The organism is Sphingomonas sp. (assembly GCF_045810705.1).
Lineage (GTDB): Bacteria > Pseudomonadota > Alphaproteobacteria > Sphingomonadales > Sphingomonadaceae > Sphingomicrobium.
The window spans coordinates 1-109,108 of record NZ_JBJMVI010000010.1 but is presented as its reverse complement, the minus strand read 5'-3'; the positions used below and the strand labels follow the sequence as shown (position 1 = coordinate 109,108).

Here is a 109,108-nt window from a genome sequence, read left to right as displayed (position 1 = left end):
ACTCAAGCCGCGAATAGGCCGCCGCGATCGCCTCGAGCCATGCGGTCCTGAACGCCGCGTCCATCTTGCGCCGGCGGTAAGCGACGGTCATCGGCACGCCGCTTCGCCGGCAGGCTTCGCTAACGTTGCACGTATCGGCGAGCACGCTCAGGAACCTGGCCGCTTTCTCCTTCGACCAGTCCCGCGCCGCCGCCTTGCGCAGCTGTGGCCGCCGGCTCGCGACCAGCGTCATCTTCTTCCGCGGCACGCTCAATCCCAAAAATGAAATCGGGCCGAACTCCCGAGGGAGCGGCCCGACTCGCAATTCTTCACTATGCCTACCGCGTACCGAATGAGCGTGACGCTGTCAAGATGTTTTTACCGCATAGGTTATTTTCTTTTTCGCTACAGCCTCATCGTGGTCCATGCTACACGAGCGCCGCGGGGGCGCGAAAGGAGATCAATATGACCTTCTCCCGCGTGGCTATCGCCGCGTCCCTGTTCATCCTTGGTCTCAGCCCCGCTACGGCGCAGCTCGCGACGCAGTCGGTCACCATAACCGTCTGGAGCTTCGGCTTCGCGCCGCGCCCGATCCACCTAGCCGCCGGGCGGCCGGTCACTTTGACCTTCGTCAACCGCTCGGGCAGCAGCCATGATTTCACGGCGGGCGCTTTTTTCGCTGCCTCGTCCATCAGCGCCGGCGCGGCGGCCGGCGGAGAGATCGAGCTCGGACCGCACGAAACCAAGAGCGTCACTTTGATCCCGCGCGCCGGCGTCTATCCCGCGCACTGCAGCCACTTCATGCACAAGCAGCTCGGAATGAACGACGAGATCATCGTCAACTGATCGAGCCCCCGAGCATAAGCGACCGCTCTGCAAAGCAGACGGGAGCTTATGTCGAAGAGAGGGCGAGATGCGGCCGGCGGGTCAGCGTAGCTGAGCCCGTCCGACGTCACGCGATTCACTCGCTTGACGGCTATGCCTCAAACGACGTGCTCGCTGTGGCCGTAAACGATGACCGACATATAGCCTTCGCGCGGCGTTGCGCCCGCGCGGGGCCCACCGACGCTCGCTTCGAAGCGCTCGCCGGAAAGGTCGGCGCAGCCATATTGCGGCGCCACCGATCCGGACGTCGCCACGACCTCGCAATTCTTGACCGCGCCTCTGGCGTCGATCGCCAGCGCCATGACCCGGCCGCCCAGTAAAACTTCGCCCGGCTGCAGCTGCGTCATGTCGGGCTTGGCGCCGGGGCTGAACCTTCGCTCGAAGGTGATGCGGGTGAACTCGTCTTTGGTCCCGGCGCTGGTCGCGGTGCTGGCCTGACTGCCGGTGACCGAACAGTCCTTGCTGCCGTTCGGCTGCAGGCTCGATTCGTAACGGCACGACTGGGCCTGGCCGTTGTCGGCGACGAGAACGGTCACGCGTTCCCACCACGGCCCAGCCGAGGTCAGGGTTGCGGCGGATTGCGCGGAGGCGGAAGCGAGGGCAAGCGCTGCGATTGCACGGAACACCGGTTCACTCCATTCGTGTCCCGCTCCGGCGGCCCGATTGCCGCCGCGTCAGCGACGGGCAGGACCGTCGCCACCTGATCCCCCAAACGCGCAAGTTGGGATTGGTGTCCGTATGTTTGTGGAAGGTTCGCCGACCCGGGTGGATGCGGCGACCGGACTCCTGAGAGCCTCATCCGCTCAATGTGAGGGTCCGCGGTTCTTCGCGCATCGGTCGCACATTTGCGGGCGGGCGACACGCCTGCGCCGCACAAATGAAATGGGGGCCGGCATTGCTGCCAGCCCCCACTGCGCCGAGCGAAGGATCTGCCGGTGTTCGCAACTTGGTTCTCTGAAACCCGAAGGCCCCAATGAACCCGCTCTCGATCCTGGCTCACCAGCTCAGGCGTCGCTTCCCATCTGCCGCTCCCTCGTGAGAGGAGCCCGGCCGTTCTACTCGACTGCGCCGCCCGAGGGCTCGCTGATCTTTCGTCCTGCCCGGCCTGCCATTGGAACTTCCAAATCCGAAGACCTGAATGTCCCGGCGAAAGCCGCCGATGTTTCACGGCCCTTCTTGGGGTAACCGCTCTTGCGTCCCGCTTTGCTCACCGAATTCCGAAGAACCCGGGAACCGCGTCGCGCGAGAGGCAATTTCCTCTTCCGGCGCCTCTTCCCGGCTGACCCCGGTCAGAGCCCGAAAGCTCTTTCCATTGCCTGCCGGCGGAGATCGGACCTTTGGTCACCTGCCGCACCCGCCTGCCGTTGCCGGCTCTTGGGGAGGCCGGGACCGCCGTCCCGATCACATGAGCACCATGCACATCGCTTCCGAGTCGCGAAAGCAGAATTTTCGGTAACGAGCCTGTGGATAACGGGGATATCGGGAGCAACCGTAGGAACTTTGTCGAAATCCGCATTTGCGCGAGACCCGGCGAATCACGGATCCCGATCCCGGTTGCCGTTCCGTTCCCCTCTCCTTACCTCAAAAACCGTGTCCGAATCCCCTGCCCTCGTGCCCGAGCCCGCTTACCTGCAAGGCCTGAACCCGCCGCAGCGTGAGGCAGTCTTGACGACCGAAGGACCGGTGCTCGTCCTCGCGGGCGCCGGCACCGGGAAGACCGCCGCGCTGACGGCGCGTCTCGCCCATCTTATCGCCACTCGCCAGGCATGGCCGAGCCAGATCCTCTCGGTCACCTTCACCAACAAGGCCGCGCGCGAGATGCGTCAGCGCGTCGGCGCGCTTTCCGGCGGCGCACTCGAGGGCATGCCGTGGCTCGGCACGTTCCATTCGGTCGCCGCCAAGATGCTTCGGGTTCACGCCGAACTGGTCGGTCTCCAGTCGAACTTCACCATCCTCGACACCGACGACCAGCTCCGCGTCCTCAAGCAGCTGATCCAGGCCGCGAACCTTGACGATAAGCGTTGGCCGGCACGGCAGCTCGCCGGCTTGATCGACCGCTGGAAAAACCGCGGCTGGACGCCGGCCCAGGTTGATGCCGGTGAGTCCGAAGCCTTCGCGGCCGGCCGCGGCGCCGACTTGTACGCGCAATACCAGGAGCGCCTGAGGACACTGAACGCCTGCGACTTCGGCGACCTGCTGCTCCACATGCTGATCATCTTCCGCAAGCACGCGGACGTGCTGAATAGCTACCGGGACCGGTTCCGCTATCTTCTCGTCGACGAATATCAGGACACCAACCAGGCGCAGTATGAGTGGCTGAGGCTCCTCGCCGAGCCGCGGCGCAACCTCTGCTGCGTCGGCGATGACGACCAATCCATCTACTCGTGGCGCGGTGCCGAGGTCGCCAATATCCTCAAGTTCGAAAAAGACTTTCCCGGCGCGAAGATCATCCGCCTTGAGCAGAACTACCGCTCGACCAGCCACATCCTTGCCGCCGCTGACGGCCTCATCGCCCATAACGCCGGCCGGCTCGGCAAGACGCTGTGGACGGACGCGGGCGAGGGCGAGAAAGTCCGAGCGATCGGCGTGTGGGATGGCCCTGAGGAAGCGCGCCGGGTCGGCGAGGAAGCCGAATCTTACATGCGCCGCGGCGGATCGCTCGATAACGTCGCGATCCTCGTGCGCGCCCAGTTCCAGACCCGCGAGTTCGAGGAGCGGTTCATCGCGATCGGACTCCCGTACCAGATCATTGGGGGTTTTCGTTTCTACGAACGCGCCGAAATCCGCGATGCGATCGCCTATCTCCGGCTGGTCGTTCAGCCCGCCGACGACCTCGCGTTCGAGCGGATCGTCAATCAACCCAAACGCGGCCTCGGCGATAAGGCGATCACGACCGTTCACCGCCATGCGCGCGCCACCCAGCAGCCGCTTTTGCTTGCGTCGGCCACCCTCCTCGACAGCGACGAACTCACACCGCAGGCGCGCCGCTCACTGGGCAATTTCGTCGCAGACATCGCGCGGTGGCGACAGATGTCGACCGAGCTTCCGCACCCGGAACTCGCACGCATCGTGCTCGACGAAAGCGGCTACACGGCAATGCTTCAGGCAGATCGCTCCGCCGAGAGCGCCGGTCGACTTGAAAACCTCACCGAGCTCACGCGCGCGATGGAAGAATATGAATCGCTCGGCGCTTTCCTCGAGCACGTCAGCTTGGTCATGGACAATGACGAAGCGCGCCAGGGCGAACGCATTACCATCATGACCATCCACGCCGCCAAGGGGCTGGAATTCGACACGGTCTATTTGCCTGGCTGGGAAGAAGGCGTGTTCCCATCGCAGCGCTCGCTGGATGAAGGCGGGCTTGCCTCGCTCGAAGAGGAACGGCGCCTGGCCTACGTCGCCATCACCCGAGCCCGCCGCCGCTGCACGATCCTCCATGCGGCCAACCGCCGCATATACGGCCAATGGACGAGCTCGATCCCCAGCCGGTTCCTCGCTGAGCTTCCAAAGGCCCACATAGAGGAAGAAACCACCATGACCGGCGGCGAGAGCCTGTGGCGGGCCCAGTGGTCCGAACGTTCCGATCCGTTTGCCCATGTCGCCCGTCCGAGCCGTGGGCCCGGTTGGCAGCGCGCCACGCGCGTTGGCTATAATCCGGATCCCCAGCGCGTGATCGAAGCGCGCGCTTCCGCGGTCAGCCTCGGCAACCAGGGCCGCACGGACCTAGCGCTCGGTCAGCGCGTCTTCCACGGTAAGTTCGGCTACGGCACGATCGCGGGAATCGAAGGCAACAAGCTCGAGATCGAATTCGAGCATGCAGGCCGCAAAAAGGTGCTGGATAGTTTCGTGAGCGCCGACTGAGCGCCTATTGCGAGCCCTTGCGGACGCTATTGCGCACCCACGGAATGATCGAGGTCCAGCTCAACTCTTCAAACAGCTCGATGCCAACTAGCTCTCCTCGGCCCCACACCACTTCGCCCGCCGGAATGTTGAGACCCTCGACGAATACCGAGACATAGGCGCCTACTGCTGGCATCTCGCTGCCTTCGAGCTGCAGGCCCCCGCTCGAGATATTGCGCAGCATCGCCGGCCAGAAATTCTCGGCGCACTTGATGTGGGCAAGGCAGCGCACTTCGAGGCGCGGCATCGTCCTCCGTTCAGGCGTCTGGCTGACCAGCTTGCGGTTGAGCAAAGCGATGACGTCAATCGCATCATCGAAGCGAACTCCGAGCTCGCCGCGGTCGGTCCATGCTATCTTGCCCGTCGGCCGCTGGCCTGTCGCAAGCTCGACCGAGACGCGATCGCCCAGAGCCGGGACGAGGTCGCTCGCGATGGTCACGCCAAGTGCCGAAATCTTCCGGATCTCGCACTCGCGCCGAACCCCCGAATGGTAGATCGCAGACGCGTCGAATGGGCCCTTGTCGGCCGATGCCGACTGTTCGTCGGGCCATGGGAGGCGATCTCCCACGACCACGGTGGTGACTGAGGAGGCTTCAGCCATTCTGGGTCCTGGCACGTGTCGGAGAGAGTTTCGCCTCCGGAGAGCTAATAAGTCGCTAACAAGGCTCCCTTGCGCAGCGGCTACGGCATTCCTTGACCGGCGCATGTCTGAGGCCGTTCCAGATCGAACCCAGAAGGATGAAACCACCGATTCCACTCGTTCCCCTCATGGTCGTTCGATAGCTGCAAGGGAACCCGACTCGGCCCCGGAGCATTTTCGCCGCAAAAGTCAAGTGATAAAACCAAGGTGTGTAAAATGAAGCGTCTAGCCTTTGTGCTCGCGCTGACGGGATCGTGCGTACTTGCGACTTCCCTCGCTTCTACGCCCGCCGCCGCGCTGGAAACCTACCAAGCGAAGATCGAGGCGAGCGACGCTGCTAGCCAGGCACGAGTCGACATGCTCGAAGCCTTCGGCCCCAAGATCCTGCGGCCTGGCCAATATGTGTGGCGCGATGTTCCGGCCTCTGGACCCGAGCGGGTGGTTATCAGCCTCTCCGATCAACTCGCTTACTTCTATCGCGGCGATACGCTGGTTGCAGCTGCTACGATCTCGACCGGAATTGAGGGCCGCAACACCCCAACCGGAATATTCTCGGTCCTCGACAAGCGTCCGATGTACCGTTCGAAGAAATACGACAACGCGCCCATGCCGTGGATGCAGCGCATCGACCAATATGGGATCGCTCTCCACGCCGGCTACAACCCCGGCCTACCGGCGAGTCACGGCTGCGTCCGCTTGCCGACGGTATTCGCCAAGAAGCTCTACTCGGTCACCGACCTCGGCACGCCGGTCTACATCGGTGCCTAACGTCATCAGCCAACTTGTCGCTTGGCGGGACACTTCCGACGAAGCGCCGGCTGCCGTTTTGAACCCAGAAGACGATCCTGCGTTGTGCATTTCAGGTGGGCTCGCAAGAGCCTGAAACAAAAAGAGAGTTTGACCCGTGAAAACCCGGATGCTGGCCGGCGTCGCCTGTGCGGCGCTGATGGCCCTGTCTTTGCCCGCGCAAGCCGCGACCAACCCGCAGCTACCGTCAGCAGCGAGCTACGATGCGCCCGACGCTGCCCTAATCGCGTTCTATGCGTCGCGCGCCGGCGCGCCGCTGTGGCTCCGGAGCGGCGCCGACAGTTCGGCGGCGCGCGAGCTGATCGGTGTGCTCCAGCATGCAGCGCTCGATGGGATGCCGAGCGGATCCGCCCTCGCCGAGCAGGCGCGAATCCTTCTCGCCCGCGCTGAGGCCGGAGATCCTGCCGCATTGGCCGCAGCAGATCGGCTGCTGTCCACCGCGTGGGTCCAATATGTCGAGGCGCTTCAGACGCCGCCTTCTGGAATGACGTATGCTGACCAGTGGGTCGCGCCACGGCGCGATTCGGCTGCGACGATCCTTGCCAGGGCTGCCGCCGCCCCATCCCTCGCCGCCTATGTGCGCAGCGTCTCGGAAGTGAACCCGCTCTACGCCCAGCTGCGCGATGCCGCGTGGGCGGCTGCGCAGGCGAATGGCGGCCAGCTCGACCCGCGAGTCCCGGCCAGCCTCGACCGAGCGCGCGACGTTCCGCCGGAGGGCCGCTACGTCATGGTCGATACGGCCGGCGCGCGTCTCTACATGATCGAGGACGGGCGGATTATGGATTCGATGAAGGTGATCGTCGGCAAGGCCGATCCTTCGACCCAGACGCCGATGCTCGCCAGCACCATCTATTATGCGACTCTCAACCCTTATTGGCACGTGTCGGGAGACATGGTCCGCTCGCTGATCGCGCGCAACGTGCTTGACCAGGGCCTCGGCTACATCAGGACTCACGGCTACCAGGTGCTGGCTGCGGACGGCTCTGGGCAGCTGCTCAACCCGGCGAAGGTCGACTGGCGCGCCGTCGCCGATGGCCGCGAGACCGTCCAGGTGCGCCAGCTCCCGGGGCCCGGCAATTCGATGGGCCGGATCAAGATTCCCTTTCCGAACGGCAGCGACATCTACCTGCACGACACGCCGAACAAGGCGCTGTTCGCGCAGGACGACCGAACGCTCAGCCACGGCTGCATCCGCCTCGAAGATGCCGAGCGGCTCGGCCGCTGGCTCCTCGGCCGCGACCCGCAGGCGGCGTCGACCGACCCGGAGCAGAATGTGCTGCTGCCCCGTCCGGTGCCGATCTACGTCACCTACCTAACGGCGCATGTTCAGGACGGGCGACTGAGCTTCGTAGACGACATCTACAGCCGCGACTCGCAGCGCCAGCAGGTGGCCGCGCTCCGCTACTAACCGCGAGCGCCGTCCGACCGGGTCAGACCGACACTTCGTCCATCGTGGTGAGCCGCGGAGTCGGAATCCCGCCCGCCTTGAACTGCTCGGTCAGCTCAGACTTGCGCGCAGCGAGCTCCTCACCGAGCGAATCCAGGTCCAGCTCGGCGTTGCGCGCTTGAGCGAACAGGCCGTCGAGCCTTTTCTCTTCCTCCTCGACGTGGTGTTCGATCTCTTCCTGCAGCACCTTGACCTTGGCGTCGTAATAATCGTCGCTCGGCCCGCCGTTCATGATCTCGGCGATCAGCACCTTGGCGCCGTCATGCTCGACGTAGGCTTCCTTAAGCAGGTCCTCGTCGACCTTGCCTTCGCAAGCCGGGTAGAAAATCTCTTCCTCGATTTCCGCATGGACCGACAGCTCGAGGCAAATCTCTTCGGCGACCTTGCGCTTGCGCTCGGTGCCGCTGGCTTTCTCGAACCTCTCGAACAGTTCCTCGACTGTGCGATGGTCTGCCTTTAGCAGCGCGATCGCGTCTCGCTTCATAGATTCGGCCATACGCTTCACTCCCTGGTTGGTTTTCCGGCGAAACCAACAGTGGTGGTTGGATGTTCCTTCGGCTGTATGCGTCATGGAGCCGTCACCATTCGCGCCGGCACTGGCATCGACTGGAAGGGCGTCGGCTATCTCATTTCGATCGTCAGCGTCTTCTTTCTCGGAGCGATTGCGTGGCCGAAACCGGGCGCGCCGTGGTGGCACCTGCCGGCCCTGATCTTTGGCATGGCGGCATCGATCGTCGGCATGGCCTGCCGCTACAAGGCCCATCTCGACGAGCAGCGCGAGATCAGGAAAGCACAAGCTGAGGCGAGCGGGCGTTAAGGCCGGTCGCCGCCACCGTTCTCGGGCTCGGCGTCGGTGGTCGCGATCGATTGGTTCGGGCCCTTGCTGAGCTCGAGCCAGTCGCGGAACGGCAGGTGGTAGATCATGTCCATGACCTCGAACTCGAGGCCGCCCGGCTGACTGGTGTTGCTGTTCCACAGAGCGACGACGCCGCTCTTCTTCTCAGGGTCGAACAGGATCAGCGAGCGATAACCATTGATGCCGCCGCGGTGGCCGATGATGTGATGCCCGGCATAATCATAGCTTCTCCAGCCATAGCCGTACCAGGCGGTCCGGAGCCGCTCGAGGAACTTGCGTAGCCGTCCACGCTCCGTCGGGGTGACCACATAAGGCGCATGGATGGTGTCGAGCACCTTGCCGTCGACGACATCGGGCATCTCGCCCATCTGTGCTTCCATCCACAGCGCCATGTCCTTGATATTGCTGTTGATCCCGCCTGCCCCGGGGACCTTGTAGTATATGTCGGTCATCGGCAGCGGCCGCTTGCCGACGCTGTGCGGTCTCGCCCAGCTCCGGCTCTCCTCGAGCCCAGAGAGAGAGACACTGCCGCTGCTCATGCCGATCGGGTTGAACAGGGTGCGCTTGACCGCCTGTTCGTACGGCATGTGGGTAATGCGCGAGACCATTTCGCTCGACGCGTCGTAGGCGACGTTCTGGTAGGACCAGCAGGTGCCCGGCGCGCACGTAGGGTTGAGCTGACTGAGGCTCGCGCGGAGGAAGCTAGGGTCCTGCCCTTCCTCGAGCTTATTGTCATAAGCATTCCGGTAAAGCCCGAGCCGATGCGACAACAGGTCGCCAACGCTCGCCTTGTGCTCGTTACCGGCTGGCAGCTTGAGGTCAGGAGCGTAGTTCACAACCGGTGCGTTGAGGTCGATCTTCCCCTGCTCGGCGAGCTTCGCGACCATCGTCGCTGCGACACCCTTCGAACATGACGCCCAACGGAAGACTGTTTCCGGCGTGACCGGGTCGCCCGAGCCGGCGAGCGTCTCGCCATAGCCCTGGAGGAAAGTGATCCTGCCGTTCTCGACCACGCCAACGGCAAGTCCGACCATCGTGGGCTTGGTCATCAATTGCTTGAGACGTGCATCGAGCAGGCGATAATCGACGTCGCGGCGCGACGAAGTAGACAGCGTCGCGAGCTTGAGGTGGGCCGCGGCGATGCGCAGATTCTGCCCGTCCGCGGCCGGATGAGGGCGCATTGCCAGCAGCGACGCGCCCATCAGGAGCACGAACGCACCCAGCCCAACCTTCTGCGCCTTATGCAAAACCGGTCTTCTCCCCACCCTCTTCTCCCGTGTGCCGGGGAGGAGGGTTAGTCTCAACGCTGGGTTTAACGCGCTTGCGACAGGCCGACTCAACAGCGCGACGAACGCCGCCGCGGCTGGCATTCAACGCACGGCTCGCCTAAACGCACCGCCATGCAATTTCTGAAGACCCTGTTCTGGGTCCTGATCGCGGTCCTGGTCGCCTTGTTCGCCAGCCGCAATTGGTCGGACGTGACGCTCAATCTGTGGGGCGACATTCAGGCCGATATCAAGCTGCCGGTGCTGTTGCTGTTCGCCTTCCTACTCGGGTTCGTCCCGATCTGGCTATTGATGCGCACGCGGTTGTGGACGCTCAACCGGCGGCTCGATGCGATGGACCGCAACCGCGTCGCCGCATTGACGTCCGCGCCTGCCGAAGGGGACGGGGAACCGGTGATTTGAATCCGATCTTCGTCGCCATCGACACCCCGGACATCGACCGCGCGCTTGATATGGCGGAGGCTGTGCGCGCCTACGCCGGTGGCCTCAAGCTCGGGCTTGAGTTCTTCTCGGCGCAAGGGCCTGAGGGCGTTCGGCGCGTCGCGGCGCTCGGCCTCCCGATCTTTCTCGACCTTAAGCTCCACGACATCCCAAACACGGTTGCGAAAGCCGTGGAGGCGCTGGCGCCGCTCGCTCCCGCGATCCTGACCGTGCACGCGATAGGCGGCCAGGAAATGCTTGGGGCGGCGAAGCGCGCGGCACCTCCGGCTACCAAAGTGGTGGCGGTGACCTTGCTGACCAGCCTCGACGCCGGTGATCTTGTTGACCTCGGCATCGCTCGCTCGCCCGCTGACCAAGTTGGCCGCCTCGCTTGGATCGCGCGCGATGCCGGCCTTGACGGCATCGTGTGTTCAGGCGCTGAGGTCGCCAAAGCAAAATCGGCGTGGCCCGAGGGCTTCTTCGTCGTTCCAGGAATCCGCCCGGCCGGGGCCGAAGTCGCCGACCAGAAGCGAGTGGTCACACCCGCACGGGCACTTGAGGATGGCGCGTCGGTGTTGGTCATCGGCCGGCCGATCACCGCCGCGGCCGATCCATCCGCGGTCATTGCCGAAATCGCGGCGAGCTTGAAGACAGAGGTTATCGAATGAGTTGGCTAAGCCGGGTCCGCAGCGGCATCCCCTTCCTGCCCAAGCGCCAGTCCGCCGAGAACCTGTGGCACAAGTGCGGCAAATGCGGGACGATGGTGTTCGTCAAGGAGTGTGAAGAGAATTACAACGTCTGCCCGCGTTGCAACTTCCATGACCGCATCGGCCCGCCCAAGCGGTTCGAGCAATTGTTCGATGCAGCCGAATTTGAGCTCGTTCCGGCGCCCGAGGTTCGTGAGGATCCGCTGCGCTTCCGGGACACCAAACGCTATACCGATCGGCTGAAAGCCGCCCGCAGCGCCAACGGTGAACGTGACGCGCTCGTCAACGCGCGCGGCAAGCTCCACGGGCGCAAGGTGATCATCGGCGTTCAGGATTTCGCGTTCATGGGCGGGTCAATGGGAATCGCCGTCGGAGCAGCCTTTGTCGCCGGCGTTCGCGCCGCGATCGCAGATCGAAGCCCATACATCCTGTTCACCGCCGCCGGCGGGGCTAGGATGCAGGAGGGCATCCTCAGCCTGATGCAGATGCCGCGAACGACGGTCGCGCTCGCCGAGCTCAAGGAAGCCGGCCTGCCTTATATCGTCGTGCTCACCGATCCGACGACGGGCGGCGTTACGGCATCCTACGCCATGTTGGGCGACGTCCAACTCGCCGAACCCGGAGCGCTCATCGGCTTTGCCGGCCAGCGGGTGATCGAGCAAACCATCCGTGAGAAATTGCCAGAGGGCTTCCAACGCGCCGAATATTTGCTCGAACATGGGATGATCGACATGGTCGTCTCGCGTGGCGACCTCAGGGACAGGTTAGGACTTTTGGTTTCCTACCTCTCGCCGGAGAGCAAAGAGGCTGCCTGATGGCCGACTTCGCGCGCTCGTCACATCCGGGCGTCCAGGCGCAGCTCGATCGTTTGTCCATGCTCTCGCCCGCCGGCGACCGGCTGGGACTCGAGAGGACAGCGGCGCTGCTCGACCGCCTACGCCGCCCGCAGGATTTGCTTCCCCCGGTGTTCCACGTCGCCGGGACCAACGGCAAGGGCTCCACCGTCGCGTTTATCCGCGCGGCGCTCGAGGCGAGCGGCCACAAGGTCCACGCGTTCACCAGCCCACATCTCGTCCGCTTCAACGAGCGAATCCGCATCGCGGGACGGCTCATCGAGAACGAGGAGCTTGCGGCAACGCTCACCGAGGTCATCGATGCCGGCGCTGGCATTGAGCCGAGCTTCTTCGAGGTTGCGACCGTAGCGGCGCTGCTGGCTTTTGCGCGTACCCCCGCAGACGCCTGCATTCTTGAGGTCGGGCTCGGCGGGCGTCTAGACTCGACCAACATCATCGAGCGGCCGCTCGTGACAGGAATCGCGAACCTGGCGCTCGATCATCAGCAGTTCCTTGGGACAGGCCTCACGGACATTGCCGCCGAAAAGGCCGGCATCGCTAAATCCGGCGTGCCGCTCGTCACGCAACTCTATCCGCCGGCGATCGCCGGCCGGATCGGCGTCATCGCGCGCGAGGCGGGAGCGGACTGGCTCCCGCGAGGCACGCGCTGGGATGCCGCCGCCCGTCAGGACCGCCTCCATTACCAGGATGAACGAGGCGAGCTTGATCTGCCGTTACCGCGCCTTCCTGGTCGCCATCAGGCAATGAACGCTGCGCTAGCCGTCGCCATGCTGCGCCATCAGGACGCGCTTCAAATCACGCCGACCGCCCTCAATGCAGCTATGGGCTGGGCCAATTGGCCCGCCCGGTTGCAGCGTCTTTCACCCGGACCGCTCGTCCGCGATCGGGAAGTTTGGCTTGATGGCGGTCACAATCCCTCGGCCGCTCGCCAGGTAGCGTCATGGGCGAAGCATGCTTTTTCCGACGGCAAGCCGCTCCACCTTATTTTTGCCAGCCTGTCGACGAAGGACCCGGCGGGCATGTTGGAGCCGTTCAGGCACGTGGCCGATAAGGTTCATGCAGTGCCGATCCCCGACCACAGCTGCTTCTCGCCAGGCGATCTCATCGAAATCGCCGCCGATCTAGGCTTCCATGTCGATGGGCACGATGACGTCGAGCAAGCGCTTGCCGCGATGTCGGGGGGAGCACGTGTTCTGATCTTCGGATCGCTCTACCTTGCTGGCGCCGTCCTCGCGGCGAATGATCAGCTACCCGATTAGCGCGGCGCGGGCTTGGCCTTCGCATCGTCGACGCTCGGCACAGTCGGCTCGCCCGCGCGGCGGCCCTGGGCGGCGACGCGTGCCCATTCAAGGAGCACGAACACCACTGCAATCACGCCGGCCAAGGCGGTCCAGCGGAACACCAGCGCATAGCCATATTTGTCGAAGCTCTCCCCCGCCACCCCGCGGCCGAGCGAGCCGACCAGGAAGGTCAGGGACGACAGCAGCGCGTACTGAACGGCGGTGAACTTCTTGCTGATGATGCCGGAGAGATACGCAACGAAAGCGGTCAGCGCGACGCCGGTCGCGATATTCTCGTAGCAGACTGCGACCAGCAGGCGGACCATGCGGTCGTCGGCGCCGAACCACCCAAGCAGAACGTTCAGCCGAAGCGCGTGGGTGAAGGCGTCGATATTCGCCCCGCCGTCAGCGAGATCGGCGTACACCAAATTGCCGAGCGGGGTGACCGCCGCGCCGATGAGGACAGTCGGAAACCGGCCGATACGTCCGAACAGATAGCCGCCGAGGCTGATGCCGATCATCGTCATGAAGATGCCGAAGACCTTCGACGCGAAGGCCACCTGATCCTTCGTATAGTGGAGGTAGTCGAGGTAGAAGGGGAAGGCGAAGCTCGACCAGATATTGTAGCAAAGCGCGTAGGTCAGGATGAAGCCGATGATGATGAGCACACCCCAACGAAGGCGCTCCGACAGCTCGGCAAGCGGCGACACCAAAGCGCCATAGATGTGGTTCATTACCGCGCGGCCCTGGCTCACCTGCGGGTGCGCCTCGGCCTGGACCCCCCGACCGTGAGCTTTCAGCCAGTTGACGAGCGCCGCAATGACCAGCGGCACGAACACGGTTGCGGCGATGATCCAAGGACCGACCTTCGTGGTGAAGTCCGCCACGGACGGCGCCTTGGTGCCAGCCTGCTGGGCGGCGAGCATTGAGATCATGAACCCGGCGAGGGAGACGATCGCCCACAGCCAGCAGATACCGACGATCGCCAGGGCGGCGAAGCGGACCGTCGCGCTGATCTCGCCCGACTGTTCCAATCCCTGCTCGATGAGGTTGCGCGGTGGCCGCTGGGTGTCGGGCGCGGTGATTGCGACGACCATCACCACGAGGACCAGGGCGGCCATGACGAAATAAACCGTGCCCCAGGCGACGCGTGCGGCAAGGAACAGCGCGAACGCCCCGCCGACGATCGAGGCCGTACGGTATCCGAACTGGTAAACCGCGGAGAGCAATTCGACCGGTGTGCGCTCGTCGGCCACATCGATCCGCCAGGCGTCGACCGCAATGTCCTGGGTTGCCGAAGCGAAAGCGCCGATCACCGCGAAGATGGCGAACCAGCCGATGCCGGTCGCAGGGTTCGTCGAGCCGAGCCCGATGAACGAGACGATCAGAAAGGCCTGGCACAACACGATCCAGCTCTTGCGCCGTCCGAGCTCGCCAAGCCCGGGCAGCCGGAGCTGGTCGACGAGCGGCGACCATAGGAATTTGAAGGCGTAGGCAAGCCCAATCCACGACAGGACGCCGATCGTCGCGAGATTGACTTTCGCGTCCCCCAGCCAGGCGTTGAGTGTGCCGATGAGCAGCGCGAACGGCAGCCCCGAGGAGAAGCCGAACGCGAGCATGGTGGCCGACTTGCGTGTCGCGAGAGCCGCCCTGAGTAACTTCCACCCCTTGGGTCGCTGGCCTGCCACGTATTCCCCTTCCCGGCTTGAGAGCGTCGAACTTTAAACGGCTTTCACGGCCTGCCTAGCCCAGTCATGAATGGTCATTTCTGCTCATCGGCATTGAGGAATAATTCGAGGCCCTTGGGCGGTTTGACGCTCTCGCCCTGGAGATGACGGTCGACGCATTCGATCGCTTTGCAAAGCTGGCGCTCGGTGTAAGGCTTGAGCAGACAGCCGACGGCGATCGCCGCCGCGTCCGGGTAGGGGTGGCCGGTCGCGAACAAGGTTGGCACGCCCTTGGCCTTGGCCGCCCGAGCGAGCTCGATCCCGCTATGCTGGCTGCGCAGTCGGATGTCGCTGAGGATTAGATCGATCGGCTCGCGCCCGACGATCTCAAGCGCATCGTTGAATTGATCGATCGTCGCGACGATCTCGTAACCAGCGTCGCCGAGAATATTCTCATTGTCGAACGCGGTCAGCGGCTCGTCCTCGACGATGAGGATGCGCTTGACGACTTGCTTACGCTTCCCGAACAGCATGCTCACCCCAAAACCATGACTTTGCGATCGCAACGAACGAGGCACAAACCAGTGCCGCACCGCCAGTCCGGCGAGCGCCGCTCCGTGCAAGGGGCTCCCGGACCCCGCGAAGGCGGTTCGCAACGCATCGCCAAGCTCCTCGCCCGCGCCGGGGTCGCATCGCGCCGCGAAATCGAGCGCATGATCGCCGAAGGACGCATCGCGCTCAATGGGCAGAAACTTACCACCCCCGCCACCCTGTTGGACAATCTCGACGGCGTCACGGTCGACGGGAAGCCCGTGCGGCCAGCGGCGGCGACGCGATTGTTCCGCTTCTACAAACCGTCGGGAGCGCTCACCGCCGCGCATGACCCGAAAGGCCGCGCGACCATCTACGACCGCCTGCCTCCGGGTCTTCCCCGGGTGATCCCTGTCGGCCGGCTGGATTTCACGACCGAGGGCCTGCTGCTGCTGACCAACGACGGCGAGCTTAAGCGACAGCTCGAACTTCCAAGGACCGGCGTTATCCGCACCTATCGGGCGCGCGCTTACGGGCACGTCACGCAGGCGCAGCTTGAATCGCTTGCCGACGGGGTCACGATTGACGGCATCCACTACGGCTCGATCAACGCCAATCTCGAGCGGCGCACGGGCAGCAATTGCTGGGTCGAGATGAGCCTGACGGAAGGCAAGAACCGGGAGGTTCGCCGCGTGCTCGCGCACCTCGGACTGAAGGTCTCTCGCCTGATCCGCACCGCTTATGGACCGGTGACACTTGACGGCCTCGACGTTGGAGACGCGGACGAGGTCTCACAGAACGCGCTCGAGACGTTCCGCAAATCCCTGCGATGAGGATCATCGCCGGCAAATGGCGGGGGCACGCAATCGACGCGCCGCCGGGCCTCGATACGCGTCCGACCGCCGACCGTGTGCGTGAAACCCTGTTCTCAATGCTCGCCAGTCGGCTCGGCACCTTCGAGGGATTGCGCGTCGCCGATCTGTTCGCCGGCAGCGGCGCCCTCGGGCTGGAGGCCCTATCCCGCGGTGCGGCGTCCGCCACCTTCGTCGAGAACAACCCGAATGCCGCAGCCGTTATCCGGCGAAACGCGCAGAAGCTCGCGGCCTCGGTCCACGTGTTGGGCGGATCCGCCCTCGCGCTGCCGCGCGCAGAGCCGTTCGACCTCATCCTTGCCGACCCGCCCTACTCCACCGGATCGGGGAGCGCTGTCATTGCGTCCGTGGAGCGTGCCGATTGGCTCGCGCCGGGAGGGTGGATGAGCATCGAGACCAGCCGCAACGATTCCGTCGACGCGGGCGATCTCATTCTCGACGCGACACGCGCCGTCGGCCGCGCGCGGCTTACGCTTTTGCGCCGCCCTTAGAGGCTTTCGCGGCCTTCTTGATTTCGTCGATCTCGTTGCCGAGCCGCCGGCCGACCGCCGCCGCTGCCGCTTTGCCCGCCTCCTTCACCGCCTTTCCGGCCCGCTTGCCGCGCGTGCCGCCCGAACTGCTGGTGAATCCGTGTTCCGCGAGCGCGGCGAGCGCCGAGGTCGCGGCGACTGCGACAAGCTCCGCGACGAGCGGGCTTTGCAACAGCTTGATGAACGCCTCGCCCATGTTTGCGTCGCTTGAGCGCCTTCCATCACCGGCGGTCCTGCGTTCAACCAGCGCGGTCGATTTCGCACCGCTCTTGGTTCCGCTCGATCGGCTCTTGCTCGTCGTCTTCTTGGCCATGGCTCGGCTCTCCTGGTTCTTTCTCTTTGCGAACGTAACTCATGCGATGCGCCCTGTATCCAAGCGCTATGCTGTATTGACACGATAATACACTAGCAGCTATCCTGTGTTGAACAACAGGAGGGCAGTCATGTACTCTCAGCAAGACCTGGACGACGCGGTCGCGTCGGGCGTGATCACTGCCGAAGCGGCAAACGCGTTGCGCGCCCATATCGAAGGCCAACGCTCGACCGCGATCCCCGATGAAGAACAGTTTCGGCTCATCACCGGTTTCAACGACATCTTCGTGTCGATCGCCGCGGCTATCTTGCTGTTTGCGGTCGGCTGGATCGGTCAGAGCATCGGACAAGCGAGCAACCTGACAATCGATCCCCGCGGCCCGACCTTCGTCGCGCCTTTGTTCATCGCCGCCACCTCGTGGGGGCTGGCGCTCTATTTCACGGCGAAGCGGCGGATGGCCCTTCCCTCAATTCTCCTCCTTCTCGCATTCGTCGGCGGCGTTTTCGCGACCGCCATGTTCGCGCTGATCCTCGGCGTCGGACCCGATCAGGTGAATGGCAACGACAAACTCGGGGGCGTTCTTGGCGCTGTCTCCGCGGCGATCGCGGGCGGTGCGGCGTGGCTGCATTGGCGTCGTTTTCATGTCCCGATCACCGTGGCCGCCGGCGCTGCATCCGTGGCGGGAATCGTGGTCGGCCTGCTCATCGCCGGGCTTGGCGGGAACGCCGAGCAGGCGAAGAACCTGATCCTTGGCCTCGTGCTCTTCCTTGGGATCGGGATCTTCCTGTTCGCGATGTGGTGGGATTCGTCCGATCGCGCGCGGCTGACTCGCCGCGCCGACGTGGCATTCTGGCTGCACCTGCTGGCGGCGCCGATGATCGTCCATCCGATCTTCACGCTGCTCGGTCTCAACAACGGTAGCGCAACCCTGAGCGAGGGGCTGATCGTAATCCTTCTCTACATCGCGCTCGGGCTAACCGCGCTTGCGGTCGACCGCAGGGCGTTGCTGGTATCGGCCCTCGCTTATGTACTGTGGGCGCTCGCCGACCTGTTCAAACGGTTCGGCGCGGTCGAGCTCAACATCGCGCTCACTGCGCTCGTCATCGGTTCGGCGCTGCTGTTGCTGTCCGCTTTCTGGCACCAGGCGCGCGGCGCGATCGTCCGGCCTCTCCCCGAGAGCCTGCGCGAGAAGCTGCCGATCCTCGATCGAGTGGCGGTCACCCAACCAGCCGCATGAGCCGCCGCTCGAGCGGGGCCAGCACGACCGCAAGGTCGTGGCCCCGCTTGAGCACCGCGCCATGCTCTCCGACGATTGCGAACGCCCCCTGCTTCAACCGAAGCGCGGGGCGTTTCTCAATCCGCACCTCGGGCCGCTCGGAGTGGCGGCGGAAGGCGGCGAACACCGCCACGTCGGGATCGATCCGAAGCGAATAGTCCCGCCAATGACCCGCGGCGACCATGCGCCCGTACAGGTCGAGGATGCGGGTCAGCTCCTTGCGATCGAATGTGGCGATCGGGCGCCGGTCCCAAACAGGCGGGAACGGCGCGACGACACTCAAGCGCTCTTCACCTTCGGCTGCGGCTGCGGCTGCCGTGCAGCCTTCAGGACATTCAGTTCCTTCCGCAGCTCCTCGAGCTCATCCTCGAGCTCCGTGAGCCGCGCCCGGGTCGGATCGACATCTTCGCCACACGGGGTTCCGTAAGGGACGAACCCCGGACTGTAGTGAACGGTGTCGATCGGCACGGGGCGGGCGGGAATACCGACGACGGTAGATCCAGGGGCGACATCCTTGGTCACAACCGAATTCGCGCCGACCTTTGCGCCCGCGCCCACTTCGATTGGCCCAAGGACCTGCGCGCCTGAGCCGATCACCACGCCGTCTCGCAGCGTAGGATGGCGCTTGCCGCCGACGCCTGTGGTGGGGTTCGTGCCGCCGAGCGTCACATGCTGGTAGATCGTGACGTCATCCCCGATCTCGGCGCTCTCGCCGATGACGCTGAAGCCATGGTCGAGGAAGAAGCGCCTGCCGATCTTCGCCCCAGGATGGATATCGATCGCTGTCAGGAACCGGGCGAGGTGATTGATCAGGCGCGCGATGAAGAACAAGCGCCCCTCCCACAGCCAATGCGCGACGCGGTGCAGCGCAAGCGCGGTGACTCCGGGATAGAACAGCACGTCCCACCGCGACCGCGCGGCGGGATCACGCGACTTGACCGAATCCAGATAGGCGATGAAGCCGGACTGCAAGATTCGAAGTTCCTTCCGTTCTGAGCCAATAATCTATGTGCGGGGCGCGCCAAATGCTAGCCGGGCCCGGCGGCGGTCCCGGAACAGGAAGGCCTCCCCGCGGATTTGCAGCGTGATCTGACGAAGGGGGCTTCGATCTTCTCAACTTACAACCCACTCTACTCGGTCGCCGGGTTCCTCGTCGGAGTGCTCGTCGGCATGACCGGCGTCGGCGGCGGCTCGCTGATGACGCCCGTGCTTGTGCTGTTGTTCGGCTTTCACCCGGCCACCGCGGTCGGAACGGACTTGCTCTATGCCTCGGTCACCAAGACCGTAGGGACCGCAGTCCACGGCAAGCAACGCACCGTGGACTGGCGCATCGTCAAAAGCCTCGCTCTCGGCAGCGTGCCCGCGTCTGTGCTGACGCTGCTCGTCATGAGCCGCGTCGGCACTACCAGCGGCCCCGCGTCTGGAGTCCTCAACCTGCTGCTCGGTGGAGCCCTGCTCCTGACCAGCATATCGGTCTTCTTCCGCCCGTGGATCCTCAAGTGGGCAGGTCACCACATTCACGCGCTCGACCCGCCGCAGCTCAGGCGCTGGACGATCGTGCTCGGCGCGGTGCTCGGTGTGCTGGTTTCCGTGACGTCCGTGGGAGCGGGCGCGCTGGGCACGACGGCACTTCTAATCCTCTACCCTCGCCTGCCCATCGCCCGCATCGCCGCAAGCGACATCGCGCACGCCGTGCCGTTGACGCTAATTGCCGGCCTCGGCCATTGGTGGCTTGGCTCGGTCGACTTCGGTCTTATGCTGGCACTGCTCGTCGGGTCCGTCCCCGGGATCATCGTCGGCAGCTTGTTCGCCGGCCGCTCATCGGACTCGGTGCTAAGACCAGTGCTCGCGATCACCCTGCTGGTTGTGTCGCTGCGGATGCTCGCCGGCTGATCACCAGGTTCGTGGGCTGGTTTAAATCGTTCAACCCGATTATAGGGTTACCTGTGATTGGATTGCTCAATCAATGATCGTCCATCTGCCGACCGTCAAACAGCTGCAATATCTGGTTGCGCTGCGCCGCTTTGGGCATTTTGGACGAGCGGCCGACGCTTGCTTCGTCACCCAGTCGACCTTGTCTGCAGGCCTCCGTGAACTTGAGACGCTGCTCGGACTGACACTAGTCGAGCGAACGCGTCGCGTGGTCCGTTTCACCGCATTGGGCCAAAAGATCACCGACAAGGCGATCAAGGTCCTGCGCGAGACCGAGGAACTGGCCGAAATGGCCCGCGCCCAGGGTCGCCCGCTCCACGGCGAGCTCAGGATGGGCGTCATCCCGACGATCGCGCCATTCCTTCTGCCGACGATGCTGCCGCGGGTGCGCGAGCAATGGCCCGAGCTCAAGCTCTACCTGCGCGAGGAAACGAGCACCGCCGCTTGCGAGGCGCTTCACCGGGGTCAGCTGGATTGCGTGCTTCTTGCCGTCCCCTTCGCCTGCGGCGACGTCGACAGCGCGCCGCTCTTCGACGATCCGCTTTACATCGCATATCCGGAGGGCGAAGCGCCCGCCTCAGCGGCGGTCACTGCGGCCGAGATTGATGAGAGCCGGCTGCTGCTGCTCGAGGACGGGCACTGCCTCAAGGACCACGCCCTCTCGGCCTGCAACCGCCCGGAGCTCCGTGCCCATGCCGCGATGATGGGAACCTCGCTGCACACGCTCGTCCAGATGGTCGACAATGGCCTCGGCGTGACCTTCGTCCCCGGCATGGCGATCGAGGCGGGGATTCTTTCGGGGACGGGGGTCGAGGCGCGACCCTTGCGCTCCGACCAGCCTTACCGCCGAATCGCGCTCATCTGGCGCCGCTCGAGCCCACGCGAAACCGAATTTCTGCTGCTCGCAACGGCCCTGCGGCGCATCGCTGCCGACCTCGTGCCAGATGTCTCAGCGGCCGCAACTGTGGCGCCCGCGCTCGAGCCGCTCGACAGCTGAGCGCCAGCGGCGCAGCTCATCTATTCGGCCATCGCGGGCTCGGCGATCCCGATCGGCTCGGCAGGCTTCGACTTTTGCGGCAGGTCGAAGCGGTCAGCGTTCATCACCTTGGTCCAGGCATTGATGAAATCGCGGACAAATTTTTGCTCGTTGCCCTTCTCGGCATACACTTCCGCGGTCGCCCTTAGCTGGCTGTTCGAGCCGAAGATGAGGTCGGTCCGCGTGGCGCGCCACTTCTCCTGCTCGCCGCCACGGTCATAGCCGATGAACTCCTCGTCGCCGCTCTCGTCGACCACCTTCCAGAAGGTATCGTTATCGAGCAGGTTGACGAAGAAGTCGTTGGTCAGCTGACCCTTGCGCGCCGTGAACATGCCGTGCGGCGCGTCCTTGTAGTTGGCGCCAAGGACTCGAAGACCGCCAAGCAGCACCGTCATTTCCGGCGCTGACAGTCCGAGCAGCGAAGCTCGGTCCAGAAGAAGCTCCTCTGTCCTCACCGAATGCTTGGTCTTCAGGTAATTGCGGAAGCCGTCCGCTGCCGGCTCGAGCCAGTCGAAGCTCTCGACGTCGGTCCACTCCTGCGTCGCGTCGCCGCGGCCGCCTGTGAACGGCACGGCGACGTCGAAGCCAGCATCCTTCGCAGCCTTCTCCACGGCGGCCGTGCCCGCGAGGACGATCGCGTCGGCCATCGACAGCGACCCGCGCAGCTCGTCGATCTTCGCGAGCACGCGCGCCAGCTCGTCGGGCTCGTTGACCGCCCAATCCTTCTGCGGCGCGAGACGGATGCGCGCCCCGTTGGCGCCACCGCGATGATCGGATCGCCGATAGGTCGACGCCGACGCCCAGGCCGTTTTCACCAGCTGCCCGATGCCGAAGCCCGCGCCGAGGATTTTCGTCTTGAACGCCGAAACGTCGCCGTCCGACGGCACGCCGCCCTGCGGCACCGGATCCTGCCAGATCAGGTCTTCCGATGGGACTTCCGGACCGAGGTAACGGACCTTTGGCCCCATGTCGCGATGGGTGAGCTTGAACCAGGCGCGCGCGAAGGCATCCTTGAATGCCTCGTGATCGTGGCGAAACCGCTCCGAAATCGCGCGGAATTCCGGATCCATTTTCAGCGCCATGTCCGCAGTGGTCATCATCGTCGGCACGCGCTTGGACGGATCATGCGCGGCGGGCGCCATATCCTCCGGCTTCTGGTTGATCGGCTGCCACTGCTGCGCGCCGGCGGGCGAACGCACCAGTTCGTAATTGTAGTCGAGCAACAGGCGGAAATAATTGTCCGACCATTGCGTCGGCGTATTGACCCACGCCCCTTCAATACCGCTCGTGATCGTATGCTCGCCAAATCCGCTCTCGTGAGCGCTCGCCCAGCCGAGCCCCTGGAGCGAGATATCGGCGCCCTCTGGTGCAGCATCGACGAGGCTGGGATCGCCCGCTCCATGGGCCTTACCGAAGGTATGGCCGCCAGCGGTCAGTGCGACGGTCTCCTCGTGGTTCATCGCCATGCGCTCGAAGGTGATCTTGATGTCGCGCGCCGATTGCAGCGGGTCGGGCACGCCGCCCGGCCCTTCCGGATTGACGTAAATGAGGCCCATCTGGATCGCGGCCAGCGGGTTCTCGAGTTCCATTTCGCGCTCGGGCTGGATGCGCGTTTCGGCGGCATCGACCCATTTTTGCTCGGCGCCCCAATAGATGTCGCGCTCGGCCTCGAAAACGTCCGCGCGTCCGCCGCCGAAGCCGAAGATCGGTCCCCCCATCGACTCGACGGCAACATTGCCTGCCAGGATGAACAGGTCGGCCCAGCTGATTTGCTTGCCGTACTTCCGCTTGACCGGCCACAGCAGCCGGCGCGCCTTGTCGAGGTTGCCGTTGTCGGGCCAGCTGTTGAGCGGCGCGAATCGCTGCTGGCCGCTGTTGGCACCGCCGCGTCCGTCGCCGGTGCGGTAAGTCCCGGCGGCATGCCAGGCCATGCGGATGAAAAGTGGACCGTAATGACCATAATCCGCCGGCCACCACGGCTGGCTATCGGTCATCAGCGCGGTAAGGTCATTCTTGAGCGCCCGGTAGTCGAGTCCTTTGAACGCTTCGGCATAGTTGAAATCAGCACCCATCGGGTCGGGCGAGGCGCCGCCTTGGTGCAGGATGTCGATCGGCAGCGCTTCAGGCCACCAATCGCGGTTTGTGCGGCCAAGCAGTGAGCGAACGGTCGTCGGCCGATCCACCGGACAACCCATCGACCCCGTCTTTGCGTCCATGTTCGAAGGCCTCCTTATCCAATTTCGGTCGGCCCTAAAGCGCCGCGAGCGCGGGCAAAAACAAGTTGTTCTCGTCAGTGAGAGCAAAGAAATCGATTATTGCCGGTCGCCAAAGGCGAAGGCGGAGCCGCGGCGGAGGGTGGGGAGGGGAAGCGCCGCGGCCCCGGTTCGGTGCGGGCAGCCTAAAAAGCGGCACTCGCCCCAGTGCTTGCCCTTCTTACGGACGGCCTGTGTTCGAATGAAACGACTAATCTTCGTCAGAGATAATCGCGAAATCGATCACTGTTGTTGCGGGAGCGCGCTCACTCCATGTGCCTATGGCCGGTCCGCAAATAGTCGTAGCCGCTCACCAGTGTGAGCGCGGCGGCAAACCACAGGCAAATGATGCCCACGCCGTGGACCCACGGGACCTGCGGAAGGGCGCCGCCGAGGATGAGCGCTCCGAGCGCGACTAGCTGCAGCGTGGTTTTCCATTTCGCCAGCGCGCTCACGGGGACCGACACTTGAAGGCCCGCCAGATATTCTCGCAGACCGGAGACGATGATCTCACGCAGCAGGATGACGAGCGCAGCAATGATGTTGAGGCCCGCAATCTCCGGCACCGGGTTGGCCTTGCGGCTGGAGATCAGCATCACCAGGACCGCGGCGACCATGATCTTGTCGGCGATCGGATCGAGAAACTGCCCGAGCCTTGAGATGCTGCCCCAGGCGCGGGCGAGATAGCCGTCCAGATAATCGGTGAGACCGACGATGCAGTAGAGGACGAACGTGACGGCATAATCAACAGGTGACGGGCGCCACAGCAGGAACACGAGGATCGGCACCGCGAGGATCCGCGAGAGCGTCAGCAGGTTGGGCAGCGACAGCATGGCGAGCGCCTGCGTTATAGGGTTTGGCGCTGCCACGAAAGCTGGCTATGCGATGCGCCCAGCCCATGGCAGCTCTCGTGCCCCAGTCTTGATTCAGAACGTCACCCACCTGCTGCGCGCGCGGCGGTTCATGCCGCTGTTCGCAACCCAGTTCCTCGGCGCCTTCAACGACAGCCTGTTCAAGCAGGCGGTGGTACTGTTCGTCACTTACCAGCTGTTCTCGAACCCGGCGAAGGAGTTCCAGTTCAGTGCGATCGCGCAGGGCCTCTTCATCCTCCCCTTCTTCCTCTTCTCGGCTTTGTCGGGACAGCTCGCCGACGATCATGACAAGGCCCGGCTGATCCGGATCATCAAGTTGGCCGAAATCGGCATCATGGTGGTTGGCGGCGCCGGAATCATGCTCGCCAACATCCCGTTGATGCTTGCCGCGGTCTTTGCGATGGGCATTCACTCGACCTTCTTTGGCCCGATCAAATACGCGATCCTACCGCAGCACTTGCGGCGCGACGAAGTCTTGGGCGGGACAGGCTTGGTCGAGGCCGGCACCTACATCGCGATTCTCGGTGGCACGATCCTCGCCGGGGCGCTCGTTTCCACGCCCGCAATCGCCGCCGCGGCGACCATCGGTTTTGCGGTCCTGGGATATCTGGCCGGCCGCCAAGTGCCCCCTGCTCCGCCCGCCGCCGAGCGGATTCCGTTCAACTGGCATATCATCCATGCGTCGATCGAACTGGTCAGCGCGACGCTGCACATCCGCCGTTTGTTCCTGGCGATCTTGTCCATCAGCTTCTTCTGGACGATCGGCGCGGTGCTGATCATCATCTTCCCGCCCCTGGTGAAAAACGTGCTCGGCGCGGATGAACAAGTTGCAAGCCTGTTCATCGCCATTTTCTCGATTGGCATTGCGTTCGGCTCGGTGCTGATCAACCGGCTCCTCAAGAGCGAAGTCTCGGCGCGTTTTGCACCAGGATCGGTGATTGCGATGGGCGTCTTCGTCCTGCTGCTCCATTTCGTCGCGCTGGCCTGGGGCAAGCATGGTCCGGGGCTGACCACGCTCGGCAATTTCGTCTTTCATCCGATGGCTGGGCTGATGATTGTGGCGCTGCTCGGCGTCGCCATCACTGGCGGCATGTTCGTGGTGCCGCTTTACGCCTTCCTCACCACGACGGTGCCGAAGACCGAGACCGCCAGAACCGTCGCCGCGAACAATATCGTAAACTCGGGTGCCATGGTGATCGGGTCCTTGCTCGCCTTCGGGCTCAGCAGCCTCGGCGTTGGCCCGGTCGGTCAATTGCTCCTCGTCGCAGCGATGTGCCTCGTCGCGGCGTGGCTTGGCTGGAAGCTGCACCTGGCCTGCGATTAAGCCCGATCAGCCGATCAGAATCGAAACGAACAGGAACCCGGCGGCGAACGTCGTCGCGAACAGCCTGAGATCTGCAGAGAGATCTGCCTGGCGGCTCGCGGGCTGTCCAAGCATCGGACGCGGCGCGCGGCCGAAGCGGCGCTGATACGTGGCAAAGGCTGGCCGGACGAACTGCATGTCGCGAAATCTCTAACGCGGTGTTTACCATGTCCGAAACCCGCGCAAGCGGAAAGCGCTCCGGACGTCCCGTGCCGGGACGCCGGTGAGGACTTCACGCGATTTTCAGCCGTTGCTGACGCTGCGCGCCGGAACCGTTTGGGGGCGGCTGCGCGCGTCGAGGAGTTCGCGCGCGTCCTCGGCCGGCATCGGCTTGCCGAAATACCAGCCTTGGCCGATCTCGCAGCCGAGCCCGACGACCGTGCGATACGAATCCTCATCTTCGATACCCTCGACGCAGACCGGCACCTGGAGCGCCGCTGCAAGCGTCGTGACTGCCCGAACAATCGCGGAGCTCTCGCGTTTCGTGTTGATGTTGGTGACGAAACTGCGGTCGATCTTGATGATATCGAACGGCAGCGACCTCAAGTGCGCGAGCGACGAGAAGCCGGTTCCGAAATCGTCCAGTGCAAGACGGATGCCCTGGTTCTTGAGGCTTGTGACGACACTGCGCGCAAGGTCGACATCGGCGAACAGAGAGCTTTCGGTGATTTCGACGACCAGCCGGTCGGCGGGGAAGGCAGTCTCCGCGAGCGTCTTCACGATCCGGTGTGCGAGCCAACCATCGGCGAGTTGAGACGGCGAGATGTTGACCGAAATCTTGATCGCTGGATCCCAGGCTGCCGCTTCGCGCAAGGCGTCGCCGATAACCTTATCCGACAGTCGACCGATCAGCCCGATCTCATCGGCGACGGGAATAAAGACATCGGGGCCGATCACTCCGGAAAGCGGGTGAATCCAGCGCGCAAGCACCTCAAAACCGACGATGTCGCCGCTCTTGAGGTCCACTTGTGGCTCGAAATAGGGGACAAATTGGCCATGTTCGAGGCCGAAGCGAATGCCCTGCTCTATCTCCCCGTGCGCGATCAGCGCGCGCTCCATTCCCGCGTCAAACCACACCGGTCGCGCCACGCGGCCGCTGCGCGCATGGTCCATCGCGATGTCGGCGCGGCGCAGGATGTCGGGTATCCGGGCATTGGTGGCCGGCGTCGCCGCGATGCCCGAGAACGCGCCGACCTGGATGATCCGTTCCTCGAACAATAGCGGTCTCGTGACTGTCTGCAGTACCGTTTCGGCGAGCGCGTCGGCACGGCCCATGTCGTCCGGGCAGAGGGCCAGCGCGACTGCGAACTCGTCACTGCCGAGCCGCGCGAGAACCGCGTCCGAGCCCAGCTCGTCGGCCAGCGCAACGGAAAGCGTCTTGAGCAGGCGATCGCCGGTCTCGTAACCATGCTGGTCGTTGACCGACTTGAAGCGGTGAATTTGGAACGAGATGACGACCAGATTGTCGCCGCGCAGTCCGGCGTCCAAGCACAATTGCCCGGCGCGATCCGCGAATCCTTTGCGATTGTACAGACCGGTGATCGTGTCGGTTGTGGCGAGCACGGTAGCGCGGCGCTCTTGCTCCTCGCGCATTTCCGCTTCGTGCTGAAGGTCGACGTAGCGCCGCCAGCCAAACAGGATCAGAGCGACGTTCAGCGTCAGCGCCGTGCTCGCAGCCTGGATCCCCGGCGCAAGCTCAGCATCGCCGAGCGGAAGAGCGTGAAAGAATTTGCTGCCGTTCCAGATCAGCAGCATCACCGCCGTGATAAGCACGGTCAGAACGACCAGCTCGCGCCGGGCATTGCGCAGCCTTGGATTGTTGCTCCTCGTCACACTGGTCACGCCCACAGCCGCCATTGAGCGGAGGATTAATTGAGTTCGCTTAATAAATTCCTCTCCGAATCGGAGGAATCAGGGGAAAATGACCGTTGAGGGGCCATCAGCGAGTAAACGCGCGTGGTGCGGACGGCGGGATTTGAACCCGCACTCCCGTTACGGGAAGAGGATTTTAAGTCCTCAGCGTCTACCGTTCCGCCACGTCCGCCTGCTCAAGCCACGGCGACGGCAGTGCCAGCCGTGTTATTCCGCGGTCACTTCCTTGAGGTTTAAGCGCTCGCGCATTTCCTTGCCCGGCTTGAAATAGGGAACGCGCTTGGCGTCGACCGAGACGGATTCTCCGGTTCGCGGATTGCGGCCGACTCGCCCATCCCGCTGACGGGTGGAGAAAGCACCAAAGCCGCGAAGCTCGACCCGACCGCCCTTCGCAAGCTGCTCGGTAATCGAATCGAAAATGGAACTGACGACGCCCTCGACCTCACGCTGCGTGAGGTCGGGAAAATCGGTGCACAGCTGCTGCACCAGCTCAGAACGGATCATCGGCGTCCCCGCTTCAGGTGGATCGGCTCCCACTCCCCCACGTACCCGGGAGCCGTTTGGAATTGAGGCTGTCAGGAAAGTGTTGTGGAAGCAAGTAGGGATTTACGCGGCATCCCCCGCAAGGAACGCCGCGTTTCCCGTAACTTGGCTTACTTCTTCTTCGTCGGCTTCGCGGGCTTGGCGGCCTGCGCTTCCTTGAGTGCGGCGCCGAGGATGTCGCCGAGCGACGCGCCCGAGTCCGAGGATCCGTATTGCGCGACGGCCTGCTTCTCCTCGGCGATCTGGAGCGCCTTGACCGAGAAGTTGGGCTTCTTCGAGCGGTCGAAACCGATCACCAGGGCGTCGAGCTTCTGACCGACCTGGAAGCGCTCCGGGCGCTGCTCGTCGCGGTCGCGGCCAAGATCGCCGCGCTTGATGAACCCGGTCGCTCCATCGTCGCCAACCTGGACGTCGAGTCCAGGATCCTGGATCGCGCGGATCGTAACGGTCAGGGTTTCGCCCTTCTTGACACCGCCCGCCGATCCGGCGCCGCCGCGCGCAGCGCCACCGGACCCGGCGCCGGCGCCGGCGCCGCCGCCCTCGAGCTGCTTGATGCCGAGACTGATCCGCTCCTTCTCGACATCGACGTCGAGCACCTGCACCTTGACCGTCTCGCCCTTGCGGTGAAGCTGCAGCGCCTCTTCGCCCGAGACCCCCCACGCGATGTCCGACATGTGGACCATGCCGTCGACGTCGCCCTCGAGGCCGACGAACAGCCCGAACTCGGTGGAGTTCTTGACCTCGCCCTCGACCACGGTGCCGACGCGATGCTTGTCGGCGAACGCCGCCCAGGGATTTTCCTGCGCCTGCTTGAGGCCGAGCGAAATCCGCCGCTTCTCCTCGTCGACCTCGAGCACCTTCACGTCCACTTCCTGCGAAGTGCTGACGATCTTGCCCGGATGAACATTCTTCTTGGTCCAGCTCATCTCGGAGACGTGGACCAGGCCCTCGATCCCGGGCTCGAGCTCGACGAAGGCGCCATATTCGGTGATGTTGGTGACGCGGCCGCGGAACACGCCGCCGATCGGATACTTGACGCTCGCGCCCTCCCACGGATCGCTCTCGAGCTGCTTCATGCCGAGGCTGATGCGCTGCGTCTCGCGATTGATGCGGATGATCTGCACCTTCACGGTGTCGCCGATGCCGAGCACCTCGGAAGGGTGGTTGACGCGCTTGTAGGAAATGTCGGTGACGTGAAGGAGACCGTCGATGCCGCCAAGATCGACGAACGCACCGTAATCGGTGATGTTCTTGACCACGCCTTCAATGACTTGGCCCTCGGCAAGGCTCTGGATAAGGCCGGAACGTTGCTCTGCGCGGGTTTCCTCGAGAATTGCGCGGCGCGACACGACGATGTTGCCGCGGCGCCGGTCCATCTTCAGAATCTGGAACGGTTGCGGCATGTCCATCAGCGGTTGAACATCGCGCACGGGCCGAATGTCGACCTGGCTACCGGGCAAGAAGGCTACGGCGCCGCCGAGATCCACGGTGAAGCCGCCCTTCACCCGGCCGAAGATTACGCCGTCCACGCGATTGCCGGCCTCAAATTCCTTCTCGAGCTTGTCCCAGGCGGCTTCGCGCCGTGCGCGATCGCGCGACAGCATGGCTTCGCCGTGTGAATTCTCGACCCGGTCGACATATACCTCGACCTCATCCCCGATCTTGAGCTCGGCCTTCTGGCCGGGAGCGGCGAACTCGCGCAGCGGCACGCGGCCTTCGCTCTTCAGGCCGACGTCGATCACCGCCATGTCATTCTCGATGCCCGTGACGGTGCCCTTCACCACCTTGCCCTCGAAGGTTTCGTTTTCGCCGCCGAGGCTTTCATTGAGGAGCGCCGCGAAATCGTCGCGGGTCGGGAATGTGGTCGTCGCCATAAGGTCTGTAGTCTCTCTGAATCACTCGGGCCTGCCGCTTGGCCGCCACCGTGGCGCACCTTCACATGCGGACCTGGTCAAATGCACTGCCGCGCCCGGCGAATCCGGGAAGCGGCATCTTTCGGGTTCCCCGGTAGTCGCGGAGCCGCGGCCATGCGAAAAAGCGCGGCCGGTGGGGAGCTGTCGCTCACCGCATCCGTACGCGCTCGCAGACAAGCGGGCTTCCGCGAGCGACCGAAGCGCCCGGCGGACGGTGCGCGCCTTAGCTTAGAGGGGGAGAGAGGGCAAGCGCCGTAGCTGGCGCTTGCCCTCTCCAATCAGTGCCGTGTCCGGCGGCAGCTATCCGCGTTCCGGCGCCGGCGGCGGCGGTGGCGGCGGAGGCGGAGGTGCCGGGCAAGTGTCGGTCGCCAAAATCACCGAACCGTCCGGGCAAGTCTGCGTCGCCGGCGGGGGTGGCGGCGGAGGCGGCGGCGGAGGCGGAGGCGGCGGCGGTGGGGGCGACCAGAAATTGTAGGTCAGGTTGCCCATGAAGCTCATCGCCTTGTAGCGCCCATGGAGATCGTACGGCGGGAGCTGGCCGCATGTCGTCCGGCAGAACGGGCCGAAATTGAGCGCTTGAGTTTCGAAATACCGGTACTTCACGCCAGCATCGACATTCCCGCTAAGCGGTGCGCGAAGCTCGGCCAACACTTGCCAGGCGAAGCCCGATTCCTTGCTCGTAGTGAAGTTAAGGATGCTGGTCGGAATCAAGTCCGCCCTATAGTCCACGCGGGCGCCGCCGACGCCGCCGCCGATCGAAGCGTTAACGCCGTCGTCCGGGCCAAAGTCGATAAGCGCATTGATCATTCCGGTCAGGGCGCGGGCACGTCCATGAGATCCGAAGCCGGTGCCCAGCGCACTGCCCGAATACGCGTTCAGCGCGCTGCGGGCGATCGTCGCTCCATTGATCTTGGACGATTTGTAGCCAAGTTCCCCTTCGAGACGGAACATTCCGAAATCATAACCGAACACGGCGTCGCCATCGATCCCGAGCTTGTGCCTGATGCGGATCGCGTTCTCGATCGACCCCGCGGAATTGGTCAGGCGCAAGTTCAGGGCTGAAGGCCTGAGCACGCCCACGTCGAGTCCGACATAGGGAGCGCCGTTGCGCGCCGCCGCCGGTGTCACCCATGCCGCGGATACTAGTGCCGCGGCAATCATGAGCTTCCGCATGATTGATTCCCCTCTGTTCCGACGTCGAGCACCCCTCGACTCTGGACAAAACTACGGAAATCCAACCAATCCAACAAGCCGCGACCGTTGCACCAAAGCCGCACTTGCCGAATTAAGTGAAACTGCGGATAGGATTATTCCTATTGAAAATAGGGAACACATGGTGAACATGGGTCCATGGAGTCGATTCCCATGGTTGTTTTGGATCCCGCGATCCTCATCGCGATTGCGGCATTGATCAGCAGTCTTTCCGCCTTCGTGTGGGCAGTGCGGCGCAAGCCCTAGCTCGTCTCACGCGATGCCTCCTGGTGGTGACGACAGTCGCGTCGAACGCGGCTATATCCGCAGGCATGTTCGAGGGCTGGGAAAATTACTACCTGATGGTCGGATCCTCGGCCGGCGCGCTCATCGGACTGATGTTCGTTGTGGTAACTCTCACGGCGGGCCGGGATCGCGCGGAAGTAGAATACGGCAAACATCTTTATACTTCGCCGATTGTTTGGCACCTGGCGGTCATCCTGACGCTCAGCGGGATTGCGGCGGTGCCCGGCATGTCCGCGCGGATCTTCGGCCTCATGAGCGGGGGCCTTGCCGTGCTCGGGCTTGGCTGGGGAGCGCGCAGCGCGGTCGGAATTGCTCGCCGCCCCGGCGCGCCCGATGCCGCAAGGTTTGACATGTTTTGGTATGGGGTCGCTCCCGCGATCGTTTATGCGGGGCTTGGGATCGCAGCGTTCGGCCTGCTTTCGGCGAAGCCGTGGGGCACCGTCGCCGTCGCAGCCAGCCTGATGGCCCTTCTTCTCGTCAGCATCCACGCCGAATGGGATTTGGTGACCTACCTCGCGCCGACCTCCGGCCAGCCTCCGTCTGACAATAACAGCTAACGGGGCCGCGAGGCTCCGCCGAGCTCTAGCGTCATCTCGATCATCGTCCGGCGAAAGCCCGCCTTGTCGAACAGCGCCTGGGCAACATGGTTCATGTCCGCCGTGAACAGCACCGCACGCGGCGCCCCAAGACCGGCAACCGCATCGAGCGCCGCGGCAAGCAAGACACAGCCGATGCCCTGGCGACGATGGTCCGGATCGACCACGAGATCGTACACAACGCCTGCCGGCCCGCGGAGCGCCATATAATCGTTGCCCTCCATTCCAGCGAAGGCATAGCCCACAACCTCGCGTTTCCGTTCGGCAACCAGGACGGTCATATCCGCTCGCTCTGATTGCGCGATGAGAAGCGTACCGTACCTCTGTGCGAGATCCGGAACCGGGGCGATGAAGCGCCTGGAATCGAATTGGTGATGTTCGGCAACGAGCAGCGCGCCGAGACGGCCGAGGGGGGCGCAATCGGCCGCTATCGCCGGCCGGACTGTCAAGAAAGAGGTCATGATCGGTTGTCGCAGGCGGCACGGCGCCTCGCAACGGCGTTCTGCTCTTACCAGCGGCGGTTGGCCCGCTTCGACGGTTGGGGCGCGGCGGCGTCAGCAGGCCCGTCGCCACCGCGCAACGCGAGGAAGCTCCGCACGGCGTCGCCAGAGATCGCGCGCCCGAAAAGCCAGCCCTGCGCCTCCGAGCAGCCCAAATTGGCGAGCGCGGAACGGATCTGCTCGGACTCGACACCCTCGGCGGTGATGGGAACGTCGAGATTGTGGCCAAGGCCGGCGATGGTGTTGACGATCGCGGCGGTCTGCTCGCTCTTCACGATTGTGGTGATGAAGCTCTTGTCGATCTTGATGCGGTCGAGTGGCAGGCGATTGACCTGGGCGAGCGACGCATAGCCGGTGCCGAAATCGTCGAGAGAAATGCTGATGCCGACGTTCTTGAGACTGCGAATGATGGTCAGGACCTGGTCGCGGTCCTCGAGGAGCGCGCCTTCGGTAATCTCGATCTCCAGTCGGCTCGCCGGAAAGCCTGTCTCTGCAAGCAGCTTCAGGATCTGCTCGGCAAGTGTCGGGTCGCGGAATTGTACCGGGGAAACGTTCACCGCAAGCTTGAGATGACCCGGCCAGCTCTTCGCCTCTTTTAGCGCCTGCTCCATCACCGTGAGCGTAAGCGGGCCGACAAGCCCGGTGCGTTCGGCCGCTTCGATAAAGCAATCCGCCTCGAGCAGGACACCGCCTGGCGAGCGCCAGCGGGCAAGTGCTTCAAAGCCGATGATCTCGCGGCTGTTGAGGTCCACCAACGGCTGGAAGAACGGCACGAACTCGCCGGCCTTGATACCGTTGCGGATTTCCTCCTCGAGCTTCAGCCGGTCGCTGATCTCGCGCTGCAACTCCTCGTCGAACCAGGCAAAACCGTTGCGGCCGGCGCGCTTGGCGGCATAGAGCGCCACATCGCTTTGCCGAAGCGCGGCCTCGTCGTCGACGCAGCCGGAGAGACCCGCGAGGCCAATCGACGCCGTCACCTGGATCTGTGCACCTTCGATCACCGCCGGGACCGACAGGCTATCGAGGATCGCTTGGGCAACTGCCTCCGCCGCAGCGCCATCGGCAGCGGGAAGCAGAACCGCGAACTCGTCGCCTCCCGTGCGTGCGCAGCAGGCGCCTGGCGGCGCGGCCTTCTGCGCGGCTTCCGCAACCAGGCGCAGCACCTTGTCTCCGGCGAGGTGGCCATAAAGATCGTTGACGCGCTTGAAGTGATCGAGGTCGAGGACAAGGAACACGCCCGTCCGAACCTCGAGTGCGTCGTCGAGAGCGCGCACCAGCTCGCGGCGGTTTGCGAGCCCGGTCATGGGATCGGTGTTGGCGTTGCGATCGGCCAGCCGCGCGGCGGCATCATAAGCGTCGAGCGCTTCCTTTAAATCCTTGGAACGCCGCCAGCCAAACAGGATGATCGCGATGTTGAGCAGGAAGGCCACGCTGAGCGTGTTGCCAGCGTCGCGAACCGGCGCTGCGCCGAGTGCGGCGGGGACGACCTGGCTTCCCAAAGCCACGAACAACAGGATCGCAGCCGCGGTCGCGCAGGTCGTGATAATGTGGCTGCTCGCCAAGCGAACGGTCTTGCTGCGCACTCTGGTCACGACTCTTTCCACTCGGTGTAGCCGTCACCTTGTGGCAGGCAGAAATGAAGATAGTCCTACGCGTGCAACCGTTCAGGAGTGACTGTGGGCGAGCCGCCCGTCGACCAGCCGGATCGCCTCCGCGATGGCGGCATCGCGGTCGAGATTGCTGGTGTCGAAAATGATCGCGTCGGACGCCGGCTTGAGCGGCGCGACCTCACGCGCCGTGTCACGCTCGTCGCGCGCCCGAATGTCGGCCAGCACGTCGTCGTAATGCGCCGGCATGCCGCGCTCCAGGAGCTCGCGCACGCGGCGCTGCGCGCGCACCTCTGCCGAAGCCGTCACAAACAGCTTCGCCGTGGCATCTGGCGCGATGACCGTGCCGATGTCGCGGCCGTCGAGAACGGCCCCACCGGGTTGGCCGGCGAACTGCCGCTGCCGATCGAGCAGGGCCGTCCGAACCGAGGGATATGCCGAGATCGACGACGCAATGCGCGACACCGGCTCGCTCCTCAATTCGTCGTCCACCGGATCGATGCTGAGCATGTCCGAAGCACGCAGCGCTTCGAACTCGCTGGCGGGGTCGCCGCCCCAGCGCCACAGGTTGAGGGCGACGGCGCGGTAGAGCAAGCCGGTATCCATGTGGGGTAGTCCGAAATGTGCGGCGAGCGCCTGGGCAATGGTCCCCTTACCGCTGGCCGCGGGCCCATCCACTGCAATCACTAGGGCACCTGCCGGCGTGCGGCTGTCGTCGTCGTCGTCGTCGTTGGATGCAGTATCGTCAGCCAAGGCCGGCGCTTTGACAGGGGCATATGCCTATGGCAAGGCGCGCCGCCGAACGCCGGGCACATCCCCCGCGCAAACACAGATTACTGGAGTCATGACCCTCATGGTGAAACCCGAATGGGGCACCAAGCGCACTTGCCCCAAGTGCTCGACCCGCTTTTACGATCTCGGAAGCGAAGATCCGGTCCACTGCATCAATTGCGGAACCGACTTCATCGCCGAGCCGGTGCTGAAATCGAAGCAGCCGATGGCATTCGAACCGGCCGCGGCGCCGGTAAAGGAGCCGGCCGCCGACAATGAACTCGCCGCCGACGACCTTGCGATCGATGAAGATGCGGAGGTCAGCGCCGACGAAGAGGTAGACCTCGAAACTGGCGACGACGATCTCGGCGTCGAGACGGCTGGCGAGGACGACGAAGTCTAGGGAGCTGATTTTGCCAAAGCGGCGATGATTTTCCGCTTTTCCCGCGCGAGAAAGTTCGCTTAAGGCATCGAGGACGTGGGGCCGTAGCTCAGCTGGGAGAGCGTCGCAATGGCATTGCGAAGGTCAGGGGTTCGATCCCCCTCGGCTCCACCAATTCTCCGCAGGGCCGCCTCCGCCGCGGCAAAATCTGACCAGTCACTGCCTCCGCTTCTTCGTCGGGGTAGCCGGTTGTCTTAGATCGGCATTGCGGATGCAGTGGTCGAAACCGACCCAGTCGAAGCGGTCGCCTCCGCGGCTGGCGTTGCGATTGCAGAGCTGAAGTCGCCAAAGCGACGGCCTGCTCCTGGCAACGAAGCCGAGCGCGCCGGTCATTGCGCGCCGCTGCTGCGCGATGCAGCGCGGCTGCCACTGGCATGTGACGCCGATGTTGAGGACGACGGGATCGTGGACGACAGCCCGCCGCTCGGCGGTCGCCGACAAGGGAATTGCCGCAAGCGCGGCCGCCGCCAAAAATTGTTTCATTTGCCGGGCCAAACAATACAGCGGCCGCGATGTGCCGCAAATGATCGGCTCATGAAAAAGCGGCGGCGCCATCCGGCACCGCCGCCTCTTCTCACTCACCTCGCAGTGCTTACGTGCTCGGCAGGTTATTCGACACGTTGTTGAACGTCGTGTTCAGGCGGTTGCCGATGCCCTGCATCGCGCCAATCGCCGCAACGGCGATGAGCGCGGCAATCAGGCCGTACTCAATCGCGGTCGCACCCTTTTCATTCTTAAACAGCTTCAAGAACTTCGCCATCTCCGGTCTCCCAATGGGCTTTAAAATCGCCACGCCATCTCCACACGACATGTGCGGAGAATCACCGGAATCTCGCTCGCAGCGGTTTAGAAATCGTTAAAATGCGCAGGCTCGCTATGAACTTTGGTTAAGTATCCTTCGTCAGGGCCGCCCAGCCAGCCGCTCCAGCTGCCTGGCGAGCGTTTGCAGCGGCTTGGTGGCATCGCTCCATTCGGGCGGCAGCGGGCTCTTTAGCTCGGAGCTTCGATCAGGCGCCCGGCGGCCGAACTGCGTCGGCAAGGGCGGCCCGCGCTCGCGGTCGATGGCCAGGGCCGACATCATGAAGTTGTGCCAGATCTCTGCCGGCACGGTACCGCCGCTCACCTTGCCTAGGGACCTATTGTCGTCGCGGCCGACCCATACGCCGACGACAAGGTCACCGGCGAAGCCGACGAAGAGCGCGTCGCGATTTTCCTGGCTTGTGCCGGTCTTTCCGAAGGTCGGCACGGGGAGCGCCGCGCGCCGCCCGGTACCGTTGTTCGCGGCGGCATAAAGCAGGTCGAGCATCGGCGCCCAATCGCGCTGGCGGTCGAGCGTCCCTGCGGAGCGGAAAAATGCCGCCAAGCCACCGATGGGCTGCTCGTCGGGAAGGCCGCGCGCAGTGATCGGATAATGCCCGCCGGCGATCGCGGCGTAAGCGGAGGTCAGCTCGAGCAGGCTGACGCCCGCACTGCCAAGGGCGAGGCTTGGCTTGTCGGGCAGCGGCGTTGTGATGCCGAGGTCACGCGCGGCGCGGATCACATTGGAGCGGCCGACCTGTTGGGACAGGCGGACGGTGGCCGCGTTGCTCGACCGCGCGAAGGCTTCGCGAAGCGTGATTCGGCCGCGGTAAACCCGGTCGCTATTGACCGGGGTCCAGCCTCCGATCGTGACCGGCGAATCTTCGATCATGCTGTCGGGAGTCCAGCCGGCACGAAGTGCTGCAAGATAGACGAATAATTTGAACGCCGAGCCCGGCTGGCGCCGCGCTTGCGTCACGCGGTTGAACGGCGAGTCGGCATAGGCTTTGCCGCCGACCATCGCGACTACCCGGCCGTCGGGGCGCATCGCGACCAGCGCCGTTTGGGCATCGCCGATGGTCGCGTGAGCGACCGAGCGCTCGGCGAGGCGCTGCAGTCCGCGGTCTAAGGTCGTCCGGACCTGAACCCGGCCGAAATCGGACTCGAAGGCCTTGGCGGCCGACGGTGCGACCCAATCCGCGAAATACGTGCCGGCGGGAAGCTTGGCTTCCTGCGCGACCGGCCGGGCGAGCGAGATGGCCTGGAGGCGCCGTTGGCTGATCGCACCAGTATCCGACATTGCCTGAAGCACGAGCTGGCTGCGTTTTTGAGCGGCGGCGAGATGCTGAGTGGGGGCGAGCCGCGATGGTGCCTGCACCATCCCCGCGAGCATCGCCGATTGCGCCAGGTTCAACCTTTCCGGATCGCGATGAAAGTAATGGTGCGCGGCCGCGCGCAGGCCATAGACCCCGTCGCCGAAATAGACGCTCGATAGATAGCGCGAGAGAATTTCCTGCTTGCTCAGCCAGGCCTCGAGCCAAAAGGCGATGATCACTTCCTGCGCCTTGCGCTTGATGGTCCGGTCGCCGGAAAGGAAGTTAGTCTTAGCGAGCTGCTGGGTGATTGTGCTGCCCCCCTGCCGGACACCGCCGCCGCGCATGTCGGCGACGAACGCGCGCGCCATGCCGCGAGGGTCGATTCCCCAGTGGCGATAAAAACGCCGGTCCTCGATGGCGACGAATGCCGCGGAAGTCAGCGGGTTGAGCCTGGTGACATCGACTGGCGCTTCCTTGATCGCGCCACGCAGCGCAATCGGACGACCGTCGTCGCTCTCCAGCAGAAGCGCGGGATCCTGCAACGGCTCGAGCGCGCGCGACAACGGCGCCGTGATCACGAGCCACAGGAGTGTCACGACGAGCAGCGCGGAGACCGAGTAGAGGATAAGGGGCCAGCGGCGGTGGTGCCGGGGCCGTTCCTGCTCCTCCGCTGGCGCCGGTGTCCCGGGCGCGAACGGATCCGGCAGCTCCTCCACCGGCAAGCCGTCGCGAGTCCAGACCGTATCCCTCTCCGCTACCCTCATATCACTCGCGGACTCGCTTTAGCTGCCTTAGTTCAGTAATACAGTCGGAACGAGATATCCAGATGCTTGCTGAACCGATCGTTGCGCGTAAAGCCGCGGGCATGCGGCGCCTCCTCGCACTTTTCCTCATCCCAGCGCTGATGCTCACTCCGGCCGCCTGCCGGCGGCAGCCGCAGGGAATGTTGAGGGCTGTCGTGATCGGCGACGAACTCAAGCTGCGCGACCCCATAGCGGGACCGCTGTCGCCTCCCGACGCCGAACTGCTGGAGAATGTCGCGCAGGGCCTTGTTCGCTTCGATGCCGCAGGGAACATCGTCGGTGGTCTGGCCGAGCGCTGGAACGTCAGCGACGATGGCCTCAGCTACATCTTTCGGATCGCGTCGAAGAATTGGCACGACGGGACCAAGATCACCGCTCAGCAAGTCGCGCGGCTGATCAAGCGCCAGCTAGCCGAGCGCAGCCGCAACCCGCTCAAGGACTCGCTCGGCGCTGTCGATGACGTCGTGGCGATGACCGACAGGGTGATCGAGATCCGCCTGCTCGCGCCCCGCCCTAACCTCCTTGCTCTGCTCGCGCAGCCGGAATTCGCAATCCTCCGCGGCCAGGACGGGACCGGCCCGTTTTCGCCAGTCTGGACCGGCGGACCCGGTGGCGAAGTCCACCTCAGCCGCGAACTCGCCGCGGGCGATGACGAGATCAACCAGCGGGAAGACGTGCTGCTTTCCGCAGCGTCAGCAAAAGATGCGATCGGCGATTTTGCCCGGGGCAAGAGCGATCTCGTCCTCGGCGGCACATTCGCCGACCTGCCGCTTACAAGCCGGTTCCGGCTTGGCCGCGATCCGCTGCGCTTCGACCCCGCATCGGGCCTGTTCGGGCTGGTACCGGTCCAGGCCGGGGGGAAGCTCGACAATCCCGAAATTCGCCGGCTGCTCGCGCAGGCATTCGATCGCAGTGCGTTCGTCGACGCCCTCCAGGTTCCCGGGCTCGCTCCGCGGCCGAGCTTGCTTGAACCAGGCCTCGACGGCACGCCCGCACCGATAAGCCCTACCTGGTTCAACACTCCGGTCACCGACCGGCTGCCTGCACTCCGCGCCGATGCGGATCGCCTGATCGGGAAAAACAAACCGGTGATCGCGGTCGCACTCCCGCAAGGGGCCGGCGCGGATCTGCTCCTCCGGCAGTTGCAGCACGACTGGGGCGCGATTGGACTGACGGTCGAGCGCGCGCCATCGGCGGCGGCGGCCGACTTCGCGCTGATTGACGAAGTTGCTCCCTCCTCCTCCTCGTCCTGGTTCGTGCGCCGATTCCGCTGCGGCGTGGCGCGCATTTGCGATCCACAGGCGGATCTTCTGATGGAAGCTGCGCGGGAGACACCAGTCCCGGCGCAGCGTTACGCATTGCTCAGCCAGGCCGCCGCGCGGATCGACAATGAGCAGCTATTCATCCCCATCGCCGCGCCGGTGCGCTGGTCGCTCGTCTCGGCCCGAGTCCAGGGCTTCGCCGGGAACCGTTACGCGCGTCACACGCTCACCGACCTGCAAGAACAACCAGGCAATCAGTAGATGGCGATTCCAGGCGACGAGCGGCTGCCATTTCCGCGGCTCGGTGCGGACCCGGCCTCGGTCCGCCAGCGCGTCGAGGCGCTGGAGAAACTGCTCGAACGAATGTTCGTGATTCCGGGCACGAAACAGACCGTTGGTCTGGACGTGATCCTCGACCTGATCCCGGTCGCCGGCGACATCGTGGCGGCCGCGCTCGGCGCCTATATCGTGTGGGAGGCGCGAAACCTCGGCATGTCGCGATGGCAGATCGCCAGGATGGCGGGCAATGTTGGGTTCGATTGGTTGCTCGGCCTGATCCCGTGGGTCGGGGCAATCCCCGACTTCTTCTTCCGCTCCAACTCCCGCAACTTGAAGATGATCAAGCGCCATCTCGACAAGCATCATGCGGCGACGGCGACCGTGGAAGGCCAGATCACCAAGCGCGGCTAGCGGCTGCGTGCCACCCAATCATGCTCGCCGTCGACTTCGTCTTCGATCGGTCGACCATAGCGATCGGTGCTCGGCCGATAGACGAACCGCTGCTGGACCAGGCGGCAGGTCAGCGCGTCGAGCTGCGGAACCCCGCTTGACCTGGTGACGATGCAGCGGCCGACGCGGCCATTGGGTTCGACGGTGAAGGTGAACTGGACTCGGCCGCCGATCCCGGCCTCGCGCAACTCGCGCGGGTAGTCGCGGGAGGTGATCTCCCCGGCGATCTGCTCGAGGTCGCTCCCGCCCTCGTCATCGCCATAGCCATTGCCGCCGGTGCCTCCGCCTGCGCCTGCGCCAAGCGCCGGCCCCGTCCCAGTCCCTCCGCCGGATGGTGCCGCTGACGGCTTGACCGCGACGACCGGCGTGATGGACGGCGGCGCAATTGCTGCCCGCGGACCGGGTGTCCCCCCCGGCTTGGCCGGCTCAGCCTTGGGGGTCGCCGCCTGGTGGTGTTGGGGTTTTGGCTTCACGGGCTCGGGCGGCGGCGGCGGTTTGGCCAGCGTCACGTCGACAAGCCGTTGGACGAGGTCGGCGGGCCGAACCAGATCCACGCGGAAGCCGCGCAGCAACACCAGTCCGAGACCAAGCTGGACAAGTGTGACCGCGGCGAGCGCTTTCGTGCGCTCCCGCGGTCCCACCATTTTCCGTCGCCGGGCGTAGGCGGGCATCGAGCGCCCGCGTCAGGCGTCAGCGCGTGTAGTAACAGCGCCGAGGCGCGGTCGAGGCGCGGTCGATCGCCCGGCCGGCGAATGCGCCGCCGACAGCGCCCGCGACGGCGCCGACCGGCCCGCCGAGCACCTTGCTTCCGACGACCGCACCGCCGACTCCGCCGGCGACGAGGCCGGTAGTGCCGCTCGAATAGCGGCAAACCCTGTGGCCGTAGTACGTGCTGCCGTAATAATGATGCCGCCGGTGCCGGGCCTCCGCTGGAACCGAAATCGCCGTTGCGGTGGTGGCGGCAAGCGCCGCTGCTGTGATGATTCTCGATATGGTTCGCATGTCTCGTTCCTCTATTTCGCTGGTACAACGAGCGTCGCTACGCAAGTTTCCAAACGCAATGCGGTAACGCCGGAGCGTTGCAGGCGAGAGGTGCCCCGCCGCCCTGAACTCGCCTATAAACCGCCCGGGCGGACTGCTGTTCCGTCAGCGCGCGGCAAATCCCACCGGGCGGCCGTCGACGTTGCCCTTATAAGCGTAGCGGCAAACGAGATAGTCGACGCGTCCGGTCGACGCGAGCGCGCAGCCCACGCGCTGCGTCGTCGGCCAGATCATTTGCGTGTAATGGCCGACGTCTTCCCAATTGCCGGTGCGGCTGACGCCGGGAAAGGTGCCCGGAACGAAGAAGCGCTTCTCGGACGCCCAGCCGCCCACCATCGCCTCGACGCTGAACGCGCCGTGGGTCCCCATCCACAGATTCTCGCCGGTGCCGGGGCGGAGGGAACGGTCGGAATGCGCAAACCGCCCCGTCATCGCCATTTGCGATGCATAGCCTGCCGCCGCCGTGCCGAGCGCATCATCCCACACCACCGGCGGCACGCCCGCGCGCGCCCGTTCGGTATTATGCGCTGCGAGGATGCGCGCCGGGAATTGAGCCGCGAACGACGCCTGAGCGGCGGCCGGCGACGATGCGCCAGCCGCTGCGAGCAGCCCAAGCCCGGTCCAAAATCGCAAGAAATCCCTCCCCGAACCCCACACGCAAACTACTGCGCCATCGGCCAACCGCGACTGAACGCCCATCCGCGCATACCGCAGCGGCCACTCGCCTCATCGTAAATCGGGAATGGAAATAGACGCTTAACGCGGGCCTGACCTCAATCGCCGCTGATCGCCGGGTCGATGTCCTCGGGATGGTCGAGCAGGGGCGCGCCGACGTCGCCCTGCCCCACAGTGCGCCCGGCCATCTCGAGCATCCTCTCGAGCGGCACCCTGGCCCGCGCCATGACCTCCGTCGAGAGCTCGATCCGCGGCTCGAGGTCGCGCAGGGCGACGTACAGCTTCTCGAGCGTGTTGAGCGCCATGTACGGGCACATGTTGCAGTTGCAATTGCCGTCGCCGCCGGGGACGCCGATGAAGGTCCTGTCCGGCGCGGCTTTCTCCATCTGGTGGATGATGTGCGGCTCGGTCGCGACGAGTATCGTCGTCGCTGGCGACATCAGCGCGAAATCGAGGATCGACCTGGTCGAGCCGACGTGGTCGGCATGGTCGATGATGTGCGGCGGGCATTCGGGGTGGGCCGCGACCGGCGCGTCGGGATGCTCGGCCTTGAGTTTCAGCAGTTCGGTTTCGCTGAACGCCTGGTGGACGATGCAGATGCCGGGCCACAGCAGCATCTCGCGCCCGGTCTTGCGCGCGAGATAGCCGCCGAGATGGCGGTCGGGCCCAAAGATGATCTTCTGGTCAGTCGGGATCTGGTCGAGGATGACCTTCGCGCTGCTGCTCGTGACGATGATGTCCGACAGAGCTTTCACCGCCGCCGAGCAGTTGATGTAGGTCAACGCGATATGATCCGGATGCGCCTTGCGGAAGGCTGCGAACTGATCGGGCGGGCAGCTATCCTCGAGGCTGCAGCCGGCATCCATGTCCGGCAGGACCACGATCTTTTCCGGTGACAGGATCTTGGCCGTCTCGGCCATGAAGCGAACGCCGCAAAAGGCGATCACCTCGGCGTCGGTCTCGGCAGCTTTGCGTGAAAGATCGAGGCTGTCCCCGACAAAGTCCGCCAGGTCCTGGATTTCGGGTTTCTGATAATAGTGGGCGAGGATGACCGCGTTGCGTGCCCGCTTCAGGCGGTCGATCTCGGCGAGCAGGTCGAGGCCCTTCAGCGTGGTCGATTGAACCGTCATTTCTGCCCTTGTGCCGCGCGGCGGCGTTCGGCTTCCTGGATCGCCTGATCATATGGGGTCGAAAGGTCGAGATAGGAAGCGTCGTCGCTCCCCTCGGTCGGGAAGCGCGCCACCACCTTCACGTCCTTGTAGCCGGCGGCGACGAGCGGCATCGCGAAGCTGCGCTCGATCGCCGCTCGCGCGGCCTGGTGCGCGAGCCGCATCTGCATCGCGCCCTGGGCCTGTTTCCTCAGGTCGGCGACGGCCTTCGCGCGGTTCACGGAATCGAGCTGCTGGTTGGCGTTGGTCAGCGCGGAGAGAATTCCGCCCTGGCCATATTCCTGCGCCGCGGCGAGGTCGACGTCGGGGCCCGCGATCTCGATTTCGGGTAGCTGGACGCGGAGCGTGCTCGTCGCCTTGTCCCACGTCACGTCGCCCGCCCCCAGCCTGGACAGGTCGAGCTCGTAGCGGACGTCGCCGGGCAGGATCAGCGTCCGCTTGGTCGACAGGCCAAAGCGGCTCTCCTCGGTTGTGGTGACCGACACGTAGCGCGCCACGAACGCGATCAGCCGGTTTTGCGCCCTCACGGATTCAAGGCTCGCGCTGGCGATCGTCTTCGGATTGGGCCCGCCGAAAAGCCGGTCGGCGATGCCGGTCGTCGTGCCGACAATCACGCCGAGCAGCAGCGCGACGATGACCATCAACAATACCAACGGCTTGTTCAGGCGGCTTTCCATTCGTCTCCCTGGCTCTGAACGAGCCCGCGGCGCTCAAGGTCCAGCAGGTGCGCGAACACCGATCCGCCGGCCGCGACCGTCAGGCGCGGATCGAGACCCGGATAGGCGTTGGCGACGATGTCCGCGATTGGCCGCGGCTGCTCGCTCACCAGCTTAAGGATCTGCCGTTCGCGTTGCATCCGATGGCCGACCAAATGACGCACATATTGCTGGGGGTTAGTCACCGCCGGCCCATGCGCCGGATAATAGATGCGGTCGTCGCGCCGCCGGAGCTTGTCGAGGCTGCGCATATATTCGGCCATGTCGCCGTCGGGCGGAACGACGACCGTCGTCGACCAACCCATCACATGGTCGCCGGTGATCAAGGCGCCCCGCCGGGCGAAGCAGAGATGGTTCGACGTGTGTCCCGGCGTTGCCACGGCCGTGACCGGCTCGCCGTCCACATCGATCGATTCACCGTCCGCGAGAACGCGGTCAGGATGATAATCGCCGTCGAACGAGGCGTCGGCGCGCGGGCCGACGGTCTCCAGCGCCAGCGCCGCACAGCCGATGATCGGGGCGCCGGTGCGCTCCCCGAGCGGCCGCGCGGCAGGACTATGGTCGCGGTGAGTATGGGTGCACATGATGGCAACCACGGGTCGCGCCGCCACCGCCTTCTCCAGCGCGTCGAGATGCTCGGGCAGGTCTGGGCCGGGATCGACGACCGCAACTTCGTTTGTCCCGATCAAGTAGGTCTGGGTGCCAAAATAGGTGAACGCCGACGGATTATGCGCCAGGACCCGCGCGATCCCCGGCTCCAAATGCTCCAGCTTCGCGTAAGGCGCATCCATGACTTCAGCCTGTGCCACGCCGCCGCAGGGCTTGGCTAGCAGCGCAGGGCGTAGGGTCCTTCCGATTGCAGCACCCGGGCATCGGCGGCACGGACGATCCTCAGCTCCAGTCGGCCCGCGCCGAATCCGGAACACACGTCGCGCGGCAAGTTGCTGCGAAGGGCGCGGCCCTTGCGCAGCCCGTCGAGCGCGATGTCGCCTTTCGCCTCGCCGTTGCGGACGAATTGCAGCGTGGTTCCGGTGGGAATGTCCTCGCCCGGTCGGATCGTGACGACCGTCTCGCTCTCAAACCCCGCGCATGGTCCTGAACCCGCGAGATCGCCCGGGCTCTCGCAGTCGATCGCCAGTCGCGGCGCAACGAGTGGGGCCGGGACCGGAGCCGCTGCCGAGGTCGGCACATTTGCAGCGTATGAGGGGACCGCGGTCACACCAGCCGGATCCTGTCGCACTATGCCCACCGCGGGACCTGCCGCGCCGGTCGCCTCGGCGAGCGTGCCGGTCTCAGGCGGCGGCGGCAGCGGCGGCAGGGTTGCATAATCGCGCGACAATGACGGGGCTGCCTCCGCCCGGCTCTCGCGCTTCGCCGGAACCGACGGGCCGACGATGCTCAGGCGCGCGATCTCACCCTTGATTGCCGCCACGATCTGCTCGCGGGTCGCGGATGCCATATCCTTATTGGCTTCGAGCTTGCGGATGGCGTCGCGCAAGGTCCCGATCCAGTCAGTGTCGCTTTGCCCCTCGACGCCGCATAGCTTGACCTTCGACTTGTGCGGTTGGCCATTGACAACGGCGTCGACCACCGTCTCGAACTTATGGGCATCGCAGCTTTGGATAAGCTTCGGCAGGGCGTCCGATTTCGACGCGGCTTTGGGCGGCGCGGCGGCGAGCGGCGTGACCAACGTCAGCGTTAGCGCAATCAAGGCTGCCCAGCGCATATCGGTCATTGTCCGCCCCGCCGCTGAATGCGCGTTGAACTGTCAGGCGGCCAGCGCCGCCGCGGCGCTCAACCCGAGTTGACGCTCGCGCTGGCGCTCGAATGCGGTCGGGTAGACGTGGCCAAACAGCGCTTCCATGCTACTGTCCCAGCTGAACTGCAGCGCATGCGCCCGCGCAGCCTCACGCATCGAATCGTGGTCGCTTCGCCAGACCGAGAGGATGTTCTCCTCCATCGCCCCGGCGTCCCCGACCGGGCCAAGGCGGCCCATGGCATCGGTCACCCGATCGAGCATGGCGCCTGCGGCAACCCCGACCACCGGCAGCCCTGACGCCTGTGCCTCGATGATCGAGATGCCGAACGTCTCGTCGGCCATGGCCGAGACATAGATGTCGGCGCTGGCCAGCCAGCGGGCGAGGTCGGAGCGGTTCCTGACATAGCCGGGCATGATGATGCGGTCGTCGCCGAGCGCCTCGATTTCCGGCCTGAGCGGCCCCTCGCCGAGCAGCGCCAGCTTGGCGCCAAGCTCTCGCGGAAGCCTGCGAAATGCGTCGACCACCACGTCCGGCTTCTTCTCGCCATCGAGGCGCCCGACATAGATGAGCAAAGGTTGGCCGTCGGCGAGGCCGAGCTTGGCGCGAAGCCGCGGATCGCGGCAGGCCGGCCCGAATTCACCCACTTCCACGCCGAGCGGCACCACTTCGACCGGATCGATCCCGAGGCCGCGCAACTTGGCCGCGCCGCCATTCTCGCTGAGCGCGAAGACGGAGTCGAACCGGCGGTACAGCGTGCCGCAATAGGCATAGCAGATGCGGCCGAGCAGGCCGGCTACCGGCTTGGTCAGGAAGCGCGACAGGGGACGCTCGACGTAGACCGTCGGGAAGTCGGTCATGTAGGCGGCAATCAGGGCCGTGTCCGGGTAGCGGCGCCGATGGGCGAGCGCGGCCCAAGGCAGATTATAGGCGTCCTGGCATTCGATGAGGTCCGGCCGGAACCGCTCGAGCGCGCGCCGTACCGCGCCGCTGCGCAGCAACAGCCGATAATGCGGGCTCCCCGGCACATGAGGCGACGCAATCGTCACCGTAATCGCCCGTTCCTCCTCACGCACGCTGTCCTGCGCGCCTGGGATGATGGCGAGATGGCCGTGCGGTGTAGATTCGAGGATATGGCGCCGCTTATGGAGCAGGTACGTGCGGACGCCGCCGCCCACGTCGGACCAGCTTTGGGTCAGGTCGCAGAACAGCCGTGGGCCGCTGGGGCGAGCGAGATTGAGGCCGTGGCGAGTCACGGTGCCGCCCAACACGGCAGCAGGGGCGAGGTGCCAACGGCGGTAATCCTGGTCGAATTGTGTCGGGAAATTTTACGCAACGCCTGTCTGCCCTTCATTGTCTTGGATCGGAAATGGCAGAAATCAGCCATTCCTTCAGATTGGCACGCCCGTTGCTACTATAACCGCGTCCACTTGGTTCCACGCCACGAAGGGGCGGTGCAGCGGTTCTCTGGTCCAGCTGCACCGCCCCTTCTTCATTCAGGCTTCGGCGCCGATCAGCTGCTGCAGCTCGCCGCTTTCGAACATCTCCATCATGATATCCGACCCGCCGACGAACTCGCCCTTCACGTAGAGCTGCGGGATGGTCGGCCAATCCGAATATTCCTTGATCCCCTGTCGGACCTCTGGGTCCTGGAGGACGTCAACTGTCTCGTACGTCGCGCCGAGATGGTCGAGGATGGAAATCGCGCGGCTGGAAAAGCCGCACTGCGGGAACAGGGCCGTCCCCTTCATGAAGAGCACGACGTCGTTCTTGTGGACGATGTCGGCGATGCGGGATTTTCCATCCCCTTGGGCGTCACTCATTGTGATTTCTCCGGTTGCGGCACCGCGGTTTCGAGCTGCAGTGCGTGAAGCTCTCCCCCGACCCGTCCCCCGAGCGCGGCATAGACGGCCTGATGCTGCTTGATGCGGCTCATCCCGGCAAAGCTGCGGCTGACGACACGCGCTGCGTAATGGTCGCCATCGCCGGCAAGATCGCGGATCGCAACCTCGGCGTCGGGGATCGACGCCCTGATCAGCCGCTCGATTTCGCTCGCGGGCATCGGCATTACTGGTTGCTCGCCTCGATGATCTGGCGCCGCGCGACGATCTCCTTGTTGCGGAGCGCGTCGCGGACCTTCTCCTCGTCGCAGTCCACCCCCGCGGCGGTGAGGTCGCCCAGAACCTTGCGGATTACATCATGCTCGCCCGCTTCCTCGAAATCGGATCGGACCACGTCCTTCGCGTAGGATTCGGCCTCGGCCTCGGTCAGCCCCATCTGCCGGGCGGCCCATTCGCCGAGCAGCCGGTTGCGGCGGGCGGTAATGCGGAACTGCATCTCCTCGTCGCGCGCGAATTTGGCTTCGAAAGCGCGCTCGCGGTCGTCGAACTGTGTCATGCGTTCCCCATGTGCGGTCGCGGCTCCAGATAGGGTGACGGGTGCTGCTAGGCAACGCTAGTCGCGCGCGCGTCGCCAGCGGACGATCAGCAACACGACCACGACCGCGGCAGTATCTGCGAGCCAGTCGAGCGGGTCGCTGTCGCGATGGAGGGCGGGAATGGCCTGAACGACTTCGATCAACGCACCGAACAACGACAGGCCTACCAGGAGCCGGACGAATAAAGCGCGCGGATAGGCAAAGCTTCCGAGCAGGGCCAGCGTCGCGAAGGCGACGATATGCTCCAGCTTGTCATTGGGATGACCCGGCAGTTCGGGCGGATGGGGAAGGATCGCCATGACAAAGGAAAAGCATGCCGCGGCCCAGAAGACTGCGCGCGCGGTAGTGCTTGCGCGCCATTCGGCGAGCCTCAAAGCGTCACCACGAGCTTTCCAACCGCCTTGCGATCGCGGATCGCGGCGATCGCGTCGGCCGCGCGCTCGAGCGGATACGTCGCGCTGACCCTTGGGCTGATCCGGCCCTCCGACCACCAGCGGAACAGCTGCGCGACATGCGCGGCGTTCGCTTTCGGATCGCGCGCGGCAAAGGCGCCCCAGAACACGCCGCAGACGTCGCAGTTCTTGAGCAATGTGAGGTTGAGCGGGAGTTTCGCGATCCCTGCGGGGAAGCCGACCACCAGGAAGCGACCCTCCCAGGCAATGCTGCGCAGCGCAGCCTCGGTATATATCCCCCCGACCGGGTCGAGGATGACGTCGGCGCCGGCGGCACCGACCGCGTCCTTGAACAGCTGCGACAGCGCCTTCGGCTCGACCTCGCCTGTCGGGTAGATGAGCGTTACGTCGGCGCCCGCCTCCCGCGCGGCTGCGGCCTTCTCCTCGGATGAAACCGCTGCAATGACTTTGGCGCCGAGCGCCTTGCCGGTCTCGACCGCAGCGATGCCAACGCCACCGGCAGCGCCCAGGACAAGCAGCGTTTGCCCGGCCTGGAGCTTCCCCCGGTCGACCAATGCGTGGATCACGGTTGCATACGTCATCAGCAATGCCGAGCCCTGTTCGAAGCTGCGCTCGGCCGGGAGCGGGATGGCGCGGTCCGCGGGGACGATCACCTGCTCGGCAAGCCCGCCGAAGCCGAGCGCGGCGATCAGCCGATCGCCGACTGACCAGCCCGCAGCGCCCTGGCCCGCGGCCAGCACTTCGCCCGCGATCTCACCGCCCGGGGCGAACGGCCGCGGCGGTTTCAGCTGATACTTGTCCTCGATGATCAGGACGTCGGGAAAGTTGATCGCGCATGCACGCACCCGCACCAATAGCTCGCCAGGACCGGGCGACGGCACAGGAACATCCTCGAGCCGAAGGCTCTCTGGTCCGCCCGGCTGATGAGAGAGCAGCGCCTTCATTATGCGCTTAGTCGACGTAGCTTGCGGTCGTCTTCCCGCGCACTTCTTCGCGGGTCACCTCTGGCGCCAACTCAATCAGCTTGAACGCGCTGGCGTGGTCGGGCCGCTGGAACACGGCGAGGTCAGTGATGATCATGTCGACGACGTTTCGGCCGGTCAGCGGAAGCGTGCATTCGGGGATGAACTTGGAACTGCCGTCCCTCGACACATGCTCCATGACGACGATGATCTTCTTGACCCCGGCGACGAGATCCATGGCCCCGCCCATGCCCTTGATCATCTTGCCCGGCACCATCCAGTTGGCGAGGTCCCCGTTCTCGCTGACCTCCATGCCCCCGAGCACGGCCAGGTCGATATGCCCGCCGCGGATCATTGCGAAGCTCTGCGCGCTGTCGAAATAGCTCGACTGCGGAAGCTCACTAATGGTCTGCTTCCCGGCGTTGATCAGGTCGGGATCGACCTCGTCCTCGTACGGGAACGGCCCGATGCCGAGCATCCCGTTCTCGCTCTGCAACGTCACCGTCATGCCGGTGGGAATATTATTGGCGACCAAAGTCGGAATGCCGATCCCGAGATTGACATAATAGCCGTCCTCCAGCTCCTTCGCCGCCCGCGCCGCCATCTGGTTCCGGTCCCACGGCATTATTCAACCACCTCATAAGGCCAGCTAAAGTGAGTGTAGAGGAATGGCTTTCCACCCTCGCGATCGGTCTCTTTGGCAGATATTCGAAATCGGGTTCCTACTGGGTGGCCTATCCGCATCGCTCGCGAACACTCAATCTCCATCCATGTCGGGAACGGTTGCTCTTCAATTGGCCGAGCATGAATGTAGTTAGCATCACCTTTGCGCGAGCTCCTGAAGGTTTCGATCACAGTCTTTTGATAATGAGACCAAGGCTGGGCCATTACGCCGCCTTCTTCCGGACGAAAAACGCTGCCGTTCGCGCCACGCAATTTTCGGGCAGTGACTTCCGCCCCGACCGGATCCAACCTCGCGCTTCCATTTCTTGAGCTACGAAGCTGCCGGCCCAGCTGGTTGTATCAAAATGTCCGTATTCCCGGACTTCACGCTGCAAGATTTGATCGACACCTGCCATCGGTGCTTCACCTCGGTCAGCCGCCGCTTCGGCAGCCCGAACACCATCGGACGATCGGCAAATCTTTTCCACCCGCTGAACGATGCCGGAGTCCCTGGTCAGACCCCCACCTGCGCTGTCCAGAAGTTTGTGCTGAAACAGCTTTTCAATAATGTCATCCGCTTCCGACGAATTCGTCTCTCGGGCATGTTCATAGATGGTCATGCGCTGCTTCGGCGTCATCTTCTGCAGCATCTGAACCGTGACGAGCTTCGGCACTATGCCGTTTCCCGCTCGCGCACGGTCTTGAATTCGATCTTCTTGTCGTAGGGCGAGCCGAGGATCAGGCGATTGACGTAGATCGAGGGCAAATGGATGCAGTCGGGGTCGAGATTACCAACCGGCACGATCTCCTCGACCTCGGCGACGCAGACCTTTCCGCAGGTCGCTGCGGGCAAGTTGAAGTTGCGCGCGGTCTTGCGGAACATGAGGTTGCCGATCTCGTCCGCCTTCCAGCCCTTGATGACGCTGAGGTCGGCGCGGATGCCGAACTCCAGGATATATTCCTCGCCATCGAACTGCTTCTTTTCCTTGCCCTCGGCGACCTGCGTGCCGACGCCCGTCTTGGTGTAGAATCCGGGAATGCCTGCTCCACCCGCGCGCATCCGCTCGGCGAGCGTGCCCTGCGGGCAGAATTCGACCTCGAGCTCGCCGGCGAGATATTGCCGCTCGAACTCCTTGTTCTCGCCGACGTAGGACGAAATCATCTTCTTCACCTGCCGCGTCCTGAGCAGCTTGCCGAGACCTTCGTTATCGATCCCCGCGTTGTTCGAGGCGATGGTGAGGTCCTTGACCCCGGTCGCCTGGATCGCGTCGATCAGCCGCTCGGGAATGCCGCACAGGCCGAACCCGCCGGCAGCGATGGTCATGCCGTCGAACAGCAGCCCTTCAAGCGCGGCTTCCGCATTGGGAAAGATCTTCTGCATGCGCCGCCAATAGAAGCGCCGCCGAACCGGTCAAGAATGCGTGATGCGAAGTCCGGACGCGCGCACGCCGGCTTCGGCGCAGGCGGCGTCGTCGGCCGGCGCTTCGCCCGACACACCGACAGCACCGATCCGCGCCTTGCCGTCGGCGGTGTACACTGGAACGCCGCCGGGCACCGTCACCACGTGCGGCGCATTGGCAAAGCCGGGCGTGCCTTTGGCCGCCTCAACCATCTCAGCGGTCGAGAATCCCCACGCGGCTGCGGCCTCTGCCTTGGCGAGCGCGAAATCGAAGATACCGCTGCCGTTGCCGTCCATGCGCAGCGCGGCGACGACGTGCCCGCCCGTATCGACCACCGCGATGGCGTGGCTCTGCATCTTGGGCGCGGACTGGGCAACGCAACCGGCGACGATCGCCTCCGCCGCGCGTGCGTCGAGGAGAGGCGAGTGGGGTTGCGGCTGGGCGGCCACGGCTGCGAGCAGGATCAAGATGGAAGGCACGCCCAGTCCCCTTTGCGACCTGACGGGCCAACTGCATGCAGCAGCGTATTTGGCAACGGCAGTTCGACCGACGGTCAGACGACGGTGACGATCGCCGTCACAATTTCTGCCCGTGCGGTACGTAGATGGCGTCGAAGCCGGTACGCCACGCGACCCCATCGCGCGAGACCTGGATTTCCTGATGCACCCGCCCGCCCGGCAGTGCGGTGAGGATTGTACGGTCGTAATAGACTGCGCCGCTCTTGCCCTCGATCTCGCCCTGGAAAGTCGTGCTGGCCGGTGCGTGGGCACGCACCACTTTCACCTTGATCCCGCCGGGCACCGCGCTGTTGTTGGTGACCCAGTTCTGGGTCCAGAGGTCTTTGCGGGCATCGTATGCGAACAGGCTCATGCCCTCGTCGCCGCCGCCGCCGTTCCAGCGCTCGGTGACCGCGCATCCGTCCAGAATGCGTTCGACCGTGTCGCGGCCCGCGAGCATCGATCCGACGTAGACGTCCCAGTCGCCGATCCAGAAATCGAGGTTGCGCGACACCTCGGTCGCCCGGCACGGCGGCGATGCTGCGCCGCCTGTCCCCTGTGCAGCGATCGCGGCGGCGGCGACCAGTGCGAGGCTCAATCGGCCGGCTTCGCGGGACGATAGGTGAAGTCGAACGAAGGCGCCCAGGTCTTGCCGGCGTCGGTCGATTGCTGGCCGAACTGGCGCACCGAACCGTCGGCGTTCTTGGTGTAGGTCATTCTCACCAGCGGGCCGCCCCATTTGCCGGTGATGACCATGGCCGAGCCGTTCCAGCCGCCGGTGAAGATCGCCCTCGAGCCCGAAGAGTCGATCCAGAACTGCTCCCAGCGCTTCTCGGCGGGGACATAGATGCTGAGGCTGCCGCCGTTTTGATTGTTCAGCGGCATCCAATTTTCGCGGATGCCGCAGCCGTACACCTTCTCTATCAAGCTGTGCGCCACCTGCCTGCCTTTGGGCCCGTAAACATCCCAGCGACCGACCCAGAAGTCGAACTGATGATATTTGGCATCGGTGCATGCCGCGGCGGCATCGGGGGTCTGAACCGCCGCGGCTGCACCCGTCGTCGCAGTCTGCGCGGCCGACAAGAGAACAAGGATGTGGAACGCAAGCATTGGCGCAACCTCCAAGCTGGCCGGTCAGCGCTTCCCCCGCCGGTCCTGGCTTCTGCTAAGTGTCGAACGGCTATGACCCAATAGCCAATTCATGACCAACTAAGCATACCAATTCAGGTTCGCGCGATCTCCCTGAGCAGGCCAAGGAGGGCTTGTGTCGCGTCTTCGAGTTGGCTGTCGCTCCATCCGGCATAGCCGAGCAGGAAGCCGTTCTCCCCTCGTCCGCTTGCATATTGCTGGGACAGCGGAAGCAGGACCATGCCACGTGTCCGCGCGCGCTCCGCGATCTCCGTGTCGGTTGCGCGCCCGGCAAGCGTCCCGGCCAGTCGGACGGTCAAGTGCATGCCCGCTTGCTGCGGCAGGATTTCGAGCAGGCCGCCGGCATCGCGTGTCAGCAGTTGGTGGAGTGTGCGCCGTCGACGCGTCAATTCGGTGCGAAGCTTGCGCAAATGGCGGGCAAAACCGCCCGTCCCGATGAACTCGGCAAGCGCGGCCTGCGAATTGGTCGGCACCATCGCATAGCTTTCGCGGCGCGCTTCGATGAGTTTGCCGATAAGGTCGGCGGGCCCGGCGGCATAGCCAAGCCTCAGGCCGGAATAGGTCAGTTTCGAAAAGCTGCCGAGCGTCAGGACCGTGGCGTCGGGATCGAGGCTCGCGAGCGACGGCAGCGGCCGGCCGGCAAATCGCATTTCGCCATCATAATCATCGTCGACGAGCACAGCGCCCGTGCGCCGCGACCAGGAGAGAAGCGAAAGCCTCCGCGGCAGGCTCATTGGCATGCCCAGCGGGAACTGTCTGGTCGGGGTGATCAGCGCCATCGACGCGTTGGGTGCGAGCCGTTCGCCCGCGGAAACCACCAAACCCTCGTCGTCGACCGGCACCGGGACGACGTGCAGCCCCTCGCGCTGCAAAGCTTGCCGGGCACTCCCGAGGCCAGGGTCTTCAACCCACGCGGCCGCTTGCCCGTCTCGCGGCAAGGAGCGCGCGATGAGGGTCAGGATGTCGGCATTCCCGGCGGTGATCAGGACCTGGTCGCTGCGAAGCGGAGTGCCGCGCAGCGCGTGGAGATGCTCGGCGACCGCCTCGCGCAGCGGGGGGAGCCCGCCCCAGTGCCGCTCGACGTTGACAGCCTGGTGCCGCCGCCAACCGCGCCCGAGCATCCGTGCCCACAACTGCGAGGGAAATAGCTCCACGTTTTGCCACGCCGGGTCGAACGGCCGCCCTCTTCGCTCCCAGATCGACGCCTGGTCGTCGCTCACTGCCGTGGCTATCGCCGGCACGGGCGGAGCGTCACCGGCCAATGGCAGGGCAGCAACGAAATGGCCTGCACCGACCACGGCATCCAGGAAGCCGTCAGCGGACAGCTGTGCAAAAGCGTCGACCGCGACGGTGCGCGAAACCTCGAGATCATGCGCGAGCTTGCGCGTCGAGGGAAGCCGCGCCCCAGCCGGCAGCCGCCGGGTCAGGATCAGCTCTCGAACATGATGATAGATCTGACGGACCAATGGCTCGGACGCTGAGCGGTCGAGCGTCACCGACAGCATCGCGAGCAAAGCGTCGCGATCGGAAATGGCGTTTGCTGCGTCGGTCAGGCCCAGCGCCTATCCGCCCGCGAGCGGGCGCGCGAACGCGTCAGCGTCGGACCAGAATTCGCTCCGAGCCCTTATCGACAAGCGGTTGAAACTCCTCGGCATTCAGCCCCTCGCGATGCAGTGCGCGGCCCACCGCGGGCCGTTGAAGCGCGCGCGCGACGAGCGCGACCCACTGCGGGTAGCGGTCAATATCAAACCCGATCCGTCGCGCCCAGCGCAGGAAGACCAGCGCGTACGAGTCTGCTGCGGTAAATTGGCCCGCGACCAGCCATTCATCGACGCACAGCGTCTCGATTTCGTTGAACTGCCGCTCGAGCACCTTGCGGCCGCCCTTCTCGAGCCCAGGCCAAAGCGCCTCGTCGTCTGTAAAGCGGCCACCCCGCCACACCTGTGCGAAGGCAATGTGCACGCTCGAGCTGAACCAGCCGAGCAACTCGTTGCAGCGCGCTGCAGGGTGAGGATCGCCGCGCGGCACCGAGCCCGCGGAACCAAAGCGGTCGGCGAGGAAGTTGAGGACCGCGATATTCTCCGTAATGACGCCGCTCTCCGTGCCCAGCGCCGGGATTCGTGCGTGCGGGTTCACCGCGAGATATTCGGGCTTGAGGTGGCCGCCTTCGGCGATCGGGATACGCAGCGCGTCGAACGCCGCGTCGGCTTCCTCAAGGGCAATATGCGGGGCCAGCGAGCATGCACCGGGCGAATAATAGAGCTTGAGCGTATTTGGCATGGCGCCCGGATTGCCGCGCCCGTGTGGCTGAGACCAGCACGTAACCCTCACCCGCCTGTTGAGGGAAATTCACTCTTGTACGTCTTGGCCACGCCCGCAACAAAGGCCGAGATCAGACGCAGCTTCGGCGAGCTGCCGTTCCACACTGCCCAATATGCATATTCGGCCGGCGTCGCGCGCTCGAGGATCCGCACCAGCCTGCCACTCGCCAGGTCGGGGGCGGCGAGCCGGCCGCGCGCGAGGCCGATCCCAATTCCCGACGCCGCGGCCTCGATCACGATCAGCGCGCTGTCGACATAGATCGCATTCCCCGACTGCGTCGGATCGGGTTCGGAAGGATCGAGCCAAAGCCGCCAGCCGCTCTCCGGATGGTGGATCATCAAATGGTCCGAGAGTTCGGCCTGCTTGGTCGGCAAGCTGGTGCCGTAATCGGGGCTTGCGACCGGGAAAAGCACTTCCCTTCCGAGCAGCCGGCTTTCCAGGCCTCGCCAACCGCCCGGCCCGAAGCGGATGGCGACGTCGATCCCGTCGTCGAAGTCCGACAGCGAATCCGAGCAGCGCAGGTCGAGTCGGGCGCCGGCGCAGCATTCCTGCACCTGACCCAGGATCGGCGCGAGAATCTTCTGCGCGATCGAGTGCGTGGTCGATACGACCAGCCGATCGGCAGCCCGCCAGGGGACGGTCGCGAACGCATCTGTCAGCAGCCCGAGGCTGAGCCGAACCCGCGCCGCCAGCGTCTGCCCGGCCGGCGTCAGCCGGACCGCGCGGCCTGTGCGCAGAAACAGCTGCTGGCCGAGACGGTCTTCTAGTCCCCGGATCGCATGGCTGATCGCTCCCGGGGTCAGGTTGAGCTCTTCGGCGGCGCGAGTGAAACTGGCGTGCCGCGCGGCCGCCTCGAACGCGGCAATCGAGCGCAACGAAGGCGGTCGAACGGCCATCGCCAATCACTGGCCTATTTGTGAGTTTCCTTCAATGATTGAGTGAAGATGTCCGACTGGAGCCAGCCGCCCGCGGCGGGCATCCGATCGTGATGCGCATCCAAGGCTATGACCATGTCGGTATCCGCGTCAGCGACGCCGAGCGCGCGCTCCGCTTCTACGCGAGGCTCGGCTTCCGCCCCGACCCCGAGTTCACCGATGACCGGGTCGCCGAGGTGGTTGCCGCCGACGGCACGCGCATCAATCTCATCTTTAACGGCGTCGCGCGCGACGGTGCGCACAACATCCTGCTCGACGAGCCGACCAAGTGGCCCGGCTACACCCACGCCGCATTCGTGGTGGATTCGCTTGAGCCGCTGCTCGGCTGGGCGGCCGCCGAGGGCGTCGCGATTACCGAAGGGCCGGTCGACTGGGGCCGCCGTCTGACCTGTTTCCTCCGCGACCCCGACGGCAACGTGCTTGAGTTCAACGAGTTGCTGCGCTGAGCCCTGTCAATAGCTGCAACGCTTCCTCCCTCAGGTCCCACGGCACGAAGATATGATCGTGGCGCAGGGCCGCGACGATATTGGCGCTGATGCCAGCTTCGGCCAGCCGCTGCGACAGAGCCGCGGTAAGCCCGACTGCGCTGAGGCTCGAATGCACGCCAAGGCTGATCCGCGCCCACTCACCGTCGGAAGCAGGGTGGATGACACAAAGCCCATCATCCTCTCGGACCAAGGCGAACTCGTCCGGACCCAGCGTTGACTCAGACGTTCCCGAAAAACTGTAGCGCTCGCTATGAAGCCTCGGATCAAGCGCCGCGAGGAGTCGGCCTAGATCGCGGTCTCCGCCGCTCAAGCTCAGCTCCGCAGCTTCGCCAGCACGCCCTGGAGCTGCATCGCGTTCGACATGTCGCCGTCGACCTTGAGCTTGCCCATCATGAACGCCGTCATGCCGTCGAGCTGACCCGCCGCCATCTGCTGCCAGTCGTCCCAGCCGACGCGGATGGTCGTGTCCGCGGCGCCATCCTCTTCGCTCACCTGCTGCGCGGCGCCGTCGAGCAAGACCACACCATCGCTCCCGCCGAAGTCAATCTTGACGCGCTTGCCGGCCACCCAAGCCTGGCCTTGCTGCATCCGTTCGACGAGCTCCTGCTTGGTCATCGCCTGCTTTCTCCTTTGTTAGTAGCGACTAGCGACGAGTTGCGGGCGCATCAAGCCAAGCCTATCTGCCCGCTTATGGGATACGAAACCTCGCTTCAGCTCTTCATCGACGGCGTGTGGAAATCGGGCGAAGGCCGCGATGCGCATGCGGTCGTCAACCCGGTCACCGCCAGCCCGATTGCCGAGGTGCCCTACGCGACCAGGGCGGACCTGGATGAGGCGCTCGCGGCGTCGGAGCGAGCCTGGCCTGAGTGGCGCGCGCTCGACGTCGAGAAGCGCGGCGCGATCCTCCACAAGGCCGCGGCGCTGCTGCGCGAGCGGGTTGATCTCATCGCCGCGACCATGACCCAGGAACAGGGCAAGCCGCTCGCGGAGTCAAAGGCCGAGGTGTTCGCGTCGGCCCAATTGTTCGACTGGTACGCCGAGGATGCCAAGCGCGACTATGGCCGGACGCTCGTCCGTCCCGCTGGGCAGCTCTCCAGAGTGATCCGCCAGCCGGTCGGCCCGGTCGCGACGTTCACGCCGTGGAACTTTCCTCTCTATCTGCTGGCCAAGAAGGTCAGCGCGGCGCTCGCCACCGGCTGCACCGTGATTTCGCGCCCGCCGCATGAGACGCCCGGCTGCTGCACCGAATTGTTCCGGGCGCTTGCCGACGCCGGCATCCCGAACGGTGTCGCGCAGCTCGTCCACGGCGATTCCGCGCTGATCAGCGAAACCCTCATCGCCAGCCGCACGATCCGCAAGGTCAGCTTCACCGGTTCGACCAATGTCGGCAAGCACCTCATGCGCCTGTGCGCCGATAGCATGACGCGCGTGACGATGGAGCTCGGCGGCCACGCCCCGGTGCTGATCTTCGACGATTGCGACCTCGAAAAGACGCTCGACATGGTCGTGCCGCAGAAATTCCGCAACGCCGGCCAGGTGTGCGTCTCGCCGACGCGCTTCTACGTCCAGCGCGGGATTTACGACGCGTTCGTGAAGGGCTTTGCCGAGCGCACGGCCAAGGTGAAGGTCGGCAACGGCCTGGAGGAAGGCACGAAGATGGGGCCGCTCGCCAACCACCGCCGGCCCGAAGCGATTGAACGGCTCGTCGAGGATGCCAAGGCCAAGGGCGCGCGCGTGCTTGCCGGCGGCGAGCGCGGCGAAGGCGGCTTCTTCTTCCAGCCGACTTTGCTCGCCGACGTCCCCAACGAAGCGAACATCATGAACGACGAGCCGTTCGGCCCGGTCGCCGTGTCGCGGCCGTTCGACACCTTCGACGAAGTCATCGAGCAGGCGAACCGCCTGCCCTTCGGTCTCGCGGCCTTCGCCTTCACCGAGAACGGCCGCCGCGCGAACCTCATCGGTGACCTCGTCGAAAGTGGCATGGTCGGCATCAACACCTTCGCCATCTCACTCGCCGACGCGCCATTCGGTGGGGTCAAGGACTCAGGCTTCGGCTCCGAGGGCGGCAAGGAGGGACTGGAGAGTTACCAGGTCGTCAAGGCGGTACACCAAGCGTAGATCACGCCGCTCCAGGCGCGCCGCCGCGCTGCCCGCGCATGAAGAACATCAAATAAACTAGCCGCCCGTTCTCGATGCTGTCGCCGAACGCGTCTCCCGACGTGTGCCAATAATGCGGCTGCACCGGCACGTGCGCCGACGAAACGCCGGGTGGCGCAGATGTCACTCTGCCGAATAATCGAAGATTGGCCGAGATCGAACGGAACAAAACTAACATATGTTTGTCTTGTTCCCGTGGACCTCACTTCCCGGGAGCTGCGGCGTCAAGCCGACCATTGTCGTGATATGGCGGAAAGTCAGTTCGACGCGCGCATCCGGCTGATCCTCACGACAATGGCGTCGGAGTTCGATCAGCAAGCCGAGGATGCTGAGGTCCCCATCCTGCTTAGACCGAATGGTGCAGATAGCGTTCGTTGAAGTCGCCGACCTCGGCCAACCGATCCCAGTCGAGGATCGTCAGCCGGCTCGATGACAGGCTGATCAGGCCGTCGCGGCGCAACCCCTGGAGCGTCCGGTTGGTGTGGACCGCGGTCAGGCCCGTGCAGTCGGCGATCTGCTCCTGGGTCAGCGGGAAATCGTAATTGTGGCCGTCGGCGCCAGGGTTCGTTGCGCGAAGCCGCGCCGCGAGCTCGCACAGCAAATGCGCAATCCGCTCGCGCGCGTCGCGCCGGCCGACATTCACGACCCACTCGCGAAAGATCGAGGAATCGATCACGGTGTCGAGCCAAATCGCGCGCTGCACGTTCGGCCGACTCGCCATCAGCGCAAGGACTGGCCCCTTGGGAACGATGCCGATCATGCACCGTGTCAGGCATTGGACATTGTGGTCGGCAATTTCGAACAGGATGTTCTGGATGTCGAGGAACTCGCCCGGGATGTGGATCGAAATGATCTGGCGGGCGCCGTCGCTGACCAGCTTCTGACGGAACGCGAAGCCGTTGATCAGCAAACTGCAGGACGGGGTCGAATCGCCTTCGCGGACCAGGTAGGTGTCGCGGCCGAATGGGCGGCGAACCCAGGGCAAGCCGAGGAGCGCCCGCTTGTCGTCGTTCGATAGCGCTACGCTACGCTGCCAGCGCCTGAACACGGGTTCGAGGAAAGGAGGTTCGTCCACAGGGCCTCACGCAAAACCGCCATCTGGCTAGCCTCGCATCTCCGCCTCATTCCTTCACGGATGTTAAGCCCAAGATCATTAACTTAGGTGAGCGACAGCCGCCATGAATTCGCGCGTGTGGAGGTATCGCGGATTGAAGTCGGCGACATCCTGCATCCGTTCCCAGCTGACGAACTGCACCATTCGTCGGTCGCGCTGGATCAAGCCTTCGCGCTGCAGCCCCTGGAGCACGCGGTTGACGTGCACCGACGTCAGGCCGGTGGCATCGGCGAGCTGCTCCTGGGTCATCGGCAACTCGTACAGCCCATTGGGGCTCAGCCCTCGCTCCGTCAGGCGGTAGGCGAATTCGCACAGGAGATGGGCGATGCGGCTCCTCGCGTCGCGGCGCCCGATATTCAGCGTCCACTCGCGGAAGATCGACGCTTCGATCAGGGTGAAGATAAGCACGGCACGGCCAACATTTTGGTTGGCCAGGACCAGCGCCTCGAGCGGCGCGCGCGGAATCTCGGCCACCAGTCCGCGCGTCAGCATCTGCACGTTGTGGTCGGACTCCCCGAGGAACATGTTTTGGAAATCGAGCGCCTCGCCGGGGATGTGGATCGCGAGGATCTGGCGCGAGCCGTCGCCGGTCAGCTTGTGGCGAACCGCATAACCCGACAGCAGAACCGCGCATTTGTCCGGCCGGTCGCCTTCGCGGATTGTATAGGATTGGGGGTCGAGCGTGCGCAGTTTGAACGGCAGGCCCAGCAGCGCCTCATGGTCTTCGGCCGCCAGCTCGTGATGCGTCTTGAGCTTCTTGATTAGGTGCTCAAGCGGATTGTCGTTGCGCGGCTCTTGCCGGCCACTGTCCATGCTCGTCTCCCGCAGTTGGGGGCGGGAGCACTATGCGGTCTCTCTGTCGCCAACGCCCGACGAACTACCCGGTCGGCGATATCCAAACTATAACATTTGGACGCGATGCCTTCCACACATATATTAAATATCTGAAAGCAAACCTAGATTTAGAAAGCCCCGTCTGCTAGATTGCGGCGCATCGCCGACCATCCTTGGGCCATTCGGCGGCTGAGAGACCCTGCGCTCCCGCCCCGGGAGTGCGTCCATGGGAATCTACTTCTTCCATCTGAGAAACGGCGAGGACGTCCTCCTCGACCCCGAAGGCCGCCGGCTCGAACTTGCCAGCATCGCGGCGGCGGCGTTGTCGGAAGCGCGCTCGATCATGTCGGCCGACTGCCATGCCGGTAAAGTCGACTTGAACCAGAACATCGATGTCGAGGATTCGGCCGGCAAGCTGATCCACCGCATATCCTTCGTCGACGCGATCAGCTTCATCCAGCCACACGGCTAACCGACTTCGCCGCTCAGATCAGCGGCTCACCCGAGGGACGTGGCCGCGCGCCGTTCAGCGAGGCTTACAACGCCGACTGTTGTCCGACGCTCGTTCGCGGCGTCCTCGTAGAGGCCGGAAAGGCCGAGATGGGCGCGTTCCGCACTCGGATGCGTCGCCCGCTCGGCTGCGAGACGCTCCTCCACCGCCCGTCGTTTGAAGTAAGTCTCATCATGTTCACGCATCGAATCCTCCCCGCAAGTCGCAATACATGTTGCTGATTCGAAAGCGCTTTTCTCTAATTTGAATTAGGCTGCGGAGCGCAACAGATGACGGCGCGCGCTCGCGCCGCTACGACGCCGCCATGACCAAGCGCAGCGGCGGCCGCATCCTCGTCGATCAGCTCAGGATCCAGGGCTGCGACCGCATCTTCACCGTGCCGGGCGAGAGCTTCCTCGCGGTACTCGACGCGCTCCGCGACACGCCCGAGATCGACACAATAGTCTGCCGCCAGGAAGGCGGCATGGCCTACATGGCCGACGCCGACGGCAAGATGACCGGCCGCCCTGGCGTCGCCTTTGTCACCCGCGGGCCCGGCGCAACCAACGCCAGCGGCGGGGTCCACGTTGCCTTCCAGGATTCCACCCCGCTGATCCTGTTCGTCGGCGACGTGGCGCGCGGTGATCGCGACCGCGAGGGCTTCCAGGAAATTGACTTGCCCGCCTTCTTCTCGCCGATCGCTAAATGGGCGGCGCGGATCGACGATGCCCGGCGAATTCCCGAATATGTCGCCCGCGCCTACCGCGTTGCGACCGCCGGCCGGCCGGGTCCGGTCGTGCTCGCGCTTCCCGAGGACATGCTGCGCGACGAAGTCGAAGCCGCCGACCGTCCCTGCGTGCCCCCGCTCGCCGAGGAGCCTGATCCCGGTGCGGTCCAGGCGCTGTTCGAGCTTCTGAAAGACGCCACCCATCCTGTCGCGATCGTTGGCGGTGCCGACTGGAGTCCCCGCGCCTCGCACCATTTCGCCAATTTCGCCTTCCGCTACGGCATCCCGGTCGCGGCCGCTTTCCGCCGCCAGGACGCGATCGCCAACAGCTGCGCCGTCTATGCTGGCCAACTCGGCTACGGCCCGAACCCGAAGCTGCAGCAACGCGTCCGCGACGCCGATTTGATCCTCGCCGTCGGCGCGCGGCTCGGCGAGGCGACCACCGACGGCTATGTGTTGATCACGCCCGATCATCCAGGGCAGACGTTGGTCCACGTCCACCCCGACCCGAACGAGCTCGGCCGGGTCTACCACGCCGATTTGCCGATCTGCGCCGACATGGGCGAGTTCGCCGAGATGGTCGATGAGTGGAGCGACCCTGACCTCGTTCGTTTCTCCTGCGGCGAGCAGGCCCACCAGGAATGGCTCGAATGGAGCGAGCCGAAGCCGCGCGAGGGCGTGGCGCTCGACCTCGGCCCGTGCGTCGCCGTGATGCGCGCCAAGCTTCCCGAGAATAGCATCGTCTGCAACGGCGCAGGCAATTTCTCCGGTTGGTGGCACCGTTACTGGCGCTACGGGCCGATGCCGACGCAGCTCGCGCCGACGTCGGGGACGATGGGCTATGGCGTGCCCGCCGCGGTCGCGGCCGCGCTGCGCTTCAAGGACCGCCCGGTGGTGTGCGTTTCCGGCGACGGCGATTTCCTGATGAACGGCCAGGAGCTGGCGACTGCCGCCCAATATCGCGCCGACCTGCTCGTGATCCTCGTCGACAACGCCAGCTACGGCACGATCCGCATGCATCAGGAGCGGGAATATCCGAAGCGGGTCAGTGCGACGGATCTCCAAAACCCTGACTTTGCCGTGCTCGCCCGGGCGTACGGCGGTTGGGCCGAGACGGTGGAGAAGACCGAAGACTTCGCCGCGGCGCTCGACCGTGCGCTCGCTCAAAAAGGTATCCGCCTGATCCACTGCAAGACAGACGTCGAGCAGATCAGCAACGCGACGACGATTTCGAAGCTGCGCGAGAAGGCGAAGAACAAGCAGAACTAGCGTCTTCGTCGAGCGCTCTCCTTCAAGCGCGAGACCTGCGCCATTGCTTCGAACGGCGTTAGGCTGGCTTCGGCCGTCGCTGGTCGATCAGCGCCTCGTTATGTGCTGCATGACAAGTGCCCGCGCGCTTTCGCGGCAAATGTTTCTCCTTCGGGAGCGGATTGGCCAGCTCGATGACGAACGGCTGCGCAAGCTGTTGGACGAGGCTGTCGAGGTCGGTGAAATTGCCCACAAGATCGGTGATCGTGATCCAGGGGGATAAGGCAGCCGCCAGCTGCATTGGCAGGATCGCCGGTGAAAGATCGTCATCGTCGGCGATACGCAACGCTTGGCTCCTGCCAAATACCGTCACACCAAGAACGACCTAAAAAGCTGGAATCTTCCCTACGCTCTCATCCGATCCGGATCGAAGAGCTTTACCAACGCTCTTTCGCAAGCCGCTACAATCCGAAGGGATAGGTCTCCTCCCCACCCGTCGCGGCGCCGCCCGGCCGCTGCTCGCCCGGCAACGGGGCAACCGCCTCGGTCTCATCAAACCACACCCAGGCGTCGAACTGTTTCGGCAGGATGGCGTGGCTGTAATGGCTCCAGCGCTCGGTCTCCGGACGATAAATGACGCCGATGAACCGTTCGAGCTTCGGCTCCATCAGGTCGTCGATCAGGCCAGGCACGGCCTCGTCGGGCCGGAGGTCGAGGACGAAGCGCTCGACGCCGCTTTCGTGGCTCACCCGCTCGTAACTGTCGGGCAGCGAGGGACGCACGCGCTTGACCTTCATCGGCTCGTCCCAATCGTCGGCCGCGGCTACCGTGCCGGTGTGCGTCCCGAAGCCGATCAACCGCGCGGTTTCGCCGAATTTCTCCTTGGTCAGCTGGCCGATGTTCAGCTCATTCCGGTTCTGGCCCATGTCGGTGAAGGCGGCATTGCCGATGTGGCTGTTGTGGGCCCAGACGATCGCCTTCGACTGCGGCCCCTTGGCGTCCAGGATCATGTTCAGCGTCTCGAACATGTGCGTGTCGCGCAAATTCCAGCTCTCGGCAGCGCCGTAGTACATCACCCGGTAATAAGCCTCGGCATTCCTCACCAATCGCGCATTCGCCTGCGCGTCGAGCCATTCGTCGCATTCCTCGGCGAAGCAGTCGATATCGCGCTGCAGCAGGTCCTTGAGCATCTGGATGACGCCCACCTCGCAGCGGGCATAGCCTTCGCTCAGCGAATGCCGGCCGTAGGCGGCGGGATTGTCAGCCCACGGATCGAGGCAGCCGTAGCGGCGGCTGGCGAGCCTCGCGAGCTCGGGGTCCTGCTCTTCGAGGAAATCGACGACGGCGCGCATCGACGCGCTCAGATTATAAAGATCGAGGCCGTAGAGGCCGCACATCTGTTCGTACTGGCCGCCTTCGTTGTGACGCCGCATCCAGCGGATGAAGCCGTCGACCTCGCGGTTGCGCCACATCCAGGTCGGAAAGCGCTCGAAGGCACGCAATTCGCCCGCGCGCGGCGGACGGTGGCGGACGTAGCGGTCAAGCGTCGCGGCGTCCGGCCAATCGCCCTCGACAGCGACGATGTTGAAGCCATGACGCTCGATCAGCCGGCGCGAAATCGCTGCGCGGGCGCGATAGAATTCGCTCGTCCCATGGCTCGCTTCGCCGAGCAGAACGACCCGTGCGTCGCCGTACCGGTCGAAGAATTCGCCGAACGTGCGGTCATCGATGTCCGGAAGCCGCTCCGCAGCGTCGGCGATGAGCCGCGGCAGGGCTTCGAGCTCAGTGAGCATTCTTCCAACCCTCCTCGCCGATCAGCGGTACGAACCGCACCTCGCCGAGGCCTTCCTGCACCAGGGTGCCACCCTCGTTCTTCGTCACCTTGATGAGCTCCTGGACCCAGCCCGGTTCGCCAACGGGCATCACGATCCGCCCGCGCGGCGCGAGCTGCTCGACCAGCGGTCGCGGGACGTGGCTGCCGCTCGCCGCCGCCAGGATCGCGTCGAATGGGGCATGCTCGCGGCAGCCCTTGGTTCCGTCGCCCTCGATGATTTCGACGTTGTCGTGGCCCAGCCGCCGGAGACGCTCGCGCGCGACCTCGACGAGGTCGTGCTGGCGTTCGATACCGATGACGCGAGCCGCGATGCGGCTGATGACCGCGGCGGCGTAGCCCGAGCCCGAGCCGACTTCGAGCACCGTGTCGCCGGGCTTGATCGCCGCCGCCTGGATCATCAGCGCGACGATGTAGGGCTGCGAGATCGTCTGGTTCGCCTCGATCGGCAGCGGATGGTCGCCATAGGCGAGATGCGCATAGCCTGCGCCGATGAATGCTTCGCGGGGCACGGCGCGGAACGCGTCGAGGATACGCTTTTCAGTGATCCCGCGGCGCCTCAACTGCCGCTCGACCATTCCCTCGCGCTCGGCGGCATAATTTGTCATGGTTGTGGCCATCGTCCACCTCCGGCCCCCTGGAGAAACCCGCAAGCCACGGAGCCCGTTCCGCAATGAGCTCGACCGATAGTGTTTTCGCGGGATCGATCCCCGCGATCTACGACCGTTTCATGGTCCCGCTGCTATTTCAGCCCTATGCGGAGGCAGCCGCCAAGCGAGCGCAGGCGCTCAAGCCATCGCGCATTCTCGAGACGGCCGCGGGCACCGGAGTGCTCACTGAAGCACTACACAGGGCTTTGCCCGATGCGCTGATGATTGCGACCGATCTCAACCAGCCGATGCTCGTCGAGGCCGCGCGAAGAGTCCGCGCGCCAAACGTGACTTTCCGCGAGGCCGATGCGCTCGATCTCCCGTTCGATGATGAAAGCTTCGACTTGGTCGCATGTCAGTTCGGGGTGATGTTCTTCCCCGACAAGGTGAAGGGCAATTCCGAGGCGCGCCGGGTGCTCCGCGACGGCGGTCACTATTTGCTCGTGATCTGGGACGAGATTGCCCGCAACCTTGCTACGAGGGCGGCTGGCGCCGCCGTGGCACAGCTCTTCCCGGACGACTCTGCCGCCTTCTACGAGCGGATTCCGTTTCGCTATCACGACCGCGCCCTGATCGAGCGCGATTTGCGTGCCGCCGGTTTCTCCGCGATCAAGATCGAGACGGTCGAGCTCCGCAGTCGCGCGGCCTCGGCCGGTGACGTGGCGATCGGCATGATCCAGGGCACGCCGATGCGCTCGGAGATCGAGAAACGGGGACCGGAAGCACTGGCCGCGGCGACCGAGGCGGCCGAACAGGCGCTGCGCCAATTCGTCACGCCGGACGGCTTCGACGCGCCGATGTCGGCGCACATCGTGACCGCGACTAAATGAGCCCCGCCAGCGGGCTCGATGGATCAGCATAGCGGCGCTTCTGCATCCGGCCGGCGAGATAGGCGAGCCGCCCGGCCTCGACGGCCGCCTTCATCGCCCGCGCCATCAGCACCGGGTCCTTGGCTTCGGCGATCGCGGTGTTCATCAGCACGCCGTCGCAGCCCAGCTCCATCGCCTGGGCGGCGTCGCTCGCGGTTCCGACCCCCGCGTCGACCAGCACCGGGACGCCCGCGCCCTCGACGATCAACCGGATCGTGACGCGGTTCTGGATGCCGAGGCCCGAGCCGATCGGCGCGCCCAGCGGCATGATCGCCACAGCGCCCGCCTCCTCGAGCTGCTTCGCGGCGATCGGATCGTCGACGCAATAGACCATCGGCTCGAAGCGCTCTTTGACCAGCACCTCGGTCGCCCGCAGCGTCTCCCGCATGTCGGGGTAGAGCGTCTTGGCTTCGCCCAGCACCTCCAGCTTGACCAGGTTCCAGCCCCCCGCCTCGCGCGCCAGGCGCAGCGTCCGGATCGCATCTTCGGCGGTGAAGCACCCGGCCGTGTTGGGCAGATAGGTCACCTTCGCCGGATCGATGAAATCGGTCAGCCGCGGCTGGCCCGGATCGGAGATGTTCACCCGGCGCACGGCGACCGTGACGATCTCGGCGCCCGATGCCTCGACCGCGGCGGCATTCTCCTCGAGGCTCTTGTACTTGCCCGTTCCGACGATCAGCCGCGAGCTGAACGTGCGTCCCCCGACCGTCCAGGTGTCGGCCCTGATGCCTTGCTGCGCCGTCACTCAACCGCCTCCAACGAAATGCACGATTTCATATTCGTCGCCGTCCTCCACCCGCACCTCGCCGAGCGATGATCGCGGGACGATCTCGAGGTTGCGCTCGACCGCCACGCGGATCGGGTCGAGCCCGAGGGCGTGGACCATCTCGACGAGACTGATGCCGCCGGGGACCCGGCGCTGCTCGCCGTTGACGCGGATTCTAACACTGACATCGGCGCTCATGACGAGGTGCCCAATAGGACCCGTGCGGAGCGCGGCCAAGTCTGTTCAGGGTGGACTGGGCGCGCTCGGTCTGACAGAGCGCAGCGCCACTGGGACAGGGAACACACATGGCTCAATCGAAGGACCCGACCGGCTCCGGCGAACGCGCGCGCATTGGCGGCGCAATGCGCATCGATCCGGCGCTGGTGCGCGAGCTCGCCCAGCTCCTGACGGAAAACGAGCTGACCGAGATCGAAGTCGCGGACGGCGACCGCCGGGTCAAGGTCAAGCGCGAGCCGGCGGCCGTGATCGGTGCCGCTCCGGCAGCGGCGGCGGCCCCGGCGCTGAGCGCTCCGCCGATGCACGCCAAGGAAGATATCGGCGAGCCGACCGAAGAAGTCGCCGGGACCTCCGTCAAGTCGCCGATGGTCGGTACCGCCTTCATGTCGCCCGAGCCTGGCGGCAAGCCTTTCATCGAAGTCGGCGACGCGATCAAAGCGGGCGACACTTTGCTCATCGTCGAAGCCATGAAGGTCATGAACCCGATCACCGCGCCGGAGGGTGGCGTCATCAAGAAGATCATGGTCGCCGACGCGCAGCCGGTCGAGTTCGATCAGCCGCTGGTGATCATCGGCTGATGCAGATCAACAAGCTGCTGATCGCCAACCGCGGCGAGATCGCGCTTCGAATCCATCGCGCCTGCCACGAAATGGGCATCACGACCGTCGCGGTGCACTCGACGGCAGATGCCGACGCGATGCACGTGCGGCTCGCCGACGAAACCGTGTGCATCGGTCCGCCGCCAGCAACCGACTCCTACCTCAACATCCCGAACATCATCTCGGCCGCCGAAATCGTCCACGCCGACGCGATCCACCCAGGCTACGGCTTCCTGTCGGAGAATGCCCAGTTCGCGGAGATCGTCGAAAGCCATAACATCATCTGGGTCGGCCCCAAGCCCGAGCATATCCGGACGATGGGCGACAAGATCGAGGCGAAGCGGACCGCCGCCAAGCTCGGCCTGCCCCTCGTCCCCGGCTCCGACGGGCCGATCACTAGCGTCGCCCAAGCCAAAAAGATTGGCCAGCAGATCGGCTATCCGGTGCTGATCAAGGCCGCCTCCGGCGGCGGCGGCCGCGGCATGAAGGTGGTGGAGGCTGAAGATCAGCTCGAAAGCCTGATGAGCCAGGCGGCGTCCGAGGCGCGCTCGGCGTTCGGCGATGACACCGTCTATATGGAGAAATATCTCGCCAACCCGCGCCACATCGAGTTCCAGGTGTTCGGCGACGGCAACGGCCAGGCGATCCACCTCGGCGAGCGCGACTGCTCGCTCCAGCGCCGCCACCAGAAGGTGCTCGAAGAAGCGCCCTCGCCGGTCATCAGCCGCGTCGAACGCGAAGCGATGGGTGAACGCGTGCGCAAGGCCATGGCCGAAATGGGCTACCGTGGCGCGGGAACGATCGAGTTCCTCTACGAGAATGGCGAATTCTACTTCATCGAGATGAACACCCGGCTCCAGGTGGAGCATCCGGTGACGGAGATGATCAGCGACATGGACCTGGTGCGCGAGCAGATCCGCGTCGCGTGCGGTGAGGGCCTGTCATGCACGCAGGACGAGGTGAGGCTCCACGGCCATGCCATCGAGTGCCGGATTAACGCCGAGGACCCCGAGACCTTCGCGCCGTCGCCGGGCCTGGTGAAGAATTACGTCGCGCCCGGCGGAATGCACGTCCGCGTCGATAGCGGCCTCTACACCGGCTATCGCGTGCCGCCTTATTACGACAGCATGATCGGCAAGCTAATCGTCTACGGCCGCGACCGCGACGAGTGCATCCGGCGCCTCAAGCGCGCGCTCGAGGAGTTCGTGGTCGAAGGCATGAAAACCACGATCCCGCTCCACCAGAAGCTAGTTCGCGACCCGGAATTCCTCGCCGGGGACTATACGATCAAGTGGCTGGAGCGATGGCTCGAGCGAAGCCACGCCGAGTAGGCGGTTCGCCCTTTCGCGGCTGAAACTGAAAACCTTCGGCCGAGATGCGCGTTTGTCGGGCGGAGGACAGACGCCCCGTGTCCAGTTATCGAGGGACGGCCGACCGACCCGACCAAGCGAAAGCAATCGCCGCGGTCGTTGGCGTCCATGTCGCGCTCGCGTTCATCATCCTCTCCGGTCTGAACGTCCAGATGGTGCGCCAGGCGGTCGAGCAGCTGACGACGATTGACATCAAGGAGCCGCCCCCTCCCCCGCCGATTGAGCCGCCCAAGCCCGCGCCGAAGCCCCAGGCGATGAAAAGACCCGAAGGGGCCGCCGCCAGGAAGGCCGAGCCCTCGCCCGTCGTCGCGCCGCCGCCGAAGCTGCCCGTGGCCTCCCCGATCCCGGCTGCGAAGGTCGCCGGCGCCGGCAGTGCGAGCTCGTCGGGCGCCGCCACGGCGGGGACTCGCACCGGCGCGGGAGGCACCGGCAACGGCGCCGGCGGCGGCGGATATGCGGATTATTCGCGCTTCACCCCGGCGCGCCTCGTCCGCAACCTCACCCGTGGCGACTATCGTGCGCTTGCCGCCGGGCGCATGCCCGCGGGTCGGGCGATGGTGTCGCTGCGTGTCGAGCCGAACGGCCAGGCGGCCAACTGCCGCGTCCTCCGTTCGAGCGGCGACTCTTATGTCGATGCGGGGCTATGCCCGCTCATCACGCAGCGGCTGCGCTTCCTGCCCGCGCTCGACGATCACGGGCGGCCGATCGCGTATCAGCTCGACTACGTGGCGAGCTGGGCGCTGTGATTCAGCGCGTGCCGAGCGACGCGCGCCCCGCGCCATCGGCGTTCGCTGCGACCGCAAGCCGGGCGGCGTCTCTGCCGTAGACGTCGTCGTAATAAGCAATCGACGGCCCTTCGGGAATCGCGGTCAAATAGGTGACGTACACCGGCACCAGGCTCGGTAGCGGCACCCGCTGTTCGGTGCCCGCAGATTCCCAGTTGAGATCGTAGCCGAACAGCCAGCGGCCGAGCCGTGCGGCATCCTCGAGGCGGATGCAGCCGCCGCTGTAGAGACGGGATGCCTCGGTGAAGAGCTCCCGCTCGGGATTGTCATGCAGGTACACCCCCTCCTCGTTGGGAAACATGAACTTCATACGCCCCATCGAATTGTGCGGTCCGGGGAGCTGCCGGATACGGACCTCGACCTTGCCGTCGGCGACCGCCTTCCAGTCGATGGTCTTGGGATCGATGATGGTCGGGTTCGCGTCCCAGTCGGAGAGCACTTGGTAGCCGAGCTCGTCGAGATACTTGAGACCACGCTTGACGACATTCGGGGCGATGCGCTCCGCGGCAAGATCGGGGGGAACGAACCAATAGGGGTTGAGGCTCGCGAACCGCACGTAAGCGCTCATCATCGGCGTTGGATATTTGGGCTTGCCGACCACCACCACCATCGAATCCACAAGCTCGCCCTTGTCGTACATGAAGAGCTTCTGCTGCGCCGCGTTGACCAGGATGTAGCGCTGCTTGCCAGCGGGCAGCGCGCGGGCACGCTCGAGGTTGAGCGCGATCAGCTGGCGTTCGTGCTCGCTCGCATATTGGTGAGCGGCGAGTGCCCGCCGAAGCTGGGCGTAGAACGGATGCATCCAGCCAAGGTCACGGACATAGTTGCTGAACGCGGGCGCGGCTGCGGCGTTGAGCAGCACCGCAAGCGGCGACGGCGGCTTGGGCCTCAGCTGCGGGTCGACGTAGACGATGCCGATGTTCGGATCGCGGGTCAGGTCGTCGACATAGGTCACGAACGCGTCTGACAGCTCGCGCTCGGCCGCCTCGACGTCCTTTTTCTTGCCGGAACGCGCGGTGGCGAGCGCCTGCTGCAACGCCGGAACATGGTATTTGTCGGGGTAGAGGCCGTCGAGGTTGGCGCTCGACAACAAGGCAATCAGCTGGTCCGCGGCATCACCGGCCGCCGGTGATAGCCACAAGGGATAGCCGGCGCGCGCTCGATAGAAGTCGGCAATGCTTTGCCCGAGCACGTGCGGCGGCTGCGCCGCGGCAGGCGCTGCGGCGGCAGCCGCTTCAGCGCCGCCGAACGGCAACACCGCTACGGCAAGCATGCTCGCCGCAGTTCCCGCTAGCTTTCCAAAAAAGTGCACCGGCCAGCGGCCGGTGCACTTGTTACGCAAACCAATCACGCGTTCTCCAATCGCAATTCCCACCAAAGACCGCTTTGATGGGTCTTGGATTAGCCGCGCTCACCGCTGCGTGGCGCCGGAGCCGGCATCGGCTCAGGCGCAGGAACCGCGGTGCCGGCGTATCCGGCTGGCGCACCATTATAATATTGGCCGTTATAGACGTATCCGTCCACCACGCCGTCATTGTTGCGGTCGGCCCAGATCGCGCCGGCAAGACCGCCGACGGCCGCGCCGATCACCGCGCCCTGTAGAATGCCAACGCCCGGAAGGACTGCGCCGGCCACCGCGCCGATCGCGGCACCGCCAAGCGCGCCGGTCGCGGCGCTGGCAAGTACGCTGTGCGTCGCCGGGTCATAACCCTGCGGCGCCCCGGCATAATATTGTCCGTTGTAGACATAGCCGTCGACGTAGCCGTCATTGTTGTTGTCAGCCCAGGCCGCACCGGCGAGACCGCCGATGGCCGCGCCGACCGCTGCGCCCTCAATCACGCTCACGCCCGGAACCACGGCGCCGACAGCGGCACCGCCCGCGGCACCGATCGCCGCGTCCTGGGCAACGCGCGAATTGGTCGCGCATGCGCCGAGCGCCGCTGTGCTCGCAAGCGTAATGGCTAGAATGGATTTACGCATCGCTCTTTCTCCCGTCAGTTGAACTGCAGAAACATGCTCACAAGCCGACGCTACCGCCGGCGACGGTGCATGTTACAAGCGCAGGAACGACGACCGCGCGTCATCGTTCCGCCTGCGCGACAATGCAAGCGACGGAGTCTGCGCGTTCGGTATTAAACCTTTGTTCAACCGCTTGAATTCGCTCCGGGAACAGCGCCAGATGAAAGCGACAATTTTTCACAACCCGATGTGCGGCACGTCGCGCAAGACGCTCGAGATCCTGCGCGATTCGGGCTGCGACGTGCGGGTCCGGGAATATATGAAAAAACCGCCCAGCCGGGATGAGCTGGTGCGGCTCTACAAACGCGCCGGAATCACTCCGCGCGAGGGGCTGCGCGCGAAGGAGCCGCTCGCCGACGAGCTTGGGCTGAACCGCCACGACGTTACCAACGACGAGGTGCTCGGCGCCATGATGGAACATCCGATCCTGATCAACCGCCCGCTCGTCGAGACCCCAAAAGGGGTACGGCTGTGCCGCCCGCAAGAGGTCGTGCGCGAGATTTTGTAGAGCTGTGGCGCGGTCAGTTGCATAATGACCCCATGAGTCGCCTGGATCCGCGCCTCTTGCTGCAAGGCTATGCCACCGGCATCTTCCCGATGGCCGACAGCCGCGATGCGGCCGACTTGTTCTGGGTCGAGCCGCGCAACCGGGCGATCATCCCGCTCGATCGATTCCACCAGTCCCGTTCGCTCAGGCGCACGCTGCGCTCGGGCCGCTTCGACGTCACTCATGACGGGGATTTCGGTGCGGTCGTCACCGCCTGTGCCGACCGCGACGAGACATGGATCAACGCTGAGCTCGAACGGGCAATGCTGGCGCTCCACCAGTCGGGCCACGCCCACTCGATCGAAGTGCGGCTCGGTGGCGAGCTGGTGGGTGGCCTCTACGGGGTCAAGCTGGGCCGCGCATTCTTCGGCGAAAGCATGTTCAGCCGCGCGCGCGATGCGTCGAAAGTCGCGCTCGCGTGGCTGGTCGCGCGGCTGCAGGTCGGAAACTTCACCTTGCTCGACTGCCAGTTCATGACCGACCACCTCGCCTCATTGGGCGCGGTCAGCGTGCCGCGCGAGAGCTACGTCGCGTTGCTTTCGGCGGCGCTCGGCGGCGGTGCCTCGGTCGGCGTTGCCGCGGCCGGCGTCCCTGCCGCCGCGCCGGACTTCCTCGCGCTCGACAGGTTGCTCGAGCTTGCCGGTGCAGCGGGCGCGGCGGGCCCGGCCGGATACGTCATTTCGCAGCTCTTGGGCCAGACGTCGTAGACCGGGTGCTCGACCACGTTGAGCGACGGCGATTCCTTGTAGAGCCAGCCCGAGAATACCCGGCCCCAGCGCTTGTCGGCGCGCAGCACGTCGACCTGTACGAAGGCGCCGGTCAGCTTCTCCTCTTCCCACGGCGCGGTCGCCTCGCACGCCCTCAGCCGGACGATCACATCCTTCCACCGCGCCGACTGGCCGGGGTGGAGCGCGATCGTCTGGACGATCCCGTTGCGCTTGTTGAGGATCCCGAGCACCGCCACCCGCTGCGCCATCGGCGTCACGCCGCCTTCCCCATTTGCAGTGGACGCGGCCTGACGCCCTTGGGGCAGCGGAAGGTTGGCTTCTTTGCCCTTGCCGCACGAAGCGAGCGCGAAGGCGGCCAGCAATGGTGCAGCCAATGCGCGCACGCTTATTCGGGGAGCCAGGGCTCGTAATCCCCGGTCGACGCGGGGCGCAGCTTGCCCGAGCCGAGCGCTCCGTCGGGCCGGAATGCCTCGAAGGTGCCGGTGAGGTTCGGCGTCGGCTTCTGCTGGAATTTGCGGACCGGCGGCAGGGCCTTGTCGGGCAGTTCAGCGATCGTTCCGCGAAGCCACGCCTGCCACGCCGGCGGGACGCGGCTGCCGTCATTGGAACCATCATAGATCACCCAGCGGCGCTGCGACTGGTTTTTGTCCTGATAGTAGATGTTGCCCGCGTCATCGCGCCCGACTTCATTGCCGAACCGGCGAGTCCACAGCGCGGTGCCAACGGTAGCGCCATTCCACCAGGTGAATGTCTTCGACCAGAATCCCATGACGACGCGCCTCTGCCCCGTCCGCCTGGCAAGCGCAAGCGCGCTACCTGGGCCAGCTCACGACATCGCCTTCCCTGATTCCAAGCTCTGCGGCCCGGCCGCCGCGGATTTCCAACACCGCCGCGACCGGCTCGCCGGCCGGCAACGGGGACAGGTCCATCGGCTCGGCTTTGGTGATGCGAACGATCGTGCCGTCGGACCGGATAAAGACGATATCGAGCGGGATGAGCGTGTTCTTCATCCAGAACGAGACGTCTTGCGGCGGGTCGTAAGGGAAGATCATTCCGCGATCACCCGGCAGGCGATGGCGGAACATCAGCCCGCGCTCCTGTTGCTCGGGGGTCGCTGCGACCTCGACCGTGAAATGGTGCGTGGCGGCTTTGGTCCGGATGGTCAGCGGCACTTCGCGAAGTCCGGTTTGCGCGCCGGGATCGGCGACCGCGGTGTCGGTGGAGGCATTATGCGCTGGGGCCGGCGGACTGCACGCGAGCAGCGCGGCGAACGCGCCGCCTACGGTTGCGAGCCGCCGGAGTCGCGCAGCTCGACTGCGGTCAGCCCTTTGCCGCTGGGCGCGATTCGCGCTTCCAGGTGCTGGCCCGGCTGGAGCTCGGGCAAGTGCGATACCCGAACCGTCTCCATATGCACGAACACGTCCTCGCCGCCCACCTCGTCGGGCCGCTTGACGAAACCATAGCCGCGAACGCGGTTGAACCATTTGACCTCCACCGGCTCGAACGCGCCGGCCGATTCCGCGAGCGCCCTGCGGTCCGCGCGTTCGCTTGCCGGCATGGACGAGCGCACCTGCGGCGGCAAGGCCGTCGTGGTGTCGATCGACAAGACTCTCTTGGCCTGCAGCCCGCGGTCGAGGCGGACCGTAACGCACTCGATCGTCGCGCCTTCCGGCACGCTGCGCCGGCCATGCTCGCGAAGCACGCTGAAATGCAGCAGCACATCGCCCTCGACCTGCTCGCTGACGAGGAAGCCGAAGCCGCGCGTCGCATCGAACCATTTCACGCGCCCGACGATCGCTTCGATCGCCGGCTCGGCCGTGTCGTCGGTTTCAATCACGGCCTGATCGCCCCCCGAGGCCGATTGCAAAGCTGTACGCACCATAGCGGGGCCCCCATTAACATGGACGATTGTGTCGGCAAACCGACTTTACGCCTCGATGACCGGAAACCGTTCTCGAAGCTGATCTATGTCAATTTCTGCACCCGGCGGCAGCCCGGCAATCGTCTTCGCCAGTGCAAATCCGTGGCCCGCACGAACCATTGCCGCGATCCACTTTTCACGCTGAGCAGGATCGGGGATAGCGTTAGCGAACGGTCCGAAGCGCTTGCGCTCGGCGAGCCGTAGCGCCGAGTCCAGGGCCACTTGATCGGCATGGACGGTCGCGGCCGCGCCGTCGTCCTCGTCAACCCCGGCCATGCGCAGTTGGTCGGCAAGCCGGCGCTTGCCGTAGCCGCGCGCGCTAAGCGCCCGCGACTTGGCCATCGCGAAAGCGCCATCGTTGACATAGCCGAGCTCGGCGAACCGGTCGCCAATCTGGTCCAGATCGGGCTCGTCGTCCCCGGCCCATCCGCGTTCGCGGACCTTGCGCGTCAGGTATTGGCGAAGCTTTGCCCGTGTCGTCGCATATTTGCCGACGTAGCGCAGGGCGAGTTCCCGCAGTCGGTCCGCATCGAGCGGCGCCGGCGCGCTGCGGGGCCTAGACCGTGTCTTCACGCCCTTTTTGTGCCACACTCGCTGCCCAAGGGGAAAGCGCCTGCACTTTTGCGCGGGCCGGGATGCAAATCATTTGAGGGAAGGGGACGGCGTGCTCGATCGCAACGCCTCGGTCACCAGTGAACTTGCGCCGCCTGGCGCCACTCCGACGACAGACAAGTTGCCGCGCCGGCTTTCCGATTTCGATACGATCGGCGAGGCGCTCGATTACGCCGCGCAGGGGAAGCGTGGGCTCAACTTCCATGATGCGCGCGGGACGCTGACGCGCGCCTATCCTTATTCCGAGCTGCGTGAGGATGCGCTGCTCGTCGCGCGGCGGTTCGTCGCGCTCGGGATGAAGCCGGGCGATCGCATTGCGCTCGTCGCCGAGACCGGCCCCGAATTTGCTGCCGCCTTCTTCGGCGTGGTCTATGCTGGCGGCTGGCCGGTGCCGCTGCCGCTGCCGACCAGCTTTGGCGGGCGCGAAGCCTATGTCGAACAGCTCGCGGTCCAGCTGGACAGCTGCGACCCGGCGCTGTTGCTCTACCCCCCGGAGCTGGCGGACTTCGGCAGTGGCGCGGCAAACAAGGCCGGCATCAAGTCGCGCGATTGGGACACGCTCGCGGGCATCGAGCCCGCGGCAGCGGGTGACCTTCCCGCCGCCGGGCCTGACGACATCGCCTATCTCCAATATTCCAGCGGATCGACGCGCTTCCCGCACGGGGTCGCCGTGACGCACCGCGCGCTGCTCGACAATTTGCACGCGCACGGCATCGGGCTGGATGTGGCCGAGACCGACCGCTGCGTCTCCTGGCTGCCGTGGTACCACGACATGGGGCTGGTCGGCTGCTTCCTCTCGCCGGTGTCGCTGCAGCTGTCGGTCGACTATTTGAAGACCGAAGACTTTGCGCGGCGGCCGCTCGCCTGGCTCGACATGATCACCCGCAATCCCGGCACGACGGTCAGTTATTCGCCGACCTTCGGCTACGACATTTGCTCGCGCCGGATGAGCTCGCAAACGCGCGCCGAGGACCGGTTCGACCTTTCGCGCTGGCGGATCGCGGGCAACGGCGCCGACATGATCCGTCCCGAGGTCATGCAAGCGTTCGTCGACGGCTTCGACGCGGCGGGCTTCAAGGCCGGCGCTTTTTGCCCCAGTTATGGTCTTGCCGAGGCCACTTTGGCCGTGTCGCTGATGCCGCCTGGCGAGGGCATCCGGCTCGAGCTGGTCGAGGAAACCGAATTGTCCGGTGGAACCGCGGATGCAAAGCGCCCGCGCCGCTACCGCGCGGTCGTCAATTGTGGCCGGCCGGTGACGGGCATGGAGGTCGAGATCCGCGGGCCCGACGGCGAGCGACTTCCCGACCGCGGCATCGGCAAGGTCTATGTCCGCGGGAAAAGCGTCATGCACAGCTACTTCCGCGACGAGGAATCGACCCGCGCCTGCCTCTGCGGCGACGGTTGGCTCGACACCGGCGACATGGGCTACATGTCGTCGGGCTACATCTTCATCGTCGGCCGCGCCAAGGACATGATCATCATCAACGGCCGCAACCACTGGCCGCAGGACATCGAATGGGCGGTCGAGCAGCTGCCCGGTTTCAAGTCTGGCGATATTGCCGCCTTCGCGATCACCGGCCCGTCGGGCGAGGAAACGCCCGCCGTCCTCGTCCACTGCCGCGTGTCCGGCAATGAGGAGCGCGGCCGTCTGCGCGACGAAATCCGCGAGCGCGTCCGCGCCATCACCGGCATTACTCCGGTCGTCGAGCTGGTCCCGCCGCGCACCCTGCCGCGCACCAGCTCGGGCAAGCTGTCGAGGACCAAGGCGCGCAATCTCTACCTCTCGGGCGAAATCCAGCCGTACGACATCGCGGCTTAAGGCCACTCGCACCAGACGCCATTCGCTGGCATGATGCGTCTATGCTTGCGGGGGCCAGCGGCTCTGGAGCGGGCGAAAGCCCGGCTCGGTTTGATCTGTCACAGGTCGCGCTTGCGCACGAGCCGCTTTTCCACATCGGCAACGTCGAGTTCCGTCCCGCCACGCGCGAATTGATCCACGGCGGCAAAGCAAGTGTGATCGAGCCGCGCGTTATGCAGCTACTAGTCGCGCTGCGGCGGGCCAACGGCGCAGTGGTCAGCAAGGACGATCTCAGCCACCTCGTCTGGGAAGGCCGGATCGTCGGAGAGGACGCGATCAATCGCGTCGTATCCCGCCTTCGCGCGGTTGCCGAAAAGCAGGCCGGCGGCGTCTTTCGCGTCGAGACGATCACCAAGGTCGGTTACCGGCTCGTCCCAGCGGGCGGCACAGCTCCGCAAGCTAATGTCGCGACGCATCGCGAGCCACTATTCCGCCGTCGCGACGCGCTGATCGGTGGCAGCGTCGCTGCCATTGGCGCGGTCGCCGGCGGCGCTTGGTACGCCAGCCGCCACGAGACGATGCCACCGGAGGCGCGCACGCTCGTCAACGGTGCTCGCAATTCGTTGATGGCGGGGGTGATCGACCTCAACAGCGACGCGATTGGCGAGTTGAAGCAAGCTGCGGCGATCGCGCCCAACAATGCTGAAGTCTGGGGCTTGCTCGCCTTTGCGTATATCAAGCTCGCAACGGGTACGCCCCTTCAACAACGGGCCGATCTTCGCGCCAGGGGCTTTGCGGCGATGAGACGAGCCTTTTCGCTGGAACCGAATCAGGGCGATGCACTCGCGGCCTGGGCATTTTCGATCCCCGTCTACCGCAACTGGTACGAGAGCGAGCGTGCTTATCGTTGGGCGCTCGGCAAGCGGGCCAGCCATCCAGAGCTGCTGCTCGGACTTGCCTCCGTGCTGGCCCAGGTCGGACGCGGCGCCACCGAGGCTGTTCCGCTGATCGATAAGGCCGGCGAGTCTCTGCCGCATTCGCCGCGCGTCGAAACGATGCGGATCAATGCGCTGTGGGACACCGGCCAATTCGATGAAACCGAAGCCGGCATGGACAGGGCGTTCAAGCTTTGGCCGCGCCACTTCGGAATCTGGTTCAGCTACGTCTATTACCTCATGTACAATGGAAAGGCTCAGCAGGCGCTCGGCATGATTACCGACGTCGCGAACCGGCCGATTGGTATCCCCGACTGGAATTTCGATTGGACCGCGCTGACAGCCAAGGCGCTTGCCACGCACGATCCGGCGGATTTGCGCCGTGCATTGGACAGCACGAAGGCAATCGCGCGCCGAGGAACCGGATTTGCGGAAAATGCGGGTGTCTTCGCCGGTTTCGTTGGCGATTTCGATACGGCATTCCGAATGTTCGACGCACTTTATTTCAACCGTGGCTTCGCCATGCCCGATATGTACTTTAGCAAGGAACAAGGCATGTACACCGGGCCTGAACGGCACACTTACATCCTGTTTCGGGTGATGCTTCGGCAGCTGCGTCGTGATTCGCGCTTCGGCGACCTGACGCGCGAATTGGGCCTCGATGATTATTGGCGGCGCAGCAACTCGCGTTCGCTCGTCATTCCCTAAAGAATCGCAGAAATCGGCAATCCGTCAGCCTTTCGTCCGGACATTGTCCGCTCCTAGTCCTGTCTGATTATCGGCGCTTGAGCAATCTTCCTCTCCATCGGCACGGGTTTTCGCGCCGCCCAAAGGGAGTTCAGACATGCACCGTTCAATTAGCATTTTCGCAGCCGCCGCCGCGATCGTCTCGGTCGCATCGCCAGCCCTCGCGCAGGACGTGCGCTCCGCCTCCGTCAAGATTTACGAAACCGACTTCGCCACCGCGCAGGGCCGCGCCGCCTTGAATTACCGCATTCAGCTTGCGGTGGAGCAGGTCTGCGGAGTCAACGCCGCGGCGGAAAACCAGAGCTGGAGAGAGATCAAGCAGTGCCAGGTTGATGTCCGCCAGGAATTCAACCGCAAGGTCGCGGGACTTAAGTCCTCGACCGACGTCGAGCTGAGCGCGCGCTAAGGGGCCACGCGGACCGGCCCTCACGGAGGCCGCCGTCGCCCCATTAAATCCATGTTTACCCGCCTTGTGCAACGGTCGACCCGCTTGTTTAGTGGGGACTGGCGTAATGGAGCGTATGCAGGGATGGATCGGGCGTAAGGATCGCCATCCCGTGGCGGTGGACGCCGTCGTTCACCGGGCGGACGGTAGCAAGTTCCCGGCTTCCTTGACCAACTTCTCCGATAACGGCTGCCGCATCGAGTCGGATGCGGAATTCCGCATCGGCGAGCGGCTGCAGATCGCAATTCCGCGCATGGGCCAGGTCAAAGCCCAGGTTCGCTGGGTGGTGGCGGGAAGCGCCGGCGCGAAGTTCCTCGCGGAAAGCGATTTCTAGGTCGAGGGGCCGGGCAGCATCCGCATCAGGACGCGGTCCTTCAGGACGTAATGATGATAGAGCGCCGCGGCGGCATGCAGCGCGGCGACGATGACGATCGTCCACGCGACATAATTGTGCAGCTCCTGGATCTGGTGGCGGACCGGCCTTGGCTGCGGTCCATAGGGTCCCGGGATGTCGAGGCCGAAGAAGCTGACCGGGTGACCGCGCGACCATTGGAGAAGGAAGCCGAGCACGACCGCGGCGACCAACAGCCCGTAGAGCAGATAATGAGTGCCCTTCGACGCGCGCCGCACCCAACCGGTCTCCAGCGAGGAAAGCTGGTGTCCCGGCATCAGCCGCCACACCAGCCGAACGACGATGGCGGCGGCCAGCAGCACGCCGAATGACACGTGAAGCGATTGCATCGATTGCTGCGTCGGCTTGGCGAAATAGTCCCAGATCTCGGCCAGGACGAAATTCGTCACGACGAGCAGCGCGGTCATCCAGTGCAGCGCGATGGCGACATTGTCGTAGTTGGTCCCGTCGTCGCCCGCGGCGATGCGCGTGACGGTGTCGAAGCTGGTCTGGTCGGTCATGTTCGCTCCGATAATGTTCGACGGCTGCAGTCCGGATGAACGAGCCGTTTGCCGCTTCGTCCCGCCGCTGTAAGGCCGCTGCCGCGATGCCAAAGCGCATGGATCTCATTCGGGTTGCTTCACTTGCGCTCGTCATGCCGCTCACCGCCGCTGCGCAGATCCAGCCGGCGGTGCAGCCGGGCGGCGACATTCCGGCCCGCCCGGCGCCTGCCCCCCTAGGCCCGGTTGGGCCGGCGATCGCCGCCGCTAAAGCCGGCGCATTCACCTATGAGCGCCGCGAGCTGTTCATCCCAATGCGCGACGGCGCCCGCCTTTACGCGGTGCTGATCATCCCGCGGGGTACCGGCAAGTTCCCGATCATGCTCGACCGGACGCCCTACTCGGCAGACAAACAGACCGCGGTGGGACCCGCGGGGGCGGCACCCGAGACGATCCTCTCCCCGCTCAACGCCGAGCTGGTCCGCGCCGGCTACATCGTCGCGATCGAGGATGTCCGCGGGAAGTACCGGTCCGAAGGCAACTACGTAATGAACCGGCCCTTGAAGGGTCCGCTCAATCCGACCGCGGTCGATCATTCGACCGATGCCTGGGACACGATCGACTGGCTCGTCCGCAACGTCGCCGAATCCAACGGCCGCGTCGGCACCTTCGGCACCAGCTACGACGGCTTCACCGCTCTGATGAGCCTCGTGAACCCGCATCCGGCTTTGAAGGCGAGCGTGCCGATCAACCCGATGGTCGACGTGTGGAAGGGCGACGACTGGTTCCACAACGGCGCCTTCCGCCAGGAGATGATCGGCTACGTCTATGGCCAGACGATCGGTCGCCAGTCCGACCGCGAGTGGTTCCCGGCGGCCACCGACGATTACGCGACCGCGCTGCGCTTCGGGTCCGCGGGGGCCTATGGGCGCGCGATGGGCATGGACCGGCTGCCGTTCTGGCAGCGGCTGACCCAGCACCCAGCCTATGATTCTTACTGGCAGGAGCAGGCGCTCGACCGGGTCCTCGCCCGCCGCCCACTGCAAATCCCGACCCTCATCGTCGGCAGCCTGTGGGACCAGGAGGACATTTACGGCGCGCCCGCGCTGTTCAACGCGCTCAAAGGAGCGGACAATGGCAATGCCCATCTCGTCGTCGGGCCCTGGTACCACGGCCAGGCGAACTTTCCCGGCATGACGCTCGGCCCGCTCGACTGGGGCTCTGACACGTCGCGATGGTTCCGCCAGCGGGTGCTGATCCCGTTCCTCGACCAATATCTCAAGGGCGCCGCCTCCGCAGGAATAGCGCGGGTGCTGGCATTCGAGCCCGGGCCGAACCACTGGCGGCGCCTGGCCGACTGGCCGCCGGCCTGCGCCCGCGGATGCCCGGCGAACCTGACCGCCCTTTACCTCGGCCCACGGAAAAGTTTGAGCTTCGACGCACCCGCGGGGCAGGCGTCCCAGTCCTACGTCTCGGACCCGGCGCAGCCCGTTCCCTACCGGATGCGGCCGACTCTCGCGCCGTTCGCGCCGCGCTCGACCTGGCAGACGTGGCTGACCGACGACCAGCGCTTCGCCGAGCGCCGCCGCGACGTGCTTGCCTACGCGACCGCACCGCTGTCGGCGCCGTTTCGACTCGCCGGCACGCCGCAGGTCCATCTCGTCGCCTCGACCAGCGGTACCGACAGCGACTGGGTGGTGAAGCTGATCGACGTCTATCCCGACCCCAACCCGCAAAAGCCGGGCTTAAGCGGCTATGAGCTTCCGATCGCCATGGACGTGATCCGCGGCCGCTACCGGACCGATCCGACCCACCCCACCCCGCTCACCCCGAACGTCCCGCTGACCTATGAGTTTTCGCTGCCGACGCTGTCCTATGTCGTCCAGCCGGGGCATCGCCTGATGGTCCAGGTCCAGTCGAGCTGGTTCCCGCTCTACGACCGCAACCCGCAGACCTTCGTGCCCAACATCTTCATTGCGAAACCACCCGATTATAGCGTCGCGCGGCAGACTATATTCAACGGCGCGGACGGCAGCTGGATCGGGTTGCCGATTGTCGGCTGAGCCTTGCGCCCAAGGCGGCGGCTAGCTACCTCCCGGCCCGGCCTAGGAGTGTAGCTCAGTTGGTAGAGCATCGGTCTCCAAAACCGAGGGTCGTGGGTTCGAGTCCCTCCACTCCTGCCATCCGCCGCGAACAGCCGATCTAGCGATTGCGCTGCTGGAACCAGTCGCTGCCGAGGACCTCCAGCCGATGATCCGTGATGTACCAGTTGCCGTCGGACTGATTGAGCTCGCACTTGAACGCCCGGTTCAAGAAGCTCCTCACTTCCCCTTCGCTCGAGAAGAGATCCGGAAAGGCATCGATCAGCCAATCGTCGCCGTTGCTTAACGATGCGGTCTCCGATTGGCACGCGCCACGGGAGGCGAAGGGATCCTCCAGATGGAAGACGTGATTTGCGGCGGCTGGGCTCGCAATGGCGATCGTTCCGATGAATCCGAAAATTGCAAACTTGGTCATCACATTCTCCATATCCTGTTGCTGAGGCCGGCGGATGAAAACTGCCGCTCGCCAGCAGTCCCACGGCTACGAACGCCGCGAACGATCGGCCATTATGATTGTCCGACGCTTTGCCGATCATCTGCCGATCAACCTGCGAAGGGCAGCTCTCAGAAGGCGCGGACGACCCCCATTTCTGTGCGCGTGCGGCGATAATCGTAGAATTCGACGCTGCTGCGGTTGCGCTCGATCGAGAAGCGCAGGACGGGCGCGAAGCCCCGCCATTCCAGCTGCCGGAACGTCGCGCCCATGCTCAAGCGCGAATAGCGGTCGGACCGCTTGTGCGGGAACAGTGCCAGCCGCTCGTCGGCGCCGAGGCGCCCGAGTTCCGCGCCGACCGTCAGGGTCATTCGCCCGACGTCGCGCCAGGCTGTGAGGCCGCCGCGCCAGCCTGTCGTCGAATAGCCGGGATTCCTGAGGCTCCGGCGGTCGATCCCGAGCGTAGCCGCGACGCCCGTCGTCGCTCCGAGCGCGCGCTCGACGCTGGCTTGTCCGGAGAAACTCCTGCCGTCCTCGAGATCATTCAGCTGGTTATCGATCAGCGCCGTGGTCCCGCTCAGGCGAAGGAACGCGCGGCCGCCGAGCGGGTGCGACAGAGTCGCGCCAACGCGCGCCGATCTCATGAACGGCTTCAGCCCATACCAGCGCTGCGTCGCCCCAAGCTCGAGTTGCAGGCGGTTGCGTCCAAGGTTAAGCTCCGGACCGATCGCCAGGTCCGCGGCAACGTCGTCGAACGCTTTGTGGCGGTAGAGGTTCGCGAAGCCGGAGGCGCGGACAAGCAAGTCCGAATCCCCGCCCAGCGGCAGCCGGCGGTACATTTGCCCGTTCAGGGCCAAACCGGTGCCTGACTTGGCTTTCCCCTCCGGCCCGATTTCGAAGTCGCCAAGCACGGTGCCGAGCGTATCCGACCGCGTCGCGCGGTTGATATTGCTGTCCGGCGCAACGGCAACCTCGAGGCTGGCCCCAAACGGACGCTGCCCCCGCAGCGCCTGCGAATAGCGGTCGATCAGCCGAGCCACTGCCGGCGGTAGTCCCGACGCATTCATTGCCCGGATTTGTCGCCAAGCGCTTTCGCGGTCGCCCATCCGGTCGAGCAGTTGAGCGAGCGCGAGCCGTGCGGGAGCCGCGGTTGGCCGGGCATCGACCACCTGGCGGAGCAGGATCGCGGCCTTCGCGAGATTGCCGCGCTTGGTTTCGAGCGCGGCAAGACGAAAATGCGCTTCGAGACCGACCTCAGCCGAGACGTCGGCAAACATTGTGCGATAGATCGTTTCCGCCAAGGCGTTATCGCCGCGCAGCCGCGCCTCGTCGGCAAGCGCGAACATCTGCGCCGCGTTCGCCTTCACCACGGTTGCCGCCGTCGCGCTCGCGCCCCCTGTCGGCAAGGCAGCGGGCACCGTCAAAACGGCGACCGCAACAAGGATCGAGCGCGCGGCCATGCCGCACTCAATTGCCCTTCCTGGCCACCCATGCCCCCGACATCTCGTGCAGCGCATTTGTGTATGGGTCGCGGTAAGGCGCCTGGAACTTGGCCATCGTTTCTTCCCCGTGGGGGCCGGCAAAGATCCCGTTGAAGAAATTGGGACCCGACAGCGCCGTATCGAACTTCCCGGAGAAGGTGTTCGAACCTGTCGAATAGACCGTCTGCGTGAAGGTCAGCACCTGAAGCGGCTCTCCCCACAGGCAATTCCAGCATTCGAGGACCGGTGCGATCTGGCCGGTCAATTTGCCGGCTGCGAAGTCGAAGTTCATCGTCACCCCGCCGTCGATGTAGTCGGGTGAAACGAACCCTTCGCTTGGGCGAACGAAGCCCCGATTTGTCTCCGCGGCGATGATTCCCGTGTATGTTGCAGTGCCGGACACGGGGACATCCCCCGCCAGCGTCGGCGTTCCAAAGGCAAAGGCGCCGATCTTTAGATCGTTGGTACCGGCTCCGCTGACCCAGTAGCCCAGGTCCGCGTAAGTGAAGCCCGTCCGTTGCGGTTCGAACGACAGCGTGGCGATCTTTTGTCCCGCCGCGTCGATGATGCCGGTGCCGTCCAACCGACCTGTTCCGACCGATGGCAGCGTAACCAGGTAAGCGCCTTGCGCGACCGAATATTGGATCGAGACTTGATCGGCGCCCGCGGCGGCGATGGTTGACGTCACGGTCCCGCCAGTCGACGCAACGTGCTCGACGTGCGACGCGAGCGTAGTGAACTGGTGCGGCTGGGTGGTGTCGTACCACGCTGACGTTGTCGCAGGCGTTGGCGTTGGCGTTGGCGTTGGCGTTGGCGTTGGCGTTGGCGTCACGGGCGGCGTGACGATCGCGCTAACGCCGCTCCCTCCGCCGCCACTGCATGCCGCCAGCGCGAGTGCGGCTGCGCTTGCGAGCAAAAGCTTCACGGATTTCACGCGGGTCATGGTCTGCCCTCCTCCTGCGTTCGAAGGCACGACGCGTAGAATTGCGAGGGCCGATGTGCGATGATGGACTGCCGATGATCATCTGATCATCTCGTGATCGCATCAGGGGGTGGCGCTGCGATGCTGAAGCTGGCGGACCTCGCAAATCGGGCGGACTTCGATGCCGGCCCGTTGCACGTCAGCCCGGCGCGCCGCTTGATCGAAGGACCGGCGGGGAGCGCAAGCCTCGAGCCGATCGTGATGAAGGTGTTCCTCCTGCTGCTCGACGCCGGCGGCAGCGTCGTTACGCGAGACGATCTGTTCGGCAATGCGTGGGGCGGCGTCTATGTCGGCGACGACAGCCTCAACCGCGCGATCGCTCTGGTGCGCAAGATCGCCGCTGAGACTGCGCCCGGCTTGTTCGAGATCGAGACCATTCCACGCACCGGCTACCGGCTGACCGGCGATATTATTCAAGTGTTTGAGGAGAGCTCGACCGTAGCGGCCGATAGCCTCGTTTCGCGCCGAGGCGTCATCGGCGGGGGTGCGGCGGCGGTCGTGTTAGTTGGCGGCGGGGCCCTTTGGTGGGCGAGGCGGTCCGGGTCAAACCCACGCTTCGATGCGGTAATGGCGCGCGGCGAAGAGGCATTCCGAAACGGGACGGCATTTGAGGACTGGGCGGTTACGCCCAAGGACACCCCGGACATGGTGAAGCTGTACGAGGAAGCCGTACGGCTTCAGCCGGACAGTGCAGGCGCGTGGGGGCGACTGGCCTATTTCCGGAGCGCCCGGACAGAGGACGCTTCGAAACAGGACGCGCCGACGGTCGTCGCCAACGCGCAAGCTGCTATCCGGCGCGCCCTCGAACTCGATCCGCGAGAGCCAAACGCCCGCGTCGGCATGTTCCTGCTGCAGGGACCGATGCTGGATTGGGCAGCGCGCGACGGCCTGCTCCGCGGCGTCCTTTCGACCGATCCGACGAACCTCCCGGCCATGATGGAGTTGATGCCGCTCCTTCAGGCCGCAGGGCTCACTCGTGAATCCTGGATGTGGAACGAGCGTATCTTGCGCGCATCGCCGTTCATGCGGTCGGCCTTGGTGGTCAGAGCGCTGAAATTATGGATTCTCGGCAAGGTCCGCGAGGCGGACGATGTGATCGACCGCGTCCGGGGCCTGTGGCCCGATTATTGGTTCGGAAATTATGCGCGGTTCACAATTTTTGCACTGACTGGCCGACCGGCTGCCGCTCGCGCCATCCTCGGCGACGTTCACCTCTTCGACGGCTTCCCTTCGCGCGAGACTTGGCTGACAGCCCTGGACGCACTCGAATCGCCGACACCCTCGGCCATCGAAACCGCCCGCCGCGCGTGCGTCGACACGGCAGGGCGCTTCCCGGCCCTGGCCAGCGACATGGTCATGCAGCTGTGCGCTCTAGGATTGCCGGACACGGCCTTTGAAGTGACCCAAGGCTTCTTGCTCTGGCGCGGCAAGTTTCTCAGCATTGACCGTGCCAACGGTAGGGCAGTTGAGAACTATAATCGGCGAATGACGCAGTGGATGTTTACGCCGCCGGTCGCCACCATGCGCGCCGATCCGCGCTTCGGAAAGCTGTGCGACGAATTCGGCCTGACCGCCTATTGGCGCGCGCGCGGCGTTAGGCCCGATTACGAGCGCATCGAAGCCTAGAAGCGCGTTTCGAGCCCGATGCCGAGTTCCCTCGGGTCGTTCAATCCGGCCTCGACATCCGGATCGTTAGGGTCGCCGCCCCAGGCGACGATGTGGAACTCGTCGAAAATGTTACGGGCGTAGCCGAACAGGGTGAAAGGCCCGCGCCGCCAACTCACGCGCGCATCGAACGTGGTTGATGATGCAATGCGAAATCGCGGGGTTTCTGCATCGTCCCCACCATAACCGCTGTTGTGCCGGACCTGCGCCGAGATGCTGAGTTTCCGCACCGGCTCCCATTCGGCGGCGGCCATCCCGGTGAACTTCGGAGCGCCGCCGAATTCTTTCCCAAGGATGGGGTCGGTCGGCACGATGGTTTTCGTGATCCGCGTGCCGAGCAGCCCGATCGCGGACCGGAGCCGGAGCCGACCGCTGACCTTGTAGTCGCCCTCGAGCTCGGCGCCCGAAGCGTGCGCCCGCGGTGCGTTCGATACCTGCGAGAGCCCGACGCAGCCGGTCGTGGTCTGGAGACAGAGGTCCAGCGTGCGCTGCGCATTGCGGATGTCGTTGTAGAAGACGTTGGCGGTGAGATTGAGTGCCCCCCCAAGGAAGTTGCCCCGGACGAACGCCTCATAATCCCACAGATATTCAGGCTCGAAGCGGACCTGCGCGGCCTCGGATGGATCGAGCGTTACGCCTCCCGGATTATAGGCCCGTTGCGCGAGCACGCCGACCCGCACACGCTCGTTCACGTCATAAGCGGCGCTTGCCTTGGGGAGCAGAGCGGTGACGTTCTTGTGGTAGTCGAGCGGAAGGTCGGGAGTCGTATGCAGGACCCCGAGGCGCTTTCTGCTGTCGCTTTGATAACGAACGCCACCGGTCAACAGCAGCCGCGGCACCGGGCGCCAGGTCACCTCGCCAAACAGGCCTCGACTTCGCTGTCGGTCGTCGAACGTGCCGGTGCCGAGCGGCGTCGCCGACAGATCGATATATTGATGCAGGTCCATTGTCTGCCAGCTGACCCCTCCGACCATGGTCACCGGTGCGTCGGGCTTCCATTCGAGCACGGACTCGGCCGAGCCGTCGTCGCCGTGGATCCGAGTCTGCCCAAATCCCTGGACCGCAAAGCGCCGGAAGAACGCCTTGCCCCAGCTGAGCGTCGTTCGCGATTCGAGCGACCGCGTCACCTGGTAGTTGATGGCGCTCGTCAGCGAATCGACCCGCACCTTGAAATAGCCGCAGATGCACGAAGTATCGCGGCGCTCGCGGAACGGCCGGCGCGCCGACGTGCCCTGCGGCCCCTGCGAGCGCACATGGGCGTAAGTGAGCACGATCCGCAGCCCCGGCAGCGCGTGCGGCTCGACGAGCAGCTTGGCGCGAGCGGTCGCATATCGGTCGTCATTGAGGTCGGCGCCGACCACCGGGCCTTCGAGCCTGCTCGAAACATGGCCGCGATAGAGGTCGCCCGACAGGCGTAGCGCCAATTGCTGGTCGATCAGGGGAACCGATGCCGCCGCCGACAGCTGCCGTCGTGCGGGGCCGCCGGCGATGCCCCGAGCGCCGCCTTCGAAGCGATAGGTCGGATCGGCGGTATGGATGAAGATCGCGCCGGCGATCGAGTTGACGCCCTGGGTCGTCGTCTGCGGGCTGCGGAACACTTCGACATGGTCGACGTCCCACAATCCTTCGGTGCTGTTCGAGAATTCGTTGAAAGTGACGGTCCGGCCGTCGACCTGTAATGTCGTACGCGGGCGCGCGCCGCCGAGGAAGGCGGGGAGTCCGGCAAGCACGCCGGCGCTGTTCTGCCCGCGGATGATCGGCGTATCCCGGTTCGACGAGATCAGCACGTTGGGGACGAACTGGAGCAGATCCTGGACCCGGTCGGCCGCGGCCAGCGCCTCGATGTCGCGGCGGCCGAACACGACGACGCTCGACTGGGTCTCCCTGAGCGACCGCTTCACCCGCTCGCCGGTGACGACGATGGTCGAATCGTCGCGGGGCGGCAGCGCGGCCGGCGCTCCGGCAATGCCGGACATGATGGCGAACAGCACAGGCCCCATGCCCGCTTTCCCCCGCACGCTGACCGAGCGCGGCCATGCTACAGCCGTTTCCACCGCGGCGCCAACCGCGATGGCCCAACCGCGATGACCCAGCCGCGATGACCTTGAAGACTCGGCCCGTCGCCGCTAAGTGACCCGCAGCCCCGCCGGCCCGAAAGGTCCGCGGGGCGCTTTTCTATCCGCAACTCGAGAAGAAGCGAAAAAAGTGGCCAGAGTCTCCCCCGGCGAATTCATCCGTCAGGTCCGCGTCGAGACCGGCAAGGTCCATTGGCCGAGCCGCAAGGAAACCGTCGCGACCGCGATCATGGTGATGATCATGACGCTGGTCCTCGCCTTCTTCTTTTTCGGCGTCGACGCCTTCTTCTCGACCATCGTCAGGAAACTGCTGAGCCTGCTCGGCTAGCGCTCCCTGGTCCTTCTCCCCTTGCGGGAGAGGGTCGGGAGAGGGGTTACAAAGGTAAGAGATCACAATGTCCCGCTGGTACATCATCCACGCTTATTCGGGCTTCGAGAACAAGGTCCGCGACTCGATCCAGAGCGAGGCCAAGCGCCTCCAGCTCGAGCCCTATGTCGAGCAGATCGAGGTCCCGACCGAGACCATCACCGAGGTCAAGCGCGGCAAGAAGGTCCAGACCGAGCGCAAGTTCATGCCCGGCTACGTCCTCGCCAAGCTCGAGATGACCGACCAGGTCTATCACCTCGTCAAGAACACCCCCAAGGTGACCGGCTTCCTCGGCCCCAACGGCAAGCCCCAGGCGATCGCCGACGCCCAGGCCGCGCGCATGCTCGACACCAAGGAGGAAGCCGCTGCCCACGGCGCCAAGCAGAAGATCAGCGTCGACTATGAGATCGGCGACGCGGTCAAGGTCCTCGACGGCCCCTTCGCGACCTTCAACGGCACCGTCGAGGAACTCGACTTCGACCGCGGCCGCGTGAAGGTCAGCGTGTCGATCTTCGGGCGGGCGACGCCGGTCGAGCTGGAGTTCGAACAAGTCGAACGCGTGAAGTGACCTGTTCCCCTGCGAAGGCAGGGGTCCAGTCCCTTGCGTCCATCCCCGCGAAGGCGGGGATCCAGCTCATCGAACAACGCAAAAGGCCGCATCGGCGACCTTTTCTTTTGTGCGCAGTGATTGCAAGGTGCAGCAGCTCGGCGTCAGGGGGGAGCATCCGCATGAAGTACCGAGACCAAGCAGCGGCGGGCTTAGCAAGCATCGAAGAAGCTATCCTCGGGCTTCTGGCGGAGCGCCCAGAGGGACTAATCAACAATGAGATCGCCCGAACGCTGAAGCTCGAATCCGACTTCGCGGGGCGCCAGAAAAATTATCTGACTTATTCGGTCCTCGGCGGTTTGCTGAAGAGGGGCCTCGTCAAGCGAGAAAAGCAAGATGGCAAGCAGCCGTTTAAGCTAGCTCGGTAGCCGACAGTGGTGCGTGGCAGCGCAGACCGTTTCGGCGTAGCCGAATGGTACGGTCGGCTTATCGAGACAATTCCCGTCGAACAACGGCACGAATACGGTGAGCTAGGCGCGAGCAAGCTCTCCGGCCTCCCCTGTCCGTTTCGACAAGCAGCCTCTCCAGGTGCTGAATGTAAGAAGAAGGGAGGCGTTTGTACCCTTCGAAAGCACACTCAGGCGCCAGACGGTACCGTAACGGTAATCCCGCCCCTCGTGACTTTATGTCCTTCACGCTTCTGGGAAGGGAACTTAATTTTTGAGCGCATTGGATTGGATATCCTCGCCACATCCCAGCCCACTCTCGTCAAAGAGGTGCAGTTCCTCGCGTCCTTAGGCGAGACGGAGGAAGCAGAAGGTGAAGAGGCGGTTGGCCGGATAGACACGATCATCGTTGACCCGGACGACGAGCAGCGTTGGTGCGCCCTGGAGTTACAAGCTGTGTATTTCTCTGGTGAGAAAATGGGCAGTCACCTTGCCCAATACTCGGCTGCGCAAGAGGCGCCGGTGTACCCCGACAAGAACCGGAGGCCTGATTATCGGTCATCGGGACCGAAACGGCTAATGCCACAGCTTCAAATTAAGGTTCCAACGCTGCGGCGGTGGGGAAAGAAGATGGCTGTAGTAGTTGATAAGCCGTTCTACGGTTCGCTTGGAAACATGGTGAAGGTAAACCATCTCTCGAACGCCGACATAGCATGGTACATCGTCAATTACGACGAGAGCGGCAACATCTTTGTCGAAGATACCCGATTCACAACGCTGGAAAGCTCCGTCGAAGCGCTCACAGCAGGTAAACCCTTGAGCCAAGAGCAATTCGAGGCGGAATTCCAGTCGTTCCTCCACGCTCGGAACAAGCGGGCGCGATCAAAGGTAATTAGGCTGCGGCAACCAGAGCCGTCGCCCGATGGAGGAAGCATCGTTCAAGAAGGCGCCGAGCTTCCGGATACAGATCAGATCTGAGCCTACGGTCTACTCAGCAGCAACGAGCGCGGGCTCACCATAGGAGAGCGAAACGCCACCAATCGTCTCCGCAATGGCTCGGCCGAGAAGCGGTGGCACGGCGTTCCCCACCTGTACATACTGATCCGTACGTGAGCCTTTGAATTCGAACCAATCCGGGAATGATTGAAGGCGCGCGGCCTCGCGCACGGTGAGTGTACGATCCTGCTCTGGATGGAAGTACGCGCCCCAGTGCGGATCGCACTTCGTAAGGATCGTAGATGCAAGGCCGTCCCAACTCAGCCGGCCATACCGCTTCGTATGATCCGAGCGTTTCGCGCGCTTCATCCCGGCAGGCAGAAGGTCAAAAGGAATATCGCGCCACGAACCTCCCTCCGGAATGTGGTACAAACGATCGAGATTGATTTTTGAGAGAGTCGCGGCGCCGTGATTTTTCACTGCGTTCGATCCAGCCCGCATCGCCCGCTGAAAATCGGATTGTGGCTCGCGAGCGTACGCCTGAACTCCTTTGTCCTCTCCATTTTGTAGACCAGGCAGATCACCGATCGCATCACGGATGCTGACGAACCCCTTCGCGCCGAGGCCATGCGTCGGCGTTGGGTACGCTATCGGCAGCCCCAGTCTATTTCCGATGAACACGATCCTGCGCCGCTCTTGTGGAACACCGTATTCTTCGGCGCGGAGGATTTCTGCGCGGACGTCGTATCCGAGCGATTTCAAACCTTGGATGATCGCATGAACGGCAGCGCCACCGCCAGCAGACGTCATCCCGGTGACGTTTTCCAACACAACCCAATTTGGCTGGAGACCATCCACGACACGAAGATATTCACGATACAGCGAAGATCGCTCATCGTGCAGACCACGTTGGTGATTGTAGACGGAAAAGCCTTGGCAGGGCGGTCCCCCGACCAGCACATCAAGCTCGCCTGGTTTCAAACCGGCGGCCTTTAAGAAGTCTCGCGCGCTGTAATCCTGAATCGGATTGGGAAGAAACCTCGCCTCACGGTGGGTGTGCGCGTACGTTTCTCCTGCCGCTTCGAAGAAATCATTGCCCGCAAGGACATGATATCCGGCCTGACGAAAGCCCTCGCTCAAACCACCCGCGCCACAAAAAAGATCGATGACCGTTTTGGTCCGCATGGCGAGAATCCCCATCCGGATGTTTAGCCACAGCGGTCGTTGGGTAGCCATAGGCTCGCTCTAGAACAGATGAAGAACGTTGTGGATAACCATTCGATCCATTTTGAACGATTGTTCGCCGTCTGTGACTCTGGAGACTCACTTTGAGCCAGCCCTCCGCCAGCCGCTCGGCGAACATGAGAGCTATTCGATCCAAGGACACCAAACCTGAAATGCGGGTTCGGCGAATTGCACATTCAATGGGGCTCAGATTCCGTCTTCACCGGTCTGACCTGCCGGGTAGCCCTGATCTCGTGTTTCCGCGCCATCGCCTCGCTCTCTTTGTCCATGGCTGCTTTTGGCACGGTCACGGCTGCAAGCGCGGTGGCAAAGGACCAAAGTCGAATACAGGCTACTGGCTACCGAAGATCGAGCGCACCCAGGCCAGGGACGTCGCGGCTGAAACGGCCCTGAAGGAGCAAGGCTGGCGCGTCGCTGTAATGTGGGAATGTGAACTGACGCGTGACGAAACGATCAGGTCACTGATAGCTAGAGCCATGAACGAGCTGCCTAAATGAACGGGAGCTGCGCATGCCTACTGACACGAACAGATTTCAGCGCGTCGGCGCACTCAGCAATGCACAGGCCGGCAGTGACTTTGAGGAAGTCGTGCAAGCATATTTCGCCCGCACGGGGATGAGGCTCGCGCGCGATTTTGCGGTCCAGATCGGGTACGCCAGAAAAAAATCACACAGATTTGATCTCGGCGGTGATGCTCCGCGAGTGCTCGTCGAATGTAAGTCTTGCACTTGGACGGCTGGTGGGAACACGCCGAGTGCAAAGCTGCGCAGCTTCAACGAAGCAATGCTGCACTTCGCGGTAGCCCCGTCCCAGTATCGGAAAATACTGATGCTCCTGAAGGACATACGCGGCTCCGAGAGTCTGGGAAGCTATTACGTGCGTACGCAGGGTCATCTTGTTCCGGATGATGTTGAGGTTTGGGAGCTCGATCCGATGACGAACACAGCTGAGTGTCTTTTCAGGTCCTAAGAAAATCCTGTCCTACAGCCCCTCAGTTGAATCAGAACCGCCGAATGCGTGGCGCGGCGCGCTCGAGCTTCTCCTCCATATCCTCCATCCGCCACCCGCCGAACAGCGCGCGCCCCGGATCGTGCGGCACTTTCGTCGGGTCAGCCCGCGACCAGCCCGTGACCAGCGCCAGATCGGTAAGGCCCAAGGCCCGCCGCAACTCCGCGCCCGCCGGCCCCCACGCCGGCTCGCCGCGTGCCCACCGCTCGGCCTCCGCAACCTCGAACGCCTCGCGAGAGCGCTGGTCTCGCGCCTCGGCCATCTGGGCGAGCCGCTCGCAGCATGCTTCGTGGCTCTCGCCGCGCCGCCGCCGGATCGGCGTCGGCTCGTCGACCAGCAGCGCCGCCTTCTGATGGAGGTACATGAGCTGCAGCGCCTGGTTGACGGTCATCGGCGGCATCGCCGGCGGGTCGTTGTGGCGCCAGTCACCATGGGCGTGACTTGCCGGTCGCTGGCTTTCCAGGAGCGCGAGTTCGAGCGCCTCGTAGCCGCGCTGGAGGGCTATGCGCATCTCTCGCGCGAACGCGGGGTCCTTCTTCCGCCGCCGATTGAAGGCGCCGAAGCATGAGCCCACCGCCGCCGCGGCGAGGGTCATGTTGCAAGTCGCGCTGAGCGCAGCGAGGAACGCCTGCTCCGCCTCGTGCGTGAGCTTGCCGGGTTGCGCTCGCCGCATCTGCAGCTTGCCGGACTTGAGGCGGACGAGTTGCGGCTCGCCGGCCTTAGTTCGGTAGCTTCGCCCCTCTCCCCCTTGGGGCAGAGGGATTGGGGAGAGGGGGCGCGCCAACCGTGCCTGCGCAAAAGCAAGGGCCGCATCCCAGCGCAGCGCGAACGCCGGATGTTCACGCCGCCGGTGCTGCATCGTGCCATATTTGAGGCCGAGCTCGCGGCATGCGAGCCGGACGTTGCCGGTCTCCCGGAGCGCTCTCAGGAATGCGCGATTCTGGAGCGCCTGCGCGCGCGTAAGGGGTCTCGCCATCGGCGAGCGTTCCAAAACCAAATCCTACTAGTCAAGTGACGAGCCTCTCAGCTCGTCATCCCGGACCCCGATCCGGGACCCAGTTACAGCCTTGAGCGATCAGGTCCGGACTGCGCCCCGGCAGTCCGGCTGCTGATCACTTCTTCCGCGGGTCGTCGGCCGGGTTGACGTAGGTGATCGCGAACGGGCCGTTGCCGGAGACCTGGATGTCGACCGGGTCGGTGGTGAACACATAATGGTTCATGCCCGCGCCCATGGTGACGTGGTAGCCCTTGGTCAGCGACCCGACGTTGGCCTTGTCGAGCTTGTCGCCCATTCCGTAGGACAGCGCGCCGGCGGAGGTGACTCGCACGACCTCGTCGCCCGGATGGTGGTGCGGCGGAACCGTGTAGTTGGCCGGGAACTTGGCCCGGATGACGAACGGCCCGGCCTTGCTCGGATCGCCCGAGACGACCGCCATCTTGGCGCCGGCCGGCAAGCCGGCTCCGCTGGCGTCCATCCATTTCATGGCCTTGGCCTGAGCGCCCGTGGCGCTTGCGGCGAGAAGAGCGGACAGTGTGACGAGTACGAAACGGCGCATACAAAACCCCCTATGCAGACCTTCCCGGGAGCCCCTTACCATAAGTTGCGGCGGCAACGCATCTCGTGTAGTGGCGCCGCCTTCCAAGCAATTGGAACTGTGGGAGGCAGCTCGAAAGGGCAGCCGTTCGGACCACTTAACTTGAACCCGGCCGCAAGTACCACTTCCGGCCGAACTACAGAGTGAGACCATGGCAAAGAAAATCACCGGCTATATCAAGCTTCAGGTGCCGGCCGGCACCGCCAACCCCGCCCCGCCGATCGGCCCCGCCCTCGGGCAGCGCGGAGTTAACATCATGGAGTTCTGCAAGGCGTTCAACGCCGCCACGCAGGAGCTCGAGCGCGGCGCTCCGATCCCGACGGTCATCACCGTCTATGCCGACCGCAGCTTCTCTTTCACCACCAAGACCCCGCCGGCTTCGTTCCTGCTCAAGAAAGCGGCGCGAATCCAGAAGGGCTCGGCCGAGACCGGCAAGGTCAGCGCCGGCACCATCCGCCGCTCGCAGCTGCGCGAGATCGCCGAGGTCAAGATGAAGGACCTCAACGCCAACGACCTCGACGCCGCGGCGAAGATCATCGAAGGCAGTGCCCGCGCGATGGGCCTCGAAGTGCGGGAGGGCTAAGCACATGGCCAAGCTTTCCAAGCGCCAGAAGGCGCTCACCCCGGTCGACCGCGAGAAGTTCTACGGCGTCGATGAGGCGCTCGCGCTGGTCAAGCAGAACGCGACCACCAAGTTCGACGAAACGGTCGAGGTGGCGCTGAACCTGGGCGTCGACCCGCGCCACGCCGACCAGATGGTCCGCGGCGTCGTCAACCTCCCCAAGGGTTCGGGCAAGACCGTGCGTGTCGCCGTGTTCGCCAAGGGCGCCAAGGCCGACGAGGCCAAGGCGGCGGGCGCCGACGTGGTCGGCGCCGAGGATTTGATGGAGACCATCCAGGGCGGGACCATCGACTTCGACCGCGTCATCGCGACCCCGGACATGATGGGCGTCGTCGGGCGCTTGGGCAAAGTGCTCGGTCCCAAGGGACTGATGCCCAACCCCAAGCTCGGGACGGTGACGATGGACGTCGCCAAGGCGGTCAACGACGCCAAGTCCGGCCAGGTCGAGTTCCGCGTCGAGAAGGCCGGCATCGTCCACGCCGGCATCGGCAAGGCGAGCTTCTCCGAGGGCGACCTCAAGGAGAATTTCACCGCCTTCATGGACGCGATCATCCGCGCCAAGCCGTCGGGCGCGAAGGGCAAGTTCGTCATGAAGCTCAGCCTGTCCTCGACCATGGGTCCGGGCCTCAAGGTCGACCTCGAAGAGATCGCGGGCGCTTAGTCGAATGGTACCGCCCGGTCGCAGGAGAGACTGCGGCCGGGCCTTCCACCCACTGCCGGCCCGCGGTAGACGACCATCGGACGGCTGGCGCTTTGCCGTAAGTGGAGGGAATACTTCATGAAATTTGTTGTCGCGCTGCTCGCATCGGCGGCGTTCGTCCTCGGCGCGCCAGCTTCGGCGGTCCCGGTCGCCGGAGCCGACACCGTCGACCCGACCTTGCCCACGCAATTGCCGCGGACCGCGATCCCGCACCATTATGCGATCATCGTCACGCCCCACGCCGAGCGGCTGACGTTCGACGGCACGGTTGCCATCGACCTCGACGTGATCAAGCCGACACGCACGTTGGTTCTCAACGCTGCCGATCTCCGTATAGTCTCGGCGAGCCTTCGAACTGCAAAAGGGGTGCTGGCGGCCAACGCGCGAATTGCCTTGGATGAAGCGGCACAGACGGCGACCCTGACATTCCCTGATGCGGTTGCGTCCGGCGCCTATCGGCTCGAGCTCGTCTATTCGGGCAAAATCAACACCCAGGCCAACGGGCTGTTCGCGCTCGATTACAAGAACAAGGAAGGCAAGGACGCGCGCTCGCTGTTCACCCAATTCGAGGCCGCCGACGCGCGCCGCTTCGTGCCGAGCTGGGATGAACCCGATTACAAGGCATCGTTCGACCTCACGGCACGCGTGCCGGCGGGCGAGATGGCCGTCGGCAACATGCCGGCAGCTTCCAGTAAGGCGATCGGCGGTGGCCTGAAGGAAGTGCGCTTCGTGACGACGCCGGTGATGTCGTCCTACCTGTTGTTCTTCGCGTTGGGCGATTTCGACCGGGTGACCAAGGCCGCGGCCGGTCGTGAAGTCGGCATCGTCACATCGCGCGGCAACGGACCGAAGGCTCAGCTTGCGCTCGACGCCGAGGCCCAGATCCTGCCCTATTACAACGACTATTTCGGAACGCCCTACCCGCTGCCCAAGCTCGACAACGTCGGCGGCCCGGGCCAGTCGCAATTCTTCTCAGCAATGGAAAATTGGGGCGCGATCTTCACTTTCGACCATTCGATCCTCGATGACCCGGCGATCACAAGCGCCGGACAGCGCCAGCAGATCTTCAGCACCGAAGCCCACGAGATGGCGCATATGTGGTTCGGCGACCTCGTCACCATGGCCTGGTGGGACGATCTGTGGCTCAACGAAGGCTTCGCCAGCTGGATGGCGAACAAGACCACTCAGCACTTCCATCCCGACTGGCGCGCAGACGTCAATCACGTCGCGGCGCGCGAAACCGCGATCGGGCTCGACTCCTTCCGGTCGACGCATCCGGTCGTTCAACAGGTCCGCACCGTCGAACAGGCCAACCAGGCGTTCGACCGGATCGCCTACCAGAAGGGCGAATCGGTCATCGCGATGCTCGAGAATTTCGCCGGCGCCGATATTTGGCGGACCGGCATTCAGGACTACGTCCGCCGTCACGCTTATCAGAACACGCGGACCGAAGATCTTTGGGCGGCGATGGAGCGGGCCGGTGCAACCGGCCTTGGGACGATCGCGCGCGACTTCGCCAACCAGCCCGGCGTTCCGTTGATCGAGGTCGGCCCATCGCAATGCGCCGGCGGCCAGACGGTGGCCACGATCACCCAGTCGCAATTCTCGAACGATCAGCGCACGGAAGCATCGGCCAATCCGCGACGCTGGCACGTGCCGGTTCGAGTCACCGCCGGCGGCGTCGCAAGCTTGGTGATAACCAACGGGCCATCGAGTGAAATCACCGCGGCCGGCTGCGGGCCACTATTGGTCAACGCGGGACAGAGCGGCTATTTCCGTACGCTCTACTCGCCCGCCGAACTGGCCGCGCTGACGAACTCTTTTCCGGCGCTCGGCCCGGTAGATCAGTACGGACTGCTGAACGATCAGCTCGATTTGTCGCAAGCGGGTTACCAGCCAATGGCCGCCGGCCTCTGCCTGCTCGGCGCTGTCGCTTCCAACTCCAACGCCAAGGTTGTTGGGACCGCCGTCGAGGAATGGACGACGCTGCACGACAACCTCCGCGAAAACGCGGCGGCGCAAGCCGCCATCGCGGCCCGCGTGACCCGCCTTTATGGCCCCCGCCTGCAGCAGCTCGGCTTCGTCCCGGGCTCGGCGGAAGCGCCAACCGAGGCCGTGCTCCGCGACACGTTGATCGGCGATCTCGGCAAACTGCGCGATCCGGCAGTCATCGCCGAAGCCAATCGCCTGTTCGCGGCCTGGCAGGTCGATGCCAATGCAATTCCCGGCTCGCTCAAAGCGACCTGGCTTGGCGTCATCGCCGCCAATGCCGACGCGGCGACCTGGAACGCGCTGCACGCGCGGGCGCAACAGGCAACCGGCGCAATCGAGCGAACTTCACTCTATCAACTGCTTGGCGCGACCAGCAATGAGGCGCTGGCACAGCGCGCGCTCGAACTCGCCCTCACCGCCGAGCCGGGCAAGACCGTCAGCTCGGGCATGATCGCGTCGGTTGCAGGACAACATCCTCGGCTGGCAATCGACTTCGTCCTCGGCCATTTGCCCCAGGTCAACCAGCTGATCGACATTTCCGGCCGGTCGCGGTTCATGCAACGACTGAGCGCGGCGAGCAAAGACGCGGCGCTGATCCCGATCCTCGAGGCTTATGCCAAGGCCAATCTCGCCGCGACCGACCGTAAGCCGATCGACCAGTCGATCGACCGCATCCGCGCACAATCCGCGCGTGCGTCGTGGATAAATGCCGAGACGGCGCAATGGCTCGCCGCACATCCCGGTTGACACGCCTTGATTTGCGAACAGGTTCCGTTATAGGCGCGCGCTCGCACCGGCTCGCCGGGGCGAACACCGTCCGAGACAGCTGCTGAGGCCAATCCTTTCGCAAGGACGCCTCTTAATTTGCGGCCTAGACGGGGACAGGAATCATTCGAAACGGGCAACCGTTTCGTTGTGCGTTGCCAAGGGAAACCCGGCGCGGCGCCATCGATCCCAACCCCACGGACATTTAGCGCTTGGGCACGGTGCCCGGGCTTTTGTTGAAGCTCGTTCGGACAAGATCCGGACGAATTTTTGGAGTTGGCATGGATCGATCGCAAAAATCCGATCTGGTCGACGAGCTGAAGAACGTCTTCACCGCGACGAGCGTGGTTGTGGTCACCCGCAACCATGGTCTGACGGTGGCGCAGTCCACGGACCTGCGCCTGAAGATGCGCGACGCCGGCGCCCAGTTCAAAGTTGCGAAGAACAGCCTTGCCCTGATTGCGCTCGAGGACACGCGCTACAAGCCGATCGGCGACCTGCTCACAGGCCCGACCGCGCTTGCGACGTCCGCAGACCCCGTCGCGGCCGCCAAGGTGGCGGTCGATTTCGCCAAGACCCACGACAAGTTCGAGATCGTCGGCGGAGCGATGGGCGACACGGTCCTCGACGTGAACGGGATCAAGGCGCTTGCTGCGCTGCCTTCGCTCGACGAGCTGCGTGCGACCATCGTGGGCCTGATCCAGGCGCCCGCGACGAAGATCGCCCGCACGATCAACGAGCCGGGTGCCCAGCTGGCCCGGGTCTTCGGTGCCTATGCGGCCAAAGAGGCCGCGTAAGGCAAAGCTTTTCATCAACGTCACGACAACACGGGGCTGATGCCCCACCAAGGAGTATCAAATGGCTGACATCACCAAGCTGGTCGACCAGCTTTCCGACCTGACCGTCCTCGAGGCCGCGGATCTGGCCAAGGCGCTCGAAGAGAAGTGGGGCGTCTCGGCCGCGGCTGCGGTCGCGGTTGCCGGTCCCGCCGCTGCGGGTCCCGCCGCTCCGGCTGCCGAAGAGAAGACTGAATTCGACGTCATCCTCACCGGCGACGGCGGCAAGAAGATCAACGTGATCAAGGAAGTTCGCGTGATCACCGGCCTTGGCCTCGGCGAGGCGAAGGCGCTGGTCGAAGGCGCGCCGAAGGCGGTCAAGGAAGGCGTCAACAAGGACGAGGCCGAGAAGATCAAGAAGCAGATCGAGGATGCCGGCGGCACTGTCGAGCTCAAGTAAGCTTCAAGGATTCACGGCAAGAGACAAAGGGCGGCCCCGCAACGGGTCGCCCTTTTCTTACCTCCGCGGCACAAATAAACGGCCCGGAACCTTTTGGGTCCCGGGCCGGTCGACAGTTAGTTTTTGGGCAACGGACTGTCGGTTGAAACTGCCCTAAGCGAGCTGCGCCAGACCCGGCTTGCGGCGGCGGCGCATCGAAACGCCGATCCCTCCGAAGCCAAGGAGCATCATCGCCCAGGTCGCCGGTTCGGGGACGCCGGAGCCAAAGTGGGTGTCGGTGGTCGCCGTGCCGTACTGGAAGCGGACGTTCGAGACGCTCGCGAGCGAGCCGTCAAAGGCGCCCAGGCTGAAGGTCACGCTGTTCTTGATATACGGCTGGTTGTTCGTGATGCCGCCATTATCGCCCGCAGTGGAATATCCTGCGGACAGGAGGCCGAAGTCGCCGCCATCGGGCGGAGTGGTCGCACCGCCCCGGTCGGGCGCGCCGCTGAGCACGTCACCGGGGCCGAAGATTCCGTAGCCGGCGGAGCTGAGGCCGTAATCCTGCGTCACGCCGCCGCCCAACCCGCTTGCATTTTGCTTATAGGCCCATTCGGCACCGACGTTGGTGCCCGTGCCGGAGACAGTTCCGACGAAGCTGCAAGTGCCGCAGATGTTGGCGCTGGTGTAGGTCAGCGCCGGATTGCTGGTGATATCGAAGAACAACGCGTGGAGCACTTGCGCAGGATCGTTGATGTCCACCGCGGAGGTGTTGGTCAGCGTGACCATCAGGTTCCCCGCGACGATGTCGAATGTCGCCGACGCACTGAGGTTGCTACCGTTGGTTCCGGTAAAAACGGTGGCGGCGGTAGCCGGAGTCGCAAGCCCGATCGCTGTCGCAGCAGCTGCTGCCGTCAGTATGCGTCGCATGAAAATTGCCCCTTCATCGCCTACATCCCGGGTTCAAGAGGTGGCGAGCTCTGTTGAACTGTTCTTGTCGTGATATATTAAATGAAATTTTAACGACGACAATCAGGCTATTAGGTCCGATCTGGACTTGTCCCGCTGTGGGACCGCCGATTCAACGAGACAGCAGAAACTCGTCGATTGCGGCGGTCGCCTCGAGCTCACTAAGCTCGGGCGCGTGGCCGACACCGGGAATGACGGCGAGCCTCATGCTGGGGGCAACCGCGCGCATTTTCTCGGCAGTTTTTGCAGTCAGCAGGTCGCTCTTGGCGCCGCGCACAACCAGCAATGGCTTGCTGCCAAGCGCTGCGAACAGCGGCCACAGGTCCGGCTGCGGCGTCGGCCCCGCCGTCTTGAACGGCTCGGCAATCGCCATGTCATAGTCGAAGCGGATCTCGCCATTCTCTTCGCGGCAATTGCGCTTCGCCATGGCGACCCAGTCGGCATGGGTGAAGCGCTCGAAGTTGCTGCCGTAGTTTGCCGAAATCGCGTCGGCCGCCGCGTCCCAGCTGTTGAAGCGCACATCCTTGCCGACGTAGGTGAGGATGCGGTCGATGCCGGCCGGGTCGACGTCGGGGCCGACGTCGTTGATGATCGCGGCGGCGATGTATTGCGGCGCCGTGGCGGCAAGCACCATTGTCACCAGGCCGCCGAGCGACGTGCCGACGAAAATCGCCGCGGTGATGCTCAGCTGATCCAGCAGCTCGACCACGTCGGCGGCGTAGGTCACCGGATTGTAGCGCGCCGGGAACGGGTCGTAGTCGCTGGTGGCGCGCCCGCGAAAATCGAGCGCGATCACCCGGAAGCGCGGCGAATAGCGCTCGGCAAGATCGGAGAAGTCGCGCGCATTTCGCGTGAGGCCGGGCAGGCACAAGATGGGCGGCTTGTCGGTTGCGCCAGGGTAATCGCGATAGTGGAGCTTCAGCCCGTCGCGGACGAGGAAATAGCGGTCGGCGTAGCGCTCGGCGGCGGCGGCGATCCCGCCGTTGCTCACGCCGCTATCCCCTTCCGGAACAATCGGTTTGCAACCGCCGCGACGCTTGCCGGATCGGCACTGTCCCAAACCGAGTAGCGAAGGCCGAGGAAGACGTTCGCGCCCATCGATGCCCAGGCAAGGATCTCGAGATCGTCATCGCTGAGATCTGCTGCAATTTCACCCTTGCCGCGCGCGGCGATCAGGCGCGCGGTGATGCGCGTGACGGTCGTTTCGTAATGTTCGCGATACGTCGCCGGGTCGACGAACTCGGCCTCGTCGATGATCCGGTAGATATGGCGATTCTTCCGTGCGAACTGCAGGAAAAGCTCCAGCCCCCTGCGCGCAGCATCGAGTGCATGAACGGGTTCGGTGAAAGCCGGGGCAGCGGCATCGCGCACCTGGGCCGACATGTCGCGCACCAGCGCCTGAAACAGCGCCTCCTTGGACTCGAAGTAAGTGTAAAAAGTCCCGAGCGCGACTCCGGCCCGCTGGGTGATGCCCACGATCGAAGTATCGGAAAAGCCCCGCTCACCGAATTCCTCGCGTGCAGCATCCAGGATCTTGCGCAGCGTCCGCTCGCCCCGCGCGGTGCGCGGAGTCTTGCTGCCGTCTCCGGCGCTTGGCCGTACGTGGTCCTCCGCAGTTTCCCCCATCCGGCTCCCCGTACCGCGACCCGTTATATTCGCAAGTTGAAACGCGGTTCAACTTTCATTATGACATCAATCTGACTGCGGAGGCAATGGAGGGTTCCGCAAGGGGGAGACAACAACATGCGCGTTCTTACTGTACGCGCCGCATTGCTCGGCACAGCTGCCGTCGCGGCGCTTTCCACGACTCCGGCCACTGCTCAGCCCAACGCGGCACCGACCGATACCCAGACCTCGAACAACGCGCAGACCCAGGCCCAGGCGGCGACCGGCAGCGACCAGGCGATCCTCGTCACGGCGCGGCGGCGCACCGAGCTGCTGCTCAACGTCCCGATCGCGGTCAGCGCCTATTCGGGTGAGCAGCTCGACCGGCAGGGCGCGCTGACAATCACCGATGTGGCCAAAACCACGCCGAACGTGACGCTGAAGGTCAGCCGCGGCACCAACAGCACGCTGACGCCGTTCATCCGCGGCGTGGGTCAGCAGGATCCGGTCGCCGGCTTCGAGCAGGGCGTCGGGGTCTATGTCGACGACGTCTACTTGAACCGTCCACAGGCCGCGGTGCTCGATATCTACGACGTTGATCGGATCGAGGTGCTTCGCGGCCCGCAGGGCACATTGTACGGCCGAAACACGATCGGTGGCGCGGTCAAGTTTGTGACCAAGCGCATTCCGGCGGACGGAACCCACATCAGCATGCGGACCAACATCGGCACGCATCACCAAGCCGACTTCATCGTATCAGCCTCAACGCCGATTACCAAAGGCGTGTTGTTCGGCGTCGCCGGCGCCCGTCTCAGCAACGACGGGTTCGGCAAGAACCTGACCACCGGCATCAGCAATTATAACAAGAACATTCTTGCCGGCCGCGCGAGCCTGGAGCTGATTCCGTCAGACCGCATCTTCTTCCGGCTCACCGGCGATTACATCATGGACGATAGCAACCCGCGCGGCGGGCACCGCTTCTATCCCAACTTCTGCACCGTCCCGACCGCGACCTTCTCGTGCGTCGCAAGCCTGCCCGTACTGAGCAATGTCTATGACACGCAGGGTGGGCTCACGGACCCGACCCAGAAGGTGCGCGCCGGCGGCGTCGCACTTCACGCGGAAGCGGACATAACTGATTGGCTGAAGTTTCGCTCGATCAGCGCCTACCGCAAGGACGTCGGCTACACGCCGATCGATTTCGACGCCACGCCCTTCGTCGACGTCGACGTTCCCGCAATCTATCGCAACCGGCAGACCAGCCAGGAATTCCAGCTGGTCGTCGATGGACCGAAGATCCAGGGCGTGGCCGGCGTCTATTACCTCGACGCCAGGGCTTTCGACGAATTCGACGTGCGGCTCTACACGGCCTTGCCGACCGCACTTCCTGGCTTAACCTCTTCGACTCTTGGCAGCGTGCATACCAAGACCTGGGCGGCGTTCGGCGATTTCACCTACAATTTCTCACAGCAGTGGGCCCTGTCGCTCGGCGGTCGGTGGACTAACGACCAGCGCACTGCATACATCCTCGCCCAGACGCGGTTTTTGGGCGGCCAGCCAGGGCTCGGCGGATCAAACGGATTCGGCATTGGAACGGTGCTTCCACCGTCGCTCGCAGGAACGACCACCAACTTCAACGGGACCCGCACCGACAAGGCGTTCACTCCGCGTGCGTCGATCAATTTCAAGCCGACGCCGGACCACAACCTGTACATCAGCTACTCGCGCGGCTTCAAAGGCGGCGGCTTCGATCCGCGCGGCAAAGGGATCAACGCACCGTCGCAATCCTACCAGGACATCTACAATTTCATCACCTTCAAGCCGGAGAAGGTCGACAGCTACGAGTTCGGTTGGAAAGCGGCGTTATTGGATCATCGGCTCCAGCTGGCCACGGCGATCTTCGACGCCGAGTATCACGACGTCCAAGTGCCAGGATCGTCTCCCTGCACGACGAGCGGCCTCGCCAACTTCTGCGGCGTAACGACCAACGCGGGCAAGGCACGCATGCGCGGCGTCGAGATCGAGACGAATGCTCGCCTCGCACAGGACGTCGCAACGCCCGGGGATCGGCTGAGCTTCGCCGGTTCTCTCGGCTACCTCGACGGCAAATACCTGAGTTTCATCACCAACCTCCCCGTCCCCGGCGCGGTCCCCGCCAGGAGCGTCCCGACCGACGTAGCCGCTCACCGGAAGCTCCAGAATACGCCCAAATGGACGTTGAGCGGAACCATGGACTACAGCACGCCGCTGTCCAGTGGACATCTCGATGCGAACACTACGGTCGCCTACCGCAGCGCTTCTCAGCAGTTCGAGATATCGACGCCGTTCCTTGACCAGCCTGGCTATGCTTTGTGGGACGCCAACATCATCTGGCGCTCTGCAGGCAACCGCTATGAGTTCGGTCTCCACGCCAAGAACATCACAAACAAGAAGTATGTGACTGGCGGCTACAACTTCATGGCCAGCGATCCGCTCACCGGAGCGCTGATAATAAATCCCGTGACCGGACTTCCGACACCGGCGCTCGGCAAAACCGGCGTCGCGACCCAGTTCTACGGCGACCCGCGACAGGTGTTCCTGTCGGCGGCGGTGAACTTCTAGCCTTCCCGGCGCAGGGGCAGCGGGGGCGTGCGGCAACGGCGCCCCCGCTTTCGTTCTGCCAGGGTCTTGCGGGCTGTTGGAAACGGCTTATATAGGCTTCATCCAAACATCTCGGCTCCGCCGCACGGTGACGTGCGCCCGGGGCTTTTCCCGTCCTCTCCGGGACAGGGTCCGAACGGCGCACGGACCGCACGCATTGGAGAGGGTAGCGGGCCAGCGCTCCACAAATAGCCGGAATACCGGCAGTTCAGCGGAGGCGCCTCCATGCGCGTCCGCACAGCGCAGGGAAGCACATGGCCAGCAAAGCGATCACCGCACCGCGTAAGACGACCAGCGGTCTCAAGACCAATTCGCGGCGCATCCGCAAGATCTTCGGCAACATCCACGAGATCTCCGAGATGCCGAACCTGATCGAGGTTCAGCGCGAGAGCTACGAGCAGTTCCTGCGTTCCGACCCCAAGACCGGATATGTCTCGGGCCTCGAGAAGACGCTCCGCTCGGTGTTCCCGATCGTCGATTTCGCCGCCACCGCCCACCTCGACTTCGACCATTATGAGCTCGAGGAGCCCAAGTACGACACCGATGAATGCCGCCAGCGCGGCCTTACCTATGCCGCCCCGATGCGTGTCACGCTGCGCCTGACGACCTTCGAGATCGACCCCGAGACCGAGGCCAAGTCGGTGATCGATATCAAGGAGCAGGACGTCTACATGGGCGACATGCCGCTCATGACGATGAACGGCACCTTCATCATCAACGGCACCGAGCGCGTGATCGTCAGCCAGATGCACCGCTCGCCGGGCGTTCTGTTCGATCACGACCGCGGCAAGACCCACGCCAGCGGCAAGTTCCTGTTCGCCGCGCGGGTCATCCCCTATCGCGGCAGCTGGCTCGACTTCGAGTTCGACGCCAAGGACATCGTCAACGTCCGCATCGACCGCAAGCGCAAGCTACCGGTCACCGCGCTTCTCCACGCGCTCGGGATGCCGAGCGAGGAAATCCTCAACACCTTTTACAAGCGCGTTATCTACACCCGCGGCAAGAACGGGTGGCAGATCCCATACAGTGCCGACGCCTGGCGCGGGATGAAGCCGAGCCACGACGTGGTCGATGCCGATAGCGGCGAAGTCGTGTTCAAGGCGGCTGAGAAGATCACCCCACGCCGCGCCAACCAGGCGACCAAGGACGGGCTCAAGAACGTCCTCATCCCGACCGAGGAGATTTTCGGGCGCTATTCAGCCTACGACCTCATCAACGAGAAGACCGGCGAGATTTACATCGAGGCCGGCGACGAAGTGACTCCGGAGAACCTGGCGAAGCTCGACGAGGCGGGCGTCAAGCGGCTCGAGCTGCTCGACATCGACTTCGTCAACACCGGCCCCTGGATCCGCAACACGCTCAAGGCCGACAAGAGCGAGGACGGCGACAGCGCGCTCGCCGACATCTATCGCGTGATGCGCCCAGGCGAGCCGCCGACGCGCGAAACCGCGGACGCCTTGTTCTACGGGCTGTTCTTCGATCCCGAGCGCTACGACCTCTCCGCGGTCGGCCGCGTCAAGCTCAACATGCGCCTCGGCCTCGACGTCGAGGATACCGTCACGACGCTGCGCAAAGAGGACATCCTCGCGGTCGTCCAGGAGCTGGTGAACCTCAAGGACGGCAAGGGCGAAATCGACGACATCGACAATCTCGCCAACCGCCGCGTCCGTTCGGTCGGCGAACTGCTCGAGAACCAGTATCGCGTCGGGCTGCTGCGCATGGAGCGCGCGGTCAAGGAGCGCATGAGCAGCGTCGATGTCTCGACGGTCATGCCCAACGACCTCATCAACGCCAAGCCGGCGGTGGCCGCGGTCCGCGAGTTCTTCGGCTCGTCGCAGCTGTCGCAGTTCATGGACCAGACCAACCCGCTGAGCGAGGTAACACACAAGCGCCGCGTTTCGGCCTTGGGCCCCGGCGGCCTGACGCGCGAACGCGCGGGCTTCGAAGTGCGCGACGTGCACCCGACGCACTACGGCCGGATCTGCCCGATCGAGACTCCGGAAGGGCCGAACATCGGCCTGATCAACAGCCTCGCGAGCTTCAGCCGGGTCAACAAGTACGGCTTCATCGAGACGCCGTACCGCAAGGTCGTCGACGGCAAGGTGACGACCGACGTGGTTTATTTGTCGGCGATGGAAGAGGCGAAGCACACGATCGCCCAGGCCAATGCCGAGATCAACAAGGACGGCACGTTCGGCGAAGAGATCATCTCGGCCCGCCGCAACGGCGAGTTCCTGATCGCGCCGCGCGAGCAGATCACGCTGATGGACGTCTCGCCCAAGCAGCTGGTCTCGGTTGCCGCCTCGCTCATTCCGTTCCTCGAGAATGACGACGCCAACCGCGCGCTGATGGGCTCGAATATGCAGCGCCAGGCCGTGCCGCTGGTACGCGCCGAAGCGCCGTTCGTCGGGACCGGCATG

The 109,108-nt window shown here is 64.6% G+C and carries 118 protein-coding genes, 3 tRNA genes and 2 pseudogenes (1 of these 123 cut by a window edge); 50 read left to right on the top strand and 73 right to left on the bottom strand.

Annotation, left to right across the window (positions count from 1 at the left end):
- Positions 1–247, bottom strand: the 5' portion of a protein-coding gene (locus ACJ8FR_RS05235) for a hypothetical protein (protein WP_407827561.1). 320 nt of this gene lie to the left of the window's left edge; the window shows 247 of its 567 coding nt (coding positions 1–247); it begins with the start codon at positions 245–247; its stop codon lies beyond the left edge, outside the window.
- Between the two features lie 197 nt (positions 248–444).
- Here ACJ8FR_RS05235 and ACJ8FR_RS05230 point away from each other — a divergent pair, with 197 nt between their 5' ends.
- Entirely contained in the window at positions 445–825 is a 381-nt protein-coding gene (locus ACJ8FR_RS05230) for a cupredoxin domain-containing protein (protein ID WP_407827560.1), read from the top strand.
- A 137-nt stretch (positions 826–962) separates the two neighbouring features.
- On the opposite strand, the gene ACJ8FR_RS05225 is transcribed toward ACJ8FR_RS05230, so the two are convergent.
- A complete protein-coding gene (locus tag ACJ8FR_RS05225; protein WP_407827559.1) occupies positions 963–1,490 on the bottom strand; it encodes a hypothetical protein in 528 nt (175 codons plus the stop codon).
- 964 nt (positions 1,491–2,454) lie between these two features.
- Here ACJ8FR_RS05225 and ACJ8FR_RS05220 point away from each other — a divergent pair.
- Positions 2,455–4,725 (top strand): ATP-dependent helicase, encoded by a 2,271-nt coding sequence (locus ACJ8FR_RS05220; RefSeq protein ID WP_407827558.1) that lies wholly within the window; start codon positions 2,455–2,457, stop codon positions 4,723–4,725.
- 4 nt (positions 4,726–4,729) lie between these two features.
- On the opposite strand, the gene ACJ8FR_RS05215 is transcribed toward ACJ8FR_RS05220, so the two are convergent.
- Positions 4,730–5,365, bottom strand: coding sequence for a PilZ domain-containing protein (locus ACJ8FR_RS05215; protein ID WP_407827557.1), 636 nt, complete (start codon positions 5,363–5,365; stop codon positions 4,730–4,732).
- A gap of 255 nt (positions 5,366–5,620) precedes the next feature.
- Between ACJ8FR_RS05215 and ACJ8FR_RS05210 the strand changes: the two genes are divergently transcribed.
- Both ACJ8FR_RS05210 and ACJ8FR_RS05205 read left to right on the top strand, forming a co-directional pair.
- A complete protein-coding gene (locus ACJ8FR_RS05210; RefSeq protein WP_407827556.1) occupies positions 5,621–6,172 on the top strand; it encodes a L,D-transpeptidase family protein in 552 nt (183 codons plus the stop codon).
- Between the two features lie 136 nt (positions 6,173–6,308).
- Positions 6,309–7,619, top strand: coding sequence for a L,D-transpeptidase family protein (locus ACJ8FR_RS05205; protein ID WP_407827555.1), 1,311 nt, complete (start codon positions 6,309–6,311; stop codon positions 7,617–7,619).
- A gap of 22 nt (positions 7,620–7,641) precedes the next feature.
- On the opposite strand, the gene ACJ8FR_RS05200 is transcribed toward ACJ8FR_RS05205, so the two are convergent.
- Entirely contained in the window at positions 7,642–8,154 is a 513-nt protein-coding gene (locus ACJ8FR_RS05200) for a hemerythrin domain-containing protein (protein ID WP_407827554.1), read from the bottom strand.
- A 66-nt stretch (positions 8,155–8,220) separates the two neighbouring features.
- On the opposite strand from ACJ8FR_RS05200, the gene ACJ8FR_RS05195 reads away from it, so the two are divergent.
- Entirely contained in the window at positions 8,221–8,475 is a 255-nt protein-coding gene (locus ACJ8FR_RS05195; protein ID WP_407827553.1) for a hypothetical protein, read from the top strand.
- Here the strand turns inward: ACJ8FR_RS05195 and ACJ8FR_RS05190 are convergent.
- Positions 8,472–9,716: a serine hydrolase domain-containing protein gene (locus ACJ8FR_RS05190; protein WP_407827592.1), complete on the bottom strand. Its 1,245-nt coding sequence runs from the start codon at positions 9,714–9,716 to the stop codon at positions 8,472–8,474. The two genes, ACJ8FR_RS05195 and ACJ8FR_RS05190, sit on opposite strands and share 4 nt — an antisense overlap.
- 198 nt (positions 9,717–9,914) lie before the next feature.
- On the opposite strand from ACJ8FR_RS05190, the gene ACJ8FR_RS05185 reads away from it, so the two are divergent.
- Genes ACJ8FR_RS05185 through ACJ8FR_RS05170 form a run of 4 tightly spaced genes read left to right on the top strand, consistent with a single transcriptional unit; the run spans position 9,915 to position 13,040 of the window.
- Positions 9,915–10,202: a lipopolysaccharide assembly protein LapA domain-containing protein gene (locus ACJ8FR_RS05185; RefSeq protein ID WP_407827552.1), complete on the top strand. Its 288-nt coding sequence runs from the start codon at positions 9,915–9,917 to the stop codon at positions 10,200–10,202.
- Positions 10,199–10,888 (top strand): orotidine-5'-phosphate decarboxylase, encoded by a 690-nt coding sequence (gene pyrF, locus ACJ8FR_RS05180; protein ID WP_407827551.1) that lies wholly within the window; start codon positions 10,199–10,201, stop codon positions 10,886–10,888. The genes ACJ8FR_RS05185 and pyrF overlap by 4 nt, the downstream gene beginning before the upstream one ends.
- Positions 10,885–11,742: an acetyl-CoA carboxylase, carboxyltransferase subunit beta gene (accD, locus tag ACJ8FR_RS05175; protein WP_407827550.1), complete on the top strand. Its 858-nt coding sequence runs from the start codon at positions 10,885–10,887 to the stop codon at positions 11,740–11,742. The genes pyrF and accD overlap by 4 nt, the downstream gene beginning before the upstream one ends.
- Positions 11,742–13,040 (top strand): bifunctional folylpolyglutamate synthase/dihydrofolate synthase, encoded by a 1,299-nt coding sequence (locus ACJ8FR_RS05170; protein WP_407827549.1) that lies wholly within the window; start codon positions 11,742–11,744, stop codon positions 13,038–13,040. Before accD ends, ACJ8FR_RS05170 begins: the two co-directional genes overlap by 1 nt.
- On the opposite strand, the gene ACJ8FR_RS05165 is transcribed toward ACJ8FR_RS05170, so the two are convergent.
- On the bottom strand, positions 13,037–14,749 hold the full coding sequence (locus ACJ8FR_RS05165; RefSeq protein WP_407827548.1) for an AmpG family muropeptide MFS transporter: 1,713 nt from the start codon (positions 14,747–14,749) through the stop codon (positions 13,037–13,039). The two genes, ACJ8FR_RS05170 and ACJ8FR_RS05165, sit on opposite strands and share 4 nt — an antisense overlap.
- A 74-nt stretch (positions 14,750–14,823) precedes the next feature.
- Positions 14,824–15,261 carry a response regulator gene (locus tag ACJ8FR_RS05160; RefSeq protein WP_407827547.1) on the bottom strand — a complete coding sequence of 146 codons (438 nt, stop codon included), beginning with the start codon at positions 15,259–15,261 and terminating at the stop codon, positions 14,824–14,826.
- Positions 15,262–15,312: 51 nt separating this feature from the next.
- Here ACJ8FR_RS05160 and ACJ8FR_RS05155 point away from each other — a divergent pair, with 51 nt between their 5' ends.
- Positions 15,313–16,092, top strand: coding sequence for a pseudouridine synthase (locus ACJ8FR_RS05155; RefSeq protein WP_407827546.1), 780 nt, complete (start codon positions 15,313–15,315; stop codon positions 16,090–16,092).
- Entirely contained in the window at positions 16,089–16,622 is a 534-nt protein-coding gene (rsmD, locus tag ACJ8FR_RS05150) for a 16S rRNA (guanine(966)-N(2))-methyltransferase RsmD (RefSeq protein ID WP_407827545.1), read from the top strand. The genes ACJ8FR_RS05155 and rsmD overlap by 4 nt, the downstream gene beginning before the upstream one ends.
- Here rsmD and ACJ8FR_RS05145 read toward each other — a convergent pair.
- On the bottom strand, positions 16,600–16,857 hold the full coding sequence (locus tag ACJ8FR_RS05145; RefSeq protein WP_407827544.1) for a hypothetical protein: 258 nt from the start codon (positions 16,855–16,857) through the stop codon (positions 16,600–16,602). The genes rsmD and ACJ8FR_RS05145 overlap by 23 nt on opposite strands.
- Before the next feature lie 247 nt (positions 16,858–17,104).
- On the opposite strand from ACJ8FR_RS05145, the gene ACJ8FR_RS05140 reads away from it, so the two are divergent.
- Positions 17,105–18,211 (top strand): hypothetical protein, encoded by a 1,107-nt coding sequence (locus ACJ8FR_RS05140; RefSeq protein ID WP_407827543.1) that lies wholly within the window; start codon positions 17,105–17,107, stop codon positions 18,209–18,211.
- Here the strand turns inward: ACJ8FR_RS05140 and ACJ8FR_RS05135 are convergent.
- On the bottom strand, positions 18,192–18,533 hold the full coding sequence (locus tag ACJ8FR_RS05135) for a DUF2794 domain-containing protein (protein ID WP_407827542.1): 342 nt from the start codon (positions 18,531–18,533) through the stop codon (positions 18,192–18,194). The two genes, ACJ8FR_RS05140 and ACJ8FR_RS05135, sit on opposite strands and share 20 nt — an antisense overlap.
- On the bottom strand, positions 18,530–19,222 hold the full coding sequence (cysE, locus tag ACJ8FR_RS05130; RefSeq protein ID WP_407827541.1) for a serine O-acetyltransferase: 693 nt from the start codon (positions 19,220–19,222) through the stop codon (positions 18,530–18,532). Before cysE ends, ACJ8FR_RS05135 begins: the two co-directional genes overlap by 4 nt.
- A gap of 198 nt (positions 19,223–19,420) precedes the next feature.
- Here cysE and ACJ8FR_RS05125 point away from each other — a divergent pair, with 198 nt between their 5' ends.
- Both ACJ8FR_RS05125 and ACJ8FR_RS05120 read left to right on the top strand, forming a co-directional pair.
- Positions 19,421–20,143, top strand: coding sequence for a sulfite exporter TauE/SafE family protein (locus ACJ8FR_RS05125; RefSeq protein WP_407827591.1), 723 nt, complete (start codon positions 19,421–19,423; stop codon positions 20,141–20,143).
- Positions 20,144–20,216: 73 nt separating this feature from the next.
- Entirely contained in the window at positions 20,217–21,179 is a 963-nt protein-coding gene (locus tag ACJ8FR_RS05120; RefSeq protein ID WP_407827540.1) for a hydrogen peroxide-inducible genes activator, read from the top strand.
- 20 nt (positions 21,180–21,199) lie between these two features.
- On the opposite strand, the gene katG is transcribed toward ACJ8FR_RS05120, so the two are convergent.
- Together katG and pgsA are read right to left on the bottom strand one after the other, a co-directional pair.
- Entirely contained in the window at positions 21,200–23,434 is a 2,235-nt protein-coding gene (gene katG / locus ACJ8FR_RS05115) for a catalase/peroxidase HPI (protein WP_407827539.1), read from the bottom strand.
- A 302-nt stretch (positions 23,435–23,736) separates the two neighbouring features.
- Positions 23,737–24,303 carry a CDP-diacylglycerol--glycerol-3-phosphate 3-phosphatidyltransferase gene (pgsA, locus tag ACJ8FR_RS05110; RefSeq protein WP_407827538.1) on the bottom strand — a complete coding sequence of 189 codons (567 nt, stop codon included), beginning with the start codon at positions 24,301–24,303 and terminating at the stop codon, positions 23,737–23,739.
- 91 nt (positions 24,304–24,394) lie between these two features.
- On the opposite strand from pgsA, the gene ACJ8FR_RS05105 reads away from it, so the two are divergent.
- Complete coding sequence (locus ACJ8FR_RS05105) at positions 24,395–25,666, top strand: MFS transporter (protein ID WP_407827590.1); 1,272 nt, start codon at positions 24,395–24,397, stop codon at positions 25,664–25,666.
- Positions 25,667–25,672: 6 nt separating this feature from the next.
- On the opposite strand, the gene ACJ8FR_RS05100 is transcribed toward ACJ8FR_RS05105, so the two are convergent.
- From ACJ8FR_RS05100 to ACJ8FR_RS05075, 6 genes are all read right to left on the bottom strand, one after another.
- Positions 25,673–25,843 (bottom strand): hypothetical protein, encoded by a 171-nt coding sequence (locus tag ACJ8FR_RS05100; protein WP_407827537.1) that lies wholly within the window; start codon positions 25,841–25,843, stop codon positions 25,673–25,675.
- 105 nt (positions 25,844–25,948) lie between these two features.
- The gene (locus tag ACJ8FR_RS05095) at positions 25,949–27,547 is read right to left on the bottom strand and encodes a putative bifunctional diguanylate cyclase/phosphodiesterase (protein WP_407827536.1); all 1,599 of its coding nucleotides are present in this window, start codon (positions 27,545–27,547) and stop codon (positions 25,949–25,951) included.
- 115 nt (positions 27,548–27,662) lie between these two features.
- Positions 27,663–27,749, bottom strand: a tRNA-Leu gene (locus ACJ8FR_RS05090).
- A gap of 35 nt (positions 27,750–27,784) precedes the next feature.
- Positions 27,785–28,081 carry an integration host factor subunit beta gene (locus ACJ8FR_RS05085; RefSeq protein WP_407827535.1) on the bottom strand — a complete coding sequence of 99 codons (297 nt, stop codon included), beginning with the start codon at positions 28,079–28,081 and terminating at the stop codon, positions 27,785–27,787.
- Positions 28,082–28,230: 149 nt separating this feature from the next.
- Positions 28,231–29,994, bottom strand: coding sequence for a 30S ribosomal protein S1 (rpsA, locus tag ACJ8FR_RS05080; protein ID WP_407827534.1), 1,764 nt, complete (start codon positions 29,992–29,994; stop codon positions 28,231–28,233).
- 339 nt (positions 29,995–30,333) lie between these two features.
- Entirely contained in the window at positions 30,334–31,206 is an 873-nt protein-coding gene (locus ACJ8FR_RS05075; RefSeq protein ID WP_407827533.1) for an outer membrane protein, read from the bottom strand.
- 311 nt (positions 31,207–31,517) lie between these two features.
- Between ACJ8FR_RS05075 and ACJ8FR_RS05070 the strand changes: the two genes are divergently transcribed.
- The gene (locus tag ACJ8FR_RS05070; protein ID WP_407827532.1) at positions 31,518–32,087 is read left to right on the top strand and encodes a hypothetical protein; all 570 of its coding nucleotides are present in this window, start codon (positions 31,518–31,520) and stop codon (positions 32,085–32,087) included.
- On the opposite strand, the gene ACJ8FR_RS05065 is transcribed toward ACJ8FR_RS05070, so the two are convergent.
- From ACJ8FR_RS05065 to cmk, 3 genes are all read right to left on the bottom strand, one after another.
- Entirely contained in the window at positions 32,084–32,587 is a 504-nt protein-coding gene (locus tag ACJ8FR_RS05065) for an N-acetyltransferase family protein (RefSeq protein ID WP_407827531.1), read from the bottom strand. The two genes, ACJ8FR_RS05070 and ACJ8FR_RS05065, sit on opposite strands and share 4 nt — an antisense overlap.
- Positions 32,588–32,634: 47 nt before the next feature.
- Positions 32,635–34,218 carry a putative bifunctional diguanylate cyclase/phosphodiesterase gene (locus ACJ8FR_RS05060; protein WP_407827530.1) on the bottom strand — a complete coding sequence of 528 codons (1,584 nt, stop codon included), beginning with the start codon at positions 34,216–34,218 and terminating at the stop codon, positions 32,635–32,637.
- A gap of 72 nt (positions 34,219–34,290) precedes the next feature.
- Positions 34,291–34,920 carry a (d)CMP kinase gene (gene cmk, locus ACJ8FR_RS05055; RefSeq protein ID WP_407827589.1) on the bottom strand — a complete coding sequence of 210 codons (630 nt, stop codon included), beginning with the start codon at positions 34,918–34,920 and terminating at the stop codon, positions 34,291–34,293.
- Between the two features lie 166 nt (positions 34,921–35,086).
- Between cmk and ACJ8FR_RS05050 the strand changes: the two genes are divergently transcribed.
- Together ACJ8FR_RS05050 and ACJ8FR_RS05045 are read left to right on the top strand one after the other, a co-directional pair.
- Positions 35,087–35,407, top strand: coding sequence for a TIGR02300 family protein (locus tag ACJ8FR_RS05050; RefSeq protein ID WP_407827588.1), 321 nt, complete (start codon positions 35,087–35,089; stop codon positions 35,405–35,407).
- Positions 35,408–35,484: 77 nt separating this feature from the next.
- Positions 35,485–35,560, top strand: a tRNA-Ala gene (locus ACJ8FR_RS05045).
- Between the two features lie 42 nt (positions 35,561–35,602).
- Here the strand turns inward: ACJ8FR_RS05045 and ACJ8FR_RS05040 are convergent.
- The 3 genes from ACJ8FR_RS05040 to ACJ8FR_RS05030 all read right to left on the bottom strand — a co-directional run bounded on the left by ACJ8FR_RS05040 (position 35,603) and on the right by ACJ8FR_RS05030 (position 38,324).
- Positions 35,603–35,929 (bottom strand): hypothetical protein, encoded by a 327-nt coding sequence (locus ACJ8FR_RS05040; RefSeq protein WP_407827529.1) that lies wholly within the window; start codon positions 35,927–35,929, stop codon positions 35,603–35,605.
- Between the two features lie 109 nt (positions 35,930–36,038).
- Complete coding sequence (locus ACJ8FR_RS05035; RefSeq protein WP_407827528.1) at positions 36,039–36,206, bottom strand: Flp family type IVb pilin; 168 nt, start codon at positions 36,204–36,206, stop codon at positions 36,039–36,041.
- A gap of 141 nt (positions 36,207–36,347) precedes the next feature.
- Positions 36,348–38,324, bottom strand: a complete 1,977-nt coding sequence (locus ACJ8FR_RS05030; protein WP_407827527.1) for a transglycosylase domain-containing protein — start codon at positions 38,322–38,324, stop codon at positions 36,348–36,350.
- A gap of 101 nt (positions 38,325–38,425) precedes the next feature.
- Between ACJ8FR_RS05030 and ACJ8FR_RS05025 the strand changes: the two genes are divergently transcribed.
- Both ACJ8FR_RS05025 and ACJ8FR_RS05020 read left to right on the top strand, forming a co-directional pair.
- The gene (locus ACJ8FR_RS05025) at positions 38,426–39,886 is read left to right on the top strand and encodes an ABC transporter substrate-binding protein (protein ID WP_407827526.1); all 1,461 of its coding nucleotides are present in this window, start codon (positions 38,426–38,428) and stop codon (positions 39,884–39,886) included.
- Positions 39,887–40,315: a DUF4112 domain-containing protein gene (locus tag ACJ8FR_RS05020; protein ID WP_407827525.1), complete on the top strand. Its 429-nt coding sequence runs from the start codon at positions 39,887–39,889 to the stop codon at positions 40,313–40,315.
- Here ACJ8FR_RS05020 and ACJ8FR_RS05015 read toward each other — a convergent pair.
- From ACJ8FR_RS05015 to ACJ8FR_RS04910, 22 genes are all read right to left on the bottom strand, one after another.
- The gene (locus ACJ8FR_RS05015; RefSeq protein WP_407827524.1) at positions 40,312–40,998 is read right to left on the bottom strand and encodes a TonB family protein; all 687 of its coding nucleotides are present in this window, start codon (positions 40,996–40,998) and stop codon (positions 40,312–40,314) included. The genes ACJ8FR_RS05020 and ACJ8FR_RS05015 overlap by 4 nt on opposite strands.
- A gap of 46 nt (positions 40,999–41,044) precedes the next feature.
- The gene (locus tag ACJ8FR_RS05010; protein WP_407827523.1) at positions 41,045–41,356 is read right to left on the bottom strand and encodes a hypothetical protein; all 312 of its coding nucleotides are present in this window, start codon (positions 41,354–41,356) and stop codon (positions 41,045–41,047) included.
- A gap of 144 nt (positions 41,357–41,500) precedes the next feature.
- Entirely contained in the window at positions 41,501–42,028 is a 528-nt protein-coding gene (locus ACJ8FR_RS05005) for a CAP domain-containing protein (protein ID WP_407827522.1), read from the bottom strand.
- A 140-nt stretch (positions 42,029–42,168) separates the two neighbouring features.
- Positions 42,169–43,200 (bottom strand): quinolinate synthase NadA, encoded by a 1,032-nt coding sequence (gene nadA / locus ACJ8FR_RS05000; protein ID WP_407827521.1) that lies wholly within the window; start codon positions 43,198–43,200, stop codon positions 42,169–42,171.
- A complete protein-coding gene (locus tag ACJ8FR_RS04995) occupies positions 43,197–43,916 on the bottom strand; it encodes a DUF4230 domain-containing protein (protein ID WP_407827520.1) in 720 nt (239 codons plus the stop codon). Before ACJ8FR_RS04995 ends, nadA begins: the two co-directional genes overlap by 4 nt.
- Complete coding sequence (locus ACJ8FR_RS04990) at positions 43,901–44,746, bottom strand: MBL fold metallo-hydrolase (RefSeq protein WP_407827519.1); 846 nt, start codon at positions 44,744–44,746, stop codon at positions 43,901–43,903. Before ACJ8FR_RS04990 ends, ACJ8FR_RS04995 begins: the two co-directional genes overlap by 16 nt.
- Positions 44,747–44,781: 35 nt before the next feature.
- Positions 44,782–45,690: a hypothetical protein gene (locus ACJ8FR_RS04985; protein ID WP_407827518.1), complete on the bottom strand. Its 909-nt coding sequence runs from the start codon at positions 45,688–45,690 to the stop codon at positions 44,782–44,784.
- Positions 45,691–45,723: 33 nt separating this feature from the next.
- On the bottom strand, positions 45,724–46,968 hold the full coding sequence (locus tag ACJ8FR_RS04980; protein ID WP_407827517.1) for a glycosyltransferase: 1,245 nt from the start codon (positions 46,966–46,968) through the stop codon (positions 45,724–45,726).
- A 240-nt stretch (positions 46,969–47,208) separates the two neighbouring features.
- Positions 47,209–47,535 (bottom strand): Grx4 family monothiol glutaredoxin, encoded by a 327-nt coding sequence (gene grxD / locus ACJ8FR_RS04975; protein WP_407827516.1) that lies wholly within the window; start codon positions 47,533–47,535, stop codon positions 47,209–47,211.
- Positions 47,532–47,780 (bottom strand): BolA family protein, encoded by a 249-nt coding sequence (locus ACJ8FR_RS04970; RefSeq protein WP_407827515.1) that lies wholly within the window; start codon positions 47,778–47,780, stop codon positions 47,532–47,534. The genes grxD and ACJ8FR_RS04970 overlap by 4 nt, the downstream gene beginning before the upstream one ends.
- Positions 47,780–48,109: a DUF1476 domain-containing protein gene (locus tag ACJ8FR_RS04965; protein WP_407827514.1), complete on the bottom strand. Its 330-nt coding sequence runs from the start codon at positions 48,107–48,109 to the stop codon at positions 47,780–47,782. The genes ACJ8FR_RS04970 and ACJ8FR_RS04965 overlap by 1 nt, the downstream gene beginning before the upstream one ends.
- Before the next feature lie 57 nt (positions 48,110–48,166).
- Positions 48,167–48,448 (bottom strand): hypothetical protein, encoded by a 282-nt coding sequence (locus tag ACJ8FR_RS04960; protein WP_407827513.1) that lies wholly within the window; start codon positions 48,446–48,448, stop codon positions 48,167–48,169.
- Positions 48,449–48,519: 71 nt separating this feature from the next.
- Positions 48,520–49,506, bottom strand: a complete 987-nt coding sequence (locus tag ACJ8FR_RS04955; RefSeq protein WP_407827512.1) for an NADPH:quinone oxidoreductase family protein — start codon at positions 49,504–49,506, stop codon at positions 48,520–48,522.
- Between the two features lie 7 nt (positions 49,507–49,513).
- On the bottom strand, positions 49,514–50,149 hold the full coding sequence (locus tag ACJ8FR_RS04950; RefSeq protein WP_407827511.1) for a CoA transferase subunit B: 636 nt from the start codon (positions 50,147–50,149) through the stop codon (positions 49,514–49,516).
- Positions 50,150–50,411: 262 nt separating this feature from the next.
- Positions 50,412–50,861, bottom strand: a complete 450-nt coding sequence (locus ACJ8FR_RS04945) for a hypothetical protein (protein ID WP_407827510.1) — start codon at positions 50,859–50,861, stop codon at positions 50,412–50,414.
- A complete protein-coding gene (locus tag ACJ8FR_RS04940; protein ID WP_407827509.1) occupies positions 50,861–51,568 on the bottom strand; it encodes a CoA transferase subunit A in 708 nt (235 codons plus the stop codon). Before ACJ8FR_RS04940 ends, ACJ8FR_RS04945 begins: the two co-directional genes overlap by 1 nt.
- A gap of 30 nt (positions 51,569–51,598) precedes the next feature.
- Positions 51,599–52,066: a heme-binding protein gene (locus ACJ8FR_RS04935; RefSeq protein WP_407827508.1), complete on the bottom strand. Its 468-nt coding sequence runs from the start codon at positions 52,064–52,066 to the stop codon at positions 51,599–51,601.
- A gap of 97 nt (positions 52,067–52,163) precedes the next feature.
- Complete coding sequence (locus ACJ8FR_RS04930; RefSeq protein WP_407827507.1) at positions 52,164–52,682, bottom strand: hypothetical protein; 519 nt, start codon at positions 52,680–52,682, stop codon at positions 52,164–52,166.
- Positions 52,679–53,194: a hypothetical protein gene (locus ACJ8FR_RS04925; protein ID WP_407827506.1), complete on the bottom strand. Its 516-nt coding sequence runs from the start codon at positions 53,192–53,194 to the stop codon at positions 52,679–52,681. Before ACJ8FR_RS04925 ends, ACJ8FR_RS04930 begins: the two co-directional genes overlap by 4 nt.
- Positions 53,195–53,307: 113 nt before the next feature.
- Complete coding sequence (locus ACJ8FR_RS04920; protein ID WP_407827505.1) at positions 53,308–54,738, bottom strand: PLP-dependent aminotransferase family protein; 1,431 nt, start codon at positions 54,736–54,738, stop codon at positions 53,308–53,310.
- An 88-nt stretch (positions 54,739–54,826) separates the two neighbouring features.
- The gene (locus tag ACJ8FR_RS04915) at positions 54,827–55,513 is read right to left on the bottom strand and encodes a glutathione S-transferase family protein (protein WP_407827504.1); all 687 of its coding nucleotides are present in this window, start codon (positions 55,511–55,513) and stop codon (positions 54,827–54,829) included.
- Between the two features lie 47 nt (positions 55,514–55,560).
- A complete protein-coding gene (locus ACJ8FR_RS04910) occupies positions 55,561–56,451 on the bottom strand; it encodes a LysR substrate-binding domain-containing protein (RefSeq protein WP_407827503.1) in 891 nt (296 codons plus the stop codon).
- Between the two features lie 92 nt (positions 56,452–56,543).
- Here ACJ8FR_RS04910 and ACJ8FR_RS04905 point away from each other — a divergent pair, with 92 nt between their 5' ends.
- Entirely contained in the window at positions 56,544–56,936 is a 393-nt protein-coding gene (locus ACJ8FR_RS04905; RefSeq protein ID WP_407827502.1) for a VOC family protein, read from the top strand.
- Here ACJ8FR_RS04905 and ACJ8FR_RS04900 read toward each other — a convergent pair.
- Together ACJ8FR_RS04900 and ACJ8FR_RS04895 are read right to left on the bottom strand one after the other, a co-directional pair.
- Positions 56,917–57,288: an ACT domain-containing protein gene (locus ACJ8FR_RS04900; protein ID WP_407827501.1), complete on the bottom strand. Its 372-nt coding sequence runs from the start codon at positions 57,286–57,288 to the stop codon at positions 56,917–56,919. The two genes, ACJ8FR_RS04905 and ACJ8FR_RS04900, sit on opposite strands and share 20 nt — an antisense overlap.
- 2 nt (positions 57,289–57,290) lie before the next feature.
- The gene (locus tag ACJ8FR_RS04895; protein WP_407827500.1) at positions 57,291–57,593 is read right to left on the bottom strand and encodes an SCP2 sterol-binding domain-containing protein; all 303 of its coding nucleotides are present in this window, start codon (positions 57,591–57,593) and stop codon (positions 57,291–57,293) included.
- A 75-nt stretch (positions 57,594–57,668) separates the two neighbouring features.
- Here ACJ8FR_RS04895 and ACJ8FR_RS04890 point away from each other — a divergent pair, with 75 nt between their 5' ends.
- On the top strand, positions 57,669–59,096 hold the full coding sequence (locus tag ACJ8FR_RS04890) for an NAD-dependent succinate-semialdehyde dehydrogenase (protein WP_407827499.1): 1,428 nt from the start codon (positions 57,669–57,671) through the stop codon (positions 59,094–59,096).
- Between the two features lies 1 nt (position 59,097).
- Here the strand turns inward: ACJ8FR_RS04890 and ACJ8FR_RS04885 are convergent, their stop codons facing one another.
- The 3 genes from ACJ8FR_RS04885 to ACJ8FR_RS04875 form a co-directional block, all read right to left on the bottom strand.
- Positions 59,098–59,226, bottom strand: a complete 129-nt coding sequence (locus tag ACJ8FR_RS04885) for a hypothetical protein (protein ID WP_407827498.1) — start codon at positions 59,224–59,226, stop codon at positions 59,098–59,100.
- A 255-nt stretch (positions 59,227–59,481) separates the two neighbouring features.
- Positions 59,482–60,210, bottom strand: coding sequence for a Crp/Fnr family transcriptional regulator (locus ACJ8FR_RS04880; RefSeq protein ID WP_407827497.1), 729 nt, complete (start codon positions 60,208–60,210; stop codon positions 59,482–59,484).
- Positions 60,211–60,288: 78 nt separating this feature from the next.
- Positions 60,289–61,062, bottom strand: coding sequence for a Crp/Fnr family transcriptional regulator (locus ACJ8FR_RS04875; protein WP_407827496.1), 774 nt, complete (start codon positions 61,060–61,062; stop codon positions 60,289–60,291).
- A gap of 247 nt (positions 61,063–61,309) precedes the next feature.
- On the opposite strand from ACJ8FR_RS04875, the gene ACJ8FR_RS04870 reads away from it, so the two are divergent.
- Positions 61,310–61,555: a DUF6894 family protein gene (locus ACJ8FR_RS04870; protein WP_407827495.1), complete on the top strand. Its 246-nt coding sequence runs from the start codon at positions 61,310–61,312 to the stop codon at positions 61,553–61,555.
- Between the two features lie 343 nt (positions 61,556–61,898).
- Positions 61,899–63,569, top strand: coding sequence for a thiamine pyrophosphate-binding protein (locus tag ACJ8FR_RS04865; RefSeq protein WP_407827494.1), 1,671 nt, complete (start codon positions 61,899–61,901; stop codon positions 63,567–63,569).
- A 58-nt stretch (positions 63,570–63,627) separates the two neighbouring features.
- On the opposite strand, the gene ACJ8FR_RS04860 is transcribed toward ACJ8FR_RS04865, so the two are convergent.
- The 3 genes from ACJ8FR_RS04860 to ACJ8FR_RS04850 form a co-directional block, all read right to left on the bottom strand.
- The gene (locus tag ACJ8FR_RS04860; protein WP_407827493.1) at positions 63,628–63,894 is read right to left on the bottom strand and encodes a hypothetical protein; all 267 of its coding nucleotides are present in this window, start codon (positions 63,892–63,894) and stop codon (positions 63,628–63,630) included.
- Positions 63,895–64,009: 115 nt separating this feature from the next.
- Positions 64,010–65,341, bottom strand: a complete 1,332-nt coding sequence (locus ACJ8FR_RS04855) for an erythromycin esterase family protein (RefSeq protein ID WP_407827492.1) — start codon at positions 65,339–65,341, stop codon at positions 64,010–64,012.
- Positions 65,331–65,999 carry a protein-L-isoaspartate(D-aspartate) O-methyltransferase gene (locus ACJ8FR_RS04850; RefSeq protein ID WP_407827491.1) on the bottom strand — a complete coding sequence of 223 codons (669 nt, stop codon included), beginning with the start codon at positions 65,997–65,999 and terminating at the stop codon, positions 65,331–65,333. Before ACJ8FR_RS04850 ends, ACJ8FR_RS04855 begins: the two co-directional genes overlap by 11 nt.
- Before the next feature lie 53 nt (positions 66,000–66,052).
- Here ACJ8FR_RS04850 and ACJ8FR_RS04845 point away from each other — a divergent pair, with 53 nt between their 5' ends.
- The gene (locus tag ACJ8FR_RS04845; RefSeq protein ID WP_407827490.1) at positions 66,053–66,859 is read left to right on the top strand and encodes a class I SAM-dependent methyltransferase; all 807 of its coding nucleotides are present in this window, start codon (positions 66,053–66,055) and stop codon (positions 66,857–66,859) included.
- Here ACJ8FR_RS04845 and thiS read toward each other — a convergent pair.
- A pseudogene (gene thiS, locus ACJ8FR_RS04840) lies at positions 66,852–67,862 on the bottom strand (sulfur carrier protein ThiS). The gene ACJ8FR_RS04845 and the pseudogene thiS sit on opposite strands and share 8 nt — an antisense overlap.
- Before the next feature lie 107 nt (positions 67,863–67,969).
- On the opposite strand from thiS, the gene accB reads away from it, so the two are divergent.
- The 3 genes from accB (at position 67,970) to ACJ8FR_RS04825 (ending at position 70,616) form a co-directional block, all read left to right on the top strand.
- Entirely contained in the window at positions 67,970–68,479 is a 510-nt protein-coding gene (gene accB / locus ACJ8FR_RS04835) for an acetyl-CoA carboxylase biotin carboxyl carrier protein (protein WP_407827489.1), read from the top strand.
- A complete protein-coding gene (accC, locus tag ACJ8FR_RS04830) occupies positions 68,479–69,831 on the top strand; it encodes an acetyl-CoA carboxylase biotin carboxylase subunit (protein WP_407827488.1) in 1,353 nt (450 codons plus the stop codon). Before accB ends, accC begins: the two co-directional genes overlap by 1 nt.
- Before the next feature lie 77 nt (positions 69,832–69,908).
- The gene (locus ACJ8FR_RS04825) at positions 69,909–70,616 is read left to right on the top strand and encodes a TonB family protein (RefSeq protein WP_407827487.1); all 708 of its coding nucleotides are present in this window, start codon (positions 69,909–69,911) and stop codon (positions 70,614–70,616) included.
- Position 70,617: 1 nt separating this feature from the next.
- On the opposite strand, the gene ACJ8FR_RS04820 is transcribed toward ACJ8FR_RS04825, so the two are convergent.
- The gene (locus ACJ8FR_RS04820) at positions 70,618–71,928 is read right to left on the bottom strand and encodes a L,D-transpeptidase family protein (protein ID WP_407827486.1); all 1,311 of its coding nucleotides are present in this window, start codon (positions 71,926–71,928) and stop codon (positions 70,618–70,620) included.
- 128 nt (positions 71,929–72,056) lie between these two features.
- Positions 72,057–72,635, bottom strand: a complete 579-nt coding sequence (locus ACJ8FR_RS04815) for a hypothetical protein (protein ID WP_407827485.1) — start codon at positions 72,633–72,635, stop codon at positions 72,057–72,059.
- A 199-nt stretch (positions 72,636–72,834) separates the two neighbouring features.
- Here ACJ8FR_RS04815 and arsC point away from each other — a divergent pair, with 199 nt between their 5' ends.
- Together arsC and aat are read left to right on the top strand one after the other, a co-directional pair.
- On the top strand, positions 72,835–73,182 hold the full coding sequence (arsC, locus tag ACJ8FR_RS04810; protein WP_407827484.1) for an arsenate reductase (glutaredoxin): 348 nt from the start codon (positions 72,835–72,837) through the stop codon (positions 73,180–73,182).
- Between the two features lie 32 nt (positions 73,183–73,214).
- Positions 73,215–73,928, top strand: a complete 714-nt coding sequence (aat, locus tag ACJ8FR_RS04805; RefSeq protein ID WP_407827483.1) for a leucyl/phenylalanyl-tRNA--protein transferase — start codon at positions 73,215–73,217, stop codon at positions 73,926–73,928.
- Between the two features lie 35 nt (positions 73,929–73,963).
- Here aat and ACJ8FR_RS04800 read toward each other — a convergent pair.
- The 5 genes and pseudogenes from ACJ8FR_RS04800 to ACJ8FR_RS04780 all read right to left on the bottom strand — a co-directional run.
- Positions 73,964–74,197: pseudogene (locus ACJ8FR_RS04800) on the bottom strand (DUF2155 domain-containing protein); the annotation flags it as partial.
- Positions 74,198–74,334: 137 nt separating this feature from the next.
- Positions 74,335–74,718, bottom strand: a complete 384-nt coding sequence (locus ACJ8FR_RS04795; protein WP_407827482.1) for an NADH:ubiquinone oxidoreductase subunit NDUFA12 — start codon at positions 74,716–74,718, stop codon at positions 74,335–74,337.
- A 43-nt stretch (positions 74,719–74,761) separates the two neighbouring features.
- Positions 74,762–75,121 (bottom strand): DUF192 domain-containing protein, encoded by a 360-nt coding sequence (locus tag ACJ8FR_RS04790; RefSeq protein WP_407827481.1) that lies wholly within the window; start codon positions 75,119–75,121, stop codon positions 74,762–74,764.
- A gap of 107 nt (positions 75,122–75,228) precedes the next feature.
- Positions 75,229–75,786 carry a cold-shock protein gene (locus tag ACJ8FR_RS04785; RefSeq protein ID WP_407827480.1) on the bottom strand — a complete coding sequence of 186 codons (558 nt, stop codon included), beginning with the start codon at positions 75,784–75,786 and terminating at the stop codon, positions 75,229–75,231.
- Positions 75,787–75,876: 90 nt separating this feature from the next.
- Positions 75,877–76,443 carry a regulatory protein RecX gene (locus tag ACJ8FR_RS04780; RefSeq protein WP_407827479.1) on the bottom strand — a complete coding sequence of 189 codons (567 nt, stop codon included), beginning with the start codon at positions 76,441–76,443 and terminating at the stop codon, positions 75,877–75,879.
- Positions 76,444–76,534: 91 nt separating this feature from the next.
- Between ACJ8FR_RS04780 and ACJ8FR_RS04775 the strand changes: the two genes are divergently transcribed.
- The 4 genes from ACJ8FR_RS04775 (at position 76,535) to ACJ8FR_RS04760 (ending at position 80,741) form a co-directional block, all read left to right on the top strand.
- A complete protein-coding gene (locus ACJ8FR_RS04775) occupies positions 76,535–78,301 on the top strand; it encodes a fatty acyl-AMP ligase (protein WP_407827478.1) in 1,767 nt (588 codons plus the stop codon).
- A 41-nt stretch (positions 78,302–78,342) separates the two neighbouring features.
- Positions 78,343–79,923: a winged helix-turn-helix domain-containing protein gene (locus ACJ8FR_RS04770; protein ID WP_407827477.1), complete on the top strand. Its 1,581-nt coding sequence runs from the start codon at positions 78,343–78,345 to the stop codon at positions 79,921–79,923.
- Positions 79,924–80,059: 136 nt separating this feature from the next.
- Positions 80,060–80,368: a UrcA family protein gene (locus tag ACJ8FR_RS04765; RefSeq protein ID WP_407827476.1), complete on the top strand. Its 309-nt coding sequence runs from the start codon at positions 80,060–80,062 to the stop codon at positions 80,366–80,368.
- Positions 80,369–80,474: 106 nt separating this feature from the next.
- Positions 80,475–80,741: a PilZ domain-containing protein gene (locus tag ACJ8FR_RS04760; RefSeq protein WP_407827475.1), complete on the top strand. Its 267-nt coding sequence runs from the start codon at positions 80,475–80,477 to the stop codon at positions 80,739–80,741.
- On the opposite strand, the gene ACJ8FR_RS04755 is transcribed toward ACJ8FR_RS04760, so the two are convergent.
- Positions 80,738–81,319 carry a cytochrome b gene (locus ACJ8FR_RS04755; protein WP_407827474.1) on the bottom strand — a complete coding sequence of 194 codons (582 nt, stop codon included), beginning with the start codon at positions 81,317–81,319 and terminating at the stop codon, positions 80,738–80,740. The two genes, ACJ8FR_RS04760 and ACJ8FR_RS04755, sit on opposite strands and share 4 nt — an antisense overlap.
- Before the next feature lie 86 nt (positions 81,320–81,405).
- On the opposite strand from ACJ8FR_RS04755, the gene ACJ8FR_RS04750 reads away from it, so the two are divergent.
- Positions 81,406–83,361, top strand: a complete 1,956-nt coding sequence (locus tag ACJ8FR_RS04750) for a CocE/NonD family hydrolase (RefSeq protein WP_407827473.1) — start codon at positions 81,406–81,408, stop codon at positions 83,359–83,361.
- Between the two features lie 44 nt (positions 83,362–83,405).
- Positions 83,406–83,481 (top strand) — tRNA-Trp (locus ACJ8FR_RS04745).
- A 19-nt stretch (positions 83,482–83,500) separates the two neighbouring features.
- Here ACJ8FR_RS04745 and ACJ8FR_RS04740 read toward each other — a convergent pair.
- The 3 genes from ACJ8FR_RS04740 to ACJ8FR_RS04730 form a co-directional block, all read right to left on the bottom strand.
- The gene (locus ACJ8FR_RS04740) at positions 83,501–83,815 is read right to left on the bottom strand and encodes a hypothetical protein (RefSeq protein ID WP_407827472.1); all 315 of its coding nucleotides are present in this window, start codon (positions 83,813–83,815) and stop codon (positions 83,501–83,503) included.
- 149 nt (positions 83,816–83,964) lie between these two features.
- Positions 83,965–85,293 carry a surface lipoprotein assembly modifier gene (locus ACJ8FR_RS04735; RefSeq protein ID WP_407827471.1) on the bottom strand — a complete coding sequence of 443 codons (1,329 nt, stop codon included), beginning with the start codon at positions 85,291–85,293 and terminating at the stop codon, positions 83,965–83,967.
- A 7-nt stretch (positions 85,294–85,300) separates the two neighbouring features.
- A complete protein-coding gene (locus ACJ8FR_RS04730; protein ID WP_407827470.1) occupies positions 85,301–86,257 on the bottom strand; it encodes a hypothetical protein in 957 nt (318 codons plus the stop codon).
- A gap of 120 nt (positions 86,258–86,377) precedes the next feature.
- Here ACJ8FR_RS04730 and ACJ8FR_RS04725 point away from each other — a divergent pair, with 120 nt between their 5' ends.
- On the top strand, positions 86,378–87,922 hold the full coding sequence (locus ACJ8FR_RS04725; RefSeq protein ID WP_407827469.1) for a hypothetical protein: 1,545 nt from the start codon (positions 86,378–86,380) through the stop codon (positions 87,920–87,922).
- Here ACJ8FR_RS04725 and ACJ8FR_RS04720 read toward each other — a convergent pair.
- Positions 87,919–89,979, bottom strand: a complete 2,061-nt coding sequence (locus ACJ8FR_RS04720) for a TonB-dependent receptor (RefSeq protein WP_407827468.1) — start codon at positions 89,977–89,979, stop codon at positions 87,919–87,921. The genes ACJ8FR_RS04725 and ACJ8FR_RS04720 overlap by 4 nt on opposite strands.
- 187 nt (positions 89,980–90,166) lie before the next feature.
- On the opposite strand from ACJ8FR_RS04720, the gene secE reads away from it, so the two are divergent.
- The 4 genes from secE (at position 90,167) to ACJ8FR_RS04700 (ending at position 92,374) form a co-directional block, all read left to right on the top strand.
- The gene (gene secE / locus ACJ8FR_RS04715) at positions 90,167–90,364 is read left to right on the top strand and encodes a preprotein translocase subunit SecE (RefSeq protein ID WP_407827467.1); all 198 of its coding nucleotides are present in this window, start codon (positions 90,167–90,169) and stop codon (positions 90,362–90,364) included.
- A 67-nt stretch (positions 90,365–90,431) separates the two neighbouring features.
- Complete coding sequence (nusG, locus tag ACJ8FR_RS04710; protein WP_407827466.1) at positions 90,432–90,971, top strand: transcription termination/antitermination protein NusG; 540 nt, start codon at positions 90,432–90,434, stop codon at positions 90,969–90,971.
- 161 nt (positions 90,972–91,132) lie between these two features.
- Entirely contained in the window at positions 91,133–91,378 is a 246-nt protein-coding gene (locus tag ACJ8FR_RS04705; protein WP_407827465.1) for a hypothetical protein, read from the top strand.
- Positions 91,379–91,384: 6 nt separating this feature from the next.
- Positions 91,385–92,374: a NotI family restriction endonuclease gene (locus ACJ8FR_RS04700; protein WP_407827464.1), complete on the top strand. Its 990-nt coding sequence runs from the start codon at positions 91,385–91,387 to the stop codon at positions 92,372–92,374.
- A 9-nt stretch (positions 92,375–92,383) separates the two neighbouring features.
- On the opposite strand, the gene ACJ8FR_RS04695 is transcribed toward ACJ8FR_RS04700, so the two are convergent.
- Entirely contained in the window at positions 92,384–93,532 is a 1,149-nt protein-coding gene (locus ACJ8FR_RS04695; RefSeq protein ID WP_407827463.1) for a DNA cytosine methyltransferase, read from the bottom strand.
- Between the two features lie 128 nt (positions 93,533–93,660).
- On the opposite strand from ACJ8FR_RS04695, the gene ACJ8FR_RS04690 reads away from it, so the two are divergent.
- Together ACJ8FR_RS04690 and ACJ8FR_RS04685 are read left to right on the top strand one after the other, a co-directional pair.
- Positions 93,661–94,074, top strand: a complete 414-nt coding sequence (locus ACJ8FR_RS04690) for a very short patch repair endonuclease (RefSeq protein WP_407827462.1) — start codon at positions 93,661–93,663, stop codon at positions 94,072–94,074.
- Positions 94,075–94,087: 13 nt separating this feature from the next.
- Positions 94,088–94,546 (top strand): hypothetical protein, encoded by a 459-nt coding sequence (locus ACJ8FR_RS04685; protein WP_407827461.1) that lies wholly within the window; start codon positions 94,088–94,090, stop codon positions 94,544–94,546.
- Positions 94,547–94,577: 31 nt separating this feature from the next.
- Here the strand turns inward: ACJ8FR_RS04685 and ACJ8FR_RS04680 are convergent, their stop codons facing one another.
- Both ACJ8FR_RS04680 and ACJ8FR_RS04675 read right to left on the bottom strand, forming a co-directional pair.
- Entirely contained in the window at positions 94,578–95,561 is a 984-nt protein-coding gene (locus ACJ8FR_RS04680; RefSeq protein WP_407827460.1) for a hypothetical protein, read from the bottom strand.
- A gap of 136 nt (positions 95,562–95,697) precedes the next feature.
- Positions 95,698–96,141 carry a cupin domain-containing protein gene (locus ACJ8FR_RS04675; RefSeq protein ID WP_407827459.1) on the bottom strand — a complete coding sequence of 148 codons (444 nt, stop codon included), beginning with the start codon at positions 96,139–96,141 and terminating at the stop codon, positions 95,698–95,700.
- Between the two features lie 190 nt (positions 96,142–96,331).
- Here ACJ8FR_RS04675 and rplK point away from each other — a divergent pair, with 190 nt between their 5' ends.
- From rplK to rplL, 5 genes are all read left to right on the top strand, one after another.
- Entirely contained in the window at positions 96,332–96,763 is a 432-nt protein-coding gene (rplK, locus tag ACJ8FR_RS04670; protein WP_407827458.1) for a 50S ribosomal protein L11, read from the top strand.
- A 4-nt stretch (positions 96,764–96,767) separates the two neighbouring features.
- The gene (rplA, locus tag ACJ8FR_RS04665) at positions 96,768–97,463 is read left to right on the top strand and encodes a 50S ribosomal protein L1 (RefSeq protein ID WP_407827457.1); all 696 of its coding nucleotides are present in this window, start codon (positions 96,768–96,770) and stop codon (positions 97,461–97,463) included.
- A 117-nt stretch (positions 97,464–97,580) separates the two neighbouring features.
- Positions 97,581–100,241 carry a M1 family metallopeptidase gene (locus ACJ8FR_RS04660; RefSeq protein ID WP_407827456.1) on the top strand — a complete coding sequence of 887 codons (2,661 nt, stop codon included), beginning with the start codon at positions 97,581–97,583 and terminating at the stop codon, positions 100,239–100,241.
- Positions 100,242–100,540: 299 nt separating this feature from the next.
- Entirely contained in the window at positions 100,541–101,056 is a 516-nt protein-coding gene (gene rplJ, locus ACJ8FR_RS04655; RefSeq protein ID WP_407827455.1) for a 50S ribosomal protein L10, read from the top strand.
- 61 nt (positions 101,057–101,117) lie between these two features.
- Complete coding sequence (rplL, locus tag ACJ8FR_RS04650; RefSeq protein WP_407827454.1) at positions 101,118–101,495, top strand: 50S ribosomal protein L7/L12; 378 nt, start codon at positions 101,118–101,120, stop codon at positions 101,493–101,495.
- 153 nt (positions 101,496–101,648) lie between these two features.
- Here rplL and ACJ8FR_RS04645 read toward each other — a convergent pair whose 3' ends face one another.
- From ACJ8FR_RS04645 to ACJ8FR_RS04635, 3 genes are all read right to left on the bottom strand, one after another.
- The gene (locus ACJ8FR_RS04645; protein ID WP_407827453.1) at positions 101,649–102,404 is read right to left on the bottom strand and encodes an XDD4 family exosortase-dependent surface protein; all 756 of its coding nucleotides are present in this window, start codon (positions 102,402–102,404) and stop codon (positions 101,649–101,651) included.
- 151 nt (positions 102,405–102,555) lie between these two features.
- On the bottom strand, positions 102,556–103,434 hold the full coding sequence (locus ACJ8FR_RS04640; RefSeq protein WP_407827452.1) for an alpha/beta fold hydrolase: 879 nt from the start codon (positions 103,432–103,434) through the stop codon (positions 102,556–102,558).
- Positions 103,431–104,069 (bottom strand): TetR/AcrR family transcriptional regulator, encoded by a 639-nt coding sequence (locus tag ACJ8FR_RS04635; protein WP_407827451.1) that lies wholly within the window; start codon positions 104,067–104,069, stop codon positions 103,431–103,433. The genes ACJ8FR_RS04640 and ACJ8FR_RS04635 overlap by 4 nt, the downstream gene beginning before the upstream one ends.
- Before the next feature lie 117 nt (positions 104,070–104,186).
- Between ACJ8FR_RS04635 and ACJ8FR_RS04630 the strand changes: the two genes are divergently transcribed.
- Together ACJ8FR_RS04630 and rpoB are read left to right on the top strand one after the other, a co-directional pair.
- Positions 104,187–106,649 carry a TonB-dependent receptor gene (locus ACJ8FR_RS04630; protein WP_407827450.1) on the top strand — a complete coding sequence of 821 codons (2,463 nt, stop codon included), beginning with the start codon at positions 104,187–104,189 and terminating at the stop codon, positions 106,647–106,649.
- 293 nt (positions 106,650–106,942) lie between these two features.
- Positions 106,943–109,108: DNA-directed RNA polymerase subunit beta (rpoB, locus tag ACJ8FR_RS04625; RefSeq protein WP_407827449.1), on the top strand; the 2,166-nt coding region annotated here is incomplete at its 3' end.

Coding starts and splice junctions, on each gene's coding strand:
- ACJ8FR_RS04870 (WP_407827495.1), top strand. CDS start 61,310: ATGGGAATCTACTTCTTCCATCTGAGAAACGGCGAGGACGTCCTCCTC.
- ACJ8FR_RS05050 (WP_407827588.1), top strand. CDS start 35,087: ATGGTGAAACCCGAATGGGGCACCAAGCGCACTTGCCCCAAGTGCTCG.
- ACJ8FR_RS05065 (WP_407827531.1), bottom strand. CDS start 32,587: ATGACCTCTTTCTTGACAGTCCGGCCGGCGATAGCGGCCGATTGCGCC.
- ACJ8FR_RS04850 (WP_407827491.1), bottom strand. CDS start 65,999: ATGGCCACAACCATGACAAATTATGCCGCCGAGCGCGAGGGAATGGTC.
- ACJ8FR_RS05215 (WP_407827557.1), bottom strand. CDS start 5,365: ATGGCTGAAGCCTCCTCAGTCACCACCGTGGTCGTGGGAGATCGCCTC.
- ACJ8FR_RS04730 (WP_407827470.1), bottom strand. CDS start 86,257: ATGACCCGCGTGAAATCCGTGAAGCTTTTGCTCGCAAGCGCAGCCGCA.
- ACJ8FR_RS05020 (WP_407827525.1), top strand. CDS start 39,887: ATGGCGATTCCAGGCGACGAGCGGCTGCCATTTCCGCGGCTCGGTGCG.
- aat (WP_407827483.1), top strand. CDS start 73,215: ATGAGTCGCCTGGATCCGCGCCTCTTGCTGCAAGGCTATGCCACCGGC.
- ACJ8FR_RS05025 (WP_407827526.1), top strand. CDS start 38,426: ATGCGGCGCCTCCTCGCACTTTTCCTCATCCCAGCGCTGATGCTCACT.
- ACJ8FR_RS05075 (WP_407827533.1), bottom strand. CDS start 31,206: ATGCGGAAGCTCATGATTGCCGCGGCACTAGTATCCGCGGCATGGGTG.
- ACJ8FR_RS04940 (WP_407827509.1), bottom strand. CDS start 51,568: ATGCAGAAGATCTTTCCCAATGCGGAAGCCGCGCTTGAAGGGCTGCTG.
- ACJ8FR_RS04985 (WP_407827518.1), bottom strand. CDS start 45,690: ATGACCGATATGCGCTGGGCAGCCTTGATTGCGCTAACGCTGACGTTG.
- rsmD (WP_407827545.1), top strand. CDS start 16,089: ATGAGGATCATCGCCGGCAAATGGCGGGGGCACGCAATCGACGCGCCG.
- ACJ8FR_RS04820 (WP_407827486.1), bottom strand. CDS start 71,928: ATGCTTGCCGTAGCGGTGTTGCCGTTCGGCGGCGCTGAAGCGGCTGCC.
- ACJ8FR_RS04955 (WP_407827512.1), bottom strand. CDS start 49,506: ATGAAGGCGCTGCTCTCTCATCAGCCGGGCGGACCAGAGAGCCTTCGG.
- ACJ8FR_RS05015 (WP_407827524.1), bottom strand. CDS start 40,998: ATGGTGGGACCGCGGGAGCGCACGAAAGCGCTCGCCGCGGTCACACTT.
- ACJ8FR_RS04635 (WP_407827451.1), bottom strand. CDS start 104,069: ATGGGGGAAACTGCGGAGGACCACGTACGGCCAAGCGCCGGAGACGGC.
- ACJ8FR_RS04750 (WP_407827473.1), top strand. CDS start 81,406: ATGCCAAAGCGCATGGATCTCATTCGGGTTGCTTCACTTGCGCTCGTC.
- ACJ8FR_RS04770 (WP_407827477.1), top strand. CDS start 78,343: ATGCTTGCGGGGGCCAGCGGCTCTGGAGCGGGCGAAAGCCCGGCTCGG.
- ACJ8FR_RS05185 (WP_407827552.1), top strand. CDS start 9,915: ATGCAATTTCTGAAGACCCTGTTCTGGGTCCTGATCGCGGTCCTGGTC.
- ACJ8FR_RS05230 (WP_407827560.1), top strand. CDS start 445: ATGACCTTCTCCCGCGTGGCTATCGCCGCGTCCCTGTTCATCCTTGGT.
- ACJ8FR_RS04795 (WP_407827482.1), bottom strand. CDS start 74,718: ATGGGATTCTGGTCGAAGACATTCACCTGGTGGAATGGCGCTACCGTT.
- rplA (WP_407827457.1), top strand. CDS start 96,768: ATGGCCAAGCTTTCCAAGCGCCAGAAGGCGCTCACCCCGGTCGACCGC.
- ACJ8FR_RS04815 (WP_407827485.1), bottom strand. CDS start 72,635: ATGCGTAAATCCATTCTAGCCATTACGCTTGCGAGCACAGCGGCGCTC.
- ACJ8FR_RS05035 (WP_407827528.1), bottom strand. CDS start 36,206: ATGGCGAAGTTCTTGAAGCTGTTTAAGAATGAAAAGGGTGCGACCGCG.
- ACJ8FR_RS04915 (WP_407827504.1), bottom strand. CDS start 55,513: ATGCCAAATACGCTCAAGCTCTATTATTCGCCCGGTGCATGCTCGCTG.
- accC (WP_407827488.1), top strand. CDS start 68,479: ATGCAGATCAACAAGCTGCTGATCGCCAACCGCGGCGAGATCGCGCTT.
- ACJ8FR_RS05160 (WP_407827547.1), bottom strand. CDS start 15,261: ATGCTGTTCGGGAAGCGTAAGCAAGTCGTCAAGCGCATCCTCATCGTC.
- ACJ8FR_RS05170 (WP_407827549.1), top strand. CDS start 11,742: ATGGCCGACTTCGCGCGCTCGTCACATCCGGGCGTCCAGGCGCAGCTC.
- ACJ8FR_RS05140 (WP_407827543.1), top strand. CDS start 17,105: ATGTACTCTCAGCAAGACCTGGACGACGCGGTCGCGTCGGGCGTGATC.
- rpsA (WP_407827534.1), bottom strand. CDS start 29,994: ATGGCGACGACCACATTCCCGACCCGCGACGATTTCGCGGCGCTCCTC.
- ACJ8FR_RS04920 (WP_407827505.1), bottom strand. CDS start 54,738: ATGCTGTCGGTGACGCTCGACCGCTCAGCGTCCGAGCCATTGGTCCGT.
- grxD (WP_407827516.1), bottom strand. CDS start 47,535: ATGAGTGACGCCCAAGGGGATGGAAAATCCCGCATCGCCGACATCGTC.
- ACJ8FR_RS05040 (WP_407827529.1), bottom strand. CDS start 35,929: ATGAAACAATTTTTGGCGGCGGCCGCGCTTGCGGCAATTCCCTTGTCG.
- ACJ8FR_RS04765 (WP_407827476.1), top strand. CDS start 80,060: ATGCACCGTTCAATTAGCATTTTCGCAGCCGCCGCCGCGATCGTCTCG.
- accB (WP_407827489.1), top strand. CDS start 67,970: ATGGCTCAATCGAAGGACCCGACCGGCTCCGGCGAACGCGCGCGCATT.
- accD (WP_407827550.1), top strand. CDS start 10,885: ATGAGTTGGCTAAGCCGGGTCCGCAGCGGCATCCCCTTCCTGCCCAAG.
- ACJ8FR_RS04995 (WP_407827520.1), bottom strand. CDS start 43,916: ATGGAAAGCCGCCTGAACAAGCCGTTGGTATTGTTGATGGTCATCGTC.
- ACJ8FR_RS05125 (WP_407827591.1), top strand. CDS start 19,421: ATGACCGGCGTCGGCGGCGGCTCGCTGATGACGCCCGTGCTTGTGCTG.
- ACJ8FR_RS04645 (WP_407827453.1), bottom strand. CDS start 102,404: ATGCGACGCATACTGACGGCAGCAGCTGCTGCGACAGCGATCGGGCTT.
- ACJ8FR_RS05190 (WP_407827592.1), bottom strand. CDS start 9,716: ATGGGCGCGTCGCTGCTGGCAATGCGCCCTCATCCGGCCGCGGACGGG.
- ACJ8FR_RS04660 (WP_407827456.1), top strand. CDS start 97,581: ATGAAATTTGTTGTCGCGCTGCTCGCATCGGCGGCGTTCGTCCTCGGC.
- rplL (WP_407827454.1), top strand. CDS start 101,118: ATGGCTGACATCACCAAGCTGGTCGACCAGCTTTCCGACCTGACCGTC.
- katG (WP_407827539.1), bottom strand. CDS start 23,434: ATGGACGCAAAGACGGGGTCGATGGGTTGTCCGGTGGATCGGCCGACG.
- ACJ8FR_RS04675 (WP_407827459.1), bottom strand. CDS start 96,141: ATGCGCCGTTTCGTACTCGTCACACTGTCCGCTCTTCTCGCCGCAAGC.
- ACJ8FR_RS05085 (WP_407827535.1), bottom strand. CDS start 28,081: ATGATCCGTTCTGAGCTGGTGCAGCAGCTGTGCACCGATTTTCCCGAC.
- ACJ8FR_RS04725 (WP_407827469.1), top strand. CDS start 86,378: ATGCTGAAGCTGGCGGACCTCGCAAATCGGGCGGACTTCGATGCCGGC.
- pgsA (WP_407827538.1), bottom strand. CDS start 24,303: ATGCTGTCGCTGCCCAACCTGCTGACGCTCTCGCGGATCCTCGCGGTG.
- ACJ8FR_RS05145 (WP_407827544.1), bottom strand. CDS start 16,857: ATGGGCGAGGCGTTCATCAAGCTGTTGCAAAGCCCGCTCGTCGCGGAG.
- ACJ8FR_RS04735 (WP_407827471.1), bottom strand. CDS start 85,293: ATGGCCGCGCGCTCGATCCTTGTTGCGGTCGCCGTTTTGACGGTGCCC.
- nadA (WP_407827521.1), bottom strand. CDS start 43,200: ATGACGGTTCAATCGACCACGCTGAAGGGCCTCGACCTGCTCGCCGAG.
- ACJ8FR_RS04680 (WP_407827460.1), bottom strand. CDS start 95,561: ATGGCGAGACCCCTTACGCGCGCGCAGGCGCTCCAGAATCGCGCATTC.
- ACJ8FR_RS05010 (WP_407827523.1), bottom strand. CDS start 41,356: ATGCGAACCATATCGAGAATCATCACAGCAGCGGCGCTTGCCGCCACC.
- ACJ8FR_RS05210 (WP_407827556.1), top strand. CDS start 5,621: ATGAAGCGTCTAGCCTTTGTGCTCGCGCTGACGGGATCGTGCGTACTT.
- ACJ8FR_RS04890 (WP_407827499.1), top strand. CDS start 57,669: ATGGGATACGAAACCTCGCTTCAGCTCTTCATCGACGGCGTGTGGAAA.
- ACJ8FR_RS04845 (WP_407827490.1), top strand. CDS start 66,053: ATGAGCTCGACCGATAGTGTTTTCGCGGGATCGATCCCCGCGATCTAC.
- ACJ8FR_RS04740 (WP_407827472.1), bottom strand. CDS start 83,815: ATGACCAAGTTTGCAATTTTCGGATTCATCGGAACGATCGCCATTGCG.
- ACJ8FR_RS04855 (WP_407827492.1), bottom strand. CDS start 65,341: ATGCTCACTGAGCTCGAAGCCCTGCCGCGGCTCATCGCCGACGCTGCG.
- arsC (WP_407827484.1), top strand. CDS start 72,835: ATGAAAGCGACAATTTTTCACAACCCGATGTGCGGCACGTCGCGCAAG.
- ACJ8FR_RS04630 (WP_407827450.1), top strand. CDS start 104,187: ATGCGCGTTCTTACTGTACGCGCCGCATTGCTCGGCACAGCTGCCGTC.
- ACJ8FR_RS04970 (WP_407827515.1), bottom strand. CDS start 47,780: ATGCCGATGCCCGCGAGCGAAATCGAGCGGCTGATCAGGGCGTCGATC.
- rplK (WP_407827458.1), top strand. CDS start 96,332: ATGGCAAAGAAAATCACCGGCTATATCAAGCTTCAGGTGCCGGCCGGC.
- ACJ8FR_RS05030 (WP_407827527.1), bottom strand. CDS start 38,324: ATGAGGGTAGCGGAGAGGGATACGGTCTGGACTCGCGACGGCTTGCCG.
- ACJ8FR_RS04960 (WP_407827513.1), bottom strand. CDS start 48,448: ATGGCGATCCTTCCCCATCCGCCCGAACTGCCGGGTCATCCCAATGAC.
- nusG (WP_407827466.1), top strand. CDS start 90,432: ATGTCCCGCTGGTACATCATCCACGCTTATTCGGGCTTCGAGAACAAG.
- ACJ8FR_RS04705 (WP_407827465.1), top strand. CDS start 91,133: ATGAAGTACCGAGACCAAGCAGCGGCGGGCTTAGCAAGCATCGAAGAA.
- ACJ8FR_RS04925 (WP_407827506.1), bottom strand. CDS start 53,194: ATGCTTGCGTTCCACATCCTTGTTCTCTTGTCGGCCGCGCAGACTGCG.
- ACJ8FR_RS05120 (WP_407827540.1), top strand. CDS start 20,217: ATGATCGTCCATCTGCCGACCGTCAAACAGCTGCAATATCTGGTTGCG.
- ACJ8FR_RS05100 (WP_407827537.1), bottom strand. CDS start 25,843: ATGCAGTTCGTCCGGCCAGCCTTTGCCACGTATCAGCGCCGCTTCGGC.
- ACJ8FR_RS04865 (WP_407827494.1), top strand. CDS start 61,899: ATGACCAAGCGCAGCGGCGGCCGCATCCTCGTCGATCAGCTCAGGATC.
- ACJ8FR_RS04910 (WP_407827503.1), bottom strand. CDS start 56,451: ATGGCCGTTCGACCGCCTTCGTTGCGCTCGATTGCCGCGTTCGAGGCG.
- ACJ8FR_RS04755 (WP_407827474.1), bottom strand. CDS start 81,319: ATGACCGACCAGACCAGCTTCGACACCGTCACGCGCATCGCCGCGGGC.
- ACJ8FR_RS04905 (WP_407827502.1), top strand. CDS start 56,544: ATGCGCATCCAAGGCTATGACCATGTCGGTATCCGCGTCAGCGACGCC.
- ACJ8FR_RS05200 (WP_407827554.1), bottom strand. CDS start 8,154: ATGGCCGAATCTATGAAGCGAGACGCGATCGCGCTGCTAAAGGCAGAC.
- ACJ8FR_RS04990 (WP_407827519.1), bottom strand. CDS start 44,746: ATGGATGCGCCTTACGCGAAGCTGGAGCATTTGGAGCCGGGGATCGCG.
- ACJ8FR_RS04875 (WP_407827496.1), bottom strand. CDS start 61,062: ATGGACAGTGGCCGGCAAGAGCCGCGCAACGACAATCCGCTTGAGCAC.
- ACJ8FR_RS04760 (WP_407827475.1), top strand. CDS start 80,475: ATGGAGCGTATGCAGGGATGGATCGGGCGTAAGGATCGCCATCCCGTG.
- rplJ (WP_407827455.1), top strand. CDS start 100,541: ATGGATCGATCGCAAAAATCCGATCTGGTCGACGAGCTGAAGAACGTC.
- ACJ8FR_RS04965 (WP_407827514.1), bottom strand. CDS start 48,109: ATGACACAGTTCGACGACCGCGAGCGCGCTTTCGAAGCCAAATTCGCG.
- ACJ8FR_RS04950 (WP_407827511.1), bottom strand. CDS start 50,149: ATGCCGTGGGACCGGAACCAGATGGCGGCGCGGGCGGCGAAGGAGCTG.
- ACJ8FR_RS05195 (WP_407827553.1), top strand. CDS start 8,221: ATGCGTCATGGAGCCGTCACCATTCGCGCCGGCACTGGCATCGACTGG.
- ACJ8FR_RS04895 (WP_407827500.1), bottom strand. CDS start 57,593: ATGACCAAGCAGGAGCTCGTCGAACGGATGCAGCAAGGCCAGGCTTGG.
- ACJ8FR_RS04695 (WP_407827463.1), bottom strand. CDS start 93,532: ATGGGGATTCTCGCCATGCGGACCAAAACGGTCATCGATCTTTTTTGT.
- ACJ8FR_RS04685 (WP_407827461.1), top strand. CDS start 94,088: ATGCCTACTGACACGAACAGATTTCAGCGCGTCGGCGCACTCAGCAAT.